Origin of the sequence: Actinoalloteichus hoggarensis (assembly GCF_002234535.1) — a bacterium.
Taxonomy (GTDB): domain Bacteria; phylum Actinomycetota; class Actinomycetes; order Mycobacteriales; family Pseudonocardiaceae; genus Actinoalloteichus_A; species Actinoalloteichus_A hoggarensis.
Genome location: NZ_CP022521.1, coordinates 5,497,672 through 5,613,014, shown reverse-complemented (window position 1 = coordinate 5,613,014; position 115,343 = coordinate 5,497,672). Strand labels below are relative to the sequence as shown.

Annotated in this window: 92 protein-coding genes, 2 tRNA genes, 4 CRISPR repeat arrays and 1 riboswitch (2 of these 99 only partly in view); of the genes, 54 read left to right on the top strand and 40 right to left on the bottom strand. The window is 71.6% G+C overall.

From position 1 onward, the window contains the following. Positions 1-756, bottom strand: the 5' portion of a protein-coding gene (locus AHOG_RS23905) for an FAD-dependent oxidoreductase (protein WP_245856417.1). The gene continues 534 nt to the left of window position 1, outside the view; 756 of the gene's 1,290 nt are visible here — the first part of the coding sequence; the start codon lies at positions 754-756; its stop codon lies beyond the left edge, outside the window. Positions 757-849: 93 nt separating this feature from the next. Between AHOG_RS23905 and gltX the strand changes: the two genes are divergently transcribed. The 4 genes from gltX (at position 850) to AHOG_RS23885 (ending at position 3,551) form a co-directional block, all read left to right on the top strand. Continuing rightward, the gene (gene gltX / locus AHOG_RS23900) at positions 850-2,346 is read left to right on the top strand and encodes a glutamate--tRNA ligase (protein WP_093943331.1); all 1,497 of its coding nucleotides are present in this window, start codon (positions 850-852) and stop codon (positions 2,344-2,346) included. 136 nt (positions 2,347-2,482) lie between these two features. Continuing rightward, on the top strand, positions 2,483-3,214 hold the full coding sequence (locus AHOG_RS23895; RefSeq protein ID WP_093943330.1) for an HAD family hydrolase: 732 nt from the start codon (positions 2,483-2,485) through the stop codon (positions 3,212-3,214). A gap of 128 nt (positions 3,215-3,342) precedes the next feature. Beyond that, a tRNA-Gln gene (locus AHOG_RS23890) sits at positions 3,343-3,414 on the top strand. A 64-nt stretch (positions 3,415-3,478) separates the two neighbouring features. Further along, positions 3,479-3,551, top strand: a tRNA-Glu gene (locus AHOG_RS23885). Between the two features lie 1,466 nt (positions 3,552-5,017). Here the strand turns inward: AHOG_RS23885 and AHOG_RS23875 are convergent. Beyond that, positions 5,018-5,719, bottom strand: coding sequence for an IclR family transcriptional regulator (locus AHOG_RS23875; RefSeq protein ID WP_169725901.1), 702 nt, complete (start codon positions 5,717-5,719; stop codon positions 5,018-5,020). Between the two features lie 70 nt (positions 5,720-5,789). Between AHOG_RS23875 and leuC the strand changes: the two genes are divergently transcribed. The 3 genes from leuC (at position 5,790) to AHOG_RS23860 (ending at position 9,063) form a co-directional block, all read left to right on the top strand. Continuing rightward, a complete protein-coding gene (leuC, locus tag AHOG_RS23870; protein ID WP_093943327.1) occupies positions 5,790-7,193 on the top strand; it encodes a 3-isopropylmalate dehydratase large subunit in 1,404 nt (467 codons plus the stop codon). 183 nt (positions 7,194-7,376) lie between these two features. Beyond that, complete coding sequence (leuD, locus tag AHOG_RS23865; RefSeq protein ID WP_093944759.1) at positions 7,377-7,979, top strand: 3-isopropylmalate dehydratase small subunit; 603 nt, start codon at positions 7,377-7,379, stop codon at positions 7,977-7,979. 22 nt (positions 7,980-8,001) lie between these two features. Next, complete coding sequence (locus AHOG_RS23860; RefSeq protein ID WP_342746043.1) at positions 8,002-9,063, top strand: HU family DNA-binding protein; 1,062 nt, start codon at positions 8,002-8,004, stop codon at positions 9,061-9,063. Positions 9,064-9,967: 904 nt separating this feature from the next. Here AHOG_RS23860 and AHOG_RS23850 read toward each other — a convergent pair. The 3 genes from AHOG_RS23850 to cofC all read right to left on the bottom strand — a co-directional run bounded on the left by AHOG_RS23850 (position 9,968) and on the right by cofC (position 14,075). Beyond that, complete coding sequence (locus tag AHOG_RS23850; RefSeq protein WP_093943324.1) at positions 9,968-10,957, bottom strand: NUDIX hydrolase; 990 nt, start codon at positions 10,955-10,957, stop codon at positions 9,968-9,970. A 45-nt stretch (positions 10,958-11,002) separates the two neighbouring features. Then, complete coding sequence (locus AHOG_RS23845) at positions 11,003-13,231, bottom strand: RNA degradosome polyphosphate kinase (RefSeq protein ID WP_093943323.1); 2,229 nt, start codon at positions 13,229-13,231, stop codon at positions 11,003-11,005. A 181-nt stretch (positions 13,232-13,412) separates the two neighbouring features. Then, a complete protein-coding gene (gene cofC / locus AHOG_RS23840; protein WP_093943322.1) occupies positions 13,413-14,075 on the bottom strand; it encodes a 2-phospho-L-lactate guanylyltransferase in 663 nt (220 codons plus the stop codon). Positions 14,076-14,209: 134 nt separating this feature from the next. Here cofC and AHOG_RS23835 point away from each other — a divergent pair, with 134 nt between their 5' ends. The 4 genes from AHOG_RS23835 to AHOG_RS23820 all read left to right on the top strand — a co-directional run bounded on the left by AHOG_RS23835 (position 14,210) and on the right by AHOG_RS23820 (position 19,568). Continuing rightward, entirely contained in the window at positions 14,210-14,989 is a 780-nt protein-coding gene (locus AHOG_RS23835; protein WP_245856416.1) for a lysophospholipid acyltransferase family protein, read from the top strand. Positions 14,990-15,139: 150 nt separating this feature from the next. Next, positions 15,140-16,153 carry an NAD(P)H-dependent glycerol-3-phosphate dehydrogenase gene (locus AHOG_RS23830; protein ID WP_211290486.1) on the top strand — a complete coding sequence of 338 codons (1,014 nt, stop codon included), beginning with the start codon at positions 15,140-15,142 and terminating at the stop codon, positions 16,151-16,153. Further along, the gene (locus AHOG_RS23825; protein ID WP_093944757.1) at positions 16,150-17,310 is read left to right on the top strand and encodes a cystathionine gamma-lyase; all 1,161 of its coding nucleotides are present in this window, start codon (positions 16,150-16,152) and stop codon (positions 17,308-17,310) included. The genes AHOG_RS23830 and AHOG_RS23825 overlap by 4 nt, the downstream gene beginning before the upstream one ends. Before the next feature lie 1,760 nt (positions 17,311-19,070). Continuing rightward, positions 19,071-19,568 (top strand): cysteine dioxygenase, encoded by a 498-nt coding sequence (locus AHOG_RS23820; RefSeq protein WP_093943321.1) that lies wholly within the window; start codon positions 19,071-19,073, stop codon positions 19,566-19,568. 647 nt (positions 19,569-20,215) lie between these two features. Next, positions 20,216-20,608: a CRISPR direct-repeat array (repeat unit 28 nt; unit sequence GAGCCATCCCCGCGTGTGCGGGGCCGAC). A 262-nt stretch (positions 20,609-20,870) separates the two neighbouring features. On the opposite strand, the gene AHOG_RS29635 is transcribed toward AHOG_RS23820, so the two are convergent. Next, positions 20,871-21,557: a pyridoxamine 5'-phosphate oxidase family protein gene (locus tag AHOG_RS29635; protein ID WP_211290485.1), complete on the bottom strand. Its 687-nt coding sequence runs from the start codon at positions 21,555-21,557 to the stop codon at positions 20,871-20,873. A gap of 69 nt (positions 21,558-21,626) precedes the next feature. Between AHOG_RS29635 and pdxR the strand changes: the two genes are divergently transcribed. From pdxR to AHOG_RS23800, 3 genes are all read left to right on the top strand, one after another. Continuing rightward, the gene (gene pdxR, locus AHOG_RS23810) at positions 21,627-23,081 is read left to right on the top strand and encodes a MocR-like pyridoxine biosynthesis transcription factor PdxR (RefSeq protein ID WP_211290484.1); all 1,455 of its coding nucleotides are present in this window, start codon (positions 21,627-21,629) and stop codon (positions 23,079-23,081) included. A 148-nt stretch (positions 23,082-23,229) separates the two neighbouring features. Further along, positions 23,230-23,928: a CRISPR direct-repeat array (repeat unit 28 nt; unit sequence GAGCTATCCCCGCGCGTGCGGGGCCGAC). Positions 23,929-24,471: 543 nt separating this feature from the next. Beyond that, positions 24,472-25,569 (top strand): D-alanine--D-alanine ligase family protein, encoded by a 1,098-nt coding sequence (locus AHOG_RS23805; protein ID WP_093943318.1) that lies wholly within the window; start codon positions 24,472-24,474, stop codon positions 25,567-25,569. A gap of 73 nt (positions 25,570-25,642) precedes the next feature. Beyond that, positions 25,643-26,341: a CRISPR direct-repeat array (repeat unit 28 nt; unit sequence ATCGGCCCCGCGCACGCGGGGATGGCTC). A gap of 171 nt (positions 26,342-26,512) precedes the next feature. After that, positions 26,513-26,833, top strand: coding sequence for a hypothetical protein (locus tag AHOG_RS23800; protein ID WP_157737019.1), 321 nt, complete (start codon positions 26,513-26,515; stop codon positions 26,831-26,833). A gap of 354 nt (positions 26,834-27,187) precedes the next feature. On the opposite strand, the gene cas2e is transcribed toward AHOG_RS23800, so the two are convergent. From cas2e to AHOG_RS23730, 13 genes are all read right to left on the bottom strand, one after another. Beyond that, on the bottom strand, positions 27,188-27,508 hold the full coding sequence (gene cas2e / locus AHOG_RS23795) for a type I-E CRISPR-associated endoribonuclease Cas2e (protein WP_093943316.1): 321 nt from the start codon (positions 27,506-27,508) through the stop codon (positions 27,188-27,190). Beyond that, positions 27,505-28,545, bottom strand: coding sequence for a type I-E CRISPR-associated endonuclease Cas1e (cas1e, locus tag AHOG_RS23790; RefSeq protein WP_093943315.1), 1,041 nt, complete (start codon positions 28,543-28,545; stop codon positions 27,505-27,507). The genes cas2e and cas1e overlap by 4 nt, the downstream gene beginning before the upstream one ends. After that, positions 28,538-29,410: a type I-E CRISPR-associated protein Cas6/Cse3/CasE gene (gene cas6e, locus AHOG_RS23785; protein ID WP_093944755.1), complete on the bottom strand. Its 873-nt coding sequence runs from the start codon at positions 29,408-29,410 to the stop codon at positions 28,538-28,540. Before cas6e ends, cas1e begins: the two co-directional genes overlap by 8 nt. A 5-nt stretch (positions 29,411-29,415) precedes the next feature. Beyond that, positions 29,416-30,222, bottom strand: coding sequence for a type I-E CRISPR-associated protein Cas5/CasD (cas5e, locus tag AHOG_RS23780; RefSeq protein WP_093943314.1), 807 nt, complete (start codon positions 30,220-30,222; stop codon positions 29,416-29,418). After that, positions 30,219-31,349: a type I-E CRISPR-associated protein Cas7/Cse4/CasC gene (gene cas7e, locus AHOG_RS23775; protein WP_093943313.1), complete on the bottom strand. Its 1,131-nt coding sequence runs from the start codon at positions 31,347-31,349 to the stop codon at positions 30,219-30,221. The genes cas5e and cas7e overlap by 4 nt, the downstream gene beginning before the upstream one ends. Positions 31,350-31,503: 154 nt before the next feature. After that, positions 31,504-33,909, bottom strand: coding sequence for a type I-E CRISPR-associated protein Cse1/CasA (gene casA / locus AHOG_RS23765; RefSeq protein ID WP_211290483.1), 2,406 nt, complete (start codon positions 33,907-33,909; stop codon positions 31,504-31,506). A gap of 245 nt (positions 33,910-34,154) precedes the next feature. Further along, positions 34,155-37,166, bottom strand: a complete 3,012-nt coding sequence (locus AHOG_RS23760) for a CRISPR-associated helicase/endonuclease Cas3 (RefSeq protein ID WP_093943312.1) — start codon at positions 37,164-37,166, stop codon at positions 34,155-34,157. Positions 37,167-37,323: 157 nt separating this feature from the next. Continuing rightward, positions 37,324-37,778: direct repeats of the CRISPR family, unit length 28 nt; unit sequence ATCGGCCCCGCACGCGCGGGGATGGCTC. Between the two features lie 186 nt (positions 37,779-37,964). Then, positions 37,965-38,930, bottom strand: a complete 966-nt coding sequence (locus tag AHOG_RS23755) for a hypothetical protein (RefSeq protein WP_093943311.1) — start codon at positions 38,928-38,930, stop codon at positions 37,965-37,967. Between the two features lie 504 nt (positions 38,931-39,434). Continuing rightward, positions 39,435-40,385, bottom strand: coding sequence for a hypothetical protein (locus AHOG_RS23750; protein WP_093943310.1), 951 nt, complete (start codon positions 40,383-40,385; stop codon positions 39,435-39,437). Continuing rightward, positions 40,382-41,263, bottom strand: a complete 882-nt coding sequence (locus AHOG_RS23745; RefSeq protein WP_093943309.1) for an ABC transporter ATP-binding protein — start codon at positions 41,261-41,263, stop codon at positions 40,382-40,384. Before AHOG_RS23745 ends, AHOG_RS23750 begins: the two co-directional genes overlap by 4 nt. Then, positions 41,260-41,658, bottom strand: coding sequence for a GntR family transcriptional regulator (locus AHOG_RS23740; RefSeq protein ID WP_093943308.1), 399 nt, complete (start codon positions 41,656-41,658; stop codon positions 41,260-41,262). Before AHOG_RS23740 ends, AHOG_RS23745 begins: the two co-directional genes overlap by 4 nt. Before the next feature lie 1,015 nt (positions 41,659-42,673). Continuing rightward, positions 42,674-43,243, bottom strand: coding sequence for a DUF3515 domain-containing protein (locus tag AHOG_RS23735; protein ID WP_093943307.1), 570 nt, complete (start codon positions 43,241-43,243; stop codon positions 42,674-42,676). 41 nt (positions 43,244-43,284) lie between these two features. After that, positions 43,285-43,518, bottom strand: coding sequence for an Lrp/AsnC family transcriptional regulator (locus AHOG_RS23730; RefSeq protein WP_075742566.1), 234 nt, complete (start codon positions 43,516-43,518; stop codon positions 43,285-43,287). A 102-nt stretch (positions 43,519-43,620) separates the two neighbouring features. Here AHOG_RS23730 and AHOG_RS23725 point away from each other — a divergent pair, with 102 nt between their 5' ends. The 4 genes from AHOG_RS23725 (at position 43,621) to AHOG_RS23710 (ending at position 47,714) form a co-directional block, all read left to right on the top strand. Further along, a complete protein-coding gene (locus AHOG_RS23725; RefSeq protein WP_093944753.1) occupies positions 43,621-44,589 on the top strand; it encodes a thiamine-phosphate kinase in 969 nt (322 codons plus the stop codon). A 344-nt stretch (positions 44,590-44,933) separates the two neighbouring features. Then, positions 44,934-45,566, top strand: coding sequence for a GNAT family N-acetyltransferase (locus AHOG_RS23720; protein WP_093943306.1), 633 nt, complete (start codon positions 44,934-44,936; stop codon positions 45,564-45,566). Between the two features lie 185 nt (positions 45,567-45,751). Continuing rightward, a complete protein-coding gene (locus AHOG_RS23715) occupies positions 45,752-46,276 on the top strand; it encodes a gamma carbonic anhydrase family protein (protein ID WP_093943305.1) in 525 nt (174 codons plus the stop codon). 670 nt (positions 46,277-46,946) lie between these two features. Then, positions 46,947-47,714 (top strand): DUF2306 domain-containing protein, encoded by a 768-nt coding sequence (locus tag AHOG_RS23710; protein WP_093943304.1) that lies wholly within the window; start codon positions 46,947-46,949, stop codon positions 47,712-47,714. A gap of 18 nt (positions 47,715-47,732) precedes the next feature. Here the strand turns inward: AHOG_RS23710 and AHOG_RS23705 are convergent, their stop codons facing one another. Next, positions 47,733-48,392 carry a TetR/AcrR family transcriptional regulator gene (locus AHOG_RS23705; RefSeq protein WP_093943303.1) on the bottom strand — a complete coding sequence of 220 codons (660 nt, stop codon included), beginning with the start codon at positions 48,390-48,392 and terminating at the stop codon, positions 47,733-47,735. A gap of 80 nt (positions 48,393-48,472) precedes the next feature. Here AHOG_RS23705 and AHOG_RS23700 point away from each other — a divergent pair, with 80 nt between their 5' ends. Both AHOG_RS23700 and AHOG_RS23695 read left to right on the top strand, forming a co-directional pair. Continuing rightward, entirely contained in the window at positions 48,473-48,880 is a 408-nt protein-coding gene (locus AHOG_RS23700) for a RidA family protein (RefSeq protein ID WP_093943302.1), read from the top strand. Positions 48,881-49,159: 279 nt separating this feature from the next. After that, positions 49,160-49,837 (top strand): uracil-DNA glycosylase, encoded by a 678-nt coding sequence (locus AHOG_RS23695; protein ID WP_093943301.1) that lies wholly within the window; start codon positions 49,160-49,162, stop codon positions 49,835-49,837. A gap of 360 nt (positions 49,838-50,197) precedes the next feature. Here AHOG_RS23695 and rpmB read toward each other — a convergent pair whose 3' ends face one another. Continuing rightward, on the bottom strand, positions 50,198-50,389 hold the full coding sequence (gene rpmB, locus AHOG_RS23690; protein WP_069851817.1) for a 50S ribosomal protein L28: 192 nt from the start codon (positions 50,387-50,389) through the stop codon (positions 50,198-50,200). 420 nt (positions 50,390-50,809) lie between these two features. Between rpmB and AHOG_RS23685 the strand changes: the two genes are divergently transcribed. Both AHOG_RS23685 and recG read left to right on the top strand, forming a co-directional pair. Continuing rightward, a complete protein-coding gene (locus tag AHOG_RS23685; RefSeq protein ID WP_093943300.1) occupies positions 50,810-52,690 on the top strand; it encodes a DAK2 domain-containing protein in 1,881 nt (626 codons plus the stop codon). A 38-nt stretch (positions 52,691-52,728) separates the two neighbouring features. Continuing rightward, a complete protein-coding gene (recG, locus tag AHOG_RS23680; protein ID WP_093944752.1) occupies positions 52,729-54,933 on the top strand; it encodes an ATP-dependent DNA helicase RecG in 2,205 nt (734 codons plus the stop codon). A 189-nt stretch (positions 54,934-55,122) separates the two neighbouring features. On the opposite strand, the gene AHOG_RS23675 is transcribed toward recG, so the two are convergent. The 3 genes from AHOG_RS23675 to AHOG_RS23665 all read right to left on the bottom strand — a co-directional run bounded on the left by AHOG_RS23675 (position 55,123) and on the right by AHOG_RS23665 (position 57,565). Next, complete coding sequence (locus AHOG_RS23675; protein WP_093943299.1) at positions 55,123-55,614, bottom strand: VanZ family protein; 492 nt, start codon at positions 55,612-55,614, stop codon at positions 55,123-55,125. A 71-nt stretch (positions 55,615-55,685) separates the two neighbouring features. Further along, positions 55,686-56,954: a GrpB family protein gene (locus tag AHOG_RS23670; protein WP_093943298.1), complete on the bottom strand. Its 1,269-nt coding sequence runs from the start codon at positions 56,952-56,954 to the stop codon at positions 55,686-55,688. 200 nt (positions 56,955-57,154) lie between these two features. Further along, a complete protein-coding gene (locus AHOG_RS23665) occupies positions 57,155-57,565 on the bottom strand; it encodes a hypothetical protein (RefSeq protein WP_245856415.1) in 411 nt (136 codons plus the stop codon). A gap of 160 nt (positions 57,566-57,725) precedes the next feature. Between AHOG_RS23665 and AHOG_RS23660 the strand changes: the two genes are divergently transcribed. Then, on the top strand, positions 57,726-58,394 hold the full coding sequence (locus AHOG_RS23660; protein WP_245856414.1) for a TetR/AcrR family transcriptional regulator: 669 nt from the start codon (positions 57,726-57,728) through the stop codon (positions 58,392-58,394). 737 nt (positions 58,395-59,131) lie between these two features. Next, a complete protein-coding gene (locus AHOG_RS23655) occupies positions 59,132-62,509 on the top strand; it encodes a pyruvate carboxylase (protein WP_093943297.1) in 3,378 nt (1,125 codons plus the stop codon). Between the two features lie 398 nt (positions 62,510-62,907). Here AHOG_RS23655 and AHOG_RS23650 read toward each other — a convergent pair whose 3' ends face one another. Continuing rightward, a complete protein-coding gene (locus tag AHOG_RS23650; RefSeq protein ID WP_093943296.1) occupies positions 62,908-63,447 on the bottom strand; it encodes a MarR family winged helix-turn-helix transcriptional regulator in 540 nt (179 codons plus the stop codon). Positions 63,448-63,496: 49 nt separating this feature from the next. On the opposite strand from AHOG_RS23650, the gene AHOG_RS23645 reads away from it, so the two are divergent. From AHOG_RS23645 to AHOG_RS23575, 15 genes are all read left to right on the top strand, one after another. Next, a complete protein-coding gene (locus AHOG_RS23645) occupies positions 63,497-64,228 on the top strand; it encodes an SDR family NAD(P)-dependent oxidoreductase (protein ID WP_093944749.1) in 732 nt (243 codons plus the stop codon). Positions 64,229-64,304: 76 nt separating this feature from the next. Next, complete coding sequence (gene rsmD, locus AHOG_RS23640; RefSeq protein WP_093944748.1) at positions 64,305-64,919, top strand: 16S rRNA (guanine(966)-N(2))-methyltransferase RsmD; 615 nt, start codon at positions 64,305-64,307, stop codon at positions 64,917-64,919. A 373-nt stretch (positions 64,920-65,292) separates the two neighbouring features. Next, the gene (gene coaD / locus AHOG_RS23635) at positions 65,293-65,775 is read left to right on the top strand and encodes a pantetheine-phosphate adenylyltransferase (RefSeq protein ID WP_093943295.1); all 483 of its coding nucleotides are present in this window, start codon (positions 65,293-65,295) and stop codon (positions 65,773-65,775) included. Positions 65,776-65,883: 108 nt separating this feature from the next. Further along, positions 65,884-66,315, top strand: a complete 432-nt coding sequence (locus AHOG_RS23630; protein WP_093943294.1) for a guanyl-specific ribonuclease — start codon at positions 65,884-65,886, stop codon at positions 66,313-66,315. Positions 66,316-66,433: 118 nt separating this feature from the next. Further along, positions 66,434-67,165: an SPFH domain-containing protein gene (locus AHOG_RS23625; protein WP_093944747.1), complete on the top strand. Its 732-nt coding sequence runs from the start codon at positions 66,434-66,436 to the stop codon at positions 67,163-67,165. Between the two features lie 286 nt (positions 67,166-67,451). Next, positions 67,452-68,057, top strand: coding sequence for a YceD family protein (locus AHOG_RS23620; protein WP_093943293.1), 606 nt, complete (start codon positions 67,452-67,454; stop codon positions 68,055-68,057). 2 nt (positions 68,058-68,059) lie between these two features. Further along, positions 68,060-68,242, top strand: coding sequence for a 50S ribosomal protein L32 (gene rpmF, locus AHOG_RS23615; RefSeq protein WP_093943292.1), 183 nt, complete (start codon positions 68,060-68,062; stop codon positions 68,240-68,242). A 19-nt stretch (positions 68,243-68,261) separates the two neighbouring features. Beyond that, entirely contained in the window at positions 68,262-69,068 is an 807-nt protein-coding gene (gene rnc, locus AHOG_RS23610) for a ribonuclease III (RefSeq protein WP_093943291.1), read from the top strand. Between the two features lie 121 nt (positions 69,069-69,189). Beyond that, positions 69,190-70,134, top strand: a complete 945-nt coding sequence (gene mutM, locus AHOG_RS23605; RefSeq protein ID WP_093943290.1) for a bifunctional DNA-formamidopyrimidine glycosylase/DNA-(apurinic or apyrimidinic site) lyase — start codon at positions 69,190-69,192, stop codon at positions 70,132-70,134. A 736-nt stretch (positions 70,135-70,870) separates the two neighbouring features. After that, entirely contained in the window at positions 70,871-70,978 is a 108-nt protein-coding gene (kdpF, locus tag AHOG_RS23600) for a K(+)-transporting ATPase subunit F (RefSeq protein WP_093943289.1), read from the top strand. Next, positions 70,978-72,639: a potassium-transporting ATPase subunit KdpA gene (kdpA, locus tag AHOG_RS23595; RefSeq protein WP_093943288.1), complete on the top strand. Its 1,662-nt coding sequence runs from the start codon at positions 70,978-70,980 to the stop codon at positions 72,637-72,639. The genes kdpF and kdpA overlap by 1 nt, the downstream gene beginning before the upstream one ends. Further along, positions 72,636-74,774 (top strand): potassium-transporting ATPase subunit KdpB, encoded by a 2,139-nt coding sequence (gene kdpB / locus AHOG_RS23590; RefSeq protein ID WP_093943287.1) that lies wholly within the window; start codon positions 72,636-72,638, stop codon positions 74,772-74,774. Before kdpA ends, kdpB begins: the two co-directional genes overlap by 4 nt. Before the next feature lie 5 nt (positions 74,775-74,779). Further along, positions 74,780-75,436, top strand: coding sequence for a potassium-transporting ATPase subunit C (locus AHOG_RS23585; RefSeq protein ID WP_245856413.1), 657 nt, complete (start codon positions 74,780-74,782; stop codon positions 75,434-75,436). A 217-nt stretch (positions 75,437-75,653) separates the two neighbouring features. After that, the gene (locus tag AHOG_RS23580) at positions 75,654-78,305 is read left to right on the top strand and encodes a DUF4118 domain-containing protein (protein WP_245857077.1); all 2,652 of its coding nucleotides are present in this window, start codon (positions 75,654-75,656) and stop codon (positions 78,303-78,305) included. Further along, positions 78,302-78,979, top strand: coding sequence for a response regulator (locus AHOG_RS23575; protein WP_093943286.1), 678 nt, complete (start codon positions 78,302-78,304; stop codon positions 78,977-78,979). The genes AHOG_RS23580 and AHOG_RS23575 overlap by 4 nt, the downstream gene beginning before the upstream one ends. Before the next feature lie 230 nt (positions 78,980-79,209). Here AHOG_RS23575 and AHOG_RS23570 read toward each other — a convergent pair whose 3' ends face one another. Both AHOG_RS23570 and AHOG_RS30140 read right to left on the bottom strand, forming a co-directional pair. Then, positions 79,210-79,887: a hypothetical protein gene (locus tag AHOG_RS23570; protein ID WP_093943285.1), complete on the bottom strand. Its 678-nt coding sequence runs from the start codon at positions 79,885-79,887 to the stop codon at positions 79,210-79,212. Between the two features lie 5 nt (positions 79,888-79,892). Beyond that, the gene (locus AHOG_RS30140) at positions 79,893-80,240 is read right to left on the bottom strand and encodes a CAP domain-containing protein (RefSeq protein ID WP_093944744.1); all 348 of its coding nucleotides are present in this window, start codon (positions 80,238-80,240) and stop codon (positions 79,893-79,895) included. A gap of 798 nt (positions 80,241-81,038) precedes the next feature. On the opposite strand from AHOG_RS30140, the gene AHOG_RS23560 reads away from it, so the two are divergent. The 3 genes from AHOG_RS23560 to smc all read left to right on the top strand — a co-directional run bounded on the left by AHOG_RS23560 (position 81,039) and on the right by smc (position 86,847). Next, on the top strand, positions 81,039-81,383 hold the full coding sequence (locus AHOG_RS23560; RefSeq protein WP_093943284.1) for an acylphosphatase: 345 nt from the start codon (positions 81,039-81,041) through the stop codon (positions 81,381-81,383). 544 nt (positions 81,384-81,927) lie between these two features. Further along, on the top strand, positions 81,928-82,722 hold the full coding sequence (locus tag AHOG_RS23555; RefSeq protein WP_093943283.1) for a GIDE domain-containing protein: 795 nt from the start codon (positions 81,928-81,930) through the stop codon (positions 82,720-82,722). A 222-nt stretch (positions 82,723-82,944) separates the two neighbouring features. Beyond that, positions 82,945-86,847 (top strand): chromosome segregation protein SMC, encoded by a 3,903-nt coding sequence (gene smc, locus AHOG_RS23550; RefSeq protein ID WP_211290481.1) that lies wholly within the window; start codon positions 82,945-82,947, stop codon positions 86,845-86,847. A 258-nt stretch (positions 86,848-87,105) separates the two neighbouring features. Here smc and AHOG_RS23545 read toward each other — a convergent pair whose 3' ends face one another. Both AHOG_RS23545 and AHOG_RS23540 read right to left on the bottom strand, forming a co-directional pair. Beyond that, positions 87,106-87,309 carry a DUF397 domain-containing protein gene (locus AHOG_RS23545; RefSeq protein ID WP_093943282.1) on the bottom strand — a complete coding sequence of 68 codons (204 nt, stop codon included), beginning with the start codon at positions 87,307-87,309 and terminating at the stop codon, positions 87,106-87,108. 108 nt (positions 87,310-87,417) lie between these two features. After that, positions 87,418-88,290 carry a helix-turn-helix domain-containing protein gene (locus tag AHOG_RS23540; protein WP_157737018.1) on the bottom strand — a complete coding sequence of 291 codons (873 nt, stop codon included), beginning with the start codon at positions 88,288-88,290 and terminating at the stop codon, positions 87,418-87,420. A 496-nt stretch (positions 88,291-88,786) separates the two neighbouring features. Between AHOG_RS23540 and AHOG_RS23535 the strand changes: the two genes are divergently transcribed. Continuing rightward, on the top strand, positions 88,787-89,200 hold the full coding sequence (locus AHOG_RS23535) for a hypothetical protein (RefSeq protein ID WP_157737017.1): 414 nt from the start codon (positions 88,787-88,789) through the stop codon (positions 89,198-89,200). Between the two features lie 106 nt (positions 89,201-89,306). Here AHOG_RS23535 and AHOG_RS23530 read toward each other — a convergent pair whose 3' ends face one another. The 3 genes from AHOG_RS23530 to AHOG_RS23520 all read right to left on the bottom strand — a co-directional run bounded on the left by AHOG_RS23530 (position 89,307) and on the right by AHOG_RS23520 (position 92,636). Further along, positions 89,307-89,627, bottom strand: a complete 321-nt coding sequence (locus AHOG_RS23530) for a GNAT family N-acetyltransferase (protein ID WP_093943279.1) — start codon at positions 89,625-89,627, stop codon at positions 89,307-89,309. Positions 89,628-89,762: 135 nt separating this feature from the next. Next, the gene (locus tag AHOG_RS23525) at positions 89,763-91,376 is read right to left on the bottom strand and encodes a sodium:solute symporter (RefSeq protein ID WP_093943278.1); all 1,614 of its coding nucleotides are present in this window, start codon (positions 91,374-91,376) and stop codon (positions 89,763-89,765) included. A 12-nt stretch (positions 91,377-91,388) separates the two neighbouring features. Beyond that, positions 91,389-92,636: an anhydro-N-acetylmuramic acid kinase gene (locus AHOG_RS23520; protein ID WP_093943277.1), complete on the bottom strand. Its 1,248-nt coding sequence runs from the start codon at positions 92,634-92,636 to the stop codon at positions 91,389-91,391. A 117-nt stretch (positions 92,637-92,753) separates the two neighbouring features. Between AHOG_RS23520 and ftsY the strand changes: the two genes are divergently transcribed. The 4 genes from ftsY (at position 92,754) to AHOG_RS23500 (ending at position 97,777) form a co-directional block, all read left to right on the top strand. After that, a complete protein-coding gene (ftsY, locus tag AHOG_RS23515) occupies positions 92,754-94,292 on the top strand; it encodes a signal recognition particle-docking protein FtsY (RefSeq protein ID WP_093943276.1) in 1,539 nt (512 codons plus the stop codon). 728 nt (positions 94,293-95,020) lie between these two features. Continuing rightward, positions 95,021-95,752, top strand: coding sequence for a D-Ala-D-Ala carboxypeptidase family metallohydrolase (locus AHOG_RS23510; RefSeq protein ID WP_093943275.1), 732 nt, complete (start codon positions 95,021-95,023; stop codon positions 95,750-95,752). A gap of 319 nt (positions 95,753-96,071) precedes the next feature. Continuing rightward, positions 96,072-97,442 (top strand): ammonium transporter, encoded by a 1,371-nt coding sequence (locus AHOG_RS23505; protein ID WP_093943274.1) that lies wholly within the window; start codon positions 96,072-96,074, stop codon positions 97,440-97,442. Next, positions 97,439-97,777: a P-II family nitrogen regulator gene (locus AHOG_RS23500; protein ID WP_093943273.1), complete on the top strand. Its 339-nt coding sequence runs from the start codon at positions 97,439-97,441 to the stop codon at positions 97,775-97,777. The genes AHOG_RS23505 and AHOG_RS23500 overlap by 4 nt, the downstream gene beginning before the upstream one ends. 504 nt (positions 97,778-98,281) lie before the next feature. Here the strand turns inward: AHOG_RS23500 and AHOG_RS23495 are convergent. Next, complete coding sequence (locus AHOG_RS23495; protein WP_093943272.1) at positions 98,282-99,322, bottom strand: DUF2382 domain-containing protein; 1,041 nt, start codon at positions 99,320-99,322, stop codon at positions 98,282-98,284. A gap of 135 nt (positions 99,323-99,457) precedes the next feature. Beyond that, on the bottom strand, positions 99,458-99,838 hold the full coding sequence (locus tag AHOG_RS28895) for a hypothetical protein (protein WP_157737016.1): 381 nt from the start codon (positions 99,836-99,838) through the stop codon (positions 99,458-99,460). Positions 99,839-100,286: 448 nt separating this feature from the next. Between AHOG_RS28895 and AHOG_RS23485 the strand changes: the two genes are divergently transcribed. From AHOG_RS23485 to AHOG_RS23475, 3 genes are all read left to right on the top strand, one after another. Continuing rightward, a complete protein-coding gene (locus AHOG_RS23485) occupies positions 100,287-101,225 on the top strand; it encodes a hypothetical protein (protein ID WP_157737015.1) in 939 nt (312 codons plus the stop codon). A 404-nt stretch (positions 101,226-101,629) separates the two neighbouring features. Then, entirely contained in the window at positions 101,630-101,926 is a 297-nt protein-coding gene (locus AHOG_RS23480) for a DUF6343 family protein (RefSeq protein ID WP_093943269.1), read from the top strand. Positions 101,927-102,224: 298 nt separating this feature from the next. Beyond that, positions 102,225-103,667: a dihydrolipoyl dehydrogenase family protein gene (locus AHOG_RS23475; RefSeq protein ID WP_245856412.1), complete on the top strand. Its 1,443-nt coding sequence runs from the start codon at positions 102,225-102,227 to the stop codon at positions 103,665-103,667. 6 nt (positions 103,668-103,673) lie between these two features. Here AHOG_RS23475 and AHOG_RS23470 read toward each other — a convergent pair whose 3' ends face one another. Further along, positions 103,674-105,170: a hypothetical protein gene (locus tag AHOG_RS23470; protein WP_157737014.1), complete on the bottom strand. Its 1,497-nt coding sequence runs from the start codon at positions 105,168-105,170 to the stop codon at positions 103,674-103,676. 436 nt (positions 105,171-105,606) lie between these two features. Between AHOG_RS23470 and AHOG_RS23465 the strand changes: the two genes are divergently transcribed. Both AHOG_RS23465 and AHOG_RS23460 read left to right on the top strand, forming a co-directional pair. Further along, entirely contained in the window at positions 105,607-106,110 is a 504-nt protein-coding gene (locus tag AHOG_RS23465) for a DUF3145 domain-containing protein (RefSeq protein ID WP_093943267.1), read from the top strand. Positions 106,111-106,271: 161 nt separating this feature from the next. Beyond that, positions 106,272-106,901, top strand: coding sequence for a hypothetical protein (locus AHOG_RS23460; protein ID WP_093943266.1), 630 nt, complete (start codon positions 106,272-106,274; stop codon positions 106,899-106,901). Positions 106,902-107,503: 602 nt separating this feature from the next. Here the strand turns inward: AHOG_RS23460 and AHOG_RS23455 are convergent. The 5 genes from AHOG_RS23455 to AHOG_RS23435 all read right to left on the bottom strand — a co-directional run bounded on the left by AHOG_RS23455 (position 107,504) and on the right by AHOG_RS23435 (position 112,667). Then, positions 107,504-108,739 (bottom strand): beta-ketoacyl-[acyl-carrier-protein] synthase family protein, encoded by a 1,236-nt coding sequence (locus tag AHOG_RS23455; RefSeq protein ID WP_093943265.1) that lies wholly within the window; start codon positions 108,737-108,739, stop codon positions 107,504-107,506. Continuing rightward, positions 108,736-108,984, bottom strand: a complete 249-nt coding sequence (locus tag AHOG_RS23450; RefSeq protein ID WP_093943264.1) for an acyl carrier protein — start codon at positions 108,982-108,984, stop codon at positions 108,736-108,738. Before AHOG_RS23450 ends, AHOG_RS23455 begins: the two co-directional genes overlap by 4 nt. A gap of 171 nt (positions 108,985-109,155) precedes the next feature. Next, complete coding sequence (locus tag AHOG_RS23445) at positions 109,156-110,142, bottom strand: beta-ketoacyl-ACP synthase III (RefSeq protein ID WP_093943263.1); 987 nt, start codon at positions 110,140-110,142, stop codon at positions 109,156-109,158. Further along, on the bottom strand, positions 110,139-111,107 hold the full coding sequence (locus AHOG_RS23440; RefSeq protein ID WP_281258047.1) for an ACP S-malonyltransferase: 969 nt from the start codon (positions 111,105-111,107) through the stop codon (positions 110,139-110,141). The genes AHOG_RS23445 and AHOG_RS23440 overlap by 4 nt, the downstream gene beginning before the upstream one ends. Before the next feature lie 351 nt (positions 111,108-111,458). Continuing rightward, positions 111,459-112,667 (bottom strand): PucR family transcriptional regulator, encoded by a 1,209-nt coding sequence (locus tag AHOG_RS23435; RefSeq protein WP_093944741.1) that lies wholly within the window; start codon positions 112,665-112,667, stop codon positions 111,459-111,461. A gap of 943 nt (positions 112,668-113,610) precedes the next feature. Here AHOG_RS23435 and AHOG_RS23425 point away from each other — a divergent pair. Continuing rightward, positions 113,611-114,390: a mechanosensitive ion channel family protein gene (locus AHOG_RS23425; RefSeq protein WP_093944740.1), complete on the top strand. Its 780-nt coding sequence runs from the start codon at positions 113,611-113,613 to the stop codon at positions 114,388-114,390. A 164-nt stretch (positions 114,391-114,554) separates the two neighbouring features. Further along, a riboswitch (FMN riboswitch) is annotated at positions 114,555-114,690 on the top strand. A 78-nt stretch (positions 114,691-114,768) separates the two neighbouring features. Then, positions 114,769-115,343: the 5' portion of a nicotinamide riboside transporter PnuC gene (gene pnuC, locus AHOG_RS23420; RefSeq protein ID WP_093943261.1), read on the top strand. The gene runs 85 nt beyond the window's last position; 575 of the gene's 660 nt are visible here — the first part of the coding sequence; the start codon lies at positions 114,769-114,771; its stop codon lies off the right edge, out of view.

The window sequence follows — 115,343 nt, the reverse complement described above, 5'->3', positions numbered from 1 at the left end:
CCGGAAGTCCTCGACGCCGCGCTCCCGCAGCGCGGCATCGGTGCCCTTGGGAATGAGATAGCCGCACTGCGAGTATTCGCCCCGGTCGATCAGGATCAGCCCCTCGCCGGGGCGGAACCGGGCTACCAGGCCCTCGGGGTCGGAATCCCGGCGTGACAGCCGGAACCACAGCACGTCCATCGGCGCGCCGAATTCTCTGGGGCGCAGACCTAGGGCGCGGCGAACGGTGGAGGAGCGGCCGTCGCAGGCCACGACGAGGTCGGCCCGCAGTTCTCCCTCGCCGGACTCGTCTCGGTAGCGGACGCCGCGCACCCGGCCGCCTGCCTGGACGACCCCGACCACCTCGGTGCGCATCCGCAGCTCGAAGGTCGGTTCCTCCGCCGCGGCGTCCCGGATCAGGTCCAGGAAGTCCCACTGCGGCACCAGCGCGATGTGCTTGTACCTGCCGGGGACCCGCCGGAGGTCGCCGACTCGGGCCACGCCCTGGTCGAGCAGCACTCGTGCCCCGTCGACCCTGCGTTGCGGCAGCGCGGCGAAGCGTTCGCCGAGGCCGAGTTCGTCCAGCAGAGTCAGGGTGGAGGGATGCACGGTGTCACCGCGGAAGTCGCGGAGGAAGTCGCCGTGCTTCTCCAGGACGGTCACGGCCACCCCGGCCCGCGCGAGCAGCAGGCCCAGCATCAATCCCGCCGGGCCGCCGCCGACCACGACACAGGTGGTCCGCTCGTCGCGCCGGTCGTCGTCTGTCTTCGGCATCATCGCCTCCTATTTCAACGCTTGTTGAATATTGTCAGGCTCCTCCCGGCCGGTGGTGCTGTCAAGGTGGGGCGGGGTGGATAGGCTGATCGGGTTATGACTGAGCCTCAGACCAGCCCTGCTGCTGTCCGCGTCCGTTTCTGTCCGTCGCCGACCGGCACCCCGCACGTGGGCCTGATCCGGACCGCCCTGTTCAACTGGGCGTTCGCCAGGCACAACAAGGGCAGCCTGGTGTTCCGCATCGAGGACACCGACGCGGCCCGGGACTCCGAGGAGTCCTATCTGGCCCTGTTGGACGCCATGCGATGGCTGGGGCTGGACTGGGACGAGGGCCCCGAGGTCGGCGGCGAGTACGGCCCGTACCGGCAGAGCGAGCGTCGCGAGCTGCACCTGGCCGTGGTCGAGAAGCTCCGTGCCGCGGGCGAGGTCTACGAGTCGTTCTCCACGCCAGAGGAGATCGAGGCGCGCCACCGTGCCGCCGGCCGTGACCCCAAGCTCGGTTACGACGGCGCCGACCGCGATCTGACCGAACAGCGGCGCGCCGAGCTGCGTGCCGAGGGCAGACTGCCGGTGCTGCGGCTGCGGATGCCCGACTCGGACATCACCTTCGACGACCTGGTTCGGGGCGAGGTGACCTTCAAGGCGGGCTCCGTGCCGGACCCGGTGCTGGTCCGAGGCAACGGCGAACCGCTTTACACGCTCGTCAATCCCGTCGACGACGCCATGATGAAGATCACTCATGTGCTGCGCGGCGAAGACCTGCTCTCCTCGACGCCCCGACAGATCGCGCTGTACGAGGCGTTGCGGCGGATCGGCGTAGCCGAGCTCGTCCCGCGGTTCGGTCACCTGCCGCTGGTGCAGGGCGAGGGGAACCGCAAGCTCTCCAAGCGCGACCCGCAGTCGAACCTCTTCAACTACCGCGACCGCGGCTTCCTGCCCGAAGGCCTGCTCAACTACCTCGCGCTGCTGGGCTGGGCGATCGCCGAGGACCGCGACGTGTTCACCCGCGAGGAGATGGCCGAGGCGTTCGACGTCCGTCAGGTCAGCTCCAACCCGGCACGCTTCGACCTGAAGAAGGCCGAGGCGATCAACGCCACCCACCTGCGGGCGCTGCCCGTCGAGGAGTTCGCGCGTCGGGCCGTTCCGTACCTGACCGACGGCGGGCTGCTGCCCTCGGAGCCGACGGCGGAGCAGCTGGCGGTGCTCGCCGCCGCCGCGCCGCTGGTGCAGGAACGGCTGATCGTCCTCTCCGACGTCGTCGGAATGCTGCGATTCCTCTTCGTGTCCGACGCGGACTTCGCCCCCGAGCCGGAGGCCGCGGCCAAGGCGCTCGACGCGGCGGCCGGGCCGGTGCTGACCGCGGCGATCGAGGCGCTGGACACGCTGAACGACTGGACCACCGAGGCGATCGAGGGTGCGCTGAAGACGGCGCTGGTGGACGGACTCGGTCTCAAGCCGAGGAAGGCGTTCGCACCGGTTCGGGTGGCGGTGACGGGCCGCACCGTCTCGCCGCCGCTGTACGAGTCGATGGAGCTGCTGGGGCGCGAGCGCACGCTCGGGAGGCTGCGGAAGGCTCTCGATCAGGCACAGTGAGGCTCACCCGGTCGTGACCTTCGTGGTCACGACCGGTGTTCGTTCACGGCTTGTCACGAGCTGTATCGAGGAAGCTCCGGCCGGATCACCTTGTCAGCCGAGTTCATCGCGTCGCGTGCACGCCTAACCTCACGGGGTGACATCTGCCCTAGTCTCGCCTTCTACGCTGCCCAGCGGCAGCATCCGCGCGGTCTGCCTCGACATCGACGACACCCTGGTCGACTACGAGACCTCGGCCCGATCGGGCCTCGCAGCGCTCCTCGGCCATGACGACGCCTGGCCTGCGTGGCGCAGGACCACCGATCTTCACCATCTCCGCTATCACGCGGGTGAGGTCGACTTCGACACCATGCGCCGAGAGAGAACCAAGGAGTTCTTCGCCGACCTGGGCGAGGAACTCGATGACGGCGAGGCCGCCGAACGCGAAGAACATCGATTGTCCTGCATCGCTCAGACCTGGCAGCTCTTCGATGACGCCTGGCCCTGCCTGAAGTGGCTGAAGGCGAGCGGCCTGCGACTGGCTGTGATTACCAATGCGGCCTCGCGTTATCAGCGACGGAAACTGAAGGCGGTCGGTCTCATCGATGCCTTCGATCACGTGGTGATCTCCGAAGAACTCGGTATCGGCAAACCGGATCCCATGATCTTCCACACAGCCTGCGAGGCGCTCGGCGTCGCACCGAGCGAGACCATCCATGTCGGCGACCGGCTGGATCTGGACGCCTCGGGCGCGGTCGCCGCGGGACTGCACGGAGTCTGGCTGGATCGGCGGGGCGAGGCGGACGGGGTGCCGGTGGGCGTCTCGGTCATCTCCAGCCTGTCGGAACTCCCCGACCTGGTCTTTCCTCGGCTGCCGCACCCTCGCTGACCTCGCGCGACGGTGCGGGCGCCTGCTCTGCGGGGAGCCGATTTCGCATCTGGGGGGATGGTGGTCTAATATCTGTCACCGGAACGGGGAGCGGGTCGCCGGAGACGGAGATCAGCCCGCCGGGACAGTGGGGTATGGTGTAATTGGCAGCACGGCAGATTCTGGCTCTGTTGGTCTAGGTTCGAGTCCTGGTACCCCAGCTGAAAGACACAAAACCGAGTGTGGTAGGGTCTTTCACAGCAAGACGGACAAGAGAATAACCAAGGCCCCGTCGTCTAGCGGCCTAGGACGCCGCCCTCTCAAGGCGGTAGCGCGGGTTCAAATCCCGTCGGGGCTACCTGGGAATAAATGGGACCTATTCGACAGAAGTGTCGAATAGGTCCCATTTTCTTTTTCTGTCATCGTCGATGTGGTGCGAGTCCCGGGCGGCCGCACCCGTGTTTCCCGAGGCCGGAGGCGGCGACCGCGGACCTGTCTCGGGGCACGACATGGCTGAGGTGTCGCCTGCGGGCCGAGCCTGTGCGCCGGCAGGCGTGAGCGGATCCGTGGGTCGGTCCATCCCGGCTGCCACACCGACGCCGCCGACCGGCGACGGGCTGAGGGACCCGCGCTCCGCGACGTCCTCGGCGAACGCGTTGGTCGGTGTCCGGCTCTCCCTGCTGAGTGAGAACCGCCGGCCGGACCTTCACGTTCGACGACCTGCCGCGCCACCGCCGGACGGGATCGGCTGATCCGACTCACGAGTCGCTCTCGATCCGATCGGCGTGAGGCGGCGCCCCGCACGGAGCGGGCCTGCCCGAACCTCTCGCACGCGACGGAGTCTGCGAATCCCGCTGTCGAAGTCCTGTGTCGACCGGACTCGTCCGGCGGCTCGGGGTCGCCGCCCTCGGCAGGCCGAGCGCCTGCGGTGTCGTCTCGGGGCTCAGCACGGCCGTAGGGCGGCGAAAGGTCGGCGCCGAGCCGGAGGGGGCCGCCGCGGACGGTGCGGGCGTCTCCGCGGCGCACGGCAGGCTGACGGCGGTACGGGGAACGTCCGCCGTTGCCTCGAATCCGACCGGTCTCGATCTCGCGCCGTCGTGAATCCGCACGGTCCCGACCGCGCACCGCCTCGTACTCGCGCCGTCCTGGACCGGCACCGTCCCGAACCCGTACGAGCGCGAGACGTCGCGAAGGCCGAGCAGGCGATGCGCCGCGACCGCCTGCTCCCTCACCGTCGCGGCCCGAGCCAGTACGAGGAGCCCGAACCGCATCGGACCCGGAAAGGGCACCGCGCCGGGGACCCGGCCACGTTCGAAGTCGCGGCAGCATGGGCCCCGGACCACGGTCGGGCCTGCGTCGCCGGTCGACGCAGGCCTCGGCATCGGCGGGCCGTTCTCGAACCAGCCCCGGATCAGGCCGCCGCAGGCCACCTGTCGGCGCCCACGTCGGCTGATCCACTCCGATGGTGTCGTGAATCACCCGCCCGGCGGGCGGCGGTGTCCCGGCGCCACGCTCCGGCATGCCTGCTCATCCTGACCCTGGGGTGTCGCACCGCGTGAGTGCGCGAAGCCGTGTGGCGAGAGGCGGGGCGGGAGACAGCGGGGCGACCGGCATCGTGAGCGAGGACACCGCGCGTCTCGGCCCGCAGTGTGTTCGGGACGCATCGCGAGCCGCAGGGTGCCGCCGACGAACCCTCGCGGTCGGGTCTCTGCCCAGGGACCCGCCGCCACAGGAGACCCCGCCCAGGCCACCGTGCCGGGCGCGCGTGCCATCCGTGCCGTGGTCGCGATTCCGCCGCTGCGGGCGAGCCCGGTGCGAGGCTCTTCAGAGCCGAGACTGGAGTGCCTCGGCCGCCGCCAGGAGATCGGACGCCCACCGGGCGCCCGGCTTCCGACCGATCCGATCGACCGGCCCGGACACCGAGATCGCCGCGATCACGGCACTCGCGCTGTCACGCACCGGGGCGGAGACGCTGGCGACCCCCGGCTCCCGTTCGGCGACGCTCTGCGCCCAGCCCCGGCGTCGGACCTCCACCAGCGTCCGCTCGCCGTAGACGGCGTCGGCCAGCACCGCCCGCTGGGTGCCGGGGTCCGCCCAGGCGGCCAGGACCTTCGCCCCGGAGCCCGCCGTCATCGACAGCCTGCTGCCGATGGGGACCGTGTCCCGCAGTCCGCTCGGCGGCTCGGCCGTCGCGATGCAGACCCGCTGCATCCCGTCGCGCCGGTAGAGCTGGACGCTCTCGCCGGTGATGTCCCGCAGTCTGGGCAGCACGGAGGCGGACGCCTCCAGCAGCGGGTCGCTGGCCGTGCCCGCCAGCTCGCTCAGGGCCGCCCCGGGGCGCCAGCGGCCGTCGGCCCCTCTGCGGAGCAGTCGGTGCACCTCCAGGCCGACCGCGAGCCGGTGCGCGGTCGCCCTGGGCAGGCCGGTTCGTGCGCAGAGTTCGGCGAGTCCGCAGGGGTCGTCCGCCACCGCGCTGAGGACGGCCACTGCCTTGTCCAGTACACCGATGCCGCTATGCTGTCCCACGAACCGATACTAACTTCTCGCGATCTGGGATGTCCAGATGGTGGGACAGAGACCTCGATGGGGAGGAGCGATGGCTCGCACACTCGCGGAGAAGGTGTGGGACGCGCACGTCGTGCGGCAGGGCAGTGGTGACGAGCCGGATCTGCTCTACATCGACCTGCACCTCGTGCACGAGGTGACCAGCCCGCAGGCCTTCGACGGGCTGCGGCTCGCGAACCGCCCGGTCCGCAGGCCGGACCTGACGATCGCCACCGAGGACCACAACGTCCCCACCACCGACATCGACCAGCCGATCGCCGATCTCGTGTCGCGTACCCAGGTCGACACCCTGCGCCGCAACTGCGCGGAGTTCGGCGTCCGACTGCACTCGATGGGCGACGACGAACAGGGCATCGTCCACGTGGTGGGACCGCAGCTCGGGCTCACCCAACCCGGCATGACGGTCGTCTGCGGCGACAGCCACACCTCGACGCACGGCGCCTTCGGCTCGATCGCGCTGGGCATCGGCACCTCGGAGGTCGAGCACGTCCTCGCCACGCAGACGCTGCCGCTGCGCCCGTTCAAGACGATGGCCGTCACCATCAACGGAACCCTGCGCCCCGGCGTCACGAGCAAGGACGTCATCCTCGCCGTGATCGCCCGGATCGGCACCGGCGGCGGTCAGGGATACGTCCTGGAGTACCGGGGCAGCGCGATCGAGGCGCTGTCGATGGAGGCCAGGATGACGGTCTGCAACATGTCCATCGAGGCGGGCGCGCGAGCGGGGCTCATCGCGCCGGACGAGACCACCTTCGCCTATCTCAAGGACCGGCCGCACGCGCCGCAGGGCGCCGAGTGGGACGAGGCCGTCGAGTACTGGCGCACGCTGCGCACCGACCCCGACGCCGAATTCGACGCCGAGGTGGTCATCGACGCCGACTCCCTCGCGCCCTTCGTCACCTGGGGCACCAACCCGGGACAGGGGCTGCCGTTGTCCGCCTCGGTTCCCGACCCCGAGGCCATCGCCGACGAGAACGAGCGGTTCGCGGCCGAGAAGGCCCTGACCTACATGGGGCTGGAACCCGGCACTCCGCTGCGGGAGATCCCGGTCGACACCGTGTTCCTCGGCTCCTGCACCAACGGTCGGATCGAGGACCTGCGGGCCGCCGCCGAGGTCATCCGAGGCCGCACGGTCGCGGGCGGCGTGCGGATGCTCGTGGTGCCGGGCTCGATGAAGGTGCGCAGTCAGGCCGAGGCCGAAGGCCTGCACGAGGTGTTCGCCACGGCGGGTGCCGAATGGCGTTCCGCGGGCTGTTCGATGTGTCTGGGCATGAATCCCGACCAGCTCAAGCCGGGAGAGCGCAGCGCGTCGACGTCCAATCGGAACTTCGAGGGCAGGCAGGGGCGTGGCGGTCGGACCCACCTCGTCTCGCCGCTGGTCGCCGCCGCGACCGCGGTACGCGGCACGCTGTCCTCACCCGAGGACCTGAACTGAGGCGTCCGGAACCGCTCGGCACGCACGTCCGGACCTTGCGCGCGGGCGACACCGAAGGCTCTCGTGGACCGGCGGCCAGGGCCCGAGGAGGCACTCGGGCACGGGTCCGGACGACCGCGTGCGGCGCACGACGACTCGCCCTCCACCACCATCACGCACGATGACGAACAGGATCTCGACGACATGCAGGCGTTCACCACGCACACCGGTGTCGGCGTCCCGCTGCGGCGCTCGAACGTCGACACCGACCAGATCATCCCCGCCGTCTACCTCAAGCGCGTCAGCCGAACCGGCTTCGGCGACGGGCTCTTCGCGGCCTGGCGGACCGACGAGCACTTCGTCCTGAACCAGGAGCCCTTCCGCGCGGGCAGCGTCCTCGTGGCGGGTCCGGACTTCGGCACCGGATCCTCCCGGGAGCACGCCGTGTGGGCGCTGAGCGACTACGGCTTCCGCGTCGTCGTCTCCGCTCGCTTCGCGGACATCTTCCGGGGCAACGCGGGCAAGCAGGGACTGCTCGCCGCGCAGTGCGAGCAGTCCGACGTCGAGCAGCTCTGGAAGCTGCTGGAGACCGAGCCCGGCACCGAGTTGACGGTGGACCTGCGGGAGAAGACGATCGTCGCGAAGGACCTCACGGTCCGCTTCCACGTGGACGACTACACGCGGTGGCGCCTCCTGGAAGGCCTGGACGACATCGCGCTGACGCTGCGTCATGCGGATGACATCAACACTTTCGAGCAGGATCGCCCATCCCGGCTTCCGACCACGCTTCCGGCGCGGCTCGGTTGATTCGCGATAGCCGGATCTCCTTGTGGGCAAAGGAGATCCGGCGTTCACCATCGGTCTCGTCGCGGCGCTGAAACGGCACCGAGGACATCCCGTGCGACGCATTCTCAAGCCCTGGACATGGAAGCCGCTCGTCGGACACGTGGCGAAGGTCGGAAACCGGGCTTACGGTGACGCCAGAGCCGGCCGGAATGAGCAGGCTCCCCTCGCGCTACCAGGGCTGCGAGCGCACTGTTCGTCTCGGGAGGGACCGAAAGTGAACAAGGCAGAGCTCGTCGACGCGCTTTCGCAGCGTCTCGGCGACAAGAAGACCGCCGGTGCCGCGGTCGACGAACTCCTCGACGTCATCGTCCGAAGCGTCAACAAGGGCGACAAAGTGAACATCTCGGGATTCGGAGTCTTCGAGAAGAGAGCCAGAGCCGCCCGGACCGCACGGAATCCCCGCACCGGGGAGGCCGTGAAGGTCAAGAAGACGACGGTGCCGGCCTTCCGGCCCGGAACGAATTTCAAAGAGGTCATCGACGGCAGTCGTAAGCTGCCGCGCCTGCCCACCCAGCGGTCGACGAGCACCTCCGCCCGGTCGACCACGCAGGAGTCCAAGCCGTCCTCGCGGTCCGGATCGACCTCGAAGTCCTCGACCAGCCGGGCGAGTTCCAGTGGCAGCCGCTCCACCGGCACTCGGTCGACCACCGGGCGCAGCACGTCCGGGACCAGCCGAAGCAGGCCCTCGACGACCGGCAGCCGGTCCTCGTCGGCCTCGTCGAGCAGCCGGAGCACCTCCGCCCGTTCCACCGGACGCAGCACCACGAAATCGGGGACCAGCCGGTCGACGACGGCGAAGAGCGCGCCCGCGGGCTCGTCCTCGTCCAGCCGAACCACCACCGCGGCCCGCCCGTCGAGCCGCAGCACCACGCGCAAGAGCACCGCCAAGCCGTCGAGCTCCTCGTCCACGGGGACGCGGTCGACGAGCAGCACCAGAAGCGGCTCGACCACGAAGGCCGCCACGAGCCGGAGCACGACCCGCTCCGGTACGAGCCGCTCGGCGGCCAAGCCGACGAGCCGGTCGAGCAGCACCCGTAAGAAGTAGCGGGCGAGCGGTGGGCCGGATCCCGGCCCACCGCCCGTGCCTCGCGAGACCGGCGCCGACGCCGGCCGTTCGGGGCCGTCCCCGCGGCGGAGTCCTCGGCCCACCGCCCGCGTTCTGCGGCCCGGCGCCCGCGGCCTGCCGCCCGGCGCCCGCCGTCGGTCCGCGGCGGTCCGGCTGACTGCGGCGGTCCTGGCGATCACGAGGGCCTGTCGATCGGGGGTGTCCTGCCCGTCGGGGCTGTCGTGTCGCGGCGAGGGCGGTGCCGCCGCGCGGGCCCGTACCGACGTCTTCTGCCCGCCAGGCTCTCTCCTGCCTGCCCTCTCGTCCCGCTGCGGGCCCGCTCGCTCGTCGGCGGAGCGTCGGGAACGGGCCGGTCCGGACGGATGGACCGGAAAGCGCCGGACTGGAGCGGACGGGGCGGACCGGACGGGCCGATGCCGCGGTGGTCGAGCATCGAACCGGTGGCCTCGAATCTCCACCCGGCCGTCGAGCCATCGGGCCCCGGTGACGGCTTCGCGGCACGGCGCACGGCCGGCTCCCCGCCTGCCGACGTCCTGTCGGGCCGCCGTGGCGAAGAGTGACCGCGTGGTCGGGACGGACGCTCGGACCGCTCACCGGCACCGGCCCGGCGTGACGTCGGAGGCGCGGTCCTCCCCATTCAGGGGCATCGACGGAGCCGCCGACCCGTTGAGCCGCGCACCCGCCGGACCCGACGGCCGAACGGTGTCGATGTGCCCGGCGGCTGCCGGCGCGTCGCACGGTTCGTGCGGCCTCGCCGGTCCGCCCCGCCGAGTCTCGGCTCATACCGGCCACGGACAGCCCACGCCGGCCCGCGCCGCCTGCGCCGACCTGCCCCGTCTCGGCTTGCTACACCGCCTGCCGGCTCACCGCGTCGCCCGGCAGATCACCAGTGTTCCGCGCTGCTCAGATACTCGCTGCCGATGAGGACCGGCCGGGTCGGATGGAAAGACAGCACCCACAGGCTGCCCTTCTTGCTCGGCGGCTCCGCGTCGTCCGGCGTCGCGTTCCAGACCCCCGCCGAGTCCCCGCCCGTCACCGCATCCGTCAGCGGCCGCACCAGACCGGGGATCACCCCGCCCTGGCTGCACACCAGCGTCGTCGTCGCCTCGTCCAGCATGGCCATCAGGCGCAGGCGGGCCCGCTCCGGATCGGCGGCATAGGCCTCTTCGCTCAGCGCGGACTCGTCGTGGACGGGCAGCCCGAGCAGCGCCGCCGTCCCTGCCACCGTCTGCCTGCATCGCGTCCTCGGCGCCGAGCACACCCGGCTCGGCGCGAACAGCGGCAGCAGCCGGTCGAGCGCGGCGGACTGGCGCCTGCCCGCCCGGCTCAACGGCCGAAGCTCGTCCGGCTGAGACCATTTGGCGCGGCTCCCCGCCTTCGCATGGCGGACCAGCAGAATCGTGCGGGAGTCGCCGTCCAGCTCGGCGAAACGACGCAGGATGACGCGGTCATGCGGGTAGGTGAGCCGGTCGGCGGCCTCGGCCTGCGAGAACCAGCGGACCTGATCGACCTCGTCGTCGCCCGGCCGCTCGACGACGTCGGTCACCTGTCTGGCCGCGTAGTAGGTCACCGTCTTGCGGATCAGGCCCTCCCCGCCCGCGGCGGGCAGCGTGTAGCTCACCTCGCCGAGCAGGCGGTCCAACACCGGCCGCACGCCCGTCTCCTCGGCGGTCTCCCGGACCGCCGTGGCATGTCGTGTCTCGCCCGGCTCCGCCTTGCCCTTGGGCAGCGACCAGTCGTCATAGCGGGGTCGGTGCACCAGCGCGACCTCGCGGACGGTCGTGCCCGAGCGCGCGCCGAGACGCCAGAGGACGACGCCCGCGGCCCTGACGTGCTTCGCTGTTCGTACACCGTGGTCTTTCGCGGCAGCCATCGTCCCCCACCCCGATCCTGGTCGGCGAATGCCCGTCGAGGCCGATCAGTCCTTGGCCCCGTGGGTGCGCAGCAGCTCCGTCTGGTGGTCGCGGACGTCATCGCCCAGCCGAGGCGACGGCGACCACACACCGTCCTGCCCCAGAACCCAGCAGCGGGTGGCCGGGTCCAGCGCCGAGTCGAACATCTCGTCCAGCTGAGCCACGAGTCGCGGATCGGTGACCCGTACCTGCACCTCGATCCGCCGATCCAGATTGCGGTGCATCATGTCCGCGCTGCCGATCCAGTGCTCCCCGGCGCCCATGAAGTGGAAGATGCGCGAATGCTCCAGGAAACGGCCGAGAATGGAGCGCACCCGGATGTTCTCCGAGACCCCGGGCATGCCCGGCTTGAGCGCGCAGATGCCCCTGACCACGACCTCCACCGGCACCCCCGCGCGCGACGCGCGATACAGGGCGTCGATGACCTGCTCGTCCACCAGGGAGTTCACCTTGAACCGGATGCCCGCCGGCTCGCCGCGCAGCGCCCGCTCGATCTCGCCCTCGATGCGCTGCACGATCCCTCGGCGGATGCCGTACGGGGCGACCAGGATGCTGCGGTAGCTGTTCTGCCGGGCGTACCCCGTCAGCACGTTGAAGAGATCGGTGAGGTCCGCCCCGATCAACGGCTCGGCGGTGAACAGGCCGATGTCCTCGTAGATCCTGGCCGTCTTGGGGTGATAGTTGCCGGTGCCGATGTGGCAGTACCGGCGGATCGTCGAACCCTCCTGCCGAACCACCAGCGCCGTCTTGCAGTGCGTCTTCAAGCCCACCAGCCCGTAGACCACGTGCACGCCCGCCCGCTCCAGCGCCCGTGCCCACTTGATGTTCGCCTGCTCGTCGAAGCGCGCCTTCACCTCGACCAGCGCGACGACCTGCTTGCCTGCCTCGGCCGCGTCGATCAGCGCGTCCACGATCGGTGAATCACCCGAGGTCCGATACAACGTCTGCTTGATGGCCAGCACCTTCGGGTCGGCCGCGGCCTGTTCCACGAAACGCTGCACACTCGTCGAGAACGAGTCGTAGGGATGATGCACGAGGATGTCACCGTCTCGCAGCGTGGCGAACACGCTCTTGGGCGTCTCGCCCTCGCCGAAGGCCGGATGCGTCGCGGGCACGAAGGGCATCGCCTTGAGCTGTGGCCGGTCCACCGCGTACAGCTGCCACAGACACGACAGATCCAACAACCCCGGCAGCTCCACGACGTCGCCAGGATCGACGTCCATCTCCCGCAGCAGCAGCTCGAGCATGTGCTCGCTCATGGAGTCGGCGACCTCAAGCCGCACGGGCGGGCCGAACCGCCGCCGGGCCAGCTCTCGCTCCATCGCCTGGAGCAGGTCCTCGTCGCGGTCCTCCTCGACCTCCAGGTCCGCGTTGCGCGTGACACGGAAGACGTGGTGCTCGATGACCTCCATTCCCGCGAAGAGGTTGTCCAGGTGCGCGGCGATCAGCTCCTCCAACGGAAGGAAGACGACCCGCTCCGAAGAACGGCCCTGCGCCACCGGCACCAGCCTGGGCACGTTGTCGGGCACCTTCACCCGCGCGAAGCGGGGCGTGCCGCCCTGCGGATCGCGCACGGTGACCGCGAGGTTCAGCGAGAGCCCCGAGATGTAGGGGAAGGGATGCGCCGGGTCGACCGCGAGCGGCGTGAGCACCGGGAACACCTGCTCCGTGAAGTACTCCGACAACCGGACGCGATCATCGTCGGACAGGTCCTTCCAGGTCAGCACGAAGATCGAGGCCTTCTCCAAAGCCGGCTGGACGTCGTCCAGGAAGGCCCTCGCATGCTGCTCGGCCAGCTCCTGCGTGCGCAGGGCGATCCTGGCGAGCTGTTCTCTGGGTGACAGTCCGTCGGCACTGCGCACCGACAGCCCCGTCTCGTCCCGCCGCTTCAACCCGGCCACCCGGACCATGTAGAACTCGTCGAGATTCGAGGCGAAGATCGAGAGGAACTTGGCGCGCTCCAGCAACGGCTGCGACGAGTCCTCGGCGAGCGCGAGCACCCTGGCATTGAAGTCCAGCCAGGACAGCTCGCGATTGAGATAGCGCTCCTCGGGCAGATCGTCGAACTCGGGAGTCGCCGCGGTGGCGGCAGGCGGTGGCTGCGGATAGCCGCGAAGCCCGTCGGGAAGCGTGACGCTCGCCGAGGCGGCGGCCGCCGCCGACGGCCTGCCACGCCGGGCAGGCCTCGGATTGCGCTGACGAGACTGTCGTTCGCCGCTCGATGGGGTGCTCACAACACCCCATTGTCGCCCAGAACCGGTTCGTTCGGTGTGTCCTCATGCCCCAACAAGAGGTGAAGAACGGCCCAGCGCACCCCGTCCGAACGATGTCCGGCACGCGGCGGGACTCCGCCGCCGTCAGGTCGACGACGTCCGTGCGCAGACCCGGCTCGGTCGAACGAGTGGTGACAGGTCGTCAGCAGGCGCGACGATCACGATGGCAGCGTTCGGCCAGCAACGCCCTGGTGCGCTCGCCGAGGCCCAGTCGCGCCGCCTCCCGCAGGTCGTCCTCGGTGTCGACGTCGCAGCGCAGCGTCGGACGGCTGCCGACCAACGACATCGCGCCCGAGGCGGCGTGGCGCGCCGCGGAGCCCACCCCGAACTCCGGAAGCAAGGGGGCGCCCGGTGCCGCCAGCAGCATCGTCGTGCCGGTGCCCTGCCGGTCGGCGCAGAAGGCCCGCCCCGCGCCCGCCTCGATCAGTGCGTCGGCCAGATCCTCGGAACGCAGCGCAGGCAGATCGGCCTGCAACGCTCCGACCCGTGCGGAGGGGTCGGCGGCGAGCAGATGATCACTGCCGTGTCGCAGCGCGGCGTTCAACCCGCCCTCCGGCGGCTCGGCCAGCACGGTGTGCCCCTCGGCGAGCACCGCCGCGGACACCACCAGGTCCGAGGTCACGGCGATGACCCGGCGCACCCCCTCGGCGCCTCGCGCCGCCGCCATGGTGTCCACGAGCAACGCCACCACCAACTGTGCGTGCCTGGCGCGGTCTCCGACACCCCGGTCGGCCGCCCCGAGAAGTCGGGACTTCGCCGAATGAAGCATCTTGACCGGGACCAGCAGGTCTACTCCGGTACCCACGCCCCCATCCTGCTTGATCCCGGCAGGCGGCGGCCGGCCGGACCCGCCCGCGGACCCCGATGTGGGCCCGGACGAGGGCTCGGTAAGACTCTAGGCCGTTCCCGACCCCCGCCACACCAGCCAGGAGGACTGCGGTGACCAGCCCAGACGCAGAACGGACCGGCGCGGTGCGACGCCGGGAGAAGGGCGGCTTCTGGGTCTCCTTCGCGGCGTCGGTGTTCCACCCCTTCAGCCGGATGGCAGGCCGCCGTAGCCTGGAGGGCCGCGAGCGGATTCCCGCGACGGGCGGGGCGCTGCTGGTCTTCAACCACATCTCCGAGATCGACCCGGTCTACGACGCCGCGCTGGTGCACAGCAGCAGGCGCGTGCCGCGCTTCATGGCCAAGCACAGCCTCTGGAAGGTGCCCGTCGTCGGCACGCTGATGCGCAGCACCGGGCAGATCCCCGTCTATCGGGGCAGCGGGGAGGCACAGCGCAGCCTCGACGCCGCCCTCGCCGCCCTGCACGAGGGCAAGATCGTCGTCATCTACCCGGAGGGGACGGTCACCAGAGACCCGCAGCTGTGGCCGATGCACTCCAGGACCGGGGTCGCCCGGCTGGCACTGGAGGGCGGCGTCCCCGTCATCCCCGCCGTGAACTGGGGGACCCAGCACATCTTCGACTACACGAAGCGCCGGTTCCGGCCCATCGGACGCAAGCCGGTGCGGGTGCGAGTGGGCGAGCCGCTGGACCTGGCCGCCTTCGAGGGCCGCACCCGCGACACCGCGCTCCTCCGTGAGGTGACCGAGACGGTGATGGGCTCGGTTCGCGACCTGCTCGCCGAGGTCAGACAGGAGAAGGCACCCGCGACGTTCTTCCTGCATCGCGGCCGGGTCCGGCCGGAGAACGGCGACCTCGACCGGCCGGAGTCCTGAGGTCGTCAGTCCAGAGCTTGACAGTCCTGAAGCTCGTCAGCCCGTGGGGTCGTCGGGAACCTCCTGATCGAGACCCGCCCAGCCACGTCGGGCCGACCGACGGGTCCCAAGAGTGCGGCGCCGAGGTGCTGAGTTGAGGAGTGGTGTTCGGTGGAGTCGATCCGACGGGTGGCAGTGCTGGGCTCCGGTTCCTGGGGCACGGCGTTCGCCAAGGTCATCGCGGACGCGGGCCGCGACGTGGTGCTGTGGTCACGCAGGCAGACGGTCGCCGAGGAGATCACCCGACTGCACCGCAACTCCGACTACCTTCCCGACGTCACGCTGCCGACGAACCTGACCGCCACCAGCGACGCGGCCGAGGCGTTGGCCGGTGCCGACGCGGTCGTGCTGGCGGTGCCCAGCCAGACGTTGCGGACCAACCTGGCGTCCTGGCGTCCGTTGCTGCCCGCAGGCGCGACGCTGGTCAGCACGGCGAAGGGGGTCGAGCTGGGCAGCCTCAAACGAATGAGCGAGGTCATCGCCGAGGTGGCGGAGGTCCCCGCCGACCAGGTCGCGGTCGTGTCGGGACCCAACCTGGCCAAGGAGGTCGGCGCCGAACAACCCACCGCCACCGTCATCGCCTGCACCGATGTGCAGCGCGCGGAGGCCCTGCAACATGCCTGCTCCACGCGGTACTTCCGGCCTTACACCAACGTGGACGTGATCGGGTGTGAACTGGGCGGCGCCTGCAAGAACGTCATCGGACTGGCATGCGGCATGGCCGACGGACTCGGCTTCGGAGACAACACCACGGCGACCCTGATCACCAGGGGGCTGGCCGAGACGGCGCGACTCGGCGCCGCGCTGGGCGCCGACCCGCTGACCTTCGCCGGCCTGGCCGGGCTCGGCGACCTCGTCGCCACCTGTTCCTCACCGCTGTCCCGCAACCGCACCTTCGGAGCCCGGATCGGTCGCGGCGACAGCATCGCGCAGGCGCAGGCGGCGGCGAACGGCCAGGTGGCCGAGGGCGTGAAATCGTGTGCGTCGATCCGGGAACTGGGCGCCCGACACGGCGTGGAGATGCCGATCACCGACAGCGTCTATCGCGTCTGCCACGAGGCGTTGTCGCCGCGAGTGATGGCGGCCGAGCTGCTCGGCCGGGCGAGGAAGGCGGAGTGGTCATGAGTCTGGACGCCGACTGGGGCGACGGCACGCGCTGTGTGCACGCAGGCGGGACCCCGCCGTCGAAGGGCGCCCCACTGACACCGGGGCCGGTGCTCGCCGCACCGTTCCACCTGACCGACGGCGGGCCCGCCACGGACCACGGATCGGACCTCGACGCGGGCCGTACGGAGGAGACCGACTTCTACGGGCGGGCGGACAATCCGACCTGGCGCCGGCTGGAGTCGGCGATCGGCGAACTGGACGGCGGCGAGTGTGTGCTGTTCCCCTCTGGGATGGCCGCGATCTCCGCGCTGCTGCGTGATGCGGCCGGGCGGGGCGCGCTGGTGCTGCCGTCGGACGGCTACTACGCGACGCGGGCCTTCGCGGCATCGGAGCTGATCCCGCGCGGCGTCCCGGTGCGAGAGGTGCCTACCGCCGGGCCGTGGGACGACGACGTGTTCGACGGCGCCGCGCTGGTCCTGCTGGAGACCCCGTCGAATCCGGGACTGGATGTCTGCGACATCGCCGAGCTGAGCGCCCGTGCGCACGCGGCGGGCGCCGTGGTGGCGGTGGACAACACCACCGCCAGCCCGCTCGGCCAGCGGCCGCTCGCCCTCGGCGCGGACGTCGTCGTGGCCAGCGACGCCAAGGCGCTCAGTGGACACAGCGATCTGCTGCTCGGCCACGTGTCGACCGGGGACGCGGCGCTGGCAGGCAGGATTCGCCAGGCCCGCACCCTGGGCGGCGCGATCCCCGGACCGTTCGAGTCGTGGCTGGCGTATCGGAGTCTGAGCACGCTGGATCTGCGGCTGGCGAGACAGGCTGACAACGCCGCCGCGCTGGCCGCCGCGCTGCGCGACCATCCGGCGGTGCGGCGCCTGCGCTGGCCGGGGATGGCGGACGACCCCGCCCACGCCACGGCCCGGCGGCAGATGCGCCGCTTCGGCGGCGTGCTCTCCTTCGAGTTGGCCGATGAGGCGACCTTCGCCCGATTCGTGGCGGCGAGCAGGCTCGTCGTCGAGGCGACCAGCTTCGGCGGCGTCCACTCGACCGCGGACCGTCGCGCGCGCTGGGGAGATCCGGTCGCACCGGGGTTCGTACGCTTCTCCTCCGGCTGTGAGGACGCCGTCGACCTGGTGGCCGACGTGCTGGCCGCGCTGGACGCCTGCACGCGGTGACCGACGCGTCGCTCGGCCGCAGGCACGGGCGATCGCGTGGCCGACCGGTCGCGGCCGGGCCGATCGCCCCGGCCGTGGCGCTCCGTCGGGGGCGACGGCCGTAGCAGGCCGTGCCTGCCCGCCGTCGGATCTCGCAATGCGATGCAGGCGGCCGGGCAGACCGAGTGGGGCCGGGTCTGCGGTGCGGCGGACTGCCGTGGCTCGTGTGCTTGTCGGAGCACCGTGCCTGCGGCGGGTGAGTGCGCCGGACGCGCCCGCCGTGCCGACCGCGCGAAGCCGGTGACGGCGAGCGGCGGCCGGCGTGACCTGGGTGCGTCACGCAGGGCGGGTCGGGTGCCGTGCCGGCTCTCGGTCGCGAAGACGGCGCTCGCGGGGTGTGCCCGAGGCGACAATCGGACGGCCGAGACGGCCGAGCGGGCTGCCCTCCCGCGCCGTCGACGACGGGCTCCGAGCGGGCGACCTCGGCGAGCCCGACGGGGATGGGTGAGCGTCCTCGGCCGGTTTCGTCGGGTTCTCGCGGCTGATGCCGCCAACGTTCGGTCCACGAACCGTTCGCGCAGCCGAGCCAGGGCACGCTCGGCGAAGCGCTGGGCCGAGACAGCCGAGACTGTCGAGACAGGCGGCTCGCGGCGGCTCGAGCAGCGCGATCGAAGACCCGGAGTGTCCGCAGAACCAGGCCGAGGATCGCCGCGAGAACGGTGTGGGCGGTGCGGGCAGTGGCGGTGCGGGCGGTGGGCGAGATCGAAGTCAGTTCAGGCATGACTCCATGATCGAACTGATGTTCGACTTCGGCAAGATCTCGATCGAGTGGATCTCGGTGCCTCGGGCACTTCGGTGTCTCGGAGCTGGACGAGGCCTGCCAGCGGCCGCCGGGGTTCAGTCGATCAAGGGACGCGGCTCGCACGCCCCGGCTCGAGCCGCCTCCGCGTGAGCGCGCAGCAGCTGTGGAGCCGGCCGGACGACAGACCGCGACCGGTTCCGCGCCGCGCTTCGACGCCACCGGTTCGGAACCGCCACGCTCGACGAGCACCCCACCACACCGCCAAGGCCGTCTTGCCCACACCGATCCCGCCGTCCAGCAGACTCACTGGCGGCACACCCGCCGCGCCCCAGCCCTCACCTGGTCGGGCACCCCGTCCAACGCGGCCAACGCCTCCGCCCTACCGGTGAACGCCTGACTTCGGCGGAGTGGAATCGCCGGGTTGAACGCCGCCGGGTTGGAAGCTGCCGGGTTGGAAGCTGCCGGATCGGACATTGCCGGGTTCGACATAGACCGCCCCGCCCTTGTCACGATCAACGGTCTCAGCGCGATGGGCACCGTCGTCTCGGACCGTCTCGGGTCGTCGCGGACTGGTCGCCTCCGCCGACCGTCGCCCGTGCGGCGTAGTGCCGGACGGCGGCTGCTGAGCGGCTCCGGGGCCACGGATACGGCGGTGCTGATCGGGGTCAGACGGGCGGGTGAGATGGCCGGAGTAACGGCTCGGGTGGCGACGCCCCGTAGTGGAAGACCACCTGGTCGGGTGACATCTGGTCTCAGCGTGCGGTCGCCGGTTGACGGGTCGCGGGCCCCGGCCATACGGTCGGGACATGTCCGCGCAGTCTGATCACACCGCGAGAGGTTCCATCCTCCGTCCGGTCGTGAGCGCGCACTGTTGTCAGTGGTGAGCGTCCCCTTCTGACCTGCCGTGCTCGGCGTTCGGCCTCCAGATCGCCGTGCCGTCCCGCACGGCCCGCGCCCCCACATCACTTGAGGATCGATCATGTTCGCCGTGCCTCCGAACACCGTCGCCGCGCCTCCCACTCAGGACGCTCTGACGCATCCCGTGCGCGTCGCGATGGCGACCGCAACCGATCGGGAGCAGTGGGCGCCGCTCCTGCGTTACGACCCGGACCAGCGGTGGTCCGGCCTGCTGTCCCGCACCGAGCATCACGAGGTGTGGCTGTTGAGCTGGCTGCCCGGCCAGCGCACCCGACTGCATGATCACGGTGGCGCCGTCGGGGCGTTCACCGTGGTCAACGGAGTGTTGACCGAGCGCGTGGCCCGACAGGACGGCCGAGGCGGCCGCATCGAGGTCGTCCAGCCGCTGGCGGCGGGCGCCTCCCGCGTCTTCGGACCGGACTACGTGCACGAGGTCGTCAACGAGGGCCCGGACCCGGCGGTCAGCGTGCACGTCTACCGTCGGGAACGGCGCGAGATGAACGAGTACGAGTTCGACGCCGTCGAGGGCCTGCGTCCCACGGGGCGCCGCCGCTGGTAACCGGCGACTTCGCGTGCGGAGGCCCTTCTCCCGGACGGATGCGGGCCGGACGCACTGAGCACGCCCCCGGTGCCGGAGGCCACTGCGGACGGGTCGGTCCGAACCCGCCCGGGGCCCGACGCGGGCGCGGTCGAGATGCCCCAGGCGGAAACGGTGAGCGACGCCGTGATCGCTCCGGCTGCGGTGTTGATCGCGGGACCGCCTCGACGGTGCTTGCCCCCTGCCAGAGCGCCTCCCGTGCGCCAAGGCCTGCGCTCAGTCGACGCCGTCGACCACGCTGCCTTGTCGAGCCGCCATGCGTGCGCGGGCCGATGCACAGTGGGGATCTGCCTGGCGTCCAGTGTGCGAGCTATCCCGTGTGCGCGGGCCGACCATGGCCGGCAGTAGTTCGATTCATCGGGGTAGGAGTCAGGTCCGCCTGCGCCGGGCCGGCCGGGATTCGCGGGAACAGCCAGGGTGCCTTGGAAACCATCCCTGCGTGTGCGAGCCGTGGTCCACGGTGGCGTCCCGACCTGCCGAGTGCGCCACGAGCCCACCCCGCGCGGGGGCCGATTCGATTCCACGACTTTCGAACAGCGTCGCCTGAGAATCGTCCGCATACGCGCGGGGCTGCCACGGCGAGCACCCGGTCCAACGCGGCGGCGGTCGAGCCATCCCCGCGTGCGCGGGGCCGACGCCCCACGCTCGACGGTCTCGGTGTCACGCAGCGAGCCATCCCCGCGTGCGCGGGGCCGACACCCGCCCGTGCTCGACGAGGACGAGGTGATGGGAGCCATCCCCGCGTGTGCGGGGCCGACTCCGCCCGGTCGGTGATCTCGGACAGCAGCGCCGAGCCATCCCCGCGTGTGCGGGGCCGACCTCGGCGAGATCGGTCGGACCGTCGACCAGGCGGAGCCATCCCCGCGTGTGCGGGGCCGACCCGACCGTCAACGCCACGTTCGAAACCGAACGGAGCCATCCCCGCGTGTGCGGGGCCGACATGGCCCAGTGGACTCGGCGGCGTGACAACCGGGAGCCATCCCCGCGTGTGCGGGGCCGACACTTGTTGACCAGCGGATTCATCGCGGCCGGCAAGCCTGTACTACCACGTGATCCACGTTACATGTCGGCGCCTCGTCCGTGATCGGGTGCCTTGTGCGGTCCGTGCTCGGCTCGTCGGCCGGGCGGGTATGTGCCGCGACTTCCATGGACGGCCGTGCGCGTGACGGCCTCCCCGCACGGCTCGGCGGAGCCGGTTCGGTGACGTCGGACGGGATCGATCGTTCCTCTGGGCATACTCGACGTCCGACGCTCATGGGCGGATCAGCGCCCGCTGACGCGCTCAGGGATCGGTCGCCCGGCGGGAAGCAGCGGGCACGGCTCCGGGCTGCCCCAGGTCTGCTTCAGCGGCAGCACCCCGGCCCAGTGTTCGTCGGCCGCCACGTCGTCCTCATCGTCGCCGGGCGGGCCGGTGCGTACCTTCACCGATGCCTCGCCGAGGTCCATCGCGAGCACCAGCGTCGCGGCCATCTCCCGTTCGGTGGGCAGTCGGGCGCCGCCGTCCCACGATCCGGGGGCCAGCTGTTCGGTCACCACGCGCAGGGCGTGGCGCCGCCCCGCGTCGTCGAGCACGGGCACGGCCGTGCCCTGGATCACCGCGGACCGGTAGTTCGCCGAATGGTGGAAGACCGATCGTGCGTAGACGATGCCGTCGAGATGCGTCACCGTCACGCAGGCCGGGGCGCCGCCCGCCAGCGTGCGGAGACTGGCCGCGCCGGTCGAGCCGTGCAGGTAGAGGGTGTCGCCGTCGCGGCCGTAACAGGTAGGCAGCACGAGCGGGCCGGAGTCGGTGGTCAGACCGAGGTGGCAGATCAGGCCCGCGTCGAGGATGTCGTGCAGCTCTGCTCGCGCCGTCCTGGCACGCACCCTGCCTCGTCGTATGGTGCTGCGGTCGGTAGGGGACAACGGTCCGCCGGGCTGTTCCTGTGCCGGTTGTGCCACATCGGTCATGTACTCAGCGTGCCGCCCGCAGTGGCATTGGATAAGTGCCAATCATCGGTGATTTCGAAAGGCCACTTGATGAACGCCTCCCGACCCCGTGGCGGGCCGATCAGCGAGATCCCCATCGAGTTGGACCGTTCGGCGTCCATCCCGCTGGCCGTGCAGCTCGCGGACGCACTGCGCGCCTCGGCCGCCTCCGGTGTGCTGCGGGCGGGCGACCGGCTGCCGTCGACACGCGGTCTGGCCGGCTATCTCCGGGTCAGCAGGACGGTGACGGCGGCGGCGTACGAACAGCTGCATGCCGAGGGCTGGATCGTGGGCAGGCACGGCTCCGGGACCTTCGTCACCACCAGCCCGCCCGGCGCGGTGCGGAACGTCGAGCCGGCGCCGCGACCCGTGACCGGCGACCGGCGGCTGCTGGATCTCACTCCCGGTGCCCCCTGGGTGCACGGGCTGGATCGGGCAGCCTGGCGGCGGGCCTGGCGGGTCGCGGCCGACGCGCCGCCGCTGATTCGACCGCAGCGGGCCGGGCTGCCGGAGTACCGGACCGCGATCGTCGAACACCTCTTGCGGCACCGGGGGCTCGCCGTCGTCGACCGCCGCGACGACCTCGGCCCGTCGCCCGCCGATGCGGTGCTGGCGACGGCGGGCACCACCGCCGCCGTGGCGGAACTGGCGTCCTCGGTGCTGCGGCCGGGCGACCGGGTCGCGGTGGAGGACCCCGGCTATCAGCGGGCGGTCGGCGCGCTTCGCGCGGGCGGGGTCGAGGTCCTTCCCGCGCCGGTGGACGCCGACGGGCTCCTCGTCGACGAGATTCCCGAGGACATCCAGGCCGTCTACTGCTCACCCGCTCACCAGTACCCCCTGGGCGGCAGGCTGCCCGCTGAACGGCGGGTGGCGCTGGTGCGAAGGGCGCGCGAGCAGAACTTCCTGATCATCGAGGACGACTACGACGGCGAGCTGCGGTTCGACGTGGCACCGCTGCCGCTGCTGGTGGCCCTCGGCCCCGACGTCGTGGTGCACCTCGGCACCACGAGCAAGATCCTCACCCCCACTCTCGGCGCAGGCTGGATGGTCGCTCCCGGCCGGGTACTCGGCGCCGTGCAGGAGTACCGCGACCTCGCGGGAGCGGGTCCACCCGCCGCAGGCCAGCGGGTCTTCGTCGAGCTGGCTCGCCACGGAGACCTCGGGAGACACCTGCGCCGCATGCGCCGCGAGCTCGCGGCGCGGCGACTCCGGCTGGTGCAGGCGCTCGGTGAGAAGGGCATCGAGGTTCTCGGAGACGAGGCGGGCGCGCACGTGGTGATCCCACTGGCCTCCGCGGCGGCGGAGCAGCGGGTGGCGGCGAAGGCGGCGGCCGCAGGTGTGCTCATCGACGGCCTGGCTCGCCACTATCAGCGCACGCCGAGGCTCTTCGGCGTGCCGCTGGGCTACGCGGCCTGCACGCCTGCCGAGTTCGACGCGGCACTGCCGGAGATCGTCCAGTTGTTCGCGGACGAGGCGGGCAGGTCTGCCGACTTGGACGCCGAGTGAGCGGATCGGGGCGCCGGAGAAGCCTGATGGCACGTCACCGACTCGCTGGGGCGACTGTATCCGGTCGTGACAGGACGCTCGGCCGTCACGAGCGACGCCCGCCGGTGCCGGCCGACGGCTTCCCACCTCGCCACCCCATGCGTAGTCGGAGCTATCCCCGCGCGTGCGGGGCCGACGCGGCGACGGGCTCGGGACATGCGGATCACAAGGAGCTATCCCCGCGCGTGCGGGGCCGACCCCAGGTACTGGCCGAAGTCCGTATCCCTGGCCGAGCTATCCCCGCGCGTGCGGGGCCGACGTCACGGCCGCACCCATGTCAGCGAGAAGCCGGGAGCTATCCCCGCGCGTGCGGGGCCGACACCGACCACCGGCGATCGCGCCCGGCTGGTTGGGAGCTATCCCCGCGCGTGCGGGGCCGACAGCTGGTGCTGATGCCCGCCTGCCCATGGCTCAGAGCTATCCCCGCGCGTGCGGGGCCGACGTCGACCTTGCCGCCGAGGAGGGACAGCATGTCGAGCTATCCCCGCGCGTGCGGGGACGACCCGTGCTACTCGGCACACTGGCGCCATCCATGCGAGCTATCCCCGCGCGTGCGGGGACGACCTCCATCTGCAGGGGCATGACTCACTCCCTCAGGAGCTATCCCCGCGCGTGCGGGGACGACATAGTGTCCGCGATGGACGACGCGTAGGGGTAGGAGCTATCCCCGCGCGTGCGGGGACGACCTGACCAGCACGACCACGACTGACCAGGAGGAAGAGCTATCCCCGCGCGTGCGGGGCCGACCGGGATCAACAGCCGCACGTCGTCGGCGGTGAAGAGCTATCCCCGCGCGTGCGGGGCCGACACTTGTTGACCAGCGGGTTTATTCGTGGCCGAGGGCCGATTTCTACCACGTGATCCACGTCACCATCTCCTGGAGCTGTGGGCGTCGGTTCGGAACCTGTCGTGCTGAGCGTATCGAACGGTGTAGTCGATGATGTTCGTGCTGGGAACGCCCGTGCCGGGCCGGTTGAGCCACGAACGGTCGTCCGATCGTCCGGCCGGGGCGGTCCGCTGCGTGGGCGTCCAGCCGGTGCGCGAGCCCCGGCGCGCGGTGACGCGGCGCCGGTCGGTGGGTGCGTCTTCGGGGACGGCCCACCGGAACGGGTGACCGCTTTTCGTTCAGGTGGGCCGCCGCACACGCTGTGTTCGAGAGCCTCGTCGATCGGGGGGACGCGCCCACCCGTGCTTCTCGCTGTCGGACACGACGGATCGGCGGGTGACGGCGACCGGAATGTCCGCCAGCGTGCCGAATTCGTCACATCGAGTGTGTTGGGGCGGCGGAAACCTGGGGACGCCTGCCGCTGCGCCGATCGAGGGAGGATTCGTGCCGGTAGGGTCACGCAGCATGACGGAGCGGAGAACACGCGTCGCGGTTGTCTTCGGCGGGCGGAGCTCGGAACACGCCATCTCGTGTTCGTCGGCCGCCAGCGTGCTGGCTCACCTCGACCCGCAGCGCTACGAGGTCGTTCCGGTGGGCATCAGCCAGGAAGGCCGTTGGGTCGTCGGCACCTCCGACGTCAGCGAGCTGGAGATCCGTGACCGTGTTCTGCCCACGGTGGACGCTACGGCGGCGGCGCTGGTGCTGCCCGCCGACCCGACCAGTCGGCACCTGATCTCCTTGGAGCCAGGGCAGGCGGGCGAGGCGCTGAGCGGCGTCGACGTCGTCTTCCCCGTGCTGCACGGCGCCTACGGCGAGGACGGCACGATCCAGGGCCTGCTGGAGATGGCGGGCCTGCCCTACGTGGGGCCGGGCGTGCTGGCCAGCGCCACCGCGATGGACAAGGAGTTCGCCAAGAAGCTCCTCGGCGCCGCCGGTCTGGGCGTCGGGCGGTACGAGGTCCTGCGGCGAGGCCAGGAGACGCTGAGCGCGGTGCAGCGGGAGACGCTGGGCCTGCCCGTGTTCGTCAAGCCCGCGCGCGCGGGCTCCTCGATCGGCATCAGCAAGGTGACCGACTGGGCGGAGCTGCCCGCCGCCATCGGCCTCGCCCGTCAGACCGACCCGAAGGTCGTCATCGAGAGCGCGGTGGTCGGTCGCGAGATCGAGTGCGGCGTACTGGAGTTCCCGGACGGCCGCGTCGAGGCCTCGCTGCCCTCGGAGATCCGGGTCGTCGACGGCGCGGTCGACTGGTACGACTTCGACGCCAAGTACCTCGACGAGTTCTGCGAGATCGACATCCCGGCGAAGCTCGACGACGACGTCACCGAGCGGCTGCGTGCCCAGGCGATCACCGCCTTCGAGGCACTCGACTGCCAGGGACTGGCGAGGGTGGACTTCTTCGTCACCGAGGCGGGTGAGTTGATCGTCAACGAGGTCAACACCATGCCCGGCTTCACCCCGATCTCGATGTACCCGAAGATGTGGGCGGTGACCGGCACGGACTACCCGTCCCTGCTCGACACGCTCGTCCAGACGGCGCTGGCCAGGGGTACCGGGCTGAGATGAAGCGCTCTGTAGTGACCTGGATCACGTGGTCATTCTGAGCCTTGGGGCGAGATGAACCCGCAGGTCAACAAGTATCGGCCCCGCGCACGCGGGGATGGCTCGGCGGCGTGGACGGCGTTCGCAACGGCGCACGGATCGGCCCCGCGCACGCGGGGATGGCTCCGCCGCCGTCGCCACCCTGCCCCCGCGCCGCCCATCGGCCCCGCGCACGCGGGGATGGCTCCCCGATCCAGGTCCGCCCGCAGCTGCTGGAGGGATCGGCCCCGCGCACGCGGGGATGGCTCCACGCCGAGGTTCCGGTCCCACGCCGTGATCGCATCGGCCCCGCGCACGCGGGGATGGCTCGGCGGCGACGTCTCCGGGCGCGGTGCGTTCACGATCGGCCCCGCGCACGCGGGGATGGCTCCTGCGCGCGGCCATCGACGACGCCGAGGCCGCCATCGGCCCCGCGCACGCGGGGATGGCTCCGGACTGGCCCGCGGCGCCACGACACCCCGCCGATCGGCCCCGCGCACGCGGGGATGGCTCGACGTCCTCTTCGACATCCCAGATGACGCGGCCATCGGCCCCGTGCACGCGGGGATGGCTCCGTCCCCCGGTCCCTCACGAACGCGGCGACGTCATCGGCCCCGCGCACGCGGGGATGGCTCCGCGGTCGTCGAGCGCGTCCACCGCTGTACCGAATCGGCCCCGCGCACGTGGGGATGGCTCCGCGCGGCCAGCAGCGGCGAGAGCTGTACTGCGATCGGCCCCGCGCACGCGAGGGTGGTGCCAGCGCGAAATAGCGCGGTAGAACTAGAGTGCCGATCGGTCGCGTGCCTGTTCGTAGGTCCGACGCGTGGGAGAATGCGGGATTAATTCATAAACTTGGAAGGATCTCCCACAGGGATATGGCGCTCGGCTGATGTCGTTCGGATTGTCTTTTATCTTCAAGTGAGTTGATGTGCGTTCTGCCTCCGTGCTGCATTGGTCTGTCGCCGCATCGCTCGATCGGGTGGTGCTGTGCGCGATCATGCCAAAACCGAACGAATTCGTCGGTATCGTCGATCTTATGAACCCGTTTGCGACTGTGCCGCAGCGCGCGGCGCTACTGCTGGACTCCATCGGCGACATCTGCTCTTCCTGCGCGAGTGCGGCCGAGGTCATCCGCTCCTCGGGTAGCGCTTCGGTGATGCGGACGTGCGCGCAGGCCTGCCGTCGTCTCGCGGAGTTGATAAGGCGGGGGAGACCTGGCGATGTGGTCACCCCCGCTACAGTGAACTGACCGTCCTGGAAATCTGTTCCTCTACCTCCTCGCACCGGCGGGGATGACTCCTCGTTCGGTTTGACCTTGAACTGGAGTGGATATTCGGCCCCGCGCCCGCGGGGAAGGGGCGGTCACCCATTCTCGTGGGTGACCGCCCCTCCGTCAGCACATCGGGAATGCCTGACGCCGATCCGCTTCGGACTGCTCGTCGTCTCTCCCGAGATCGGGCGGCCGCCACCGGCATCGCCGGGCCGGTACGACCGCGCGGACCACACCGGCCCGACGCGCGGCGGACCGAATGCCCGCGTCTGTCGCCCGGCCTCGAAGAGCCCCCTTGACGAAGACCAGCCTGCCCCGAAGCGTCGTCGTGCCTCAGAATCCCGCAGGCGGCTCCTCCGGTCGCCCTCTCGGGCCTGCTCGCCTGCGGGCCGAGAGGATCAGACCGTCGAAGTCCACCGGGTGCCAGCGGTCGCGGCCCGCCGTGCGTACCGCCCAGCCCTGTTCGTTGTCAGCGGGCTCGACGAGCACGGCCTGGCCGTCGCCGATGCGATCGGCCAGGGTGGACCAGAGCCGGTCGCGGACCCGTCTGCTCGGGTTGCCGACGAATACGCCCGCGTCGACCTCCACCATCCAGCGGGTCAGGTGCCCCCGAAGCCCGTCCGGCGCGGCGACGAGCACGACGACCGTGGTCATCGGGGAGGCTCCTCGGCGGCGCCCTCCAGTTCAGGGCCGATCACCGCGAGGTGGTCCTCGCCCATGCTCGGGTCGATGAGGGCCCGTACCTCCTCGTCGAAGGGCGCGCTGTACCAGTTGACCCCGCCCGAGACGCTGCCCGTCTCCTCGTCCCAGAGGCGGTTCAGTCCCTCGTCGTAGTCCTCCGGCGCGTCGACGTGCGACGGGGTGAGCAGGGCCTTGACGTCCTGGATGATCCGGTTGAGCAGTCTTTCGCGGGCGATGAGGTCGCGCAGGCCGGTGCGGGCGTCGCGTTCCTCGGTGAGGCCCTGTGCCGCGAGGTCGAAGGCCAGGGGGATGGTGTACTCGGCCTTGTAGAGGTCGGCGACGTCCAGGACGAAGCTCGTCGCGGACCCGGTGTGGACGAAGCCCAGTCCGGGGCTGGCGCCGAGGCCGACGACCACGGCGTGACAGATGCCGTAGAGGGCGGCGTTGGCCGCCGAGAGCAGACGGTTCAGATCGTCGCCCGCGGCGAAGGCGTCGCCGGGCTGGTAGACCCGCCCGTGCCACGGCACACCGGTGCGCCGTGAGTTCGCCTGGTACTGCTTGCGGACTCGGGCTCCCTCCCGGCCGCGCAGCTGACGCATCGTGGCGGTGGACACGTCCTCGCCGGGGAACCGCATCCCGTACATGGTCCGCGCCACGGCCAGCCGTTCCTTGGGGCGGCTGACCAGCCATGCCTGCCGGTTCAGCAGGCCGGCGCCCCGGCTCGGGCCGAGCCCGGCGGCATAGAAGCGGACGCCCTGATCACCCACCCAGCAGACGGCCGTTCCCGAGTCGGCCAGCAGGGTGATCGCGCCGTGAGTGACGCGGGTCCCCGGTCCCAGCAGCAGGACCGCGACCAGTGCGGCGGGGACGCGGACGGTCTCACGTCTGTTGACCACCACCACGGCGTTCTCGTCGCGGTCGACGTGGCTGCGTTCCACGTAGAGGCTGGAGACCCGGTCCTCCAGTCGGTGCAGATCGCGCGGGTCGGCCTTCCACCAGATGTCAGCCACGCGTCGTCACCGGCCTGCGGATCGTCCCGGCCGGGAGCGGCGCCAGGGTCAGCAGGCCGCAGCCGTAGGCCTTGCCTGGACCGACGCCGTGCAGCAGCCGATCGGCCAGCAGTTCGGCGTCGGTCACCCGCAGCAGGCCCTGGAAGGTCGCCGTGCGCAGCACCACCTGCGTCCGCCGCCGGGCGCCCTTGCCGAACTGGTGCCGCTCGCGCGCGATGATCCGCACCTCGCGAGCCGCCCCCGCCGGGCCGCCCGCACCGTTCTGGCCCGCCGCGTCCGGCTGTGTGCCTGCCGCGCCCAGATCCATCGAGCGCGCCTCGGAGCCGGGGCTCGTCGGGATCGTGAAGCCCCATCGCTCGGTCCGGCTCAACAGCCAGTCGAGCTGCGCGGCGGCGGTGCGGTGGCCGATGCGGAAGGACCGTGCCCGGTCCGGCTCCCGGCCCTCGGCCCGCGCCGCCCTGGCCCGTTCCGCGGCGCGCTCGACGGCCTCGGCCTGACACGTCGTCATCTTCTCGGGCCTCGACGTGTTCTGCACCGGGTTGGCCGTGAGACGGAAGCCGAACTCCTGACCGTCCGCCAGCCTGGCCAGCAGCGGCGCGTAGTCACGGATCAGGACGTGCTCGCCGTCGGCGTCCGGCCAGCCTGCCTGCTCCACCAGGTGGCTCCAGTCGGGGCGGGTCCTGCTCAGCACCAGGACATGTGGTCGTCGGGCGTCGTCGGCGTCGAGCCGCCACAGCAGCCGCTGGGTGTCCGGTCGGGAGGGGATGGCGGCCATCACCGCGCCGTGCAGGGCACGCGGGTTCGCCAGCAGCGTTCGGCTCGCGGCGCGCAGCGGATTGATCCTGATGCGGGACAGATACGGCATCGTCGTCACCAGCCCAACAGCGAGAAGGGGTCGTGGGATTCGGGGGGAGACTCGGCGTCGGTCGGTCGGTCCTTCGACGCCTCGTCGACGGGCACGTTCACCCAGTCGTGTCGGACCCGCCGCGTGGTGAAGGCGCGGGTGAGGGGGTCGAAGGTCGTCGGGACGTCGTGGGCGAGGTCGTCGCCCGCGTCGTCCTCCACCACCACCCGCAGATCGACGGTCGCGTGCCGATGGCGACGACGTCGCGCCGAGGGCGACGGGGCCTGCCACGGCGTCGTGCGCAGCGTCTCCTCGAGCGAGCCGGGGGAGTGGGACAGCAGCAGCGGCTGCGTCGGCACACACGAGCGCCTGCCCAGCGCCGGCGGGAAGGCGGGGGCCCGCACGGCCGCGGCCAGCTCGTCGATGAACGCGGTCCGCCCGGCCACGGCGGCCAGGAACACCGCGTCCTGGAGATAGAACCGGGTGGTGACGTGGGTGTGCTTGGCGGGCGAGGTCGTCTTCTGCACGCCCTTGGCATTCACCCCGGCCTGCGGCAGCGCCACACCCCGGTAGTCGCTCACGGTGTGATAGTCGCGGAGGAGGCTGCCCTCCTGATCGATCCGCACGCCCAGACGCAGGGCGTTGAGGTCGGCCGGGGACTCATCCCTCGTACGGCCCAGCGCCGCTGCCAGCAGCCCCACGATGCCCGACTTGGTGGGCTCCGGGCGGGTGTCCCGTCGGTTGAAGGCGCTCGGCCCGCCCCAGGACTGGAGAGGGCCGGCGAGCCGGAGAAGCAGGACGGACTCCTCCGGCGTCGAGGATTCCGCGGTCACCCCTGCTCCCGGTCCGAGGCGATCCGGCTGGTCAGGCCCGACAGCAGCTCCGCGAACGGCACGGCGGCGCCGAACGCCGACGTGACCGACTCGGCGGTCCGGTCGGTGAAGCCGTGGCTCACGGCGACGTGGGAGGCCTTCGCGCCCCAGACGTCCTTCGCCTGGGTGAACTCCTTCGCCAGCCGCACGGCCGAGGCCTCGGCGATGCCGCCCGAGGACGAGACCGGACGCTCGAAGGCGGAGGCGAGGTTGACCGGCTGGTCGTCGCGCAGTGCCACGGCCACCAGATGCGGCAGGGTGCCGTGGGCGAAGGAGTTACGGTGTCCGGTGGGCATCGACAGGGCGAACGACCGGACGAACAGCGCGGTGGCGTCGCGGGCGGCCTCGGCGTCGGCGAGGTTGTCCTCGAGCTGGTGCAGCCCGACGGTGGCATAGCGGTAGAGCGTCGCGGCGTTGAAGCCGATGGAGCCGATCATCCCGGCGCCGGTCTCCTCCCGCTCGTTCTCGTCGTCGACGGCCGTGTAGTAGTCGAACTCCTGCTGGACGGCGTGGGTGGAGATGGCGTGCGCCACCTGCGTGGCGCCGTCGACGTTGAGACCCGGGATGTCGGCGACCATGCGGCCGAACAGCGCCACGTCCACGGGGTGTCCGGTGCGCAGGGTCTCGGCGACGGGCAGGGTCTTCGCGGCGTCGGCGAGCGCGGAGTCCGCCAGCTCGGACAGTTCGCCTGCCTGCTCGGCCACCAGATCGGCCAGCCCGCGGAGCTGGGGACGGCCGTAGAAGAGCAGGTAGGCCGTGTTGTCCTCCTTCTTGCCCGGCTTGATGCCCAGCGCGGCGACCACGGCGCGGGCGACGCGCAGCCGGGCGTCGGCCGCCAGCGACGTCCGCTCCCCGAGCAGTTCGCTCAGTCCCTCGGTGATCTGCTTGGTGCGGACGCCCAGATCCGCGGCGGGCACCGTCTCGGCGAAGGCGAGCCGGGTGGCCCGCTTCCATGCCTGCGAGGAGACCCGCGAGCGGCGCACCCCGCCGAACTGGGCCTCCTTGGGGTTGCCCTGGTCGTCGCGGTTGAGGTTCGCGGGCGGGACGGTCTGGAGGATGTGGACGTCGAGGTAACGGCGCGGGGCCATCGGGTTCTCCTGAATCGGGGGCTGGTCGTGGGCGGTGAAGTCGAGGAGGTCGGCGCGAGCGTGGTCGTCGGCAGGACGACATCGCGGTGGGCGACGTGCGGGCGGGCGCGATGCTGGACTGGGACCGCGTCGCCTCGGGTGCCGTCGGTGTGGATCAGGTAGCGGTGAAGGACTTCTTCTCGGGTTCGTCCTGCCCGCCTCGGCCGTCACCGGACCTGCCCCAGTCGAAGTAGGCGGCCCCCCAGCGGCGGCGCACGTGGTCGCGCCGAGCGGGCGAGTGCCACTCGTAGAGGTCGGTGCCCAGCAGGCTGTAGTCGAGCGGGACGGCTTGGCCTCGGAGGAGGTCGAACAGTCCGCGCAGCCGGTAGGCCAGGCTCTCGACGCTCGTGGCGCTCGCCGCCGCCGCGACACGACGATCCAGGGCGTCTTCCCCGACGTGACCCGACTCGCGGAGTCGGCGTAGCGCGCGGCCGAGGCGGACGCCCGGCTTGTGCATGGGATCGGAGTGTCCCTGCTGGTGAAGACCGTAGAGGGTCAGCGCCACGTGCTCCGCGTTCTGCTCGTCGGAGACCTCGCCGTGCAGCGCGCGGACCTCGTCCACCGGGCGGGTGTAGAACCGCCAGAGCGAAGGCACGGAGCCTGCGGGTCGCCCCAGGCCGGAGCGCATCGCGGCGAGGTCTTCGCCGGGTGCGGTGCCCAGATGCCTGCGCCACCTCCCGTCGGCGCCGATGCGTCGAGCCCAGTAGGGGAGCGGGGGCCTCTTGCGCTCGGTCATCGTGGTGTCTCCCTGATCGATTCGGCCGGGCTGGACGCCTGCGCGGGACTGATCGCCCGGGGGGCTCTCCTCCTCGGGATGGAACTGGGGCCACAGGGAGGTCATGAACTGCTCGGACGGGACCGTGACCAGGGGCAGGATCCGGCCGAGCCTGCGGCGGAAGGCCGCCTCGGCGGTGGCGATCCGGTAGGTCGACTCGCCCTCCTCGCGGCCGAGGAAGGCCGCGCCGGGCATCCCGGCGAAGAGCCGGTCGGCCACGGCCCAGACGGCTCGCAGGGCCTTCTGCTCCCAGGCCTTGCGGCCGCGGCGGACCAGCTCCTCGTCCTCGCCCGCCGCCCGGAGGCCGGCGAGCAGTCTGCGCACCAGGTCGTCGAGCGCGTGCAGCACGACGTCGCCCGGTCGTTGGCTTCGGTCCCAGGGGATCGGCTCGCCGCCTAGTGCGCGCCGCAGGTCGGCGCTGAGGTTGTTCAGGGCCCGCGCCAGGTCCTCGGCCTGTTCGACGACGATCAGCACCGCCGCGTGGGCCGCCGAGTCCTCGCGCAGCGCGGCCAGCGGGAGCGGGATCGCGTCGGAGAGGGCGTCCTCCACGATGGCCGACTGGTTGCCGTAGACGACGCCGGTGGTCTCGACGTCGACGGGATAGTCCGCGGGCAGCGCCTCGTCCTCCCGGCGGGCGGCCAGGTCGTCGAGCAGCAGGCTCGTCGCGTAGCCGGGGGCCTTGTCGCCCGTCGCCGCCCGTTCCTCGCGGGCCAGCGTCAGCAGGGCGTCGAGGCCCCGCCACACCGCCTTGCCCGCCTGATGTCGCCTCGGTCGGCGCGGCGGGACGGGCCGGGACGAGCCCGTCGCCGTCTTCGTCTTCTTTCCCGGGACCTCCAGCGTCCACGCGGTGTGCGGCTCGAAGTCCGGGGTGGTGGCGAGGCGGTCGCCCGCCGCGACGATCACGCGGGTGACGCGCACGCCGTCCTCGGTGTCCTCGGGGATCAGACGGATACGACGGGACTGCCAGGTCCACAGCTCCAACAGGCCGGCGGCGGTGCGCTCCTGCCAGGCGGGCAGCGCCGTCGACCGGGTCTGCTCCACCGGCCCTTCCGGCGCGCGGCGATCCCACTGCGGCCGGTCGCTCGGCACGAGCGCGCCGGTACCGGGCAGGTTGAGCAGCAGCGTGTCGAAGAGGGTGCGGCCTCGCGGCATCACCACGCCGAGCTGGCCGAGCGGACCGGTCGGATTGCCGGTGGTCTTGCCTGCCTTGGCCTTCGGGTCGCCCACGGCGCCGGTCTTGATGGCGGCCGTGTCCCAGCAGTGGGCGTGCAGCAGCCACCGCGCCGCCTGCGCCGGGGTGAGCGGCAGCGGGTCGCCGTCGGACCGGGGCGAGAACAAGGGCACGTTGTTGCCGGTGGCCGCCGTGCAGACCAGCAGCGCGGCGCCCTTCGTCTCGCCGCTGAGGGCGGTCAGGCCTGCGACCTGGGCGAAGGGCGACCGTTCGTCGAACAGTCCGAAGAGGTGGCGACGCTGGTCGAGGTAGTCACTGATCGTGGCCTGCTGGTCGTCGGTGAACATTCCACGTTCGAACCATGTCGCCCACTCGTCGGTGTCGGCGGGGCGGCCCAGGGCGTGCAGGACCACCGGCAGCAGCACCTGCCGCAGGATCGCGGGCTTCTGAGTGGGGAAGTCGACGAGGAGATCGGTGAACTCGTGCGAACGCACCAGGAGATCTCGTAGGGAATGATCCGCAGGCTTCGCGCCGTCCCGGCTCGCGGCGAGCCAGGGATCGTCGGCAAGGTTCACGGGCGAACCTTTCTGAAAGCGTCCATGTTTAGACGAAAATTACTCGGAACAGAGTATACGAGCCGATATGGACTGTCACGCGGGGTAGCCGTCTACCCTGGACCTCCGCTCCCCGGAAGAATGAGACGGGGATGATCCGCGTCCGTGTTTCGGAATGGCGCGGCACGAGCGCCTCGGCCCCGCCACCTGCGGGGGACCCCCGTCGGGGTGTGGATCACGGGTCCGTCCCCGACGAGGGCGCCCGGCTAGGCCCGTGTGTCGTGCCGCGTCTCGACCAGACCCAGCGCGACGTCGTGCCGTAGTCCCGTCTCCGGTCCGCCCGGACGGGGCGCCGCCCGGAACGGCGAGCCGTCGTGCACGGCCACGCCTGTGCCGTCCAGCACGAGGGCCCGCGCGCCGCGCAGCCACGGATCACCCCGCCACCCCGGCAGCGGGCCCAGCTCCCGCGCCGCCGCCGTGAACCTGGGCGGCAGCCGCACCGTCGCCCCCAGGACGTCGTCCACCAGGTCCGCCGCCACGTCGCCGTTCGCCGTGAGCGCCCGACCCGACAACGTGCGATAGCGGCTCCCGTCGTGCGCCACCAGGATCACCTCGACGCTCTCCTCGCCGTCCCGCACCACGGCCCCCAGCGTCTGATCGTCGCCCGCGTCGGAGGTGGCCTGATGCAGTCCTTCCAGCGTGGACTTCGTCCCGTCGCCCTGCCGCGTGAGGAGATAGGGGATCGCGCTGTCGGCGCGTCTCCTCTGATCCGCCGCCCACTCCTGCCGGGCCGCCTCCTCGGCCGCACGCCAGGATCGCGGGCAGACCGACGGCTCCCCGTCGTACACCCGGCTCACCAGCTCGGGCACCTCGGCGGGGATCGTCCAGCCGCGCGACCCCGTACCCGCCGTGCCGTCGGCCGCCGTGTCGTCCTCCGCCGAGGCGGGCAGGTCGCCCGCGGCCCGCAGCACCTCGGCGGCACTGCGCAGCAGCAGCGGGCGACCATAGATCGCCGCACTCGCGTACAGCAGCTCCGGCACGCCCTCCCCGGCGGGCGCGAAGCCGGTCACCACCACCGCCGGGGCACGCACCGGCCCGGGACGGATCACGCCCTCGTGGCGATGAACCCGCCCGACGCGCTGAAGCAGCAGGTCGACCGGCGCCAGATCGGTGACGAGAAGGTCGGCGTCGATGTCGAAGGACTGCTCGGCGAGCTGGGTGGCGATCAACACGAACCGCCTCGGGCGGGGCAGGGCGCCTTCGGCCGCAGGCGAACCCAGCAGCCGCAGGCTCCGCTCCGTCCGCTCGGCCCGGGCCCGCGTGGTGAGCCGGGCGTGTAGCAACGTGGTCTCCTCGGCGTCCCAGCCGCGCTCCCGCAGCAGCGCGTACAACGACTGCGCTCGAGCCACGGTGTTGCGGATCACCAGTGCGCACCCGCCCTCGGCGAGCCGGTCCGTCAGCAGCGCGAGCACGTCCTCGTCGGCCATGCGCTGGAGCCGGTCCCGCTCCGCGCTGCCGTCGCCCCGCGCGGGCAGTCGTTCCGCCAGCACCTCCACCGCGACCCGCTGATCGGCCCGCCACGACGGCGACGAGGTCGTGGCGCCCCTCGGCGTCTCGCCGTCCTCGTCGAGCCACGCGGTCGTCACCCGGGGATACCCGTCGGCGGGCGAGGCCTCGGTCCAGCCGAACTCCTCGCGCGAGGCGGCTCCGCCCAGGTATGCCGCCACCAGCGCGCGACGCTGGGCGGGCGGGAGCGTCGCCGAGAGCAGCACCACCGGCACGCCCGCCTGGCCCAGCCAGCGCAGGCCCTCCGCCAGGAAGCGCGACATGTAGACGTCGGCGGCGTGGACCTCGTCGAGGATCACGACCTTGCCCGCCAGCCCGGCCATGCGCAGCATGACGTGCTTCGTGCGGGTGGCCGCCATGAGTAGCTGGTCGATCGTGCCCACCACGAAGGGGCAGAGCAGGCCCCGTTTCGGGCCGAGCAGCCACTCGGCGGGCAGGTGACGTTCATGGCCGCCGGGTTCCTCGTCTCGGGGGACCGTGCCGTAGCGGTCGTCGCAGTCGAACTCGTCGACGCCCGCGAACCCGGCGTCGGCGTCCGCGGCGCCGTCGCTCGTCGCCAAGAGCCGACGCCACTCCGAGGTGAAGCGCCTGCGGCCGTGGAGCAGCCCGACCTGCGCGGGCAGCTCCGCGTCGATCGCCGCGAGCCAGGCGCGGACCTCGGTGAACATCGGGTCGCTGGTGGCCTGGGTGGGCATCCCCAGGAACACGCCGTCGGCGCCGAAACGGGCCGCCAGAACCTCGGCGGCGGCCAGCGCGGCCTTCGTCTTGCCCTCGCCCATCGGCGCCTCGACCACCATGATCCCGGGACGCGCCATGCTCCGGGCCGCCTCGATCACCAGCCGCTGCGACGACCGCGCCTCGCGCCGGAACCGGTCGGCGAAGAACTCCGGCTCCGGTGTGGACAGCCGGCCCCAGCCGCCGCGCAGGCCGAGCTTCGTCCACGCCGTGGCGGCTCGTTCTCGGGACTCCGCGATGCTGACTACGGCGAGGTCGTCCAGGCCGGTGAAGTGCTTCTCGTCGCTCGCGATCCAGTCGGCCATCACGATCAGCCCGCTGAGGTGGAGCTGAACGGCCTTCGGCGGGACCACCTCGGGCTGCACGTCGGCGACGTCGGTGTAGCCCAGCTCGCGGGTGAAGACGTCGATCAGCGTGCGCTGAACGAGCTGCCATTCCTCGCCCTTGCCCAGTAGGTGACCGCCCGACTTGCGGGAGGGCCGCAGCGATCCCTCCGTGGGGAAGCGGCCGTGGTGCCCGGCGACCAGCGGCCACACCCACGCGAGATGTCGCCTCTCCCACAGCGGGGCCGACCTGTCGCCCAGATAGCGACGCAGGATGTTGCCGCCCGCCTTGTCATGGCGCCAGCGCAGCCGCGCGATGTCCGACTCCTGCCAGGTCAGGCCCGCCGCCCGCACCGCCCGTGCTCCCTCGGGCCACAGCCGCTGATGAGAGGGCGTGGCCTTCCCGCAGTCGTGGATTCCGCACAACCAGGCGAAGAGCCGCCTGCCGCGCCCCGGACCGCCCGCCACCTCGTCGAGCAGCGCCCGCGTGGACGGCGCCAGGAAGTGATCCCAGATCAGCTCCCCCACCGCCGCCGTGTCCAGCAGATGCGCGATCAGCAGGTTCGTCCTGCCGCCCGCCTTCTCCTTCGACTTTCCCCACAACGTCCCCAGCCACCGTGCCATTCGCGGGTCGACGTCGTCGTCGAGCTCCATCACCCCGTCCCCGTTCTCCTCCCCGAAGCGGAGAGTAGTGATCGGCCCTGACAAGATCGCCCGCAGTGATCGGCGAAGCGGCGAGACGGCAGTATGTGACCTGAATCACTTGGTAATTCGGTGGGGGTCGCCGTAGTAAAGTCCCAGGTCACGAAGTATCGGCCCCGCACGCGCGGGGATGGCTCTCCCTCCCGGAGCTGCTGGACGCGCTCGTGTCCATCGGCCCCGCACGCGCGGGGATGGCTCGACGAAGGAGGTCACCTGATGTCCCTGCCCACCATCGGCCCCGCACGCGCGGGGATGGCTCGCACTCGCACGGGCGATCGGCGCCGAGCTACGGATCGGCCCCGCACGCGCGGGGATGGCTCCCGCCAGCCGGCCGCCCTGCTCGGACATGATCGATCGGCCCCGCACGCGCGGGGATGGCTCCAGCGCCTCGACGACGACCAGGTCAGCGGGCAGATCGGCCCCGCACGCGCGGGGATGGCTCGCAGATTGGGACCAGGCGCTCGACGAGTGGGCGATCGGCCCCGCACGCGCGGGGATGGCTCTGGACACACACAACAATGGGCCGCCCACGGGGTATCGGCCCCGCACGCGCGGGGATGGCTCCGACGAGCGGCGCCCGCCTGAACCCGGAGACATCGGCCCCGCACGCCGGGCCGGCTTCCTCGCGGGTCGATCGGGGTGGCGATCCGCGCCGGGGCGCCTCCGTACGAGACGGGAGGGCGGGCGACGGGCGGCCGCGGAGCGATTCCCACGCCGCGGCCGCGGCACTGGAGCATCTGGTCGCCGGCCTCAGCCGGTGCGTCTGCGGAGGAGCCAGACGGTGCCGCCGACACAGAACGTCCCCAGAACGAGCAGGACGCCTGCCTCGATGGACTGCAGGAGCCAGTAGCGGTCCGCCGGGTGGTAGCTGACGAATTCGTGCAGACCGTCGGGTAGTGACCATGGTTCGGCGTCCGGGTCGGCGTTCCGATGTTCCCAGGTCAGCTGATAACCGTGCTGATCGGGAATCCGATGACCGGCGTCGTCCTCGAAACGGGTGCCGAGGTAGAACGCCGACGGATCGACGGGCGTCACCGAGTATCCGTCGCTGTCCCCTTCGTATTCGAAGTACTCGGCCGAGGGCATCGTCTCGGGAGCGGTGTACACCGTGAGGGCGAACGGGGTGGCGAGGACCAGTCCCCAGGCGGCGACGAGGCTGGTGACCACGCCGATCACGCGCCGTCTCATCGCGGTGCTGACCAACAGGCAGAGCGCGGTGAGGAACAACGTCCTCGCGGGCAGCACCAGCATCCCGTGGTGGAAGGCGCCGATGTCGGCATGGGGGGAGTACTGGGCCTTCCAGAAGGTCATGGAGGCCGCGATCGTCAGGGAGACCAGCAGCACGGCGCCGAACATGACGGCGACGGTGCCCGCGAACCACTGTTCCCTGGTCCGCTCCTGAGTCCACAGGAACTGGTGGCGGCCCCGGTGGAACTCCCGCACCACCAGCGGCGCCCCCGCCGTCATCGCGAGGACGGCGGGCAGCAGCACCATCGGTCGGTCCAGGCTGAGCGCCGCCCAGAACACACTCAGCAGTCCGTCCTGTTCGTAGAAGCAGGATGAGGACATGTGCAGTTCGTCGAGGCATCGAGCGAGTTCGGGGCCCGCCGCCCGGAATGCCAGGCCCGCGCCGAGCAAGACGGTCGACAGCAGTCCGCCCATGATGAGTAACGAGAGCAGGGCGACGCGATTTCGTCGCCAGACGAGCCAGAACATCGTCGATCACTCCGTTTCTTCGTCGTCGACGACGAAAGAGATGTATCGGGTGTCCACCGCGGTGGACACCTCTCGATTTCAGGGACTCGGCGCGGCCGGCGACGGCGAATCGAAAGCGTCACCTACGGCTCGAGCACCGGCCGCGCGGCGGTGTGCTGATCGGTGATCTCGTCGGTTCTCTCTCCGACGAATCGGCAGCCTTCCCGCGCGACGGCCGTGTGCCGGTCGCCGAGCTGCGCGAAGACATGGCGAGCGTCCGATGCCGAAGCGTCGGAGTCGCGCCCACCCGCGTGGTGGGCGAGAGCACCGCGGCTGCCCGAATCAGGCGTCGCCGCGCGATGCGACTCGGCGCCGTCCGGGGCGTCGACGGCGGAGTCGCGGCGGCCCCGGTTCGCCCCTGCCGCCGCGCTCCGCCGTCATCTGGTCGGGACGAACCCCCAACTCGCCCCCGTCGGCTCCGGAACCCCCCCGAGAGCTCCGGAGTCGAAGATCGACTCGCGCTGCTCAGGTCCGACGTCGGACCAGCAGCCAGGTCCCGGCGAAGGTCAGCATGGTCAGGGCGAGCAGGATGCCCGCCTCGATGAGTTGAAAGGTCCAGAAGCGCTCGGCGGGCTGGTATTCGGCCCATCGGACGAGTCCGGCCGCGTCGAAGTAGTCGTCGACGTTCGTGCCCCCGTCGGCGATCCGGAGCCGCTCGGCGCGGTCGTAGGCCTCGTTCAGGGGCACCCGGGCGCCCGTGGCGTCGGTGACCCGGGTCTCGAGTCGCCAGTCGGCCCGGCTGGGCGCGTGTCCGCCCTCCGTGGTCAGCGGGGGCAGGTAGCGCGGCCGTAGGAAGCTGAGGACGAACGCGACGACGTACCAGCCGAGGACGGTCGTGGCGATCGCCGCCGTCACCCGGCGCGACGCCACCGCGGCGAACAGGCCGAGCACGACCATGAAGACCGTCAGCATCGGCATCGTCAACGGGCCCAGTTCGTAACCCCGAATCTGCCCGAACTGCCCGTAGAACGCGCCGTACGGGGCGTGCCAGAACTGATAACCGAGCTGGAACACCACGCTCAGGATCACGGCGGGCACCAGCGCGGCGGACGTCGTCGTGATCAGCCAGCGTCGTCGGCTCACGTCCTGGGTGAACGCCCAGCGCACGGCCCCGGTCTCGTAGTCCCGCGCGGTGGCGGGCACGGCGAGGAAGAGACCGATCAGCAGGGGAGTCAACCCGAGCCAGGCAGCCAGGCCGTGCATGAAGCCGAGGAAGTGGTAGGCGGGCTCTCCGTAGTCGAGCCCGCAGCGGGCGAGGGACCCGCTCTGTCCGTGGGTGCATTCGCCGAGATGCTCGACGGGGTAGAGCGCCCGCGTCATGAACCCCGCGACCAGGTAGGCCGCCGCGAGGAGGACGACGAGCGTGGTCAGGACGATCAGCGCGCCGCGCCGCCGTCGTAAGGCGAGCCAGATCACGTCGCGGCCTCGTCGATCGTGAGCGCGGTGTCACCGCGGAGGTATCCGAGGACCAGCTCCTCCAGATCCGGCGTGGTGTGCGCCCAGCTCGCCTGGGGTGCGGGGCCGTCGTCGCGGCGGACCAGGAGGGTGCTCTGGCGGCCGGTGTCCGTCCGGTCGATCACCGTGTAGGCGTCCTGGACCCGTTCGGCGTCCTCCACGGGGCAGGTGATCAGCCGATGCCCCGACCGTAGGGCGTCGGTCTCACCCGCGACGCGAAGCCGTCCGTTGGTGAGCACCGCGAGGTGGTCGCACATCCGTTCCAGCTCGGAGACGACGTGGGAGGAGATCACGACGGTGGTCTCCCGTTCGGCGACGACCTCCATGAGCGTGCCCATGAAGTCCCGGCGTGCCAGCGGGTCCATCGACGCCACCGGCTCGTCGAGCACCAGCAGATCCGGCCGGGCCGCCAGCGTGATGGTGAGCGCCACCTGGGCCTGCTGGCCGCCGGACAGGGTGCCGATCTTCTTGGACGGTCGCAGCCGCAGTCCGGCGAGCCGGGCCTGTGCCCAGTCCTCGTCCCAGCGGGAGTTGAGCACGCGCCCGGCGCGGAGCATCTCGGTGATGGTGAAGTCGCGGTAGAGCGGATGGTCCTGGGCGAGGTAGCCGACCTTCGCGCGCAGGTCGGGATGCCCGGCGGGCAGGCCGAACAGGGTCAGCTCGCCCTCGTTCGGTTCGAGCAGGTCGACCAGCAGCTTCAGCAGCGTGGTCTTGCCCGCGCCGTTGGGACCGACCAGGCCGAGCACGCTGCCTTTCGGCAGGGTCAGCTCGACGTCGCGAAGCGCCCAGGTGTTGCGGAACCGCTTGCTCAGCGCGGATGCCTGGATGACGGCGGTCATACGTCGTCTCCCTTCGAAGTGGTGTCGGTCAATGCCGCGGTGAACAGCCCCGTCATGCCGTCGGCGTCGAGGCCCGCGGCCCTGGCCGACCGGATCCAGCCCGCCAGGGAGTCCTGAAGTTCGCGGAGGCGGGCCTCGGGGACCGGGTCGGCGGCCTCGGCGGCGACGAACGTCCCGCGCCCCGGCCTGCCCTGGGCCAGTCCCTTGTGCTCCAACTCCCGGTACGCCTTGAGAACGGTGTTCGGATTGACGGCCACCATGCGAGCGACCTCCTTCACGGTCGGAAGTCGATCGCCCCTGGTCAGGTGGCCGAGTCGGATCGCCTGCTCGACCTGGTGGACGAGCTGGAGATACGGGGGGACCCCGGAACTCGGGCTCACGGTGAAGTGGATCAACGCGCCGTCCTATCGACCTATTTACCTAGTGTCGTAGGTAAATAGTACTTCGGAGGTCGCGTCGGTTGTCAACCGAGTTCGGCCGATTCGAAGTCCGCGCTGGTGAGAAGGGCGGACGGCGTCCTCCACCGAGCTCCGGCGGAGTGGACGACGGCAGACACGAGACCGGCTGCGCCCGGCGTGAGACGGGGGACGGGGCACCAACACGGAGAACCGGCGAGCCGAGGCTGGCCGCCGCGACGGCGACCACAGGCTGTTGATCACGCCCGGCCTCGCGAGCGGCACGCACACGTCTCTGCCTGCCCGACGTCCTCGGCTGCCTGGTGATCCGTGACCTGGCGGAGCGCACGGTGCACGGCCCGGCAGGCCTGCCGGGCCTGCGGACGCGGGCAGTGGCAACGGCACGATGCGTGCCGACGACCGACGGCTCGCCCGCGCCGGTTCAGGAGGCGAGACGACTCGCCAGGGGCGGGAGACGGCGCTCTGCCGGCCGGGTATCGCCTTCCGGGCTTCGTCCACGGCCGTCTCGGCCCGGTCTCCCGGCGCCGGTGACCGTGCCGAGGGGAGACAGCGGCCGGTGTCTTCCGACTCAGGGCCGACGCCTGGACTCGACGGAGCGGTTCACCACCCGCGTGAGGCTTCTCGCCGCCGGGGACCACCGCCGCCGACGTCGGGTTCGGCGGCCCGCAGGCTGTTCGCCGGTGCTACGAGGGCTGCCCGCAGGGCGCCGGAGCGGTGGCGTACGGAGCAGGGGCCGATCGGCGGCCGCGCCGATCGGCGGTCTGCGCGGTGATCAGGGCCGACGGAGCGGGCTTACTCGATGTCCGTTGTGGAGTGTGGGCGCGGCGTATGCCCGGCCGCGGGCCGCACCCGGCGCCGCCGTCTTGATCAGCCCGTGCTCGACACCGCGTTCTTGGATGCCGTGCGTGCCGCCGCATTCGAGGCGGGCGTGGTGCGAGCCTGCCTGCGGCGGCCCCGACACGTCGACGGTCCGGACGGCCAGGCGCGGCGAAGATCAGTCGATCTCGATCTCCACGGCGGGCAGCCGTTCGCCCAGCACGGTGGAGACGCTCTGCAACGGCCCGCTGCCCATGCCGTCGGGCATGGTCAGGGCCACCCCGACCGGACGGTCCACGGCCGCCCAGGTCGTCGAGCCCTCACCGGTCATCTCCAGCCACTGGACGCCCGACAGGTCCAACAGCTGCGAGGTGGGGGTCAGCTCCGCGGGGGTGCCGAGCCCGCAGCGCAGCACCACCGGGTCGTGGTCGGCGCTGCCCCAGGCAGCGGCGCCCGGCGGCGCGGGATCGATCAGTTCACGTCGGGCGAGGGTGTCCTCCCCGGAGGACAGCTCCTCGGGAAGCGCGGCGACGAGGTCCACGCACTCGGGCGATTCGGCGTCCGGAGCGGGGATCGTCGCCAACGCCAGCGGACCGGTCCGCTCGGCCGCCAAGGCCGCGTCGTCGATCGAGCTCTGCGACTCCGCGTTGAACGCCAGCACCCCGACGGCCACCGCCAACGCGAGAGGGAGCCCGATCGCCGCCGCGATCAGCGGACGCGGGACCTGCCCGGAACCTGCCTCGGTCATGTCCTCATGACATCACGGTGAGGCGGCGTGGTCTCCCCGGGTCAGAGTCGCACCACCGGGCAGGTCAGCGTGCGGGTGATGCCCGCCACGTTCTGCACTCGGGCGACGACGAGACGGCCCAGTTCGTCGACGGAGTCCGACTCCGCGCGGACGATGACGTCATAGGGACCGGTGACGTCCTCGGCGGTGGTGACGCCGGGAATGCTGCTGATCTCGGCAGCGACCGCGGCTGCCTTGCCGACCTCTGTTTGGATCAGGATGTATGCCTGGACCACGGCGTGCCCCTTCGTCTGGACGGGTCTGCTCGGGGTAGGAACGTGTGCAGCAAAGTACCCCAGGTGGTGAAGTATTAGGGACTCAGACCATTGGAGGTCCGTTTGCACCCGGAGCCGGCGGAGCGGGACACGGTCGCCGGACTCGGTGAGTTCGGCGTCATCGAGCGCATCACGTCGGGCAGACCTCAGTCCGGCAGCACGCTGCTCGGACCCGGTGACGACGCGGCCGTGGTGGCCGCCCCGGACGGCCGGGTGGTCGCGAGCACCGACATCCTCGTCGAGGGGGTGCACTTCCGGTTGGACTGGTCGAACCCGCGTCAGGTCGGCCGGAAGGCGATCGCCGTGAACCTCGCCGACGTGGCCGCGATGGGCGCCGCGCCGACCGGACTGCTGATGGGGCTCGCCTGCCCGGCGGACACCCCGACCGAGGTGATCGACGGGCTGACCTCGGGAATGTGGGAGGAGGCCGCGTCGGTCGGCGTCGGCATCGTCGGCGGCGACATGGTGACCGCTCAGCAGATCATGATCTCGGTGACCGCGCTGGGCGACCTGGCGGGGCGTCGGGCCGTGACACGGTCGGGTGCTCGGCCGGGGGACGTCGTCGCGGTCTGCGGCAGGCTCGGCTGGGCCGCCGCCGGACTCGCCGTCCTGGGCCGCGGATTCCGTTCGCCCGGCGCGGTGGTGGCGGCGCAGCGGGTGCCGACGCCGCCCTACGCGGCGGGGCCCGAGGCGGCGGACGCGGGTGCCAGCGCCATGATCGACGTCTCGGACGGGCTGCTGGCCGACCTCGGCCACATCGCGGAGGCCTCGGCCGTCTCGATCGACGTCTGGAGTGACCGACTGGAGGTGCACCAGCGGCTCGTGGACGTGGCCTCCGCGCTCGGCGCCGACCCGCTGCACTGGGTGCTGACCGGGGGCGAGGACCATGCGCTGGCCGCGACGTTCCCCGCCGAGGCCGTGCTGCCGCCGGAATGGCGCGCGGTGGGCACGGTGGGCACGGGGAGCCTGATCACCGTCGACGGCCGGACCTACGACGGCCCCTCGGGCTGGGAGCACTGGCGGCATCCCTGATCTCGACGGAATCCCCTCAGTCCGCCCGTCCGCGCCCTCGGCGGCCCGAGGAGATCGTGGCGACGCTGTCCTGAGTCCGCCGTCCCCGGGGCCGACGTCGCGGAGGGTGCGTTCGGATGGGCTCTCGTCTGTGTCGGACCCGCCGCGGACCCGACCTGCCGGCCGATTCGGCGGCGATCCGAACCCGGCATCGCCGAGCGGGCGGACGCCGGGGCGGCTCCGGCGGTGCGCCGCGTGGGGCGCCGAGTCGACCCTCCGCCGGTTCGGCACGGGCGGGAGGGCGGGCTGAGCGCCTGCCCACAACCGCTGGCCCGGTGTGCGGCCTGCTCAGTAGCCTGCCGGACATGGAGCTGCGCATCACCCCCTTCGATCACCCGGACGCGAAGCGGCTGATCGCCGAGGTGCAGCAGGAGTACGTGCGGCGTTACGGCGACGAGGATCAGACGCCGGTGGCCGCCGACCAGTTCGCGCCGCCGCGCGGGCTCTTCGTGATCGGCTACCTCGACGGCAGGCCGGTGGCCACGGGCGGCTGGCGGCGCATCGTGGTCGGCTCGGACGGGATGGACGACTCGCACCTGCGGGGCGACGACGCCGAGCTGAAGCGGATGTACGTCTCGGCCGGATTCCGGGGGCGCGGCCTGGCCCGGCAGACCCTCGTGTTCCTGGAGCAGACCGCGGCCGACGCGGGCTGCAGGCGATTCATCCTCGAGACCGGGAACGCCCAGCCGGAGGCGGTCGCGCTGTACGGCTCGTCGGGCTATCAGCCGTTGCCGAAGTACGGCCACTACCGCGACGACGAGCGCAGTCTCTGTTTCGCCAAGGTCCTCGACGGTCGCGCGGGCGGTGCCGATCAGGCCCGGGCGTCGGCCGTCGAGCAGTCGGATGCCCACCGGCCGGACGGGCCTGCCGAGGCGGCGCCTCCCGGTGCCGCGCGGCCGAAGCCGAGCCGAGCCGAGGCGACCGCCGCCGGGCGCTGACGATCTCGGCCCGTGAGGCGCCCGGGCTGTCGCACCGGCGCTGTCGGCATTCCCGCGGAGGCGGCATTCGTGGAGGCGGCGCCCGCGTCCCTCCGGCCGTCCCGCACCACGGCGGACCCCGCACCACGGCGGACCGGAGACCACCCGGTCCGCGGCGCACGTGCCCACGACGAGGAGGGATCACGATGGCGATCTACGCGTTGGACGACTGGGAGCCTCGCATTCACCCGGATGCCTACGTCCATCCTGACGCGACGGTGATCGGCCGGGTCACGATCGGCGCGGGATCGACCGTGTGGCCGCAGGCCGTGCTGCGAGGGGACTACGGGATCATCGAGATCGGCGAGCGGACCAGTGTGCAGGACGGTTCGATCATTCACTGCACCGAACAGCACGCCACCCTCATCGGCTCGGACTGCGTGCTGGGTCACGCCGTGCACGTCGAAGGGGCGACGGTGGCCGATCACTGCCTGATCGGCTCGGGTTCGGTGGTGCTCAACGGCGTCGTGGTGGAGGAGGGCGCGGTGGTCGGCGCGGGCGCGGTCGTCTCCTTCGGCACGAGGATCCCCGCCCGCGCGATGGCGCTGGGCGTGCCCGCGCGGATTCGCGAGGGCCACGAGGTCGCGCCGGGGACCTGGAAGGGCAACGTGGAGCGCTATGTCGAGAACGGTCGGCGCTACCGGACGGGACTGCGGAGGCTCGACGGCTGACCCGCCGGATCGGCGGGTCGCGGCGTCGGGCGGGCCGCCTGCGAGATCGTGGCCTGTCCGCACGGGTCGCGCCGCCGCCGCCGAGGAGACTCCTCGCCGAAAGTCCTCAGCCTCGAGCACCTGCCGCATCTCGACCTTCTGCTCGACCGCCGGGTCGGTCGGGGTGTGTCGGCCACGTGCTCGTTCGAAGCGAGACGGCGCGGCCCCGGGCTCGATCGTCGCCGCGCGGTCGTCCGTGACCGCGTTCGGTGTCCGCTGTGGTTCGAGGCGGGCGCGTCGGCGTGCCGCAGGGGGCCGTCGGACGTCCGACGGCCCCCGCCGCCCGTCGTGTTCGCCGTCCGGGGCGGCGTGCGGGGCGGTCGTGACGCCGACCGGTCGTCGGCGCGGCGTCGTCGATCGCGCTCCGCTCCCGCTCGGCGACATGGCCGTGTGCCGGTGGCGGAGAGGAGAATCGGCACCAAGCGGAGAGAAGCGACGACATCGCAGGTCGTCTGAGTGAGCGAGGACTCTCGCGCGTGCGCGCCGCCCGGCGGGGCGGGCGCCGGACCGCCTCGTGGCGGGCCTCGGGGGTCGTACGACGGACCCGATCGGGTCGTGTTTGATCGGCTGTCGATGTCCTCTCGTCCGCCCATTCGATAGTGATCAGTCACTACTAACGTGAGGACCGCTCATGACCAACCTGTCCACCTCGGCCCTCCGCCGCGTCTGGCAGCTCCTCTGGGGCCTGCTCGCGGTCTCCGCGGTCGCCGTCGCCTTCGGCGCGGTGTCGCCGTACCTGATCGGAGACCCCGAGAACAGCACGATGCCGCTGAACCCCGACGCACCCGCCCACTTCCTCACCATCGTCCTGCACGCGGCGCCGGGCGGTCTGGCCCTGCTCATCGGGCCGTTCCAGTTCGTCGGCGGACTGCGCCGCCGCGCTCCGAAGGTGCACCGAGTCCTCGGCCGGGTCTACCTGATCTGCGTCGTGGCCGCCTCGGCCGCCGCCGTGTTCGCGACGATGATCTCGACCAGCGGTCTCGCGGCTCAGGCCGCCTTCTACCTCCTGGTCGCCGCCTGGCTGTACACCCTCGCTCAGGCGTACCGGACCATTCGCCGGGGCGAGGTGGCGTTGCATCGCATCTGGATGATCCGGAACTACGCGCTCACCTTCGCCGCCGTGACGCTGCGGCTCTACCTCGGACTCGGCGTGATGGCGCAGACGGTCGACCCGACGCTGACCTTCGAGGCCGTCTACACCGCGAGCGCCTGGGCCTCGTTCGTGGGCAACGTGCTGGTGGTCGAGTACTTCATCGTGCAGCGGGCGTTGCGACCGCTCGTCGGGCGTGGCCGGGGTAGGGACGGCGCATCGGAGGTCGGCGCGCGCCGTCCGGCGGAGCACGGCTCGCAGGAGCACGGCTCCGCGGCGCGCGCGCCGGTCGCCGAGCAACCCGTGTGAGGACGGGGGCGGCCGTCCTCACACGCTGTCGGGGCGGCCGGCCTGGTCGCCGACGGGTTCGACGGGCAGCGGCGACCGCAGCCAGGCGCCCCGCACGGAGCGTTCACACCTCTCGGGGTCGTCCCCCCTGCTGACGAACAGGGCGGTCAACAGGGGAACGCCCCCGGCGAGCGTCGTGGTCGGCAGCGGCCCGTTGGCGACGAGGGAGACCAGGCCGTGGGCGACGGCCCAGCTCTGGGTGGCCAGCTCCAGTCCGCCGGTGTCGGCGTCGAACCGGCCCGCCCGCCGGGATCGATGCACCGCCTGGACGAGGTACTCCAGCGTGGCGTCCGCCGCCGCGAGGTCTTCGAGCTCGAAGTTCGCGTCGAACATGACCCGGTACAGGTCGGGGTGGTCCAGCGCATTGCCGAGATAGGCGGTGATCAGGACAGTCAGGTCCGCGACCGGGTCCTCCGACGCGGGTACCGCGGCGAACCGGCGGGCCAGCCGGGTGAAGCCCTCCTGTCGGAGCGCGGCCCACATGCCGTCCATGCCGCCGAAGTGGGTGTAGACGGCCATCGTCGACACGCCCGTCCCGGCCACCAGGGATCGCAGGGTGACGGGCTCGCGGACGCGAAGCAGGTGCGCGGCGCGTTCGATCAGCAGAGTGCGCACCGCCGGATCCTTCGTCCTGGCCATGCGGGAAGATTACATAGCATTGCATTGCTATAGTTTCGATTCCGAGCAATCCACGCCGCTCAGGTGAAGAAGGAGTCAGCATGGCCATCACCCTGGTGAACCCCGACGGGCTGCCGAAGGTCGACGTCTACCGGCAGGTGTCGGTCGCGACGGGATCGAGAATGGTGTTCATCGCGGGGCAGGTCGCCCGCGATGCCGACGGCGGGCGCGTCGGCGAGGGAGACTTCGCCGCCCAGCTCGAACAGTGCCATCTCAACGTGGCCACCGCGTTGGCAGCGGTCGGCGGCTCGTTCGACGACGTCGCGAAGGTGACCATCTACGCCGTCGACTGGACGCCCGACAAGATGCCTCTGCTGGTGGAGGGCATCCAGCGGGTCGCCGCACGACTGGGCGGCACGCCGGTCCCGCCGGGCACCCTGGTGGGCGTCGCCGCGTTGGCCGAGCCGGATCTGCTGGTGGAGGTCGAGGCCGTCGCCGTCCTCGACTGATCGCGGGGCGGCTCGGCGCGGGGTGGTGCCCGGCCTCCCCGCCGCGATGCCTCTTGCCCGCTACCCCTGTCTCGACATCCCCGCCTCGATGTGCCCCGGCCGGGGGCGGCACCGCCCCCGGCGGACGCGAGACCCGGCCGCCTGCGGTTCCGGCGCACCCGTGGCGTGCCGACGCTCTCCGCGCTCGGCGGCGAGCACGAAGCGCCACCATCGAGGCGGGACTGATGCCGACGGGGCTACTCGATCACGTGTCGGCAGGGCTCGCTATTGTCGCTTTCCGTGACCGCACGTCCTTTGACGGAAATCATGGAGCCCGGCTGGGCCAAGGCGATGGAGCCGGTGGCCGAGCAGATCGCCCGGATGGGGGACTTCCTCCGCGCCGAGATCGCGGCGGGCCGTACCTACCTTCCCGCGGGCGAACACGTCCTCCGAGCCTTCACCCAGCCCTTCGACGACGTTCGAGTGCTGATCGTGGGGCAGGACCCGTATCCGAGGCCGGGTCATGCGGTCGGCTTCAGCTTCTCGGTGGCTCCGGACGTGCGGCCGCTGCCGCCGAGCCTGGTCAACATCTTCACCGAGTACTCCGACGACCTCGGCCATCCCAAGCCCGCCACCGGCGACCTGACCCCGTGGGCGGACAACGGCGTGCTGCTGCTGAACCGGGTCCTCACACTGCAGACCGGCAAGTCGGACTCCCACAAGGGCAAGGGCTGGGAGGCCGTCACGGAACAGGCCATCAAGGCCCTGGCCGCGCGCGGCGGCCCGCTGGTGTCGATCCTGTGGGGCCGCAACGCTCGCAATCTGGCGCCGATGATGCCGGGAGTGCCCTGTATCGAGTCCGCGCACCCGAGTCCGATGGCCGCGCGCGGCGGCTTCTTCGGTTCGCGGCCCTTCAGCCGAGCCAACGCACTGCTGGAACAGCAGGGCGGCCTGCCGATCGATTGGAAACTGCCCTGACGCGAGCGCCCCGCCGAGTCGCCGCCGCGCTCCGTCGCGGCGACGGCGCCCGGTGCCCTCGCCGATCACGTCCGCATCCGACGCGGACGTCACACCGGTAGGCGGCGCGTCGCCTCCTATGGGGTCGGCGGGTGCCGACCCTTCCTCCGCGGCCGGCGTCGGCGGGCACGGTCACCCGACGGGAGGACGGCGCCCACACCTCGGCACGCACCCCCGAGCACGGCGGCCCGTGCCGTTGCCGCCGCGTCAACGGCACGGGCAGGCGGACGCCGGGAGATCCGCCGCACGACAGAAGACCCGAGGACGCATGGTCCCCGGGTCTTCTGTCGTGCGGATCAGGCGGTGCCTGCGGCGCAGTGGTCAGCCGCGGACGACCTTGCCCGCCTTCAGGCAGGAGGTGCACACGTTCATCCGCTTGCGCTGGGACAGACCGATCTTGGCGTGCACGGTCTGGATGTTCGGGTTCCACCGCCGGTTGGTGCGGCGGTGAGAGTGCGAGACAGACTTGCCGAAGCCCGGCCCCTTTGCGCAGACGTCGCAGACGGCAGCCACGTCAGTCACTCCTTACGTTGGTGATCAATCACGAGCGTCTGTCTTCCACAGACGAGGAAGACGACGCCGACATGAGAGCCCGGGCCGGCCGGGCGACCTGGACAGGGTAGCCGCTCGCGGGTGCCGCCTCAAAACCGGGGGCCGAAGGTAGTCTTGCCCCGGCGGTCGGCTCGCGACGAACGATCCGCGGACCCTCGGGCCCCTGCTGCGCGGTCCACGAGCGGCCCGAACGGCGTCGACCGCCCAACCGGAGTCGCAGGACACGCCCCGAGTGGTCCGCCTCGGCCGTCCAGACGAGGCGGGCACCTGAGAAGGCCGGGCCGCGGGGACGGCCCGCCCCCCACGGCACCGGGCGGCGCGTCCGTCGGGTCGGCGCCGGGACGGCAGACGTACTCACGACACGGGCGGAGGAGACGGCTGATGTTGCAGGCCTTGGACGCCGAGGCGGTCAGCCGGTGGGCCGACGCCTGCGTGGCCGACCTGGAGGCCAATCGCGAGGAGATCGACCGAATCAACGTCTACCCGGTCGCCGACGCCGACACCGGCAGCAATCTGCTGTACACCATGCGTGCCGCCCTGGACTCGCTGCGGCATGCGCCCGCCGAGGTCAGCTCGGCGGTCGGCGGAGCGATCAGCGCGCTGGCCAAGGGGGCGTTGACCGGTGCCCGAGGCAATTCCGGCGTGATCCTGTCCCAGGTGCTGCGCGGACTGGCCGAGGCCGTGCAGGGCACGTCCGTCTTCACCGGTGGAGCACTGCGCACCGCCCTGTCCCGCGCCGACGAACTCGCCACCGCCGCCGTCGCCCGCCCCGTCCCCGGCACCGTGCTCTCCGTACTGCACGCGGCCGCGCAGGCCGCCGCGGCGACCGATTCCGACGCGCTGCCGTCGGTCGCCGCCGCCGCGCTGGCCGCCGCCGACGACGCGCTGGAACGGACGCCGGACCAGCTCGCCGTGCTCGCCAGGGCGGGCGTGGTCGACGCGGGCGGCCGCGGCCTGGTGGTGCTGCTGGAGGCGTTGTCCTCGGTGGTGGGCAGCGGCAGGCGGGGCGGCCGTCCGCGGCACGGGCGGGCGTCCGGCTCGGATCGGCCGGGAACCGCCTCGGAGCGGACGAAGACCGCCTCGGACCCCGCCGACACCGGCCTGCGGCAGAGCGGGCGGGCGGACCGGTCCGAGCCGGGGCGGCGACGATCCGAGGCGCGGCCGGACACCGCCGAGATCGCGGGCTCGGCCGATTCCTCCTGCCGGGCCGTCGACGCCGCGCCGCCCCGCGTGGACCGGGACGCCGAAGCAGGCGCCGCGGACCTCGCGGGTGGCGGACGTCCCGACACACCCGCTCCCGCCTACGAGGTCATGTACCTGCTGGGCGACTCCGACCAGACACGGGCCGCCGAACTGCGGACCGTGCTCGACGATCTCGGCGACTCCGTCTCGGTGGCGGGCGACGGGGCAGGCCTGTGGTCGGTACACGTGCACTGCGACGACGTGGGAGCCGCGATCGAGGCCGGTGTGGAGCGGGGCAGGCCGCATCGGATCCGGGTGGTCCGCTTCGCCGAACAGGCCGCGGCGGACGACTCCGGCGAGCCCTCGCCTGCCGCCGCGTCACCCCCGGCGCGCGGGCCTCGGATTCGCTTCGACCGGAACCGTGCCGTCGTGACGCTGGCCGCGGGCGAGCGCCTGCCCACGCTGTTCGCGGAGGAGGGCGCCCGAGTTCTTCGGCCTTCCGCTCGCAGTGGCGCCGCCGCCGTCGTCGAGCTCGTGGGCGCCGTCCGAGACACCGGAGCGCGGCACGTGTCGGTGCTGCCCAACGGCGCCGTGTCGATCGAGGTGGCCGATCGTGCCGCTGCCGAGGCGATGTCGGTGGGTCAGGATGTGGTGGTGGTGCCCACGGTGTCACCGGTGCAGGGCCTGGCCGCACTGGCCGTGCACGACCCGCGTCGACGGCCTGCGGAGGACTCGGTCGCGATGGCCGAGGCCGCGGCGGCGACCCGCCGAGGTGAGGTGGTGATCGCGGAGAGCGCGGCGCTGACCTGGGCCGGACGCTGTGAACCCGGCGACGTGCTCGGGCTCGTCGACGACGAGGTGATGATCATCGGTCGGGACCCGATCGAGACGGCGTCGGTGCTTCTTGATCGGATGTTGTCCACCGGCGGGGAGCTGGTCACGGTGCTGACCGGCGCGCACGCCCCGGAGGGCCTGCTCGCCGCCTTGTCCGAGCATCTCCGCCGCGTCCACCCCGAGGTGGACCTGACCTGCTTCGACGGCGATCTGCCCGACACCGTGCTGCTGCTGGGAGTGGAGTGAATGACACCGATCCGAACCGGCCGCCAGGACTGCGCGCGATGACCGACTGGGCGGATCAGCTGACCCCCGTCCTCGGGGCCAAGACGGCCGACGCGCTGGCGAAGTCGTTGAACCTGCACACCGTGGGCGAGCTGCTGCGGCACTATCCGCGTCGGTACGCCGAGCGCGGCGAGTTGACCGAGATCGCCGGACTGGAGATCGGCGAGCACGCCACCGTGCTGGCCGAGGTGCAGCGCGTGACCAAGCGCAGCATGCGCTCCCGGCGCGGCAGCCTCCTCGAACTGCGCATCACCGACGGCCGCCGCGCGTTGAACTGCACCTTCTTCAACCAGGCCTGGCGGGAGCGGGAACTGCTGCCGGGGAAGAAGGGCCTCTTCGCGGGCAAGATCACCGCCTATCGCGGTCAGCTCCAGCTCGCCAATCCCGAGTACCAGCTCATCGAGCCCGCGGCGGAGGCGTCGGGGGACGGCGGCGGCTCGGTGGTCGCGGAGTTCACCGCCGCCTTGATCCCGGTGTACCCGGCGGCGCAGGGCCTGCCGTCCTGGTCGATCGCGCGTTGTGTGCGGCAGGTGCTCGACACCTGGGACGGCGTCGCGGACCCGCTGCCCGCCGGGCTGCGTGCCGACCTCGGTGTCGCGGATCTGACCACGGCGCTGCGTGACGTGCACCTGCCCTCGGACCGGGCCGCCGTGCAGGTCGCCAGGGAACGGCTCAAATGGGACGAGGCCCTGTCGGTCCAGCTCGCCCTCGCTCAACGCAGACAGGCGGACGACGCCCGGCCCGCCCCCGCCTGTCCACCGAGACCGGCGGGCGTGCTGGACGGCTTCGACGCGCGAATCCCCTTCGAGCTGACCGAGGGCCAGCGGTCGATCGGCGAGGTGATCCGGGCGGAGGTCTCCCGCGAGCATCCGATGAACCGGCTGGTCCAGGGCGAGGTCGGCTCCGGCAAGACGGTGGTGGCGCTGCGCGCGATGCTCCAGGTCGTCGACGCGGGCAGGCAGGCGGCGATGCTGGCGCCGACGGAGGTGCTGGCCGCCCAGCACGCACGCTCCCTCACGGACCTCCTCGGCGATCTCGCGACCGCGGGCGAGTTCGGCGCACCCGAGCACGCCACCCGGGTCACGCTGCTCACCGGCTCGATGGGCGCCGCCCAGCGCAGGAAGGCCATGCTGGAGGTCTCCGGCGCGGCGGGGATCGTCGTCGGCACGCATGCGCTCATTCAGGACCGGGTGGAGTTCGCCGACCTCGGGCTGGTGGTGGTCGACGAGCAGCACCGCTTCGGCGTCGAGCAGCGCGACGCGCTGCGGTCGCGGGCCGGATCACGCGTCAGCCCGCACGTGCTGGTGATGACGGCGACGCCGATCCCCCGCACGGTGGCGATGACGGTGTACGGGGACCTGGAGGTCTCGGCCTTGCGGGAGCTGCCGAAGGGGCGGTCGCCGATCAAGAGCACCGTGGTGCCGGTGGCGGAGAAGCCCGCCTGGCTGGACCGGGTCTGGCAGCGACTCCGCGAGGAGGTCGCCGCCGGGCATCAGGCCTATGTGGTCTGTCCCCGGATCGGTGATCAGGCCGCCGCCGGGGAGGACGTCGACACGCCGCCGCCCGCCGAGGGCGAGAACTCCGAGCGCAGGCCCCCGCTGGCCGTGGCCGACGTGGCCCCGGAACTCGCGGAGGGCCCGCTCCGCGGCCTGCGGATCGGGATGCTGCACGGCAGGCTGCCCGCCGACGAGAAGGACACCGTCATGCGGGCCTTCGCCGCGGGCGAGATCGACGTCCTGGTGGCGACGACGGTCGTGGAGGTCGGTGTCAACGTGCCCAACGCCACCGCCATGGTCATCATGGACGCCGACCGTTTCGGGGTCAGTCAACTCCATCAGCTCCGCGGCCGGGTCGGGCGGGGCAGCGCGGCAGGGCTCTGTCTGCTGGTCACCGATGCCGTGCCCGGAACCACCACCATGCAGCGTCTGGACGCGGTCGCGAGCACCACCGACGGCTTCGAGCTGGCCCGGCTCGACCTCGAACTGCGTCGGGAGGGCGACATCCTCGGCGCGGCTCAATCCGGCAGGCGCTCGGGGCTGCGGCTGCTGTCGCTCCTCGACGACGAGGACGTCATCGCCCAGGCCAGGGACCGTGCCGAGGCCATCGTCCACGACGACCCCGCGTTGCGGGAGCATCCGGGTCTGGCGGGGATGGTGGCGGACCTGGTGGACGAGGACCGGGCGGAGTACCTGCAGAAGACGTGAGGCCGGCTGTCCTCGGCGGGGCCTGCGACTTCTTGGTCGTCCGGTGTGCCCGGGCGACACGGCAGCAGTCGCCGTCACGGCCCGGGCCGAGGCCCCGCCCGGCCGAATCGACGGCCTCGGCGGCGGAGGCCGCTCTCGGCGAGGCACGGGTGCTCCGGAGTCTCCATCCTCGCCCTGCCCCGGCGACTCCTAGCGCCGGATGCGTGCCTGGAACGAACGAGCCAGCCACAGCGCGGCGACGGCCAGGACGGCCCCGAGCAGGGCGCCGAGGGTGTTGGCGAGCCAGTCGTTCGTCGAGCAGCTGCGGCCGAAGACCGTGGCGAAGGCCTGGACCAGTTCGATCAGCACGGAGGCTCCGCTGGCGACGGCGACCATCAGGATCGGTCGACGAGTCAGCACACCGGCGAGCAGGACCACGGGGACGAACAGGATGACGTTCGCCATCAGCTCTACCGCGCCGAGCCGGGGGAGGTCCCACTCGACGGAGCAGCCGATCTCCAGTTCGCGGCTCGCCGGAGCGAAGGTGAGCACCAGCACCGCCGCGATCGACAGTCCCAGCAGCACGCGCGTGGCGCGCGGCCTGTCCGCGAGCCACGCGCCCGCGAGCGGGCCCACGACGATCAGCAGCATCAGGGCCGTCGTCGTCAACCACGGATACGTGACGAGGAAAGTGCTGATCACGGCGCGACCCTATCCAGCGCGACACCCGACCGACGCCGCCCACGCCGAGTCCGGCCGGGGCCGTCGCCACCTCAGCCCGGATTGACCGACCGCAGGTAGAGGAACCGCGGTCCGCCGGTGAGCAGCCGCCAGGCGCCGGGATCGGCGGACTCGCACTCGGGCAGCGGCGCGGGCTCGTCGAGCCGGTCCACCACGAACCCGGCCTCGCGCAGCGCGCCGAAGATCGCGCTCAACGGTCTGCGGTAGAACCGCACCCTCTGCCGCTGCCCGGCCAACGTCCACTCGTCCGTGAGCAGCTCGGTCTCGAAGTACCGGGTGCCCTCGAACCAGTGCCAATCCTCCGGATGGTGCACGGAGGCGACGACCGCGCCGCCCGGCCGAAGCACGCGACGGAACTCGGCCAGGGCGGGGCCCCAGTCCCGCAGGTAGTGCAGGACCAGGGAGGCCGTCACCAGGTCCACCGAGTCCGCCGCCAGGAAGTCCAGCGGACGGGCCACATCGGCGCGGCGGAAGTCGACCCGATCGCCGAAGGCCTCCTTGGCGAGATCCACCATGCCCTGGCTGCGGTCGATGCCGGTGACCCGGGCCCCCCGATCGGCGAGTTCACCCGCCAGCAGGCCCGCGGCACTGCCGACGTCGAGCACCCGCAGTCCCGCGACCTCACCCGCCAGCGCGAGGATCGCGGGCCGGTCGTAGTAGACGTTGAACGGATTGACGGCCGAGTGCTCCGCATAGGCGCGGCTGAACTCGTCATAGGGGGCCGCGGCGGCCTCCCGCGCCCGCCGGACGATCTCCTCGACGACCTCGGTCTTGGCGTCGGCGTAGTTCTGGATGTACTTCCATGTCCGGCCCGCCAGTTCGCGTTTGACGGCGGCGTAGCGGTCCCGCTCCTCGTCATGGTCGCGCAGGCGGTCGCGGAAGAGCCGGTACCGTTCGATCTCGGCGGAGCCGGGCGAGTAGACGTGCAGGTTGACGTCGGTGTCCGGCCCCTTGAACGCGCGATGCTCGTCGCGGTCGGGCTCCCGGATGACCAGGCGGTAGCCGGCGTCCGTCAACGCCGGGACGTAGGCGGGCTCGTCGGCGGAGTCGGGGACGACCAGCAGGACGTCGATGATCGGCTTGGCACAGAGGCCGGGGACCGAGGTCGATCCGATGTGGTCCAGCGCGACGACCCGCTCGCCGAGCAGCAGCCGGATCCGCTCGGCCTCCCGTTCGTAGAGCCGGGGCCACTCCGGGTCGTAGTCGGCGAGGGTGACCGTGGCGTTCAGCGTCGGCGGCTCGTCGACCCAGGCTGAGCGGACGTCCTCGTCGGAGTAGGGGAGACGGTCACGTTCCGACACGATGCTGGTTTCCTTCCGCCGGGCAGTCGGACAACCTAACACCGGCGGGTCACCGCTCCGACGTGCGGCGAGCGGGACACGGGCCGCACGGCCGATGGACGATTCGGGCTCCGGCGGCGGGGAACCGCACCGGGCGGCTCGCTCGGGGACGGCGGCGAGCGGGGGATGTCGAGGCGTGATGCCCGCTCGCCCGTCCCGTGTCAGCGCTCGGTGTCGGCGGTCTCGTCCTCGGCCCTCGGACTCCCGACGGGGTCGAGGCGTGCCGTGAGGGAGACTCGGCCGCGCGCGTCCCGGCGCGCCACGGCATGTCCGCTGCGGTCCATGCCGTCCAGCCGCAGCGACATCGGCCACCCCTCGCCGAGGAAGTTGCGCCACCATGTCTTGGCCTCGGGAAGCATGACCCTGATCGTGACGACGTCCCCGGCACGCCGGTAGCCGATCGGCGTGCTGATGGTGCGGCCGGACCGCCGCCCCACATAGGTGATCTCGGTGAGATGTCTGCCCACCCGCTCGCCCCAGCGGGGGGAGGCGCGCAGGGCGTTCACCCCGGCGTTGATGCGCGTGACGAGTCGGTGCGGGAGCGGACCTCGGTAGGGCAACGCGACCTCCATCGCTGACTGCGGTGCGGCGGCGGTCCGTCGACGGCGCCTGATCGGCGACGCGCGACGTCGTACGCCGTGATCGCCGCTAAGCGGACTAGCATCTCCACTTCTCTGCCGACGCTAACAGCGTGGCGGAGGCGATCCCGATCTCGACGGCGAAGTGAGAAAGATGAGCGAGCAGTCGTCTCGGATGCCGGCCGCGTCCGGCGCCGACGCCCCGGTCACGCTGCGCGGGGACGCCCGCCGCAACCGTGAGCGCATCCTGGACGCGGCCGGTGAGCTCTTCGCCGCTCGGGGGCTCGACGTGCCGACGGCCGCGATCGCCCGGCGGGCAGGCGTGGGAGTGGCGACCCTCTACCGCCGTTTCCCGACCAAGGAGTCGTTGGTGGTCGCGGTGTTCGCCGGCCAGTTCGCGGCGTGCGTCGCGGTGGTCGACACGGCATTGGACGATCCGGACCCGTGGCGCGGCTTCCGCACGGTCATCGAGTACGTCTGTCTGACGCAGGCCCGCGATCGAGGCTTCGGCGCCGCCTTGGCGGCGGCGCTGCGCGACACGATCGACGTGGAACGGGAACGCGGGGAGGCGATCCGAGGGTTCGCCGAGCTGACACGGCGAGCACAGGCGAGCGGACGGCTGCGGGCCGACTTCACGCCCGCGGACCTGACGCTGGTGCTCATGGCCAACGGCGGCATCGTCGCGGACTCCGCCGAGATCCGGGAGGCCGCGTCCCGCAGGTTGGTCGCCTACCTGATCGAGGGGTTTCGCGCCGACCGAGGCGAGCCCGCCGCGCCCCTGCCGCCCGCCGCTCCGCTGCGTCTGCGGGACGTCGTCCGCTGAGATCGAGAGGGTGTCGCCTCGGCCCGCCGCGTCCCCGGCGCGAGATCGAAGCTCAGCTGAATCGGACGTGCCGGGGGTTCCTGGCGGGCCGGGTGCTTCGGGACCGGAGGCGTCGGCCGACACGCCGGGTCGGTCCCAAGCGATCTGCGGGCGTGTCGGTCACAAGCCGATAACCTGAGCCCGTTCGAACAGACGACACCCCTGGCAGGCCAGGGTGGCACCGACTCTGCGGAGCCGGTGAGGATCGCAACGACTTCGAGGACGAGGAGATCGAGGAGATCGCGGCTCGTGGCACCGACTCTGCGGAGCCGGTGAGGATCGCAACGGTGTCGCCGCGAAGTCAGCCGCCCGCGACAGCAAGAGTGGCACCGGCTCTGCGGAGCCGGTGAGGATCGCAATCGTCCGGGACGACGCAACAGCCCTCGTGGCCTGCCGGGGTGGCACCGGCTCTGCGGAGCCGGTGAGGATCGCGACGGCGGCCGAACCCCGCGGAGATCTCCGGCAGGCCGGAGGCGGCGGATGCCGCCGAGCGGGCATTCCCCGACGGGGTGACGGCGAAGGCCGCGCAGTATCCACCGATTCGAGATGCCGATCACATCGTCGGGAGCAGAAGACCGTGCCTTCTTCTCCTGAGAGAAAAGTGGTGCGTTCGACCGTTGGGAGAGTCCTCCCAGCGGGCGGGAGGAAGCCGGTACGGTCGCCGGCAGCGAGAATTCGCTGATCGGAAGGGAGCCCGTATGTTCCGGAAGGTCCTGGTCGCCAATCGAGGCGAGATCGCGATTCGGGCGTTTCGCGCCGCTTACGAGCTCGGGGCGGGAACAGTCGCCGTCTTTCCGCATGAGGACCGGAACTCGGTGCATCGGCTCAAGGCCGACGAGGCCTACGAGATCGGCGAGCCCGGGCATCCCGTTCGCGCCTACCTGTCGGTGGCCGAGATCGTCGCCGCCGCCCGCCGCGCGGGCGCCGACGCCGTCTACCCCGGTTACGGCTTCCTCTCCGAGAACCCCGGACTCGCCAAGGCCTGCGCCGAGGCGGGCATCACCTTCGTCGGCCCCTCGCACGAGATCCTGGAACTCGCGGGCAACAAGGCGCGCGCGGTGGACGCGGCCAGGGCCGCCGGACTGCCCGTGCTCGCCTCCGTCCCGCCGACCGCCGACATCGACGAACTCGTCGCCGCCGCCCAGGACATGACGTTCCCGGTGTTCGTGAAGGCCGTCGCGGGCGGCGGCGGTCGGGGGATGCGTCGCGTGGAGAACGCGGCCGACCTGCGCGAGGCGGCCGAGGCGGCGATGCGTGAGGCCGAGTCCGCCTTCGGCGACGCGACCGTGTTCCTGGAACAGGCCGTCGTCAATCCCCGGCACATCGAGGTGCAGATCCTCGCCGACGGCGTGGGCCACGCCATCCACCTCTTCGAACGCGACTGTTCGGTGCAGCGGCGACACCAGAAGGTCATCGAGATCGCCCCCGCTCCCAACCTCGATCCCGAGCTGCGCGAGCGGATCTGCGCCGACGCCGTCGCCTTCGCGCGCCAGATCGGCTATGTCAACGCGGGCACCGTGGAGTTCCTCGTCGACGAGCGCGGCAACCACGTGTTCATCGAGATGAATCCGCGCATCCAGGTGGAGCACACGGTCACCGAGGAGGTCACCGACGTCGACCTCGTGCAGTCTCAGCTGCGCATCGCCGCCGGTGAGACGCTCGCCGACCTGGGGTTGGCGCAGGAGCGCATCACCCTGCGGGGGGCGGCCCTGCAGTGCCGGATCACCACCGAGGACCCCGGCAACGGCTTCCGCCCGGACACCGGCACCATCAGTGCCTACCGCTCGCCCGGCGGTGCGGGCATCCGGCTCGACGGCGGGACCACCTTCGCGGGCACCGGGATCAGCGCGCACTTCGACTCGATGCTGGTGAAGCTGTCCTGCCGGGGCCGGGACTTCGCCACCGCCACCGCGCGGGCCCGGCGGGCGCTGGCCGAGTTCCGCATCCGAGGCGTCGCCACGAACATCCCCTTCCTCCAGGCGGTGCTGGACGACCCGGACTTCCAGGCGGGCCGGGTGACCACGTCGTTCATCGAGCAGCGCCCGAGGCTGCTCACCGCGCGGCAGTCCGCCGACCGGGGCACCCGGCTGCTCACCTACCTGGCCGACGTCACGGTGAACCGCCCGCACGGCGACCGCCCGAGCACGCTCGACCCGATGTACAAGCTGCCCGAACTCGATCTGGAGGCCGTGCCGCCCGCAGGCTCCCGGCAGCGACTGCTGGAGCTGGGTCCCGCCGGCTTTGCGTCCTGGCTGCGTGCCTCCGAGGCGGTGGGGGTCACCGACACGACCTTCCGCGACGCCCACCAGTCGTTGCTGGCCACCCGGGTACGCACCAAGGACCTGCTGGCCGTCGCGCCGCACGTGGCGCGGCTGACCCCCGAGCTGCTGTCGTTGGAATGCTGGGGCGGCGCCACCTACGACGTCGCGCTGCGGTTCCTCGCCGAGGACCCGTGGGAGCGGCTCGCGGCGCTGCGCGAGGCGGTGCCCAACATCTGTCTTCAGATGCTGCTGCGCGGGCGCAACACCGTCGGGTACACGCCGTACCCGGAGGAGGTGACCAGCGCCTTCGTCGCCGAGGCGACCAGGACCGGCATCGACGTCTTCCGCATCTTCGACGCCCTCAACGACGTCGAGCAGATGCGACCCGCGATCGAGGCCGTCCGCGAGACCGGTCAGGCCGTCGCCGAGGTCGCCCTCTGCTACACCGCCGACCTCTCCGACCCCGGCGAGAAGCTCTACACCCTGGACTACTACCTGCGGCTCGCCGAGCAGATCGTGGCGGCGGGCGCGCACGTCATCGGCGTCAAGGACATGGCCGGTCTGCTCCGGCCGCCCGCCGCGGCGACGCTGATCAGCGCGTTGCGCCGCGAATTCGACCTGCCCGTCCACCTGCACACCCATGACACGCCGGGCGGGCAGCTCGCCACCTATCTGGCCGCCGTGCAGGCGGGCGTCGACGCGGTCGACGGGGCCTCGGCGTCGATGGCGGGCACCACCTCGCAGCCGCCGCTGTCCGCGGTGGTGGCCGCCACCGACCACACGCCTCGGGCCACCGGTCTCCGGCTGTCGTCGGTCTGCGACCTGGAGCCCTACTGGGAGGCGGTGCGTCGGATCTACCGGCCGTTCGAGTCGGCGCTGCCGTCGCCGACCGGCCGGGTGTACCGCCACGAGATCCCCGGCGGTCAGCTCTCCAACCTGCGTCAGCAGGCCATCGCCCTCGGGCTGGGAGATCGGTTCGAGGAGATCGAGTCCACCTATGCCGCGGCCGACGGCATCCTGGGCAGGCTGGTGAAGGTCACGCCGTCGTCCAAGGTGGTCGGCGACCTGGCCCTCCACCTGGTGGGCGCGGGCGCGGACCCCGCGGAGTTCGAGTCGGACCCGGGGCGCTTCGACATCCCGGACTCCGTGATCGGCTTCCTGCACGGCGAGCTGGGCGACCCGCCCGGCGGCTGGCCCGAGCCGTTTCGCGCGAAGGCGTTGGCGGGCCGTTCCGGCGCACGCCAGGTCGTGCCGCTCACCGAGGAGGATCGTCGGGGGCTCGCCGAGGACCGTCGCGCGACGTTGAACCGGCTGCTCTTCCCCGGCCCGGCCAAGGAGTACACCGCGCACCACGAGGAGTACGGCGACACGAGCCTGCTGCGCAGCAAGGACTTCTTCTACGGGCTGCGGCCCGGCGAGGAGTACTCGGTCGACCTGGAGCGGGGTGTGCGGCTGTACATCACGGTGGAGGCCATCGGCGAGGCGGACGAGCGCGGGATGCGCACCGTGATGGCCACGTTGAACGGCCAGCTCCGGCCCATTCAGGTGCGGGACCGCTCGATCGCGTCGGCCGTGCCCGCGGCGGAGAAGGCCGATCGCGGCAACCCCGGCCACATCGCGGCGCCCTTCGCCGGTGTGGTGACGGTGTCGGTGGCCGAGGGCGACACGGTGGAGCCGGGGCAGACCGTCGCCACCATCGAGGCGATGAAGATGGAGGCGGGCATCACGGCGCCGAAGGGCGGCACCGTCCGGCGGCTCGCGATCGGCTCCGTCGCGCAGGTGGAGGGCGGTGACCTGCTGATCGAGCTGAACTGACGTTCGAGCCGGGTCGGGGCCGCTCGGCCTTCGACCCGGCGTCGGCGGGCGTCCGCGAGACGGTGTCGCGGGGTGTGCCTCGTCGCAACGACGAGGCCAGGCGGCCACGAGGGCCGGCGGCGCCCGTGTCGTCCGGGACTCCAGTGGCAGGTGATGCCGGTCCCGGCCAGGCCCGGACCAACAGGCCACCGGCGTGGTGCGGCGGGCTCGTGGTGGGCAGGCGCCGCCGGGGAACACCCGGGCGCGGCGATCGTCCGCGGTCGGCGTGCCCGCGGCCGGGTGCCCTCGGGGTGCTGATCCGACGATCCGAGGAACGCAGCGGATCACACCGGTGAGCAGGGCGAGGAGGGGCTCGGCCGCGCCGGCCTGCGCGGCGTGTGTCTCGTTCGTACCCGAGATCAGTTCGCGTCGCGTTCGACGGCGTCCTCGTCGGTGACGCCGAGCTTGTCGTGGAGCCCGGCGAGCAGTACGCGGAGCAGTTCGGTGAGCTGGTCACGCTGGGCCGGATCGAGGTGGTCGATCAGCGACTCCTCGTGCCGGAGCAGGTCGTCGACGCTGCGTTCGACCTCCGCGTGCCCCTCTTCGGTCAGCTCGACGCCGATCGTGCGTCTGCCGGACTCGGTCCGGTGCACCAGGACGAGACCCTCCGCCTCGGCCCTGGCCACCCGCTGGGTGATGGCGCCCGCGCTGATCAGGCTGCGGCGGGCGAGATCGCGGGGTGGCAGCCGGTAGGGCGGGCCGGCTCGCCGCAGGGTGCTGAGCAGATCGAGCGTCGCGCGATCGATGTCGAGCGCGGTGAGGACGCGACGTCGTTCGTCGCCGAGCAGCTTGCCCAGCCGCCAGAGCCGCGTGATCACGCCGATGGAGGCCACGGGTGTGCCCGGCCGTTCCCTTGCCCAGGCGAGCTGTATGCGATCCGTCGAATCGGAGCCGGTCATGGTGTTAGCCTATCGGGGAGATGTTTAGGCCTAAACAAGGGAGATGCTCATGCGGCGCACCGCCGTCGTGACGGGTGGAGGAACCGGTATCGGGCGGGCCGCGGCCCGGGAGCTGACGGACGCCGGATTCGAGGTGGTCGTCATCGGCAGGCGGCCGGAGCCGCTGGCGGCCGTCGTCGCCGAACTCGGGCCGACGGTCACGCCGCTGTCCCTGGACGTCGCGGACCCCGCCGCCCTGGCCGAGTCCGCGCCGAGGCTGCCCGCCTGCGTGGACGTGCTGGTGAACAACGCGGGCGGCAACACCGACATCGGGCAGCCCGCCCCCGCCGAGGGCGACCTCGTCGCCCTGCGCGACTCCTGGCAGGCCAATCTGAACGCCAACCTGCTCAGCGCGGTGCTGGTCACCGAACTCCTGCGGCCCCGGCTCGCCGAGAACGGTCGGGTGATCAACCTCGGCTCCATCGCGTCGCGCTACGGCGCGGCGGGCTACGGCGCCGCCAAGGCCGCCGTGGAGACCTGGACCAAGGAACTGGCCTTCGGTCTCGGCGGGCGCGGGATCACCGCGAACGTCGTCGCGCCGGGATACACCGAGGACACCGAGTTCTTCCGGGGTCGGATGACCGACGCACGTCGCACCACGCTCCTCGAGAAGACCGCCACCAAGCGGGTGGGCCTCGCCGCCGACATCGCGGCCGTGATCGGCTTCCTGGCCTCGCCGCGCTCCGGACACGTCACCGGACAGGTGCTGCACGTCAACGGCGGCGCCTACCTCGGCGGCTGAGGCTCCGACGGCCGCCCGCCCGCGGTGCGGGCGGCCTGCGCGCCGCCGGCGGTCGAGGATGGGCGAGGATGGCCCGGTGACGCGGATCGTGGCGGGCAGCATGGGCGGCAGGCGGATCACGGTGCCTCCGCGCGGTACGCGGCCGACCTCGGAACGGGTGCGGGAGGCGTTGTTCAACGCGGTCGAGTCGCTGGTGGACCTCCGAGGCCGCCGGGTCCTCGACCTGTACGCGGGCTCCGGGGCGCTGGGACTGGAGGCGTTGTCGCGGGGCGCGGCGGAGGCGGTGTTCGTCGAATCCGACCGGCGCGCGACGCTCGTCCTGCGGCGCAACATCGACACCCTGCGCCCGCAGGGGGCCGTGGTCCGGCCAGGCACGGTGGCATCGGTGCTCGACAGCCCCGCCGACCGACCCTTCGATCTCGTGCTGGCCGATCCGCCGTACGACGTGCCGACCGACGGGCTCGACGCGGTGCTCGCCCTCCTCGCGCACCACGGCTGGACAAGCCCCGGCAGCCTCGTCGTGGTGGAGCGGGCGGTTCGCGATCGGCCCCCGCGCTGGCCCGCTCCGCTCCGCGCCCTGCGAGAGAAGCGCTACGGCGACACGATCCTGTACTGGGGCGACCACGACGAGGACGCGAACGGCGCGAAGCCTTCGGGCGAGACGCCGGGAGACGCGCACGCCGGCGGCTGAGGTGGGGCGCGGTGCGGCCGACGTGTCGTCGGGACGGGCCGTCGGGCCTGCCCGCAGTCGTCCGACGGCGCCTGCCGGGCGTCGCCCGCGCCGCCGAAGGGCGTGGAGTCCCTCGGTCAGGGTGTGGCAGGCCCGAGAAGACCGATCGCGGTAGTCGACGCGCCGCCGGTCCTGGTCCCCGTCACGGCCGCTCCGCGAGTCGGGCGCCGACCCGGCCGCCTCGGCGGCGGGCATGCCGGGAGGGCGTGGCGGTGCGCCCGGGTGCGGCGGACGACGCCGGGACGGCCCGCCGTGATCCGATCGAGGTGTTTCCGATCACGGCTCGACTCGTCCTCGCAGGTGGCCCGTGAACCCGCTGCTAGCGTCCCGCCCCATGAGACGCGCCATCTATCCAGGCTCGTACGACCCGGTCACGAACGGCCATGTCGACATCATCGAGCGCGCGGCCGGGCAGTTCGACGAGGTCGTCGTCGCCGTCATGATCAACAAGAGCAAGAAGAGCCTGTTCACCGTGGACGAGCGGTTGGACATGCTTCGGGACGTCTCGGTCGAGTGGCCGAACGTCCGCGTGGACTCCTGGCACGGGCTGCTCGTCGACTACTGCCGCACCCACGACATCCAGGCGATCGTCAAGGGCCTGCGCGCCGTCAGCGACTTCGACTACGAGTTGCAGATGGCCCAGATGAATCAGCGGCTCTCCGGAGTCGAGACCCTCTTCATGGCCGCCAATCCGGTCTACAGCTTCCTGGCCAGCTCGCTGGTCAAGGAGATAGCCACCTACGGCGGCGACGTGTCCGCCCTGGTGCCCGCCGTCGTCGAACGGCGCGTCGTCGAGCGGGCGACCGAACGCGGCTGAACCGAGACGAATCCGCCAGGGCGGATAAGAAGGCGAGACGAATCACATCGAGACACGTTCGGTGACGATGAGGTGACTCCATGTCGATGTCGGATTAACGTCGAGATCATGACGACCATCACCCGCCGCGCCGTCGCCGCGCTGCTCTTCGCGCTCCTGGCATTCCTGCCCTTCGGCGGGACGGGCCTGGCCGCGGCCCCGTCGACCGGCTCGCTGATCTCCGTCGTCCAACAGCCGGACTGTGGCGACACCACGGGATTCACCCAGGTCGACCTCGCCTCGCTGCCGCCGGAGACCGCGGAGACGGCCACGCTGATCCAGGAGGGCGGGCCCTTCCCCCATCCGCAGGACGGCACCGTCTTCGGCAACCGGGAGCGCCTGCTGCCCGACTGCGAGAACGGCTACTACCACGAGTACACGGTGGAGACGCCGGGAGTGCCGCATCGCGGCGCACGGCGCCTTGTCACCGGCGACGATGACGAGTACTTCTACACCGACGACCACTACGCGAGTTTCGTGTTGGTGGACGTGCCATCCTGATCGTGCGGACTCTGGGCGTGGGACACGCGCACGGCGACCGCATCCCTGACGGCGTCCGGCGGGCAGGGCAGACTTGACGCCGTAGCCGAACGGCGTGCTGCTGCGAGGAGTCGAAATCGTGTACCGGGTGTTCGAGTCGCTCGACGAGTTGGTGACGATCGTCGAGGACGCACGGGGAGTCCCGATGACCTCCGGATGCGTCGTCCCTCGCGGCGACGTGCTCGAACTGCTGGACGACATCCGCGATGCGCTGCCCAACGAACTCGACGACGCCCAGGACGTGCTGGACCACCGGGACGAGGTCGTCGGCAAGGCCGCGGAGCAGGCGGAGCAGACCGTCGGCCAGGCCCAGGCCGAGGCCGAGCAGCTGATGGCGCAGGCCAGAGCCGAGGCGGAGCGGATGGTCGCCGAGGCCAGGATGCACGCCGATCGGATGCTCGCCGAGGCGCACTCCGAGGCCGACCGCGCCGTGGCCACCGGCAATCACGAGTACGAGGAGTTCGTGGCCAGGGCCAGGGCCGAGGCCGAGCGGATGGTGCAGGCGGGCCGTGCCTCCTACGAGCAGTCCGTGGAGGAGGGGCGCGCCGAGCAGGCGATGCTGGTCTCCCAGACCGAGGTGGTGCAGGCCGCGCACGGCGAGTCCGCACGGATCGTGGAGGCGGCGGGCGTGGAGGCGGAACGGCTGCGCTCCGAGTGCGACGCCTACGTCGACGCCAAGCTGGCCGACTTCGAGGAACTGCTCGACCGCACGCTGCGGACGGTCGGCAAAGGCCGCCAACAGCTGCGGGCGCCCTCCAGGACCGCGTTCGACTACAGCGAGTGGGAGCAGCGTTCCAGCATGCCCGGCTGACCGCCGTGACGCCCGTGTCGCGGCCACGGGCGCGCCCCTCCCAGGCGTGCCGCTCGGGGTGAACGCCGCGGCAACAAGCCGGGGATCGGGTTCGACGCGCCGTTCGTCGAGTGCCCGGTCCGGCGTCGCGGGGCGACGACCGCGGCGCGCGACGGCCTTCGGCGACGCGATACCTCGAAGGCCTCGACCATGGCCGATCACGACGGATTTCACCCGGCGCGCTCTTCTCGCGTAGCCTGTCTCGGTTGGTCCCGTACCGCTCACACACTCCAGATCGTTGATGTCTATGCACTCCAGAACTTCGTCCGACGCGAGCCCCGCTCCGTCCGGGCCGTGGGTCCTCGACACCCGTGAGCTCGGCCGCCGTGCGGGCGCCAGCCGTCGTCATCACCGCAGCCTCGCGCCCACCACGCGCCTGGGACTGGATATCATCGCGGTCCCCGACCAGGGCGAGGTCGTCCTGGACCTTCGGCTCGACTCCGTCGTCGAGGGCGTGCTCGTGGCGGGCACCGCCACCGCGCCGTTGGAGGGCGAGTGCTCCCGGTGTCTCGACCCGATCCTCGACGAGGTCGAGGTCGAGGTGACCGAGTTGTTCGCCTACCCGGAGAGCACCACGGACGAGACGACCGACGAGGACGAGCTCCCTCGGGTGGTCGACGAGCTGATCGACCTGGAACCGGTGGTGCGTGACGCGATCCTGCTCGCGCTACCATCCTCGCCGCTGTGCTCGCCCGCCTGCGCAGGCCTCTGCGTCGACTGCGGCGGGAAGTGGGCCGAACTCGGCCCCGACCATCGCCATGAGACCATGGACCCCCGGTGGGCCGCCCTGCGACAGCGGTTCGGCGACACCAGCACTGCAGGCACCACTTTTGACAAGTCAGAGGAGAACTAGTCGTGGCCGTCCCGAAGCGCAAGATGTCGCGCTCCAACACGCGCTCCCGCCGCTCCCAGTGGAAGACCACGGCACCCACCCTGGTCGTCTGCTCGAACCGCAACTGCCGTGAGCAGAAGCTGCCCCACACGATCTGCCCGAGCTGTGGCACCTACGACGGCCGCCAGATCGCGCGACCGGCCTGATCTCGAAGCGCACGGCTTCGTGGGAGCACACGGTTCCAGGGGACGATCCCGAGATCATTCCGCACTGCTGACCGCGCTCGGCGTCGAACTCGGCGCCGAGCTGCTGGACCTTGCTCTGACGCATCGGTCCTACGCATACGAGAACGGCGGCCTGCCGCCGAACGAACGTCTGGAGTTCCTCGGGGACGCCGTCCTCGGTCTGGTGATCACCGATCACCTGTATCGACGACACCCCGACCTGCCGGAGGGACAGCTCGCGAAGCTGCGGGCCAGCGTCGTGAACATGCACGCCCTCGCGGGGGTCGCCCGTGAACTCGGCGAAGGCGGGCTCGGCGCGCACCTGCTGCTCGGCAAGGGCGAGGAGCTGACCGGCGGACGGGACAAGGCGAGCATCCTCGCCGACGGACTGGAAGCCGTGATCGGTGCCGTCTACCTCCAGCACGGCGTCGAGACGGCCCGCGAGACGGTGCACCGCATGTTCGACGGCCTGCTGGCGGAGGCCCCGCTGCGCGGCGCGGGTCTGGACTGGAAGACCAGCCTGCAGGAGCTGACCGCCGCCGCCGGTCTCGGCGTCCCGGAGTATCGGGTCGCGGAGGAAGGACCCGACCACCGCAAGGAGTTCACCGCGACGGTGGTCATCGGCGGTCAGGGCATGGGCACCGGCGTGGGTCGCACCAAGAAGGAGGCCGAGCAGCGCTCGGCCGAGACGGCGTGGCGGCTGCTGTCCGAGCAGCTCCGTGTCGCCGCCGAGGAGATCGGCGAGAGCCAGGACGCCGAGTCGACGCCGGCGGGAAACGTGGGGAACAGCGCCTCCGAGGCAGGCTGAGCGGCGGACGGACCGCCCACGGCCGACGACCTGCCGTCGCCGAACCACATCAGACAGGACGAGGCAGCCCGCGGGCCGACGATGACCGGCGCCTGCGCGCAGGCGAAGACGGAGATCAGCCGTGCCAGAACTCCCGGAGGTCGAGGTCGTCCGCCTCGGGCTGCTCGACCACGCCGTCGGCCGCACCATCGCCGACGTCGAGGTACTGCACCCGCGCGCGGTGCGCCGCCACGAGCCCGGTCCGGCCGACTTCGTCGCCCGGCTGCGCGGGGCGCGGCTGACCGCCGCCCGTCGACGCGGCAAGTACCTGTGGCTCGAGCTGGCGGGTGACGTGCGGGCGGGCTCGGAGTTCGTCGGCGCGGTGGTGGCGGCCGAACGGTCGAGCGCGGTCGCGTCGTCGGCGGTGGAGGACGCCGCACTGCTCGTGCACCTGGGGATGAGCGGGCAACTGCTGGTCAAGGACGTCGCCGCGCCCGACGAGAAGCACCTGCGGGTCCGCTTCCGTTTCGTGGGCGGCGGTGAACTGCGCTTCGTGGATCAGCGCACCTTCGGCGGACTGGCGCTGGCCGATCTGCTGGACGTCGACGGGACGACGCTTCCGCTGCCCGTCGCCCACATCGGCCGGGACCCGCTGGACCCGAGCTTCGACGCGCCGGCGGTGATCGCGGCGATGCGCAGACGGCGCACCGGGGTCAAGCGTGCCCTGCTGGACCAGTCGCTGGTGTCCGGCGTCGGCAACATCTACGCCGACGAGGCGCTCTGGCGGACGCGCCTGCACTGGGCGTCCCCCACGGCGAGCCTGCCCGAGGCGAAGGCCGCCGAACTGCTGGCCGCCGCCGCCGACGTCATGCGCGAGGCACTGGGCGAGGGCGGCACGTCCTTCGACGCGCTCTACGTCAACGTCAACGGCCAGTCCGGCTACTTCGATCGTTCCCTCGCGGTGTACGGCCAGGAAGGCCTGCCCTGTCCACGCTGCGCGAGCCCGATACGCCGTGATCCGTTCATGAACCGATCGGCCTTCTCCTGCCCCGGCTGCCAGCCCGAGCCCGCCGACGCGCATCACTGAGCCGGGAGAGTCTGGCGGTTCTCGTCCGATCGGCTGTTCCCGCTGGTCGGGCTCGGGACGTCAGCGATCGATGCTCGTGACCGCGGTTCGCCGCCGCCGAGGTCTGCGGTAGTCCCCACGGCCGGCCTGCCCGTGTGATCGTCGGAGTCGTCGGCCTGCTCGGTGCACCCCTGCCGGCAGCCAGGTCCTTCCGCTGTCGAACACGCCAGATCACCAGGCCGTCGACCGCGTGCGGCGGGAGGGCGCAGCGAACGGCAGGGAGACACACATTCTCCACGGCGGCTGAGACCGTGAGTCGACGGCACATCGCGCGGAGACGCGAGATCGCCGCTGCCCTCGCCACCGAGGGCGGTGGCGCGTTCATCACCGGCGGCGCGATCACGTGTCGCCCGCCGTCGGCTCCGATCCCGGGGCGGGCGAACCGCCGTCCACCCCGCTCTCACCTGGCCGTGATCAGCACCGCCGTGTCGCCGGCTTCCGCGTGCCCGAGGGGTACTGCGCGAACGGACAGCCGGTCCTCCTGGTCAGGACGCCGTCAACATCGGGCCGCCGACCGTCAAGAAGCCGTCAAGGCTCTCGCTCCCGGACGCGCGGCGGACGGATGCTCCGGCGGTGTCACCCGATCGGGGTGACAAACCATGGAGGAGACGTCTGGGATGGCTGATCTCGCCTATCTCGCGCTGACAGTCACGGTGTTCGGCCTGCTCATGCTGGTCGTCCGTGGGCTGGAGCGGTTGTGACGGGCGCCGCGACGAGCGTCGGCGCCGACCTGGTCGCGGGTGCGCTCGCGCTGCTGTCGATCGGATACCTCGTGTATGCCCTGATTCGCCCGGAGAGGTTCTGATGAGCCCGATCACCGCGGGGTTGATCCAGGCGGGAGTGCTCGTCTTCGCCCTCGCCCTGATCTACCGACCGGCAGGCGCCTATCTGGCGTCGGTGTACACCAGTCGGAAGCACCTTCGTCTGGAACGGTTCCTCTACCGGCTGGTCGGGGTCGATCCCGATTCCGACCAGCGGTGGAGCGGCTATGCGATCGGAGTTCTCGGCTTCTCACTGGTCTCGGTGCTGTCGCTGTATCTGATTCAGCGACTCCAGGCGCTGCTGCCGTTGAGCTTCGACCGAGGCCCGGTCGACGAGGGGACGGCGTTCAACACCGCCGTCAGTTTCGCGACCAATACGAACTGGCAGTCCTATGTCCCGGAGAACACGCTCGGCAGCTTCGTGCAGGCCGCCGGGCTGACGGTGCAGAACTTCCTGTCCGCGGCGGTCGGTCTGGCCGTCGCGGTCGCCCTGATCCGGGGCTTCGTCCGGTCGGGTACGGACCGGCTCGGCAACGTCTGGGTGGACATCACCCGGGGGGTCGTCCGAGTGCTGCTTCCGGTCGCCTTCGTGGCGGCGGTGCTCTTCGTCTCGGCAGGTGTCGTCATGAGCCTCGCGGAGAGCGTGCGAGTCACCGGCCTCGACGGCATCACCCATGACGTCCCGCTCGCGCCTGTCGCGAGTCAGGAGGCGATCAAGATCCTCGGAACCAACGGTGGTGGCGTCTACAACGCCAACTCGGCGCACCCCTTCGAGAACCCGGCGGCGTGGACCAGCATCCTTCAGGTCTTCCTTCTCCTGGTGATCCCGGTCTGTCTGACCAGGACCTTCGGCATCATGGTCGGCGACCGCAGGCAGGGCACCGTGTTGATCGCCGTCATCACGCTGTTCTGGACCGCGCTGTCGGCGGTCACCTGGTGGGCCGAGACCCATCCGAACGGGCCCGCGACACTGGCGGCGGGCGCGGCCATGGAGGGCAAAGAGGTCCGGTTCGACATCGCCTCATCGGTGCTCTTCGCGGTGAGCACCACCGGCACCTCCACCGGCGCGGTCAACGCGATGCACGACAGCTTCACCGGCCTGGGCGGCGGCGCGCTACTACTGAACATGCTCCTCGGCGAGATCGCCCCGGGCGGGGTGGGAGCCGGTCTGTACGGCCTGCTCGTGATCGCGGTGATCGCGGTCTTCCTCGCGGGCCTGATGGTGGGTCGCAGCCCGGAGTACCTGGGTAAGCGACTCGGCCGTACCGAGGTGACCTGCGCGGCGATCTCCTTGTTGACGATGCCCGCCCTCGTGCTGCTCGGCACCGGATGGGCGCTGACCCGTTCCGAGACGCTGGAAGCGCTTGGCAACGAGGGTCCGCACGGGTTGTCGGAGGTGCTCTACGCCTATGCGTCGGCGGCGAACAACAACGGCAGCGCCTTCGCGGGTCTGACCGTCACAGACGACTTCTTCCAGTCGACCCTGGGCGTCGCGATGCTGTTCGGCAGGTTTCTCCCGATCATCGCGGTGCTGGCCCTGGCAGGCGCGCTCGCGAGGCAGCGCACCGTTCCGCAGGGCGAGGGCACCCTGCCCACCGGCGGTGTCCTGTTCGCCGGGCTGCTCGCCGGCACGGCCGTATTCCTCGCCGCATTGACCTTCCTCCCCGTACTCGCCCTCGGCCCCATCGCGGAGGCACTGGCATGACCACCACTGACGAGACGCCCCGGGCCCCGGTGGCCGACTCGACCGATCGGCCGCTTCGTGCGGGGGCCTTCTCACCGAGGCTGTTGCTGACCTCCCTGCCTGCGGCACTGCGCAAGCTGTCACCACGGCACCAGGCGCGCAATCCGGTGATGTTCGTCGTCGCCGTGGGCTCGGTGCTGGTCACCGTGCTGGCCGTCCTCGACCCGGACCCGTTCTCCTTCGCGGTGGCGGGCTGGCTGTGGTTCACCGTCCTCTTCGCCAATCTCGCCGAGGCCGTCGCCGAGGGACGGGGACGCGCTCAGGCCGAGACCCTGCGTCGCTCGCGTGTCTCCAGCGTCGCCTGCAGACTGAGCCGGCCGGACGCCGCGGAGCACGTCGGCACGCTGCTCGCCGCATCGGAACTGGCGACGGACGAGGTCCCCGCCTCCGCGCTGCGAGTGGGAGACCACGTCGTGCTCACCGCGGGGGATGTCGTGCCAGGAGACGGTGACGTCGTCGAAGGCCTGGCGACCGTGGACGAGTCCGCTGTCACGGGCGAGTCCGCGCCGGTCATCCGTGAGGCGGGCGGTGACCGCTCGTCGGTCACCGGCGGCACCACCGTCCTCTCCGATCGCGTCATCGTGCGGATCACCGCTCGCTCTGGCGAGTCCTTCGTCGATCGGATGATCGACCTCGTCGAGGGCGCCCGACGGCAGAAGACGCCGAACGAGATCGCTCTGACCATCCTGCTGTCGACGCTGACGATCACTTTTCTGCTGGCTGTCGTCGCCCTGCAACCCATCGCGGAGTACTCGGGCGGCAGGCAGTCGTTGATCGTCCTGACCGCCCTGCTGGTGTGCCTCATCCCCACCACGATCGGCGCGCTGCTCTCGGCGATCGGCATCGCAGGAATGGATCGGCTGGTGCAGCGCAACGTGCTCGCCACCTCGGGTCGTGCGGTGGAGGCCGCGGGCGATGTCGACACGTTGCTTCTCGACAAGACGGGCACCATCACCTTCGGCAACCGGCATGCGGTCGAACTGGTGCCGGTGGCGGACGTCGACCTGACCCGGTTGGCGGTGGCAGCGAGGCTCGCAAGCCTGGCCGACGAGACGCCGGAAGGACGCAGCGTCATCGATCTGTGCACCAGGGAGCACGGCCTGCCGACGGAGTTCGACTCGGGCGAACGGAACGCCGACTTCGTCCCCTTCACCGCACAGACCAGGATGAGCGGGGTCGACCTGCCCGACGGCGACGGCCTGCGCTCGGTTCGCAAGGGCGCCGCCGCCGAGGTCGCCGCCTGGGTGCGTGAGCGCGGCGGCACCGTGCCCGCCGACCTGACGAGCATCGTCGACGAGATCAGCCTGCGCGGCGGCACCCCGCTCGTCTGTGGAGAGAACGATGCATCGGGTGCCAGGGTCCTGGGCGTCATCAAGCTCGCGGACGTGGTGAAACCCGGAATGCGAGAGCGGTTCGCCAGACTCAGGTCGATGGGGATCCGCACCGTCATGGTGACCGGTGACAACCCGTTGACCGCACGGGCCATCGCCGAGGACGCCGGGGTGGACGACCATCTCGCGCAGGCTCGCCCTGAAGACAAGATCGCGCTGATCAAGGAGGAACAGGCGGGCGGCAGGCTTGTCGCGATGACCGGGGACGGGACCAACGACGCCCCTGCGCTCGCCCAGGCCGACGTCGGGGTCGCGATGAACAGCGGCACCTCGGCTGCGAAAGAGGCAGGCAACATGGTCGATCTCGACTCGAACCCGACCAAGCTCATCGAGATCGTCGAGGTGGGCAGACAACTGCTCATCACCAGGGGCGCGTTGACGACCTTCAGCATCGCGAACGACCTCGCGAAGTACTTCGCCATCCTGCCTGCCATGTTCGCCTCGATCCTTCCGCAGCTCGAGGCTCTGAACCTGATGGGACTGGCCACGCCGTCCTCGGCGATCCTGTCGGCGGTGATCTTCAACGCTCTGATCATCGTCGCCCTGATCCCGCTCGCGCTCCGGGGAGTCCGCCACCGGGCCGCGGGCGCATCGACGCTGTTGCGGCGCAATCTGCTCGTCTACGGACTCGGCGGCCTGATCACGCCGTTCATCGGCATCTGGTTCATCGACCTGTTCGTTCGTCACCTCCCGGGAATCGGGTGATCACGTTGTCCATCACCTTGCTGCGACAGACCATGGCGGCGCTTCGTCTGCTGCTGGTCATGACCGTGCTGACCGGGATCATGTACCCGCTCGCCGTCTATTCGGTGTCCCGGCTGCCAGGCCTGTCCTCCTCCGCCGAAGGCTCGGTCGTCTACCACGACGGCCGTGCGGTGGGCCTGGAGAATCTCGGGCTCGATCTCGTCGATCCCGCTGCAGGCGACGATCCGACCGCCGACCGGTACTTCCATCACCGGCCCTCGGCGGCTGCCTCGGCAGCCGAAGGGCTCGGGCCCGGTGACCCGTATGCGTCCGGCGGCTCCAACCTGGCCGGGGACAGCCCCGCGTCGACCGAGCTGGTGCACGCGCGGGCGGCGGCGATCGCCGCCAGGGAAGGCGTGCCGGTGGAGTCCGTGCCCCCTGACGCGGTCACCGCCTCCGCCTCCGGGCTGGACCCGGACATCTCGCCTGCCTATGCCGAACTCCAGGCCGCCCGCGTCGCGCGGGTGACCGGCCTGCCCGAGCAACGGGTGCGTGATCTCGTCGCCGAGCACACCCAGGGGCGCGAACTGGGTTTCCTCGGCGGCCAGACGGTGAACGTGCTCGCGCTGAATCTCGCGATCGCCGGGCTGACGAGTGGAGAGCCGGCTCATGGTCCCGGGTGACTCGGCGGCCCGTGGAGCCTGCGTGCACGGCATGCCTCCGCGCCGTGGTCCAGCGGTGCGTTCGGTGACCGCAGGGGAGCCGGGGCAGACTCGCCTGGTGGACATCGCGTCGAATCCGCCGACCGACGATCGCGGGCGGGAGTCTCGGTCGTACGGGGACGTCGGGATCGCCGGCCCGGCAGCCCCCGGTGCGAACCTCGTCGCAGCGGGCAGGTCGGTGTCGGGACGCGATGCCCAGCAGGCGGGGCGACGCTCCGGGGCGCCGCGCCGAGGGGAACTGCGTGTCTACCTCGGTGCGGCGGCAGGCGTCGGCAAGACCTACGCCATGCTGGGCGAGGCGGCCCGCAGGCGGGAGCGGGGCGCGGACGTGGTGATCGGTTTCGTGGAGAGCCACGGCCGAGCCCTCACCGAGGCTCGCACCGAGGGCATCGAGCAGGTGCCCCGGCGCAGGATCACCTACCAGGGATGCGAGCTGACCGAACTCGACGTGGACGCCGTGCTCGCCAGGGCCCCCGAGATCGTGCTGGTGGACGAGCTGGCACACACCAACGTGCCCGGCTCACGCAACGCGCGGCGCTGGGAGGACGTCGAGGAGCTGCTCGCGGCGGGCATCGACGTCCTCACCACCGTCAACATCCAGCATCTGGAAAGCCTCAACGACGTCGTCGAGACGATCACCAAGACCCGCCAGCGGGAGACCGTGCCCGACGAGGTGGTGCGGGCCGCCGAACAGGTCGAACTGGTCGACATCACTCCAGAGGCACTTCGGCGCCGGATGGCACACGGCAACGTCTACGCGGCGGACCGCGTCGACGCGGCGCTGGCGAACTTCTTCCGGCCGGGCAACCTGGGCGCCCTGCGTGAGCTGGCGCTGCTGTGGGTCGCGGACCAGGTCGAGGTCGCCCTGCGCCGATACCGCGCGGACCAGCACATCACCGAGACCTGGGAGACGAGGGAACGGGTCGTGGTGTCGATCACCGGAGGACAGGAGAGCGAGACCCTGATCCGGCGCGCCCGACGAATCGCCAACCGGGCGGGTGCGGAGCTGCTCGTCGTGCACGCACTGCGCGGCGACGGCCTCAGCGCCACCAAGCCCGGCGCGCTGGCACGATACCGGCAGCTCGCCGTCGACCTCGGGGCCACCTTCCACGTCGTGGTGGGCGACGACGTGGCCTCGGCACTCCTCGACTTCGCCAGAGGCGTGGACGCGATGCAGCTCGTCCTGGGCAGTTCCCGCCGCTCGCGTGCCGCCCGGCTGTGGGACGAGGGCATCGGCGCCGCGCTGGTGCGCGAATCCGGCTCGATCGACGTCCACATCGTCACCCACCCCCACGCAGGCGAGGGCGGACGGGGTCGGATGACACCGATCACCGGCAGGCGCCGCGCGCTGAGTTGGGCGCTCGCGGTACTGCTGCCGGGCCTGATCACCTGCCTCGGCCTGCTGCTGAGGCCCGCCGTCGACCTCTCCACCGACGTGGTGGGCTTCCTGCTCGTGATCGTGATCGTCGCCTTGGTGGGCGGCCTCGGACCCGCCCTGTGCGCGGCGGGTGTGTCGGGCCTGCTGTTCACCTACTTCCTGACCGCACCACAGTTCTCGTTGACGGTCTCGCCCCGCGAGCAGGGGATCACACTGGTGGTGATGGTGGCCGTCGCGGTGATGGTCGCGCTCGTCGTCGACCGGGCCGCGCGGCTGGCGGCCCAGGCAGGCCGTTCTCGCGCCGAGTCGGTACTGCTCGCCTCGTACGCACGCACGGTGCTCACCCACCCCGAGCCCGCGGTACGGCTCCTGGAGGAGATCAGGGAGAACTTCGGCATGAGTTCGGTGGCGATGCTGGAGCATCGCGGCGCCGAATGGGTCGAGGTCGGCTCGAGCGGGCCCGAGAGCTCCCGAGGCGTGGAGGCCGCACACGAGAGTGGTTCCGGCCGGGTCGGTCGATCGGACCGTTCCGACGGCCCCCCTCTCGGCGGGCTCACAAGCGGCGACGGAAGAGGAGACGTCGGCGATGAGGTGACGAGCGAGGTCGTGGTGACACCGGAGATCCGTCTCGTGCTTCGCGGCCGGATACTGCCCGCCGAGGATCAGCTCGTGTTGGAGGCCGCCGCACGGCAGGCGCTCGTGGCCCTGCGCCAGCAGCGGATGGCTGCCGAGACATCGGCGGCGCAGCGAAGGGCGGACGCCACCGGGCTGCGCACCGCCCTGCTGTCTGCTCTCGGTCATGACCTGAGAACGCCCCTGACCACAGTGAAGACCTCGCTGGCCGGCCTGCGTGATCCCTCGCTGAACCTCTCCGACGTCGACACCGCGGAGCTGCTCGCCGTGATCGACGGTGCGACCGATCGGCTCGCCGCACTCGTCGCCAATCTGCTGGACTCCTCCCGCCTGGCCACCGGTGCCGTCGCACCCCGCATCGAGCGGATCGGCTACGACGAGGTGGTCTTCGCCGCGCTGGCGGGGATGGAGGAACGAGAGACGGTGCGTGTCGAGATCGAGGAGAGCCTGCCCGACGTCGCCGCGGACATCGGCCTGTTGGAGCGGGCGGTGGCCAATGTCATCGACAACGCACTCCGGTACGGCCGGGGCGGCCGTTCGCCGGAGGTGGCGGTGCGCGCCAGCGTGTACGGCGACCGTGCCGAGCTGTGGGTGGTCGACACGGGCCCCGGCGTTCCCGGCGGCTCCGCCGAGGAGGTCTTCGCCCCGTTCCAACGGCTGGGAGATCGGGACTCACGGCCAGGACTGGGTCTGGGGCTCAGCGTGGCCCGAGGGTTCCTGTCGGCCATGGGCGGCACGATCCGCGCGGAGGACACTCCCGGCGGCGGTTTCACCGTGGTCATCTCCCTGCCCATGGCGACGGAGCGGACGGACCGATGACGACGGTGCTCGTGGTCGATGATGAGAAGGCGTTGGTCCGGGCACTGCGGATCAATCTCATCGCGCACGGCTATGCCGTGCTGACCGCTCACGACGGGACGAGCGCATTGCGGACGGCCGCCTCCGGCAGACCGGACGTGGTCCTGCTGGACCTCGGTCTGCCCGATCTCGACGGCACGACCGTCATCGAGGGCCTGCGTGGCTGGAGCCGGGTGCCGATCATCGTGCTGTCCGCTCGGACCGAGTCCGGTGACAAGGTGCGGGCCTTGGACGTGGGCGCCGACGACTACGTCACCAAACCCTTCGGCATGGACGAGCTGCTTGCCAGGCTGCGCGCGGCGGTCCGCCGAGCGGGAGCGGGCGAGGCGGACGAACCGGTGGTCCGCACCGCGTCGTTCACCGTCGACCTGGCCGCCAGACAGGTCTACCGGGACGGCAGCCCCGTCCACCTCACGCCGACCGAATGGGGCGTGTTGGAGGTGCTGGTACGGAATCGGGGACGACTGGTGAGCAGGCAGCAGCTGCTCCACGAGGTATGGGGGCCCGGTTATCCCGCCGAGAACCACTACCTGCGCGTCTACCTTGCACAGCTGCGGCGCAAGCTGGAACCGGACCCGGGCAGTCCGCGTCATCTGCGTACGGAGGCCGGGATGGGCTACCGGTTCGAGCTGTGATTCGACTCGGGTGCCGGTCGTGTTCGCGGCTCGGGCCGCCGACCGTCAGGATCGGCGACCGTGCTGAGTCGACCGGTCCGTGACGCCGAAGCCGGTCACGCTGCGGAGGAAGACGCCCCGACGGATTCTCCGAGCGAGCGGCCCTGGTCGCCGCCTGGTGCCCGCGACGACGAGGCCGGTCGTCCCGGGCAGGGGACGACCGGCCGCGCAGCAGAACGATCAGGCGATGGTCAGGCCGAAGGCCCGTACAGCGGGTCGCCCGAGGTCGACGTCGGACCGGCACTCGGGTCCGAGGGCTCGGTGGAGGGGACACCGGAGGAGATCGGCGGGGGCGAGGTGTCCTCCGGCGGATCGGGCTGCTCCGGGGGACCGGGCTGCTCCGGCGGCTCCGGCGGATCCGGAGTCGTGGTGGGGGGAGGCGTCGTGGTCTTCGGCGGCGACGTGGGCGGCGTGGTCGGCTCGGTCGGACCCCCGCCGCCGTCGTCGTTCCCGCCAGGGTTGGTGGTGCCACCGGGGTCGCTGGTGCCGCCGCCGTTGCCGCCGTCGCCCTCGCCCGTCGGGCGGGTCGGCCTGGTGACCCCGTCCTCGGTCTCGCCGTCCGCGGGCTGGTCCCCGGCGTCGCCGTCGACCTGGTCGGCGTCGATGTCGTCGACGTCGTCGGAGGCGGCGTCGGTGGTCGCGGTGCCCGACTCGGTGGGGGTGCCCGACGAGCTGCCGGGGATGGTCGCGTCATCGCGGGAGACGACGTCCTCACGGATGATCGGCTCGCCGTCCTGGGCGTCCGGCGTGCCGATGCCCAGCGACGCGATGGTCGCGAACGCGGTGGCGGTCACCACGCCCGCGGCGGCGAGCAGCACGGTCGGTGGGGCCTTCTTGCGTTCGATGTCGTCCCGGCGGTCTTCCCGCACGTCTTTCACCGTCCGAATACTTGTGTCCAGTACCAGCCGTCAGTGTCCAACCCCACTCCGATCGTGGTCAGATCGCAGTTGAGGATGTTCCCCCGGTGGCCGGGGGAGTCGAGCCACATCCGCATCACCTGGTCGGCGCTGCGGGCGCCCATCGCGATGTTCTCCGCGGCGGGGCTGGGATGACCGGCCGCGATCGCGCGATCCACGAAACTCGTGCCCTCGGGCGACTCATGAGAGAAGTAGTCCCGGCTTGCCATGTCACTGCTGTGCCGTTGCGCGGCGGTGAACAGCCGGTCGTCGAACCGTAGTGCACCGCAGCCCTCCGCCGCGCGGGCCTCATTGGCCAGCGTCACGACCTCCGCGGCCTCGGGAGACTGCCCCGCGAGGGGCTGTGTCGGCTCCGGAGGGGGCGGCGTCGTCGGCGACGGCGGTGCGGGCGTCTCCTCGGTGACGGGTTCCGGTTCGACGTCGTCCGTCGTCGTGGGGGCCGGGGGCTCCGTGGTGGTGCTCGGGGTGGGAGAGGTGGGTTCGGTCGTGCTCGGTGCGGGCGGCTCGGACTCCCACGACGGGGCCGCGGCACCGCTGGGTAAGTACGGCGGAGTCGGGGAGTGCGGGACTCCGGCGGCCGAGTCGGCACCGGCGACGACCGAGGGTGTCGCCGTGGTCATGGACAGCGTCCCGGCCGCGACTGCTCCGGCCACCATGGACAGTAGGCCGACGACCGTGCCGAGGCGTCTGCTCCGGGGGTGGACCACGGGCGGAGACGGTACCAGGAGGCCGAGATGGCGAACAGTGCTTCGGCGTCGCCCGGCGCGGTCGGCGTGTGCCGGTCTCGGACCTCGGACGCTCGTGAGGTGTGGTGATCGCCGGGGCGGCGGGCACCATGATCGACGACACAGTCGACGTCCCTTCGTCGCCACGGCCAGTGCGCCGCCGCAGGGGGTGACGTCGAGACACGAGCGTCCCCCGCACCCGGCGCCGCCCCCGGGCCGCCGCCCCCGGACCGCCGTCGGCGTCGACCGACGCGGCCTGGCCTTACAACGTCCGCGGTGCCGCCGAGGGCGGACCGTCCGAGTCGACCGCGGCGGTCTCGGCCGGGACGTCCGCCCTCGGTCGTCGCGGCGCGGACCCGGATACGCGACGATGGCCGGATGACCACTGACTCCGGGACGGACGCGGCGGCCGACTCGTCGGCGGGCTCGGCCGCCGCCGACGACGAGAGGGACGAGGCCAGGCTGACGGCCTGGGTGGCGGGCCGGGTGCAGGGGGTGGGCTTCCGCTGGTGGACGCGCTGCCGTGCCCTGGAACTCGGTCTGTCCGGTTACGCGGAGAACCTCGCCGACGGCCGGGTCGCCGTCGTCGCCGAGGGTCCGCGCGCTTCGGGCCGCCGCCTGCTCGACCTGCTGCGCTCCGGGGAGTCGCCGGGCGTCGTCGACACCGTCGTCCCGCTCTGGACCGTGGTCGAGGGCGTCGGGCCGGGCTTCGAGGAACGCTGACGGCGACCGCGCGCCGGGCCGGATCAGATCCGCCGTCGCCCCTTCGCGGGCGTCGACGCCGTGCCGACGTCGAGCTCCCGTCGGCTCGCCGCGGCGCGGGCCGCTGCCGAACGGAGCAGGCCGCCTGCGCCGTCCCGCCTTGGCGTCGAGCGCGGCGGGCCCTCCCGCCTCCCGTCTCCGGTGGCCTGCGCGGCGACCTGCGAGGACCGGCGCGGCGACGCGCGAGCAGGACCATGCTCGCGGCGCGAGGCGGGGCAGAGGGCGGAGGCAGAGGGCAGCGCGGAACAGGTGCCCGGAGCGCGCCGCGGTGTGCTCGATCACCGACCGGTCGGTGCAGAGCCGTCCGCCCTGGGCCGCCGGTGCGGCCGAGAGGCCGATCGGCATGACGGGTTGCGATGACCACACGTCCGTCACCGTCGGATATCGAAGCGTCGTCGCCTTCCGCCAAGCCGGCGACGTCACCGGGGCCGAACCCCTAGGGTGAAGCCGCTCGGCCCGCCGATCAGCGGGCCGGCGATCTCCGACAGGAAGCGAAGGGTCGAGAATGATCTTCATCGGAATCGGTCTGCTGCTCGTCGCGGTGATCGCCTTCTTCGGGATGTCGCATGCCCGCAGTGAGCTGCACGCGATGATCGCCGCGGAGACGCTCCCGGTGTCCGAGCTGAAGATGCTGCGCAAGGCCTCCGACGACGTCGGCGGACAGGGTTCGTTCCGCAAGGAGTGCGAGGTGGTGGGCGCGGCGGAGCCGCTGCCGACCGGTTCACTGAAGTCCGAGCTGACCGGCACCGAGTGCGTGTGGTTCCGCTACCGCATCGAGCGGGAGTACGAGCACGTCACCGTCCGGGACAACCGTCGACACGTCTCCAAGCGGACCGAACAGCTCGTCGACCACTCCTCGGAGCAGGGCTACGCGATCCGCGACGACGCGGGCGAGCTGATCCTGGTCGAGCCGAACGGGCTCAAGCCGGACCAGCCGGAGCAGGTCCTCAAGAGCTACGAGCCCGCCCGAGGCGGCGTCGCGGAGGGCGGCGGCGGACTCGGCTCGGCCCTCGTGCGCCTGGTGGGCAGCCGGATGGCGGGCAGCGGCGGAACGATCGGCCACCGATACACCGAATGGGTGGTCCGCCCCGGGCAGCGGCTGTACGTGCTCGGCGAGGTCAACGACCGCCGGGGCGAGCTGTCGATCGCCAGGCCGGAGAAGGGGCACTTCATCATCTCCACCCGCAGTGAGGAGGAGCTGCGCGCGGCCCGTACCACTACGCACAAGATCATGCGCATCGGCATCTTCGCGGCCGTGCCGCTCGGCATCATCCTCATCATCGCGGGCGCGATCGGCTGAGGCTCGGCCGCCCGCCCTGACACACGGTGACCTCGCCCGCCGTCATGCGGACACCGAGGAGTGACGGGCCGGCTGACGATCTCACCACGGTGATCGCCTCATCGGGCGTCGGGGCGTGTCCGGCCGCCGCGTGCGGGGGCTGACCAGTCTCGATGAGTACGCTCGTCGGTCGTACCCGCAGCCGTCCTGCCGGGGCGAGGACCGTGGAGGGATGACCGAGCCGTGCACCTGAAGAGCCTGACGCTCAAGGGCTTCAAGTCCTTCGCCTCGGCTACCACCCTGCGGTTCGAACCGGGCATCACCTGCGTGGTCGGTCCCAACGGCTCCGGCAAGTCCAACGTGCTGGACGCGCTGACCTGGGTGATGGGCGAGAAGGGCGCCAAGGCACTGCGCGGCGCGAAGATGGAGGACGTCATCTTCGCGGGAACCTCCGGTCGGGCCCCGCTCGGGCGCGCCGAGGTGACGCTGACGATCGACAACTCCGACGGAGCCCTGCCGATCGAGTACACCGAGGTCTCCATCACGCGGCGGATGTTCCGCGAGGGCGCCACCGAGTACGAGATCAACGGCGACTCGTGCAGGCTGCTCGACATCCAGGAGCTCCTGTCGGACTCCGGCATCGGCCGCGAGATGCACGTCATCGTCGGACAGGGACAGCTCGCCTCGATCCTGGAGTCCAAGCCGGAGGAGCGGCGCGCGTTCATCGAGGAGGCCGCGGGCGTCCTGAAGCACCGCAAGCGCAAGGAGAAGGCGCTGCGGAAGCTCGACGCGATGCAGGCCAACCTGACGCGACTCACCGACCTCACCGCCGAGCTGCGCCGACAGCTCAAGCCGCTCGGCAAGCAGGCCGAGATCGCCAGGCGCGCGCAGGCGGTCCAGTCGGATCTGCGGGACGCCCGACTGCGGCTCATCGCCGACGACCTCGTCACGGCTCGCGTCGACCTGGCCAGGGACGAGGCCGACGAGGCCTCCGTCCGCGCCCGCCGTACCGAGGTGGAGCGCTCCCTCCAGGTCGCCCAGGCGGAGCAGACCGCCTTGGAGGAACAGCTGGCGCAGGACGCGCCGAGACTCAACGCCGCTCAGGACACCTGGTACCGGCTCTCCTCGCTGGAGGAGCGGCTGCGCGGCACCGTGCGGCTGGCCGCCGAGCGGTACCGACACCTCACCGCGCCGCTGGAGGGCCCGCGCGGCGGGCGCGACCCGGAGGAGCTGGAGGCGGAGGCGGAGGAGGCCGCCGAGACGGAGGTCGAACTCGCCGAGGTGCTCGAACAGGCTCGCTTCGACCTCTCCGACGCGGTGGAGGCCAGGGGCCTGGCCGAACAGCGGCTCAAGACCGTCGAGCAGGCGCACGTCGCCGCCGCGCGTGCCATCGCCGACCGGCGGGAGGGCCTGGCCAGGCTCGCCGGGCAGGTGGAGGTGCTGCGCAGCAAGGCGGCGTCCACCGAGGAGGAGATCGAACGGCTCTCCACGGCGCTGGCCGAGGCCGAGGACAAGGCGGCCGCGGCCACCAGGGAGTTCGAGGAGCAGCAGGCCGTCGACGACGGCCAGGACACCGATGACGCGGACCTCGGCGAGCTGCACCGGTCGGCGGCCGCCGAGCGGGAGCAGGCCAGGGAGCGGGTCGCGGAGCTGGTGGCCGCCGAACGCGGCGCCGAACGGGACATCGCCGCCTGGACCGCGCGGGTCGACGCCTTGTCATTGGGGTTGTCCCGCAAGGACGGTGCGGGGGCGCTGCTCGCGGCGGGGGAACGCCTGCCGGGCCTGCTCGGATCGGTGGCCGCGCTGCTGACCGTGGAGCCCGGCGCCGAGGTGGCGCTGGCGGCAGCGCTCGGCCCGGTCGCCGACGCGGTCGCGCTGGCCGGGCTCGACGACGCGCTGGTGGCATTGGAGCTGCTGAAGTCCGAGGACACCGGTCGGGCGGGGCTGCTCATCGGCGGTGCGCCGCCCGTCGCGGCTGATGCCCGGCCGGAGCTGCCCCGTGGCGCGCGGTGGGCGGCCGACCTGGTCGGTGCTCCGCAGACGTTGCGGCCCGCCGTGCTGCGGGCACTGGACAAGATCGTCGTCGTCGCCGATCTCGCCGCGGCGAAGTCGCTGGTCGCCGATCTTCCCGGCCTGCGGGCGGTGACCCCGGAGGGTGACGTCCTCGGTGTGGACTTCGCCTCGGGCGGCTCCGGCCGGGATCAGAGCGTCATCGAGGTGCAGGCGGCGGTGGACGACGCCCGCCGGGAGCTGGCGGCGGCGCAGGACAGGCTGGCGGCCCACTCGGCGGCGTTGGACGGCGCGCGGGCCGAGGAGCGGGACCGCCGGGAGGCGGTGCGGGCCGCGCAGGAGTCGGTCAACGAGGCCAAGGTGCGCAAGGCCCGCAGCACCGAGCGGCTGAGCAGGCTCGGTCAGGTCGCGAAGTCCGCACGCACCGAGGCGGAGCAGCTGCGGGCCCGCCGCGCCAAGGTGGAGTCCGCGCACGAGCAGACGCTGCGCGGCCTGGCGGAATCGGAGGACCGGCTGTCCGCGGTCGAGTCCGAGCCGCTGGAGCATGAGCCGGACACCGACGAGCGGGAGGCGGCGGCCGAGGCCGTCGGCACGGCCCGGCAGCGCGAGATGGACGCCCGGCTCGTCCAGCGGACGGCCGAGGAACGGGCCCGGTCCGTGCAGGGCCGCGCCGAACAGCTGCGCAGGGCGGCGCGGATCGAGCGGGAGAATCGGACGCGGCTCGCGGCGGCTCGGGCGGCGCGGAGCCGCGGTGCCGCCGTGGCGAAGGCGGTCGTCGACGCGGGCGAGACGGCCGCCGGGCGGATCGCCGTCTCATTGAGCCGTGCCGTCCACGAGCGGGATGCCGCCCAGGCCGCCCGCGCCGACCGGGAGCAGGCGTTGACGGCGGTGCGCAACCACGCGCGCGAGCTGACCGCCGTGCTGGAGAAGCTGACCGACGCGGTGCACCGCGACGAGGTCCTGCGCGCCGAGCGACGGCTGCGGCTGGAGCAGCTCGAGACCAAGATCGCCGAGGACTTCGGCATCGGGCTGGAAGACCTCGCCGCCGAGTACGGACCCGATGTCGGCGTGCCGCCGAGCGCGGCGGAGACCGCCGAGTACGAGGCGGCACGGGAACGCGGCGAGGAGGTGACCGCCCCGGCGCCGATCCCCTTCGACCGGGACACCCAGGAGCGTCGGGCCAAGCGCGCCGAGCGGGATCTCGCGCTGTTGGGCAAGGTCAATCCGCTGGCGTTGGAGGAGTTCGCGGCGCTGGAGGAGCGCTACCGCTTCCTGTCCACCCAGCTGGAGGATCTCAAGGCCACCCGCCGAGACCTGCTCACGGTGATCAAGGACGTCGACGAGCGCATCCTCGAGGTCTTCTCCACCGCCTACGTCGACGTGGCCAGGGAGTTCGAGATCGTCTTCGGCACCCTGTTCCCCGGCGGCGAGGGCAGGCTGGTGCTGACCGAGCCCGACGACATGCTGACCACCGGTGTCGACGTGGAGGCGCGGCCGCCCGGTAAGAAGGTCAAGCGGCTTTCTCTGCTCTCCGGCGGCGAGAAGTCGCTGACGGCCGTGGCGATGCTGGTGGCGATCTTCCGGGCCCGTCCGTCGCCGTTCTACGTGATGGACGAGGTCGAGGCCGCCCTGGACGACACGAACCTGCGCAGGCTGATCGGGCTCCTCGAACAGCTTCGCGAGACCTCGCAGCTGCTCATCATCACCCACCAGAAGCCCACGATGGAGATCGCCGACGCGCTGTACGGCGTGAGTATGCGGGGCGACGGCATCAGCACGGTGATCTCGCAGCGGCTGCGGGGCCGTGTCCGCCCCACGGGGGCGTCGGTCGACGCGGTGCGGATCGGGGCGGACGCGGGCGGGACCGCGCCTGTGGCGGACGGTGCGGCGGTGGCGGACGACCCGCCGGCGGGCGGCGCGGCGTCGGACGACCGGGCGGCGGACGGTGCGAGGCCGGGCGGAGCACCCGGCCTCGCCGCAGGGTCTGCCGGAAACGGAGACTCCGGCGACGGATCGCCCCGTGCGGAGGGGGCGTCCGTCGACGCCGACGCGGAGTCGGCGAACGCGGGGCGCGCCGTCGCGGCGGGGGCGACCGAGCAGCCGAAGACGCCCGGCGCCGGGCCGCAACCGGCTTAGGCGCGCAGTCGGACCGGGCGGTGCGACACCTTCGCCCCGCCACCACGGGCGGTCCGTCCTTGGCCGTGCGTCTCGAGCGACCGGCGTCCAGCGCGGCGGTCGTCCCGTACCGCGGTCCCAAGTCGCGGACGTGCGCCGAGGCCGGGTCCGGGACGTCCGGTCTCGGCCGTTGTCCGGCGGCCCAGCCCGGCCCCGGCCGCCCGGCACAACCGCCGTCGGCCCGATCCGACCGGCCGGACGGGCCTCGTCGGGCCTCGGCTATCCGCGGCCGCGCGAGTTCTCGCCCACCCGATCCAGGAATGCCGACCACTCGGCGAGTGGGAAGCACAGAACCGGGCCGTCGGGATTCTTCGAGTCGCGCACACCGATCGTCTCGCGGATCGTGGTGACTTCGACGCAGTTTCCCGCGCCGTTGCTGCGGTTGCTCTTCCGCCAGGTCCGTGCGGTAAAGAGCTGCCCCATTTTCGGGTCCTCCTCGTGGTGCCATCCGCGACGGGTGTCCCGGTCGTGTGAAGCGACAAGTCGCGAATGTCGTCGTCGCACCTGCCGCGTCGCAGGCTGGGGGCGATCTCAGGAGTGGGCGGTGAGCTCTGCGGCGAGCTTCCTCATCAACTCGACGGAATCCGCCGGGCTCAGCGCGGTGCTGCGCAGATCCGCGAAGCTGCTGTTGTATCGAGCCACGTCGTCGCGTGCCTCCACGTAAAGACCTCGGCAGAGCGTCTCCAGGTAGACGACGTCGTCCTCACCCTCGGGGAAACGCAGGATCGAGTAGGCGGTGCCCAGCGAGCTGTGGGCGCCCGCGGAGAAGGGCAGCACCTGGACCGTGACGTTGGCGAGCTCGGCGCTGGCGATGAGGCTCTCCAGCTGCGCGAGCATCACCGCGGGGCCGCCGATGAGCTGATGGAGAGCGGCCTGACCGATGACCGCGTGGAACTCCAGCGGCTCCTCCTCGGTGAGCCGGGTCTGCCGCGCGGTGCGCAGTCGCGCGCGTCGATTGACGACGTCGTCCTCCCCGGTGGGCTTCTCCCAGACCTGGATCACCGAGCGGGCGTAGTCCTGGGTCTGCAGCAGTCCGGGGACGAGGTCGATCTCGTAGGCGTGAATGGAGGTGGCGTCCGACTCCAGGCCGATATAGGCCTCGAACCAGTCGATCACGGCATCGCCGTAGATCTCCCACCAGCCCTTCTGCCTGCCCTCCTTGGCCAGGGCGATGAGCGAGTCGGCTCGTTCGCCGCTGACGTTGTACGCCTGCAGCATCACCGTGACGTCGTTGGGATGGGCGGCGTGCTGGGCCCGCTCCAGCTTGGACAGCTTCGCGGGGGAGAAGTTCAACAGCGGGGACGCCGCCTCCAGGGTCAGCTGAGCCTGCTCGCGCAGTCGCCGAAGCTCGCGGGCGAGCTGACGTCGTCGTGCCGTGGGGTTGCCGCGTGGTGGTGCTGCCACCCGTACCTCCTTGTCGACTGGGCGAGACGCAGAACAACGAGGGGTCGTTCCGCTGGCAGGCGCGTCTCCTCGACGGAGGAGACTCCGTCGATGCCGAATCACCGAGACCGGGGCTCGCCACGGGCGCCGCACTTCGTGCGAGTGCCGGGCCGGGGAACCGCCTTCCTCCGAATGCGACGCGCTACCACGCCAGTGGGCGGCGGTCGAGCCGCCGATGAGACTTTACGGACAGGACCGGGTCGAGTGCTGCCACTCGATCGGGTGAATCACACGAAAAGTTCAGTCAACTACTTGTCTGGCTGAAATTTTCGGACAAGCTGGTTGTCTCACCAGGTGCCATCGCACATGATTTCACCCCGATGCACGGACCTTCGGCACGGGTGGCCCAGCCCGTAGGCTCTTCGGCGTGAGCGCCGGCGGCCACAGTGGCTCGACCCGGGAAACAAGATCGAACCATCGGACCGCCGGGCTTTGCGGCGGAGAAGTGAGGATGGCGATGTCAGCGCATTCACGGCGATCCTTCACCTATTACCGTCGAGTCACGGGTGAGGACCTGACGACCGGACACTGCACGAGTCAGGTCGAGCTGACCGAGGATCGCCGACTGCTGTACCTCCGACTGGCCTCGACCGCGCGTTTCGCCGTGCTCCTGGACGCCGCCGCGATCGGGGAGCTGATCGCCGCGCTGCGTGCTCGCGACACCGGCGTCCTCGACGTCCCGCACGCCGAGCGAGGCACGGTCGCCCTGCGCATCGCCCCTCACCGCAGCCGGATGTCCCTGGGGTTGTTCTTCACCGAGGAGGAGAACATCCAGATCGCCTTCACCGCGGAACAGACCGAAGAACTGATCGGGCACCTGGCGGGCGGGCACGAATGGATCGTCGGAGCCCGCGGCGGGGGCGGGCCCTGATCGGCGAGACAGCCGCGAATCGCAAGGGAGTGCCCGTAGTCAACCGACACGAGCCCGCCGCGTCACCGGAATCCGCCCGCGACGCCGACACGCCCGACCGCCGGCCCTACTCCTGCTCCGGTGCGGCCACGACACCCGCGTAGTCGGGATGCCGTGCGATCCAGGACGCCACGAAGCCGCAGACCGGTCGGACCCGCAGCCCGCGCCCCCGCACGTCGTCCAGGGTCTGACGGACCATCCGGCCGCCGACGCCCCGACCGCCGAACCGCTCGACCACCTCGGCGTGCAACAGCGACACCACCGTCCCGTCTACGGCGTAGTCGACGAAGCCCGCGAGGTCCGCGCCGAGCCAGGCCTCGTAACGACCGTGTTCCGGTGCGTCGCGCACCACGAGGTCCGGCTCGGCCGCGTTCTCCTGGCTGTTCATCCGTGTCATCCTGCCCGCCGCCCGGCGCAGGCGCACACCGCCCCCCGGACGCACACCGCCCCCCGGACGCACACCGGCCCCCGGACGCACACCGGCCCCCGTGCCTGCGCACACCGCTCGTCGCGCGGCGGCCGCTCAGCCGACCGGATCCGGCTCCCCCTTCCGCTTCTCGGTCGTCTCCTCGGCGGGCTCCTCGGCGGCCTCGGCCGTCGTGCCCGTCGGCTGTCCGCTCGCTCCCGGCCCCGTGCGCCGCGGGGGGAGCTCCGGCGAGACGGCCTCGGGCCGAGGACCGCGCAGCGACATCAGCCAGCCGACCAGGAGCGTGATCGCCACGCCCAGCGGCGCGAACCACGGGAAGGCCAGCGGCGACGGCTCGCCGTCGTCGCCGGGCAGCCGTACGAAGGTCACGACGAACAGGACCACGACGATCGTCGTGAGGAACGCGACGACGGCGTCGGACTGGCGGGCCCGGCGCACCAGCAGGCCCAGCGCGAAGGCGCCGAGCAGGGCGCCGTAGGTGTAGCTGGCGATGCTCAGACCCAGCTCCACCACCGGGTTCGAGGTCGCGGTGAACATCGAGGCGAAGCCCACGAAGACGAGCGCCCAGATGATCGTCCAGACCTTGCCGTGCCGCAGCATCGTCGCGTCGGAGAGCGGCCGCCTGGTGAAGCGTTGATACAGATCCGAGACGGTGGAGGTGGACAGCGAGTTCAGCGAGGACGACAGCGTGCTCATCGCGGCGGCCAGGATCCCTGCGATCATCAGCCCGGCCAGCCCCGGCGGGAACTCCTGGATGATGAAGGACGGGAACAGCTCGTCGTTGGTGCCCAGCCCCAGCGCCGCCGGGTCGGCGCCGCCGTAGAAGCTCCACAGCATCGCGCCGATCAGCAGGAACAGCGCGAACTGGAGGAAGACGATGACGCCGCTGGCGATCAACGCCTTCTGACTGTCCTTCACGTCGCGGCAGGCCAGCAGTCGCTGCACCATGAGCTGATCGGCGCCGTGCGAGGCCATCGCGAAGATCGCGCCGCCGACGACGGCGGTGATGAAGGCGTACTGATTGGTGAGGATGTTCGAGCCGAAGTCGAGCAGTTGAAGCCTGCCCGCCTCCATGGCGTCGCCGAACCAGTCGCCCGGGAGTTCGTTCGCCAGCAGTCCGACTGCCGCGACCCCGCCGCCGACGTAGACGGTCATCTGGATCACGTCCACCCAGATGACCGCCTTGATGCCGCCCAGGTAGGTGTAGACGACGGTGAACAGCGACAGCCCCAGGATGATCTGCCAGTAGGCGATGTTCATGCCCAGTGCGTCCAACAGCAGCTTCACCGGGATGGAGGTGGCGAACAGTCGCACGCCGTCGGCGAGGAGCCTGGTCACCATGAAGGTCACCGACGCGGTGCCCTGCAATCCTCGTCCGAAGCGCTTCCCGAGGAACGCATAGGCGCTGACCAGGTTTCCCGCGTAGTACCGGGGCAGCAGGACGAAGGCCACCACGATCCGACCGATGAGATAGCCGATCGCCAGCTGGAGGTAGGTGAACGAGCCCAGGTAGGCGACGGTCGGCACGCTGATCACGGTCAGCGTGGAGGTCTCCGTGGCCACGACCGAGAAGCAGACCGCCCACCACGGCAGGTTGCGGCCGCCGACGAAGTAGTCCGCCGAGGATCGTTGTCTGCCCGCGATCAACACGCCGAGCACCGGCATGAGGACCAGATAGCCCACGATGACGACGAGGTCCAGAGTGTGCATGACGTCTCCTGGTCAGTACGCGGCGTGCGGGCCGGGGTCGGGTCTGGCGTGATCGATGCGCAGAGCGCGAACGGGCTCGGCGCCGGGTGCGGGCAGCCGCGGCGGGCCGGCTCCCGGAGTGATCGAGCCGAGCACCCTCGGCCCGACGGCACCGGTGGCCGACGGCAGGTTGCCGGGGAGCCCGTGCCAGGTCAGGAAGCCGAGCAGCGCGGTGAGATAGGCCTCCTTGTCATCGCCGGGCATCCCCAGCGAATCGCTGAGGATCAACCGGGCGGGTGAGAGCCGAGCACGCAGCGCTCGAAGCAGCGTCGGATTCCGCGCACCGCCGCCGGAGACGACGACACGGGACAGCCCGTGCCTTCGGACGGCGTCGCCGATCGTCGCCGAGGTCAGTTCCACCAGCGTGGCCAGCAGGTCCGCCGGGGTGACGGCCGGGTGGGCCGACTGTCGGGCGCGCAGGTAGGCGCCGTTGAAGTGCTCCTTGCCCGTCGACTTGGGCGGGGCGGCGGCGTAGTAGGGGTCGGCGAGCAGTTCGCCGAGCAGACCGGGATCGGGACGTCCTCGCGCGGCGAGCCCGCCGTCCACGTCGTAGCCGGGACCCGCCGGATCGAGGTCGGCGCAGGCGGCGTCGAGCAGGGCGTTGGCCGGACCGACGTCGTAGGCGATGGTCGCCGCGCCGTCGGCCACGGTCAGATTCGCGATGCCGCCGAGGTTCAGCACACCGATCGGCGTGTCATCGGTGAGCCGGTCACCGACGAGGCCCGCGATCCAGTACCGGTCGAAGAGCCCGGCGAGCGGGGCGCCGTGGCCTCCCGCGGCGACGTCTCTCGTGCGGAGGTCGGCGACGACGGGAAGACCGACCGCCTCGGCTATCCAGGCGGGCGACCCGAGCTGAAGCGTTCCCAGGCATCGATCCGCGGCTCCCGCCGATCCCGGCTCGATCCAGTGGTAGATCGTCTGCCCGAGCGAGGCGACGAGATCGGCCCGGCCGCCGCCGTACTCGTCGATGGCCCGCAGCGCCGCCTCGGCGAAGACCTGTCCGACCCGGGTGTCGAGCATGCAGAGCAGTCGGGCCGAGCAGTCGCCCTCCTCGACCACGGCCCCCAGGGCGCGGCGCAACTCGGCCGGATAGGGCACGCCCAGACCGCCCGCCGGACGCAACGACACCGTCTCGCCTTCCAGGGCGAGGTCGGCGACGACCACGTCGACGGCGTCCATCGACGTGCCCGAACTGAGACCGACGACCCGACAACGATCCATCTGCTGTGGTCTAGAGCACATCGGCGTGTTGCGCAAGAGCTGTGAGTCGGTTCGGCGGCGCGACACCGGCCCAGGCCGGTTCCCGCCCGAGGCCGTGGCGGGTGGGAGGATGACCGCGTGCCGACCACGTTGATCTGGGTTCTCGTCATCGCTCTCGTCGTGCTCGCCGCCGCGCTGATCACGGGGGTGGCGCTCGTCCGCCGCCGACGCATCCGGCTGAGCGAGAGCGAGTCGGGCGCCCCCGCGGACGAGGTGACCCGAGGCCCGAGGGGCGGCGGTTATCAGGCGGGCGGCGGGATCAGTCTGTCCGCGCGCACCGCGGCCGAGCGCACCGAGGTCGACGGCCAACCCGGGGTGGGCGACGACGCGGCGGTGCCGAGGGACTCCCGGCGGCGCGGCATCGTCGACGTGACCCTGCCGCCGGCGGCGGACACGGCGACCCCTGCGGACACGGCGACCCCTGCGGACACCGGGGCTTCGACGGAGACCGCGGCAGCGCCCGAGGCCCCCGCCGTCGAGCAGACGGGCCGTACGTCCGATGCCGACACACAGACCGCCGATCCCGACGTCCGCGTCGAGCCGCCGACGACCCCGGTGCCCGCGCAGCCCGCCGAGCCGCCCACCACTCCGGTGCCCGCGCAGCCCGCCGAGCCGCCGACGGCTCCCGTTCCCGCACAGACCGCGCCCCCGGAGGCCACGCAGGCACCGCCTGCCACCGCCGAGATCGAGGAGATCGCACCGACCGAAGGGCGCCTCGAACGGCTGCGCGGCAGGCTGGCGCGCAGCCGCTCGGCCCTGGGGCAGGGTCTGCTCGGCCTGCTCGGTGCGGGCGACCTCGACGAGGACTCCTGGACCGAGGTCGAGGACACCCTGCTCCTCGCCGACCTCGGCGCCGTGACGACCACCGAGATCGTCGGCAAGCTCCGTGAACGCATCGCCTCGCGAGGGGTGCGGACGGCCGCGCAGGTCAGGGAGCTGCTGGCCGAGGTGTTGATCGAATCGCTCCGGCCGGAGATGGAGCGTTCCGTCCAGGCGCTGCCGCACAGCGGGAGGCCCGCGGTCCTGCTCGTGGTGGGCGTCAACGGCACCGGCAAGACCACCACCACCGGCAAGCTCGCCAGGGTGCTGGTCGCCGACGGCAGACAGGTGGTGCTCGGCGCGGCCGACACCTTCCGAGCCGCCGCCGCCGATCAGCTCGCCACCTGGGGCACCAGAGTCGGCGCGCAGGTGGTACGGGGCCGCGAGGGCGCCGACCCGGCCAGCGTCGCATTCGACGCGGTCCGGCAGGGCACCACCGCGGGCGCGGACGCGGTCCTGGTGGACACCGCGGGCAGACTCCACACCAAGTCCGGCCTGATGGACGAGCTGGGCAAGGTCAAGCGGGTCGTCGAGAAGCAGTCCGAGGTGGACGAGGTGCTGCTCGTCCTGGACGCGACGACCGGACAGAACGGGCTCACCCAGGCGAGGGTCTTCGCCGAGGTCGTCGACGTGACCGGCATCGTCCTCACCAAGCTCGACGGCACGGCGAAGGGCGGGATCGTCTTCCAGGTGCAGCGGGAGCTGGGCGTTCCGGTCAAGCTCGTCGGCCTCGGCGAAGGCCCGGATGACCTCGCGCCGTTCGAGCCCGCCGCCTTCGTCGACGCGCTGCTCGGCTAGGCACTCCTGCTCGGCTGGGTCGCCGCGCTCGACCGGGTGCCCTCGACCGGGCCGCCGGGCTGCACTGCCGGGCCGGGCCGCCGAGCCGGGCGTCGCGCGCGGCCCGACCGGCCGGCTCGTCGGCCCTGGCGGCCCGTGGTCGACGCGGGGGACGGCAGAACGCGGGCTGGCATGACTCACGTGCGGCGCCGGGATGCCGGCCCTGCTGTGCCTCGATTCCCACCGCGCCGCAGTCCCGCCGAACCCCTTCTCCCGCCGTGCTTCAGTCGGTCGATCGGCCGCCTGCGGCGACGGTCGGGTGTCCGTCCCAAGTAGGCTTCTCAGCGGGGCGGCGACACCTGCCGAGGCCCGCGGGCACGGCGCGGCGTCCGTGCCCCTGCGGCCGCCACGTCACAGGGGCCCGCGCTCCCCGGGTGGGCGCGTTCGGCCGGCGCCTGCCGAGCGTGCGGGAACCGTTCGGCTGCCCGAGACGCCCGGAGCCGTTCCTCGGCGCACCGGTCCGGACGTCCACTCGGCGGTGCGTCCCGAAGCCAACGGTCGTAGAACCGGCGGCCGCCCGGCGCAGTGGGCTGGTCCGTCCACCGATGCATCGCTGATCCGTCCAGCCGAAGTCCGGCGCCGAGTACGTGAATTCTTCTCTTACCCTCTGTTTATTTCGCCGAGAAATCGGCACGGTGAGCAATGGACGGCCCCTGCGCCGCCGGATACTGGGTGGAAGGAGAACGACGATGCTGAGACTGCTCGTACGAATGAGCGTCCTGCTCGCCGCGCTGGTGATGACCATGGGCACCGTGAGTGTCGTGAGTGCGCCAGAGGCGCACGCCTACAACTGGACGAGGACTCTTCGACAGGGCGACAGCGGCGCCGACGTCCGCGAACTACAGATTCGGGTGGCCGGGTACGCGGCCGCAAGCGCTTCACGTACCGCGCTGGCCATCGACGGTGACTTCGGCCCCGCCACTCAGGGCGCGGTTCGTCGTTTCCAGGCAGCGTACGGACTGGGCATCGACGGCGTGGTCGGCCCGGCCACGCAGTCCCGACTCAACTGGTTGGAGGCGTCGGACGGATCGACCCGGCACTTCAACTTCTCGGAATTCCACTCCAAGGATGGTTCGGCATTCAACAATGGGCGCGTCGGCGCCTCCACGGTACGAGAGAACGTCCGCAGGCTGATGTACAAGCTGGAGGCTGTTCGCAAGAAGTCGGGTGACCGGCCGATCACGATCAACTCCGGCTTCCGCAGCGTCTCGCACAACGCGGCCGTCGGCGGCGCGTCCAACAGCCAGCACATGTACGGCATCGCGGCCGACATCGTCATCAGCGGTCGTTCGGTGAGCCAGACCATCGGTTACAGCCAGAGCTCGGGCTTCTCCGGGATCATCCGCTACAACACGTTCACCCATGTCGACAGCCGTGCGGAGTACTCCTACGGCTCTCGGTCCTGGTACTGGGCCGTCTAGGCCGTCACGGAATGAGGAGGCGCGGTGTCCCCACGGGGGCGCCGCGCCTCGTCTTGCGGCACGAGGCTCCGTCGAGCCGTGACCTTGCGGGATCGCGGCCGAGAGAGAGAAGGACTTCCCGTTCAGCCGTGAGCATTCCGTAACCTTGCCCGGTCCGCTCGCTCCGTCTCGCCCCCCGTCACGTCGATGTTCGCCAGGCGGCGGAAACCTTCCCGTAACCAAGCGTGAAGGTATTTCACGTATGGGCAACGTCGGAGGACACATGCCGAAACGCCCCGGTTCGAACCTTGGCCGAAGCGTCGGCACGAACGGAGGCGAGATGGATAGCGGCAATACCGCGTGGGTGCTCACCAGCGCGGCCTTGGTGATGCTCATGACCCCAGGGCTGGCTTTCTTCTACGGTGGCATGGTTCGCTCGAAGAGCGTGCTGAACATGATCATGATGAGCCTCGGGAGCATGGGGGTCGTCGGCATCCTGTGGGTGCTCTTCGGCTATTCCATGGCATTCGGCGACGACGTGGGCCTCGGCCTGCTCGGCGACCCGCTGGAATACTTCGGCCTCAACGGCCTCTGGAGTCCGGACTCGCTGTCCGGTGACATTCCCACCCTGGCGTTCGTCGGATTCCAGGCGATGTTCGCGATCATCACGGTGGCCTTGATCTCGGGCGCGGTCGCCGACCGCATCAGATTCGGGCCCTGGCTGTTCTTCGCGGGACTGTGGGCACTCGTCGTCTACTTCCCGGTGGCACACTGGGTCTTCGCCTTCAGCGACGAGGAGTCCGGCGTGGTGGGCGGCTGGATCGCCAACACGCTCGGCGCGATCGACTTCGCGGGCGGCACCGCCGTCCACATCAACGCGGGTGCGGCGGCGCTGGCATTGGCGCTGGTGCTCGGCAGACGCCGAGGCTGGCCGCAGGAACCGATGCGGCCGCACAACCTGCCGATGGTGGTTCTCGGCGCGGCCCTGCTGTGGTTCGGCTGGTTCGGCTTCAACGCGGGCTCGGCGCTCGCCGCGGACGGCGCGGCGGCGCTGGTCCTGGTCAACACGCTGGTCGCGACCGGCTCGGCGATGCTCGCCTGGCTCCTGGTCGAACGGATTCGCGACAAGCACGCCACCACCCTGGGCGCGGCATCGGGCATCGTCGCCGGACTGGTGGCCATCACGCCCGCGGGATCGTCGGTCTCCCCGCTCGGCGCCATCGCCGTCGGCCTCGTCTCGGGCGCGCTCTGCGCGCTCGCGGTCGGCCTGAAGTACCGCTTCCGGTATGACGACTCGCTCGACGTCGTCGGCGTACACCTCGTCGGCGGGCTGGTGGGAACGCTGCTGATCGGCTTCTTCGGCGACGGCAGCACCCCGGCGGGCGTCGACGGCCTGTTCTTCGGCGGCGGCCTCGAACTGCTCGGTGTCCAGGCGGTCGGCGCCATCGCGGTGCTTGCCTACTCCTTCGTGCTCAGCCTGCTGCTCGCGCTGCTGGTCAAGGCGGTCGTCGGGCTGCGGGTCCCGCCGGAGGCCGAGGACGCGGGCGTCGACGAGTCCGAACACGCCGAGGGCGCCTACGAGTTCGCGGGCTTCGCCGTCAGTCGGGTCGCACGTCAGTCCGGATCGGCGGGCACGACCACGGCGTCGACGGCCACGACGGCCCTGACGGCGAACCCGGACTCGCCTGCCTATGAGGGGAGCAAGCAGTGAAGCTGGTGACCGCGATCGTCAAGCCCGCCACCCTGGACGCGATCCGCACCGGGCTGGACCGACTCGGCGTGCTGGGCATGACCGTGGGAGAGGTCCGCGGCTATGGCAGGCAGAAGGGCCATACCGAGGTCTATCGGGGCGCGGGGGTCTCGGTGGACTACGTGGCCAAGGTCCGGATCGACGTGCTCACCGAGACTTCTGTCGTCGACGACGTGGTGGCCACGATCGTGGAGAACGCTCGTAGCGGCCGGATCGGGGACGGGAAGGTCTGGGTGACCTCGGTCGACTCCGTCGTCCGGGTCCGCACCGGTGAACGCGACAGCGACGCGCTCTGACCCTCGGTGGGGTCGACCCCGCCTCGTGCGCGACCCTGCCGCCGAACCCGTCGCCCGCCGGACGCGGGCGACCTCGACCGAGCCGACGCGAGCGACGTGACGAGGGCCCCTCCCGATGAGGAGGGGCCCTCGTCCGCGCCCGGTGTGCGGCGGTGTCGATGCGGATCGGTCCCGACGCGGCTATCCTCTGCGCCGGCGCGGCCCCTGGGCTCGCTTCCGACGATCCAGGTCCTGCCCCGGGCAGTCCGCCCGAGATGAGTAGATCTCCTCAGTCCGATTGAGTCTTCGCACGCTTCCCGGGTCGCCGCTCGACTGCCACGCTGTCCTCAGTTCCGACAGCGGATCGAGACCGTCGATCGTTCTTCGGCGACCGATCTCTCCCGAGGGTCTCCGCCATGCCTGCCGGACGACGTGCGACGCCGCCCGAGTGGCCTGGTGAGGGGTGAGGCCAGTCGGGCGGCGAAGCGTGTCCCGGCAGCGTCCGGATCGGCGACGACGGGGTAGTCAGGTCGGGCGGCCCGAGTCGGCACCCTGGCTGCCCGACCCGTCTCGCCCGTCACGTCCGTCGTTGAACTCGAAGCGTTCCCTGCGGACCCGTTCGGTGATGGTCTGCTCCTCAGTCGTCGTCTCGGTGGTGAGCCGTACGCGTTCGACCGGGACCGTTCGCCTCTCGATCACGGGGCGCTCCTCATGGAGGACGACCTCGCGCCGCTCCTCGTGGATGCGCAGGCCCGACCCGGCGGCCGCCTCCCGATCGGCATCGGTGATCGGCTCGGTCTCCATCCGGACGCGCTCGCGCTTGAGCGGCACCTTGATCTCGACTTCTTCGGTGACGACGTACTTGCGCAGCCAGGCGCGACCGACCTCCACCTGTTCCGCGTGCACGCTGAGCTGCTCCTCGCAGCGGGTGACGGCCTCGCCTCGATCGGTCTGCCCGGCGGTAGTGGACGACTCCGCCCGGCCGGTGGTGGCGCCGCGTCGAGGCGTGGGCATCGGGGCACCGGATCGACCCGCGGCGCGCTCCTCGGCCGCCAGCATCTCGGGATAGGTGCTCGCGGCACGCTGCTGGCCTGCTCGCGCCTCGGCCGCCGCATCGCGGGACTCCTGCCGTCCGTCGCCCGTGGCGCCCGCCATCCCGGCCGCTCCCGCCGCGTTCGGCCGTACGGTGTCGGGCCCGGCGGTCTGTCGGCCTCCGCTGCTCAGGCTCTCGGTGCTCTGCCGCTGGCTGGGCAGGCCGTAGTAGTCGTACAGCCTGCTCTCCTCCTCGATCGGGAGTTCGCCCTGGTCGGGGGCGACCTGCGGAGCCTCGCGGACCTGGTCGCGGTTGTAGCGAACCTCCACGTCGCCCTGGTCGTTGTGTCGCATGCCCGCGACCGGGACGAAGCTCTCGCGTACTCCGAACAGGCCGGTGTGCACGGAGATCCAGGACGGCTCTCCGGACGGTCCGTCCAGCCATACCTGCGCGATCTTGCCGATCTTGCTGCCGTCGGCACCGTAGACGGTGCGACCTGGCAGCTTCTTGATGTCCTGCATACCGCTGGTCATTGTTCGCCACCTCCAGACGACTCCACTGCCAGGAGTACCCAGCTGGGCCACTGCGCCGAAGGGTTCACTCGAACGGGTTGTATTCGGCTGGCGAGTCCAGCCGTGCGCGCGAGCCGGATTGAGGTATATGGCCGATCAGCGGGAGAGCGGGGTGGACCGGAGCGCGGCCCGCGTCGTGACGGGCGCCCATCGTGCCGGGATGTCGCTCTCGATGGCGCGCTCCTTGTCGGTCTGGCGTGGGACGACCGGCGGCACCTGCCGCGCGGCCGGGCTGGGGGTGCTCGGCGTCGGCGTGCCCGTCGGCGTGGTGCTCGCGGCCGCGGCGCTCGATGGAGGGGTGCTGAGCGTGGGGGTGCTCGGCGTCGTGGTACTCAGCGCGTCGGAGAGAGTCTGGGCGAACTCGGGGGAGAACACCTGTCCCCGGCGGATCGCCACCACAGGTCGCCCTCCGGTGGTGTAACTGACACACACCGGGGAGGACAGCTCGTCCTTGACTACGAAGAGTGGTGAAGTCACCACCGGCTCCCTTCTCGTGCGACTGTCGGGTCCGGTCGCCCGGATCGTGTCGTCATGCCGCGACGAGGGTCCGCATCGCGCTCGGGACGGGCTCGATGTCGATCGAGTGATCGAGGTGACGGGGCATGACGGTAAAGACTGTCGGCACCTGCGAAGACCTCGAGTGATAACGCGAGGGTCGCGTGCTCGGACGGGGTAATGCGGCGGCGGTGTCCTCGACGCTACGCCTGCCCGTCGGCTGCTCGGCGCCCCTCACTCGAACGTGGAGAATCGGCGCGTCGCGGCCGGACCACGGCTGGGTGGCAGGAGCGTTCGAGGACGGCGAACCACTCGTTCGCATCAGGCAAATATCACTGTGAGTGTTGATTTCTCGGTGCGGGTCGCGCTTCCTGCGCCGTCTGTGGGGCGGGTCTTCCCGTGCGGGAACGAAGCCGGGACCATCTCAGGGGTGCGCACTTCTCGGCCGTCGAGAGCCGCGGCGTTGCTGCCGCGTTGGCAGGAGTTCACGCTGCTCGTGCGACACGCCGCGAATCGGCCCCGGTGGCAGCGGGTGCAGGCTGTGATCATCTCGTTGTGGTCGGGCGCCTGGATACTCGGCCAGATCGGTCCCGCGGCGTCCCGACTCTCGCCGCTGGACGTGCCGGGCCGGGCACTGGAGACGGTGGGCGTCGACATCCGCGACGCGCTGCGGTCGGCGGGCGAGTTCCTCGCCGACCCGCAACGGCACACCCTCCTGCTGATCTGCGCCTGGGGCGCGGGCCTGTTGTGGGCGGCGACCACCGAGCGTGCGCAGTACACCGCCCTGGCAGGCTGGCTCCTGGTGATGCTCGCCGCCGAGGGCCTCGGATATCACGAAGCCGTCTATCGGGCGGTGCTCGGTCTGGTCGGGTTCATCGTCCTGCTCTACCTGTGTTCGCTGCCCCGACGTCGGGTTCCCGTGGACCGGCGGGCACGGCTGCTGCCACGAGACGTGCTGAGCGCCGGTGCCACGGCGAGCGCGCTGGCGGGGATCGTCCCGCTGCTGGCCCTCGGGATGTTGGCGATGCGGGTGTGCGGTCCGTATCTCACTCGGCCGCCGACGCTGGTCGGGGAGGTGCCCTCGCCGATCCGGCCGGAGTCCGCGACGCCTGCGGTGCGGGCCGACTCCCCGGCGCACCCGAGTGTCGAGCGGACCGGAGAGACGGTGTCGGACTCGCCCGCCCCGAGCCCGCCGCCCGAGTCGCCCACCCCGAGGCTCGCGGTGACCCGCGTGCCTGCGGTGATCCCGAGGCAGGGCGGCCCGGCGGAGAGTCTCGGACGCGACGGCCGGTCCGGGACGACATCGGCCGTCCCGGACCAGCCGGGCGCGGCGCACGACGAGGTCGATCCCGTCCGGGAGATCGACTGATCGATCGGTGACGAGCCGTCCACGGCCCGCCCGGGGGAAGACAGGCGGCCGGGGACCGGGATCGGCCTCGGCGGCGCCACCCCGGCCCGGCCCGCCGGGCTCGCCCACGCCCGGCCTGATTCGTCCCGACCGAGTCGTCGGCGGCAGGCTGGCAGCGGGGCCGGGGACGTCGGGGGCGACGCGGTCCGGCCGACGCCCCTCCGGATCGACGCCTTCCCGACCGATCCCGCCGGTGCCGAGGCGTTCCAGGCCGATCCCCCGCGGGCTGACGCCTGCTGGGCCCGACGCCGCCGGGACCGGTGTGGTCGGACGGGCGGGGGTCGGACGGATGTGGGCCGGAGACCGACGCGGGCACCGGACCGGCCGGGCGTGTGTCCCGGCGCGTGCGTGGGTACTACCGATGCATGGCCGAGTCCGCCCGAGAACCCCGACGTCGACGCAGCCGCGCCGAGTACGAGCGCGGTCTGTACGACTACCACGACCCGACCGCGGGCATCGGCGGCGCGGCGCCCACCAGGAGTGCCCTGACCCTCCGGCTCTGGCTGGCGGGGTTCGGTCTCGTGTTCTGCGCAGGCGCCGCCGTGTTCTTCTTCCTCGCGGAACTGCCGGTCTTCGGCACCGTGCTGACGATCCTGGCCGTCATCGCCGTGGTCGACCTGATGTGGGTCGCACACCGCAAGAGACGCGGCGAGCCCGGCTGATCGCGCCGCCACCCGTCCCGGCCCCGGGCACGACACCTCCGCCCGCCGTCGCCTGCCGTGGCGGTGAGCGCCTGCGGTGCCCGCCGAGCCGCGCGCCACGGAGCGACTGCCGGACCGGCGCCGCGAACGGGCGCGGAACCATGGCGCGGGGCATCGCGGCTGCGGGACGCGACGACGATCGCCCGGCCGGCGATGCCGCCGCCCACGCGGTGGCGGCGCGTGTCGGTCCGCGTACGACAGGTCACAGAACGGTGACGTCGAGTTGCCGGGGCGCGCGGCCTGCGGTGCGCTGTTCGGCGTGGATCAGAAGAAGATCGAAGAACGGACCGAGTACGACGTCATTGTCATCGGTGGCGGCGCGGTCGGCGAGAACGTGGCGGCTCGCGCGGTGCAGGGCGGGCTGCGCGCCGTGATCGTCGAGGCGCAGCTGTTGGGCGGCGAGTGCTCCTACTGGGCCTGCATGCCGAGCAAGGCGCTGCTGCGGCCGGGCAGCGCGCTCGCCGCCGTCCGCCGTGTCCCCGGAGCGCGGGAGGCGGTGACCGGCGGGCTGGACGTCGCCGAGGTCCTCAAGGAGCGGGATGCCATCGCCGCCGACTGGAAGGACGACGGTCAGCTCGAATGGGCACGCAGCAGCGGCATCGCCGTGATCAAGGGAACCGCGCGGATCACCGGCCCGCGTCGGGTCCGGGTGACCGACGCCGACGGCGACCGTGAGGTCACCGCGGCCCAGGCCGTGGTCGTCTGTACCGGCAGTGCTCCGCGTACCCCGCCGATCCCCGGCCTCGACGAGGTCCGCACCTGGACCTCCAGGGACGCGACCTCCGCGCGCTCGGTCCCTCGACGTCTCGCCGTCCTGGGCGGCGGACCGGTCGGCGTCGAACTGGCGCAGGCCTGGGCCCGGCTCGGCTCGAACGTGACCCTGATCAACGGCGGCGCACGACTTCTCCCTCGGTTCGAGGACTTCGCGGGCGAGCTGGTCGCCGACGGGCTGCGGGAGGACGGCGTCGAGATTCTGCTCGACACCTCGCTGGAACGGGTCGGCGCCGAAGCGGGCGGCATCGCCCTGCGAACCGAGGAAGGCAGGCGGATCAAGGCCGATGAGCTGCTCGTCGCGACCGGGCGGAGCCCGGCGACCCACGAGATCGGGCTGGACGTGGTCGGCCTCACCCCCGGCGAGCCGCTCCGGGTCGACGACTCCGGGCAGGTGACCGGTGTCGAGGGCGGCTGGCTGTACGCGGCGGGCGACGTCACCGGCCGGGCTCCCGTGACCCACCAGGGCAAGTACGCCGCCCGGGTGGTCGGCGACGTGATCGCCGGCCGTGCGGCCGGATCGCCCGAGGCCCGCAGCGCCTCGCCGTGGAGCCGGTTCGCCGCCACCGCGGATCACACCGCCGTCCCGCAGGTCGTGTTCACCGATCCCGAGGTCGCCGCCGTCGGATTCACCGAGGCGGCCGCCCGGCAGGCGGGCCTGCGCACCCGGGTCGCCGACCTGGACATCGCCGTGGGCGGATCGTCGGTGCACGCCGAGGACTATCGCGGCCGGGCTCGCATGATCGTCGACGAGGAGCGACGAGTTCTGGTGGGCGTCACGTTCGCGGGTTACGACGTGGCCGAGCTGCTGCACGCCGCCACCATCGCCATCGTCGGCGAGGTGCCGATCGACCGGCTCTGGCACGCGGTGCCCGCCTACCCGACGATCAGCGAGGTATGGCTGCGGCTGCTGGAGGAGTACGGACTCTGACCCGGTTCACCGTGCGGCCAGCGTGAGCCCGGTCTCGGCGAGCGCCGTCAGCTCGGCGTCGTCCGGGGTCGACGGCTTCCCGATCCACACCGCCTGACCGATCCGCACCAGGGTGCCGCTCCTGGCGACGACGAAGGCGGCACCGTCGAACGACTCCGGCCCGCCGCGCCAGCCGTGGCCGTCACGCACCAGGTCGCTGATCCCGCCTCGACCGACGTCGGTGACCAGCCCCTCGAACTCCTGCGCCTGACTCTCGTCGGTGAACTCGACCACCGACGTCGAGACCGCGGCCTCGGCGGGTGCCTCGGTGTGGAACAACCCCCGGGACAGCGCGACACAGGGGTGATCGGCCAGCCAGGCCTGCACGTCGCCGTAGGAGTGCCGTGCGCAGTCCTCGGCATCGTCCTGTCCCCGGACGCCGAACTCGGTGCCCTCCGCGACCACGACGGAGGCTGGTTCCGGCGCGGCCCCGTCGTCCGGTGCCGCGCCGTCGCCGTCCCGGCTCGACTCCACGGCGAGCACCGCCATGACACCGAGCACGACGACCGCGATGACGGCCGCCGCGACGAGCCGCCCGGAGAACGCGGAGCGCCGGGGTTCCGGCCGCATCGCGCCCGGCCACCCGTTCACGACGGTTCCCGGCTGCCCGCTCGGCACCGCCGGTCGTCCCGCGGGGCCTCCGGCGGCCGGAGTTCCGGGGCCGGGCGACCCCCGGCCGGGTCCCGGGCGACCGGCCGGAGAGTCGATCGGCACGTTTCCCGGCGGAGACGCAGTCCCGGCGTCTCCGGTGGGGATCGGCATCCCGGAGCGGGCGGCCGATTTCGACGTGCCGCCGCCGGTCGGACGGTGCAGCGCCACCGTGGCCTCGTCGGCCCGATCGGCGAGGGCCTCACCTCGACGGGCGTCACCGGCGCCCGCCGAGATCGAGAAGCCCTCGGCGGCCAGCTGCGCAGCGGTCAGGGCGTCGTCGGCGAGTTCGGGGCGGTCGGGGAACAGCGCGGCGAGCACCTCCCGTGCCTCCCGAACCCGCAGCCACGTCGACGGGTGCGCGGACTCACGCAGCGCGCCGAGCAGCGACGGCGGCGAGGGATGCAGCACCCAGAAGCCCGCCGCGACGTCCTCCGGGGGCTGGCGGACCTCCCCCACGTACGGGCCGATGGCGATCACGGTGGTCGACGGCACCGGCGTTCCGGCCTCGCGGAGGCGGTCCCGGACCACGCGCGTCAGTTCGACGGCCTCGTGCGACGGATTCGGGGACTCCCCGGACCGGGAGAGCAGCCAGCCGTCGACCCGCCACCGGCCCGCCAGCGGCGCGTCGAGCTTCAGCGCCGGGTCCGGCAGGTCGAGCCCCACCACCAGAGTCAGCCCCGTAGGGCGCAGGATCACCGCGTCGACGGGGCGAACGGCTCCGGCAGGCGTGGCACCGAGGACGGCGACCCCGCCGACCAGAGCGTCCTCGCGCCCCCACGAGGCGAGCGTCGCACGGATGTCGACACTGATCACCGAAGGACCTTCACCGAGCCGAATCAGCCGCACTGGCCACCTCCCGCGGTGTACATGACGAAGCCCTGACCTCGAACGCGGCGCACACCCGTCCGCGAGATCGCATCTGCCGGGCTCGGAGTCTCACGGTAGCCGTCGTCACGGAAGCGCTCACGCTACCCAGTGGTAAACACCGATTCGTGCACCCCGGATCGGGGTCGGCGGCACGTCGTGTCGGGGTCGCCGACCCGCGCTCGTCTGGCGGAGATCAGACCCGTCGGTGCAGAATGACGCAATCGATTGATCCGATCAGGTGTCCGTCATGTCCGTCCGACGTGGTGGTTCGCCGTCGCCCTCCGCAGGCGGATGTCCGATCCACCGCCCGGCGGGACGCGTCGCACGCTGCTCGCGCAGGCCGTAGGGGAAGACGTCCCTCGTCGAGCAGCGGAGGTCAGCAGTGAGCACTTGTGGCAACACCAGTGGCGTCGTCTACGTCCACTCGTCGCCTTCCGCGGTCTGTCCGCATGTCGAGTGGGCGATCTCGGGGACGGTGGGCACGCGGGTCGGCCTGCAGTGGACCGGGCAGCCGATGGCCGCCGGGCAGCTGCGCGCCGAATGCAACTGGACAGGCGCGGCCGGTACCGCCGCGCGGCTGGCGTCCGCGCTGCGGGTCTGGCCGATGATCCGATTCGAGGTCACCGAGGAGCCGAGTCCCGGCATCGACGGCGAGCGGTTCTGCCATGTGCCCGGCCTCGGGCTGTGGCGGGCGAGAACCAGCGCCAACGGGGACATCGTCGTCACCGAGGACCAGCTGCGCGCCCTGCTGGCCTGCGGCGGTGATCAGGCGACCGTCGCACACCGGGTCGGGGAACTGCTCGGTGCGGCCTGGGATGACGCGCTCGAACCCTTCCGCCCCGCGGGCGACGGCGCTCCGGTCACCTGGCTGCACCAGGTCGGCTGAGCGATCCCGCCGCGGCCGACGCCGACGCTGATCCGCCGATCGGGTGGAGCTGCCTCGTCGGTGTCACCAGCCCCCGGTGGGTGATCGGCGCAGCGCGAGCGGGCCGCGGGACCCTGCCCGATCGGGCGGAGTCGACGCGGCGGATATGACACCCTGAATGCGTGCTGACCGACAGTGACCCGAGCTGGGATGCCACCGACGGCCGTCCCCAGCCCGCGTGGCTGCCGAGGGCCTGGCTGGCACTCGGCGTCGCAGGCGTCCTCGGTCTGGCCGTGATCGCGGGCCTGCTCCTCGCCGATCGTCGTCCCTCGGACGCCGAGGCGCTGCCGACGGCTCCGGTGCGCGCCCCCGACGACCGCCCGGAGGAGGGTGAACCCGTCGAGCCGGTGCTCTCGCCGGACGTGCTCGGACACCCCGACGAGGACGAGATCCGCGTGCTGGTCGACACCCACTTCGAGGCGATCAACGGACTCAACTACGAGTTATGGGCGACGACCGTCGTCGAGCGTCGGGTCCGTGATCTGCCCGAACAGGTCTGGATGGACAGCTACCGATCCACGACCGACGGAAACGTGCTGATCCACCGCGTCGATCCCGGCCCGGAGGACTCCCTGCGGATGGTGCTGAGCTTCGTCAGCCTTCAGGACCCGCAGGACGCCCCCGCCGAGGTACCCGCGGACTGCGTGTACTGGCGGGTCGTCTATCCGCTGGCCATCGAGAACGGCAGGCTCAAGCTCGACAGCGGCCTGCCGAACAGCTCGATCCCGAGTCCATGCAAGGGCCAGGGCTGACTCGCGGTCGCCGCCCGACGACGCGGGAGAGGGACGAACCGGACGCCCCCGCTCGGCATGATCGCGGATCGACGCCGTCCCGATGCGCTCGACTCGGCCGTGCGCGTCGGCACCCGGCCCGTCGATCGCCTGGCCCGTCGATCGCCTGGCCTTGTCGGGCGGTACGGCATCGGACCGGAGTGTGACGTCGTCACCAGCCGGGTCAAGGGGGCGCCGGAACCGCGCCACCGCGCTACCAGGCCGACGAACCGGGCTCGACCCGGTGTCGCCCCCGCCTCTCGCGGCTGCCGACGCACCACGGGCTCGGCTCGACCCTGCGCCGTGGACGGAACAAGGGCCGCCGAGCGGAGCAGGCGTGCTGATCGACACGACACTGAAGCTCTCCGCCGAGAAGGGCTTCGAGGCGCACGGCGCGGGCCGCCCGCATCGCCGCCTCCTTCGTCGGCCACGGAGGTCTCGCCGCCGGCGACACGCCGCGACGTCGACGCCCCGGCCCTCGGCGGCGCACTGGGTCCGCGACCGCAGGCGCGGCGGCCTGCGAGGAACCCCCGCAGGCGCCCGCACCACCTGCACGCCGCACCACCGGTCGACCGGACCGGCTATCAGCCGGGCTGCCCGCCCGTGAACGCCAGCGCGACGTTGTGTCCGCCGAAACCGAAGGCGTCGTTCACCGCCGCGCTGAAGGTGCCCTTGCGCGGGGCGTCCGCCACGACGTCGAGCTCCACGCCCGGATCGAGGTTCTCCAGGTTCTGCGTGGCAGGCACCACGCCGTGATAGAGCGAGAGCAGCGCGATGATCGACTCGACCGCGCCCGCGGCTCCGAGCAGGTGCCCCATCGCCGACTTCGGCGCCGTCACCACCGGGTGATCCCCGATCGAGGCCTTGATGGACACGGCCTCGGCCACATCGCCCACCGGGGTGGACGTCGCATGCGCGTTGACGTGATCGATGTCGGACGGGGACAGGTCCGCCGTCCGCAGCGCCTTCTGGATGGCCGAGGACTGCCCTCGGCCGGTCGGCTCGGGCGCGGTGATGTGGTAGGCGTCGGCGCTGGTGCCCACGCCCGCCAGCCTCCCGTAGACCCGGGCGCCTCTGGCCGCGGCGTACTCGGCGCGCTCCAGCACCATGATCCCCGCGCCCTCACCGAGGACGAAGCCGTCCCGATCGGCGTCGAACGGCCGCGAGGCACGCTCCGGCTCGTCGTTGCGGGTGCTCAGCGCACGCATCTGGGCGAAGCCCGCGACCGGCAGCGAGTGGATCACCGCTTCGGCGCCGCCCGCCACGACCACGTCGACCTCGCCTGCCTTGAGCATCCGCCAGCCCCAGGCGAGCGCCTCCGCACCGGAGGCACACGCCGAGACCGGCGCGTGCACGCCGCCTTGCGAGCCCAGCTCCAGACCGACGGCGGCCGCGGGCCCGTTGGGCATCAGCATGGGAATGGTCAGGGGCGAGACCTTCCGCAGGCCCTTCTGCTCCAGCAGATCATCCTGGTCGAGCAGCGTGATGGCACCGCCGATACCGGTGCCGACCACGACGGCGAGTCGCTCCGGGTCGACCTCGGGAGACCCGGCGTCCGCCCAGGCCTGCCGCGACGCGATGACCGCGACCTGCTCACAGCGGTCGAGCCTGCGAGCCTGGACACGGGGCAGCACGTCGGTCGGCTCCACCGCCAGGGGAGCGGCGATGTGGACCGGAAGCTCGTACTTCTCCGGCCATTCGGCAGGGATCCGCCGGACACCGTTACGCCCGGCGAGCATGGCGTCCCAGGTGGACGCGACGTCACCGCCGAGCGGTGTCGTCGCGCCGAGCCCGGTGACGACTACGTCGTTGTCGGTCACTTGTTGTCGTCGATGTACTTCACCGCATCGCCCACGGTCTTGAGGTCGGCGAGCTTGTCATCCGGGATCTTGACGCCGAACTTGTCCTCGGCCTGCACGGCGATCTCCACCATCGACAGCGAGTCGATGTCCAGGTCGTCGATGAAGGACTTTTCCGGGGTGACGTCGGCGGCGGCGACACCGGCGACCTCCTCGACGATCTCGGCGAGGCCGTCGGAGATGTTGGTGGTTCCCTCGTTCGACACTGACTTTCCCTTTCCTCTGTTGCTGAATCCGGTCGGCCCGGCAGGCCCACTCGGAAGACGACGGCGTGCAGTGTGGCTCACCACGGGGGCATGGCCTGCACGCCGGTGCCTACTCGTCGGTATCAGGCGAGCAGGTGCGACGGGTCATGCGACGTCGGGGGTCATGCGCCCTCAGGGACACACCACCACCTGCCCCGCGTAGGACAACCCCGCGCCGAAGCCGACCAGCAGCACCACGTCACCTCGGGAGATCTCGCCCGCGGCGCGCATGTGGTCCAGCGCGATCGGGATGGAGGCGGCCGAGGTGTTGCCGGTGTGCACGATGTCCCTGGCGACGACCAGGTCCTCCCGTGCGCCCTTGGCCCGCAGTCGCTTGGCGATCGCCTCGACGATGCGGAGGTTGGCCTGATGCGGCACGAGCGCGTCGATGTCCGACAGCGTCAGTCCCGCGGCCGCCACCGCGTCCTCGGCGACCGGGGCGATCTTGGTGGTGGCCCAGCGGAAGACCGACTGACCCTCCTGGTAGATGTATCGCCCGTCGCGCAGCCGGATGGTCTGCGCGAGGTCGCCCGCACTGCCCCAGACCACCGGGCCGATCCCCGGCTCGTCGGCCGGTCCGACGACCGCGGCACCCGCCCCGTCGCCGAAGATGATCGCGTTCGCCCGGTCCTCCCAGTCGACCCAGTCGGTGAAGCGCTCGGCGCCGATCACCAGTGCTCGACGTGACGACCCGCCTCGGATCAGGTCGGACGCGGTGCCCAGCGCGTAGCTGAAGCCCGCGCAGGCCGCGTTGAGGTCGAAGGCGGCGCCCGCCGTGATGCCGATCGCGTCGGCGGTCTGCGCCGCGGCGTTCGGGATCGGGCCGGGCATCGTGCAGGTGGCGAAGATGAGGGTGTCGATCTCGGCGGCGGCTAACCCGGCGTCGGCGACCGCCTTGGAACCGGCCTCGATGCCCATTCCGACCAGCGTCTGCTCCGGGTCGGAGAGCCGTCTGCTGATGATCCCGACACGCTCGCGAATCCACTCGTCGGAGGTGTCGATCGTCTTGGCGAGATCGTGGTTGGTGACCACGCGGTTGCCGAGGGCGCTGCCCAGACCGAGGATTCGCGTGTTCGCGGGGCCGGTACGCAGGGTGATCCGGGGCCGTGCGGCGGTCATCGAGTGATCTCCGAGGGGGTGTCGACGTCGGCGGCGTGTTCGGTGATCGCCGCGACTGCCTTGTCGAGGTCGGCGGGCGTCTTCAACGGCACGGTCTTCGTGCCCTTCATGCCGCGCTTGACCAGACCGGCCAGGGCACCGGCGGGCGGCAGCTCGACGACGGCGGTGACGCCCTGCGCGACGAGCGTCTCCATGCAGGCGTCCCAGCGCACCGGGCGGGTGACCTGCGCCACGAGTCGCCGCAGGATCTCGGCGCCGTCGTGCTGCGGCTCGCCGTCGGAGTTCGACAGCAGCGTTCGGACCGGGTCGGCGACCGCGACGGCTTCGGCGTGCCTGCGCAGCGCCTCCTCCGCGGGAGCCATGAAACGAGTGTGGAAGGCGCCTGCGACGGCCAGCGACCGCACCCTGGCGCCCTCGGGCGGCTGCGCGCTCAGCTCGCCGAGCGCGTCGACCGGGCCCGCCGCGACGATCTGGCCGCCGCCGTTGCGGTTCGCCGGGTCGAGGCCGAGTTCGGCCAGCCGGGCGAGCACCACGTCCGGTTCGCCGCCGAGCACGGCGGACATCCCGCTGGCCTCCAGCGCACAGGCGTCGGCCATCTCCCGGCCGCGCACCGCCGCGAGTCGTACGGCGTCGACCGGCTCGAACACGCCCGCCAACGCCGCCGCGGCCAGCTCACCGACGGAGTGGCCCGCGATGATCGCGTTCGAGGGGACGTCGATCCGGCGCCGCAGTTCTTCGGCCGCCAGCAGTGTCAGGGCGACGACCAACGGCTGGGTGACCGCCGTGTCCTTGATCTCCTCCGCGTCGGCCTCGGTGCCCAGCCTGATCAGGTCGAGACCCGTGGCCTTCGACCAGTCGGCCAGCTGTTCGCGGGCGCCGTCGGTCTCCAGCCATGGCGTCAGCATGCCGGGGGACTGAGAGCCCTGTCCTGGCGCGAGCAGTGCGATCACCCGTTCACTGAACACGCCCGCGTTGTCAGGCTGTGATGCTGTGGCTGACGAAGTCCCAGGCCCTTCGTTGTGGGGTTCCTACAAGGCGGTCACGGCTCCTGCGACGTGGGACGGCCGTTCCTTGTGTCCGATCACGGGTCCTTCGAGATAGGCCGGGGTTCTCGATGCGTCTGGTGGCGGCACGGCGGCCGCGGTACGAGCCTGCCGACGGCGCCTCGGGCGGGCGCGGCCGGTGTCCGACATCACGTCGCGGTGTCGTGCCGGACGGGCTTCGCCGCGTGCCCGCCGGGATGCCCTGACCCGCGGGCCGTCGCCGTCAAGCGGGAGCCAGAGCGGGCCACGAAGCGTCCTCGGCGGTGGCGCCGTTCACCACAGCCCGCGAGCCTGGGCGAGCCTGCCGACCTTCAACGCGACCTGAAGGACCAGCGCGTCACGCGGGTCGGCGGGGTTGTATCCGGTCAGCTCGGCCACGCGACGCAGCCGGTACCGCACGGTGTTCGGATGCACGAAGAGCGTCTTCGCGCAGGTCTCCAGGACGCCGCCGACCTCGAGGTAGGCCTGCACCGTCTCCAGCAGCCCGCCGCTGGACTCCGCCAGCGGCAACATCACCTGCTCGACCAGCTGCCGCTCCGCGCCGGGGTCGCCCGCCAGCGCCCGTTCCGGCAGCAGGTCGGTGGACCGGACAGGACGGGGAGCCGCGGGCCAGGCCACCACGGCCCGCAGCCCGGAGAGCGCGTCCTCCGCGGAGCGGTGGGCATCGGCGAGACTCTCCACGGTGGGGCCCGCCACGACGGGTCCGTCGCCGAATCCCTCGGAGATCTTCAGCAGGACGTCGCGTTCCTCGGTCGCGTCCACCATCCCGCCGAGCACCACGACCAGCCGTGAGCCGTGCACGCCCAGCAACACCGGCCGCGACACCCTGGCCGCACGGCTGCGGACCTCGTAGAGCACGGCGGGAGGATCGGTCGACGGCGGATTGCCGACCAGCACGGTGGCGGCGACCGGCTGGTCCCAGCCCAGGGCCGAGGCCCTGGAGAGCAGCGACTCCTCGGCGTCGCCGCGTACGACGCCGTCGACGATCAGCGACTCCAACCGGGCGTCCCACGCGCCTCTGGCCTCCGCCGCCGCCGCATAGGAGGTGGCGGCGGTGAAGGCGATCTCGCGGCCGAAACGCAGGATGCCCTCGGTCAGCACGGCCCGCTCGTCGTCGTCGGCGGCGAGTTCGGGGAGCTGCTGTTCGAAGACGTCGATGGCGATGCGGACCAGTTCGACGGTCTGCCGCAGGCTCATCCACCGGGACAGGTCCTTGGGCGCGGCGCGCAGGAAGCCCTCGGCCGTCACCCTCGGCGCCGCCTCCGACTCGCTCAGCCAGACGATGAAGTTCGCCACCCCGGCCTGGATGATCAGCAGGATGCTCGCCCGCTGATCGGCGGGCAGCCTGCGGAACCACGGGAGCACGCTCTGCATGGAGGCGATGCTGGCGGTGGCCAGGCCGCCGGAGGCGTACTCCAGCCTGCGCAGGGTCTGTACAGACAGCCCGTTCCTGGCCTGTCCTGCTTCGATGGCCTCGCCCATGGCCGCCAGAATCGCATGGGTGCCCGCGATGGAACGGGGCGGGCATGACTCCACCGTCGAGGTCGGGCGGTGACGAACAGCGGGACCGACGAGTCCGCCGGCCGGGCCGGTAGGCCGGCGAGCCGGTGCGACCGGCCGTCCGACGACGTCGACGCGCATCTCCGGGTTCGGGCGATGTGCTCGTGCCGGGTACGTGATCCGGTCGGCCGTGTGCCCCCGTGGACCGACGACGGGCCGGGGGTCCGCGTTGATCGCCGTCCGAGAGCCTGCCCGCCGCTCCCGTGATCGCTGTTCCCGTGACGGCCGCACGTCGCCCGCCGCCGAGTCGCCCGCCGCCGAGTCGCCGTCGTCCGGGAACGTCGCCGCACGACTGGGCGCGCCTGCGATCGACGAACGCGGCGAGCCGCAGGCGATCGGTGGACAGGGTCGACGACTCCGGCGGGCGAGCACGGACGGCGTGTCGCAGGATGCGGCGGCGGGCACTCCACGCCGCCGTGCGGCGGTCCGCCGCACGGCGGCCGACTTCGCGGCTTATTCCCGGGATTGCGGGCATGATCTCGACCTGGACCGAGTCGGTCGCGAGAAGCCTTGATTCCGGCGGGCGTCTCGGCGGGCGGGTTCCGCGATTTCGTGGTATTCGGGAACCGTCGTGAAGAATGGGAAACGGCGCGGTCCCGCGTCGGTATCCGGAGAATGAGTCTCAGCCCGTCCGGCGGACCTCCGATCGAGCCGCCACCGTGACGGTGTGCTTCTGACCTGCGTCGGGTGTCGGCGTGGAGCGGGTGCCCTCCTCGGCTCGACGGTCTCGGTGGAGCGCCTCGGCGGGTTCGTCGGCTGCGATTTCCCCCTTTCGTGCCGCGTGGCGATGACGGCATCGGCGGCCTCGCCGAGAAACGATCTGGAGGAGACGGAGGAACACAAGTCGCTTGACGAGGAGGAAGCGGTGGGCGAGAACATTCGCAGCGGGCTCGGAGAAGCCTGGTCCATGATCGCCACGTTCGTGCCCAAACTCATCGGTTTCCTTATCATCCTGCTGATCGGCTGGTTGATCGCCAAGGGCCTGGCCAAGGCGCTCGGGCTGTTGCTGCATCGTGCGGGCTTCCACCGGCTGGTCGAGAAGACCGGGCTCTCCGACATGCTCAGCAAGTCCAAGGTGGATCTCGGCGAGATCGTCATCAAGATCGTCTACTACTTCATCCTGCTGATCACGTTGCAGATCGCGTTCAGCGTCTTCGGCTCCGGCAACGCCATCAGCCAGCTGTTGCACTCGGTCATCGTCTACATTCCCCGCGTCGTGGTCGCGCTGATCCTGGTGCTCATCGCGGCGGCCATCGGCCGCGTGGTGCGTGATCTGATCCGCTCCGCCCTCGCGGGCCGGTCCTACGGGCATCTGCTGGGCACCCTGGCCTTCGTGTTCCTGATCGGCCTCGGCGTCATCGCCGCGCTCAACCAGCTCGGGATCGCGGTGACCGTCACGCTCCCGGTGCTGGTCACGGTGCTGGCCACCCTCGGCGGCATCCTCGTCGTCGGCCTGGGCGGCGGACTCATCAAGCCCGCGCAGCAGCGGTGGGCCACCTGGCTGGACCACTTCGAGAGCGAGTCCTCCCGGGCCGGCGCCGCCACCGCGGGAGGCGCGGGCGAGGGGCGCGACCGCCCCGCGGGTCGACCCCGGCGCAGGCCCGGCGACACCGACCCCTTCGACTCCGGCGGCCAGCCCGGCTGATCGACGGTCCTCTCGCCGCGTCGACCGACACGGCCCGGTGGCGTCCGTCGTCCATGGCATCGCTCCGCCCGCAGCCGGGACGGCGGTGGTGTCGCAGCTCACGTCGAGTGGGCGCGGGACGACGGAATGCCCCCGGGCCGTTCGTGGTTTCGGCTGAACAGACGACGTGCGCTCCGGGGTCGGTGGAAGTCCGAACCGGCGGTGACAGTCCGCGACCCGTCCGGCTGATCTTCGGCCGCGACGGTTGACCCGGTGGAACTCCGGGACCGACGGTGAAAGTCCGGATGGTAGGCGGCGCACGCGAGTCGGCGGCGCCGTCGTGTGCCGTCGACCTCGCGTTCGTGACCCCGGGGACCGAGGGTGCGGGGAGGACGCGAGATGAGCCTGCTGCTGGAACATCACCTGGTGCTGCTCGGCCAACAGGTCTCCTGGGCCGAGTTCATCGGGCAGCTCTGCGCCCTGGCGGTGGTCTTCCTCGCGCAGCGTCGAACCCTGTGGACCTGGCCGGTGCAGGTCGCCGCCACGGTGCTGCTGTTCAGCGTCTACTTCTCGGCGCAGCTCGGCGGCCTGGCCGTCCGGCAGGTGGTGATCCTGGCGATCTCGATCTACGGCTGGTGGGCGTGGAGCAGGCGACGCGATCCCGTCTACGGCGTCGCGGTCCGCCCGGCGACCGGCGTCGAGCGGCTGGCTCTGCTGGGGCTCATGGTCGGTGGCACCACGGTGTTCGCCCTGCTGCTGGACGCGCTGAACGCGTCCTGGGCGCCGTGGCCGGACGCCTGGATCTTCATCGGGACGGCGGTGGCCTTCCTCGCCCAGAGCCGAGGCCTCGTCGAGTTCTGGCTGGTCTGGTTGGCGGTCGACGCGGTCGGTGTTCCGCTGCAGCTGGCCTCTGGGCTGTGGTTCAGCGCGTTGGTGTACGTGGTGTTCGCGGTCCTGGTGATCCAGGGCTGGCT

Excerpts from the sequence above, each read along its gene's own strand:
- AHOG_RS23705 (WP_093943303.1), bottom strand. The coding sequence starts at position 48,392 with ATGGCCAGGACGAAGGATCCGGCGGTGCGCACTCTGCTGATCGAACGC.
- AHOG_RS23630 (WP_093943294.1), top strand. The coding sequence starts at position 65,884 with ATGACGACCATCACCCGCCGCGCCGTCGCCGCGCTGCTCTTCGCGCTC.
- kdpA (WP_093943288.1), top strand. The coding sequence starts at position 70,978 with ATGAGCCCGATCACCGCGGGGTTGATCCAGGCGGGAGTGCTCGTCTTC.
- AHOG_RS23555 (WP_093943283.1), top strand. The coding sequence starts at position 81,928 with ATGATCTTCATCGGAATCGGTCTGCTGCTCGTCGCGGTGATCGCCTTC.
- AHOG_RS23710 (WP_093943304.1), top strand. The coding sequence starts at position 46,947 with ATGACCAACCTGTCCACCTCGGCCCTCCGCCGCGTCTGGCAGCTCCTC.
- AHOG_RS23445 (WP_093943263.1), bottom strand. The coding sequence starts at position 110,142 with ATGACCGCCGCACGGCCCCGGATCACCCTGCGTACCGGCCCCGCGAAC.
- AHOG_RS23495 (WP_093943272.1), bottom strand. The coding sequence starts at position 99,322 with ATGACCAGCGGTATGCAGGACATCAAGAAGCTGCCAGGTCGCACCGTC.
- AHOG_RS29635 (WP_211290485.1), bottom strand. The coding sequence starts at position 21,557 with ATGACCGATGTGGCACAACCGGCACAGGAACAGCCCGGCGGACCGTTG.
- AHOG_RS23560 (WP_093943284.1), top strand. The coding sequence starts at position 81,039 with ATGACCACTGACTCCGGGACGGACGCGGCGGCCGACTCGTCGGCGGGC.
- AHOG_RS23715 (WP_093943305.1), top strand. The coding sequence starts at position 45,752 with ATGGCGATCTACGCGTTGGACGACTGGGAGCCTCGCATTCACCCGGAT.
- AHOG_RS23520 (WP_093943277.1), bottom strand. The coding sequence starts at position 92,636 with ATGGATCGTTGTCGGGTCGTCGGTCTCAGTTCGGGCACGTCGATGGAC.
- AHOG_RS23435 (WP_093944741.1), bottom strand. The coding sequence starts at position 112,667 with ATGGGCGAGGCCATCGAAGCAGGACAGGCCAGGAACGGGCTGTCTGTA.
- AHOG_RS23620 (WP_093943293.1), top strand. The coding sequence starts at position 67,452 with ATGCACTCCAGAACTTCGTCCGACGCGAGCCCCGCTCCGTCCGGGCCG.
- AHOG_RS23660 (WP_245856414.1), top strand. The coding sequence starts at position 57,726 with ATGAGCGAGCAGTCGTCTCGGATGCCGGCCGCGTCCGGCGCCGACGCC.
- cas6e (WP_093944755.1), bottom strand. The coding sequence starts at position 29,410 with ATGCCGTATCTGTCCCGCATCAGGATCAATCCGCTGCGCGCCGCGAGC.
- leuD (WP_093944759.1), top strand. The coding sequence starts at position 7,377 with ATGCAGGCGTTCACCACGCACACCGGTGTCGGCGTCCCGCTGCGGCGC.
- cas7e (WP_093943313.1), bottom strand. The coding sequence starts at position 31,349 with ATGGCCCCGCGCCGTTACCTCGACGTCCACATCCTCCAGACCGTCCCG.
- AHOG_RS23755 (WP_093943311.1), bottom strand. The coding sequence starts at position 38,930 with ATGTTCTGGCTCGTCTGGCGACGAAATCGCGTCGCCCTGCTCTCGTTA.
- coaD (WP_093943295.1), top strand. The coding sequence starts at position 65,293 with ATGAGACGCGCCATCTATCCAGGCTCGTACGACCCGGTCACGAACGGC.
- AHOG_RS23805 (WP_093943318.1), top strand. The coding sequence starts at position 24,472 with ATGACGGAGCGGAGAACACGCGTCGCGGTTGTCTTCGGCGGGCGGAGC.
- pdxR (WP_211290484.1), top strand. The coding sequence starts at position 21,627 with ATGAACGCCTCCCGACCCCGTGGCGGGCCGATCAGCGAGATCCCCATC.
- AHOG_RS23510 (WP_093943275.1), top strand. The coding sequence starts at position 95,021 with ATGCTGAGACTGCTCGTACGAATGAGCGTCCTGCTCGCCGCGCTGGTG.
- AHOG_RS23850 (WP_093943324.1), bottom strand. The coding sequence starts at position 10,957 with ATGGCTGCCGCGAAAGACCACGGTGTACGAACAGCGAAGCACGTCAGG.
- AHOG_RS23530 (WP_093943279.1), bottom strand. The coding sequence starts at position 89,627 with ATGAACAGCCAGGAGAACGCGGCCGAGCCGGACCTCGTGGTGCGCGAC.
- leuC (WP_093943327.1), top strand. The coding sequence starts at position 5,790 with ATGGCTCGCACACTCGCGGAGAAGGTGTGGGACGCGCACGTCGTGCGG.
- AHOG_RS23745 (WP_093943309.1), bottom strand. The coding sequence starts at position 41,263 with ATGACCGCCGTCATCCAGGCATCCGCGCTGAGCAAGCGGTTCCGCAAC.
- AHOG_RS23575 (WP_093943286.1), top strand. The coding sequence starts at position 78,302 with ATGACGACGGTGCTCGTGGTCGATGATGAGAAGGCGTTGGTCCGGGCA.
- AHOG_RS23735 (WP_093943307.1), bottom strand. The coding sequence starts at position 43,243 with ATGACCGAGGCAGGTTCCGGGCAGGTCCCGCGTCCGCTGATCGCGGCG.
- AHOG_RS23535 (WP_157737017.1), top strand. The coding sequence starts at position 88,787 with ATGTCAGCGCATTCACGGCGATCCTTCACCTATTACCGTCGAGTCACG.
- AHOG_RS23685 (WP_093943300.1), top strand. The coding sequence starts at position 50,810 with ATGTTGCAGGCCTTGGACGCCGAGGCGGTCAGCCGGTGGGCCGACGCC.
- AHOG_RS23480 (WP_093943269.1), top strand. The coding sequence starts at position 101,630 with ATGGCCGAGTCCGCCCGAGAACCCCGACGTCGACGCAGCCGCGCCGAG.
- AHOG_RS23820 (WP_093943321.1), top strand. The coding sequence starts at position 19,071 with ATGTTCGCCGTGCCTCCGAACACCGTCGCCGCGCCTCCCACTCAGGAC.
- AHOG_RS23665 (WP_245856415.1), bottom strand. The coding sequence starts at position 57,565 with ATGGAGGTCGCGTTGCCCTACCGAGGTCCGCTCCCGCACCGACTCGTC.
- AHOG_RS23545 (WP_093943282.1), bottom strand. The coding sequence starts at position 87,309 with ATGGGGCAGCTCTTTACCGCACGGACCTGGCGGAAGAGCAACCGCAGC.
- AHOG_RS23525 (WP_093943278.1), bottom strand. The coding sequence starts at position 91,376 with ATGCACACTCTGGACCTCGTCGTCATCGTGGGCTATCTGGTCCTCATG.
- AHOG_RS23720 (WP_093943306.1), top strand. The coding sequence starts at position 44,934 with ATGGAGCTGCGCATCACCCCCTTCGATCACCCGGACGCGAAGCGGCTG.
- AHOG_RS23700 (WP_093943302.1), top strand. The coding sequence starts at position 48,473 with ATGGCCATCACCCTGGTGAACCCCGACGGGCTGCCGAAGGTCGACGTC.
- cas2e (WP_093943316.1), bottom strand. The coding sequence starts at position 27,508 with ATGACCACGGTCGTCGTGCTCGTCGCCGCGCCGGACGGGCTTCGGGGG.
- AHOG_RS23655 (WP_093943297.1), top strand. The coding sequence starts at position 59,132 with ATGTTCCGGAAGGTCCTGGTCGCCAATCGAGGCGAGATCGCGATTCGG.
- AHOG_RS23760 (WP_093943312.1), bottom strand. The coding sequence starts at position 37,166 with ATGGAGCTCGACGACGACGTCGACCCGCGAATGGCACGGTGGCTGGGG.
- AHOG_RS23645 (WP_093944749.1), top strand. The coding sequence starts at position 63,497 with ATGCGGCGCACCGCCGTCGTGACGGGTGGAGGAACCGGTATCGGGCGG.
- kdpB (WP_093943287.1), top strand. The coding sequence starts at position 72,636 with ATGACCACCACTGACGAGACGCCCCGGGCCCCGGTGGCCGACTCGACC.
- recG (WP_093944752.1), top strand. The coding sequence starts at position 52,729 with ATGACCGACTGGGCGGATCAGCTGACCCCCGTCCTCGGGGCCAAGACG.
- gltX (WP_093943331.1), top strand. The coding sequence starts at position 850 with ATGACTGAGCCTCAGACCAGCCCTGCTGCTGTCCGCGTCCGTTTCTGT.
- AHOG_RS23505 (WP_093943274.1), top strand. The coding sequence starts at position 96,072 with ATGGATAGCGGCAATACCGCGTGGGTGCTCACCAGCGCGGCCTTGGTG.
- AHOG_RS23825 (WP_093944757.1), top strand. The coding sequence starts at position 16,150 with ATGAGTCTGGACGCCGACTGGGGCGACGGCACGCGCTGTGTGCACGCA.
- AHOG_RS23650 (WP_093943296.1), bottom strand. The coding sequence starts at position 63,447 with ATGACCGGCTCCGATTCGACGGATCGCATACAGCTCGCCTGGGCAAGG.